This is a genomic window from Croceibacter sp., assembly GCF_002716225.1.
GTDB classification, from domain to species: domain Bacteria; phylum Bacteroidota; class Bacteroidia; order Flavobacteriales; family Flavobacteriaceae; genus Croceibacter; species Croceibacter atlanticus.
The window spans coordinates 288,357-403,699 of sequence record NZ_PAZX01000013.1; the positions used below are offsets into that span (position 1 = coordinate 288,357).

102 protein-coding genes, 1 tRNA gene and 1 other RNA gene (2 of these 104 cut by a window edge) are annotated in these 115,343 nt (G+C 33.5%); 49 read left to right on the forward strand and 55 right to left on the reverse strand.

The window, feature by feature from the left end; translation table 11 throughout:
- The 5 genes in view from CL818_RS11125 to CL818_RS11145 are tightly spaced (at most 52 nt apart) and all read left to right on the forward strand, a layout consistent with a single transcriptional unit that may run on beyond the window.
- Positions 1-618, forward strand: the 3' portion of a protein-coding gene (locus CL818_RS11125; RefSeq protein WP_013187179.1) for a ParB/RepB/Spo0J family partition protein. It extends 294 nt beyond the left edge of the window; the window shows 618 of its 912 coding nt (coding positions 295-912); its start codon lies beyond the left edge, outside the window; its stop codon occupies positions 616-618.
- Positions 611-1,195 carry a DUF5683 domain-containing protein gene (locus CL818_RS11130; protein ID WP_013187178.1) on the forward strand — a complete coding sequence of 195 codons (585 nt, stop codon included), beginning with the start codon at positions 611-613 and terminating at the stop codon, positions 1,193-1,195. Before CL818_RS11125 ends, CL818_RS11130 begins: the two co-directional genes overlap by 8 nt.
- A gap of 1 nt (position 1,196) precedes the next feature.
- Positions 1,197-1,913, forward strand: a complete 717-nt coding sequence (gene dapB, locus CL818_RS11135; protein ID WP_286973082.1) for a 4-hydroxy-tetrahydrodipicolinate reductase — start codon at positions 1,197-1,199, stop codon at positions 1,911-1,913.
- A 52-nt stretch (positions 1,914-1,965) separates the two neighbouring features.
- Positions 1,966-3,558, forward strand: a complete 1,593-nt coding sequence (gene lepB / locus CL818_RS11140) for a signal peptidase I (RefSeq protein WP_272973566.1) — start codon at positions 1,966-1,968, stop codon at positions 3,556-3,558.
- A 3-nt stretch (positions 3,559-3,561) separates the two neighbouring features.
- Positions 3,562-4,182 carry a WbqC family protein gene (locus tag CL818_RS11145; protein WP_272973565.1) on the forward strand — a complete coding sequence of 207 codons (621 nt, stop codon included), beginning with the start codon at positions 3,562-3,564 and terminating at the stop codon, positions 4,180-4,182.
- Here the strand turns inward: CL818_RS11145 and CL818_RS11150 are convergent, their stop codons facing one another.
- The 6 genes from CL818_RS11150 to CL818_RS11175 form a co-directional block, all read right to left on the reverse strand.
- Positions 4,183-5,205, reverse strand: coding sequence for an endonuclease/exonuclease/phosphatase family protein (locus tag CL818_RS11150; protein WP_272973564.1), 1,023 nt, complete (start codon positions 5,203-5,205; stop codon positions 4,183-4,185). It abuts the gene before it with no gap.
- On the reverse strand, positions 5,202-6,101 hold the full coding sequence (locus tag CL818_RS11155; RefSeq protein WP_272973563.1) for a rhomboid family intramembrane serine protease: 900 nt from the start codon (positions 6,099-6,101) through the stop codon (positions 5,202-5,204). The genes CL818_RS11150 and CL818_RS11155 overlap by 4 nt, the downstream gene beginning before the upstream one ends.
- Positions 6,101-6,844 (reverse strand): rhomboid family intramembrane serine protease, encoded by a 744-nt coding sequence (locus tag CL818_RS11160; protein WP_272973562.1) that lies wholly within the window; start codon positions 6,842-6,844, stop codon positions 6,101-6,103. The genes CL818_RS11155 and CL818_RS11160 overlap by 1 nt, the downstream gene beginning before the upstream one ends.
- Before the next feature lie 49 nt (positions 6,845-6,893).
- Positions 6,894-8,747, reverse strand: a complete 1,854-nt coding sequence (gene mutL, locus CL818_RS11165) for a DNA mismatch repair endonuclease MutL (protein WP_272973561.1) — start codon at positions 8,745-8,747, stop codon at positions 6,894-6,896.
- Positions 8,748-9,038, reverse strand: a complete 291-nt coding sequence (locus tag CL818_RS11170; RefSeq protein WP_272973560.1) for a riboflavin synthase subunit beta — start codon at positions 9,036-9,038, stop codon at positions 8,748-8,750.
- A 129-nt stretch (positions 9,039-9,167) separates the two neighbouring features.
- A complete protein-coding gene (locus CL818_RS11175) occupies positions 9,168-10,241 on the reverse strand; it encodes a branched-chain amino acid aminotransferase (protein WP_272973559.1) in 1,074 nt (357 codons plus the stop codon).
- 94 nt (positions 10,242-10,335) lie between these two features.
- On the opposite strand from CL818_RS11175, the gene CL818_RS11180 reads away from it, so the two are divergent.
- From CL818_RS11180 to CL818_RS11200, 5 genes are all read left to right on the forward strand, one after another.
- The gene (locus CL818_RS11180) at positions 10,336-10,869 is read left to right on the forward strand and encodes a DUF4920 domain-containing protein (protein WP_272973558.1); all 534 of its coding nucleotides are present in this window, start codon (positions 10,336-10,338) and stop codon (positions 10,867-10,869) included.
- Entirely contained in the window at positions 10,869-11,549 is a 681-nt protein-coding gene (mnmC2, locus tag CL818_RS11185) for a tRNA (5-methylaminomethyl-2-thiouridine)(34)-methyltransferase MnmC2 (protein WP_272973557.1), read from the forward strand. Before CL818_RS11180 ends, mnmC2 begins: the two co-directional genes overlap by 1 nt.
- Before the next feature lie 11 nt (positions 11,550-11,560).
- Positions 11,561-11,971 (forward strand): DUF6559 family protein, encoded by a 411-nt coding sequence (locus CL818_RS11190; protein WP_272973556.1) that lies wholly within the window; start codon positions 11,561-11,563, stop codon positions 11,969-11,971.
- Between the two features lie 153 nt (positions 11,972-12,124).
- Positions 12,125-14,551: a TonB-dependent receptor gene (locus tag CL818_RS11195; protein ID WP_272973555.1), complete on the forward strand. Its 2,427-nt coding sequence runs from the start codon at positions 12,125-12,127 to the stop codon at positions 14,549-14,551.
- 60 nt (positions 14,552-14,611) lie between these two features.
- The gene (locus tag CL818_RS11200) at positions 14,612-15,745 is read left to right on the forward strand and encodes a PepSY-associated TM helix domain-containing protein (protein ID WP_272973554.1); all 1,134 of its coding nucleotides are present in this window, start codon (positions 14,612-14,614) and stop codon (positions 15,743-15,745) included.
- 26 nt (positions 15,746-15,771) lie between these two features.
- On the opposite strand, the gene CL818_RS11205 is transcribed toward CL818_RS11200, so the two are convergent.
- Positions 15,772-16,161 (reverse strand): pyrophosphohydrolase domain-containing protein, encoded by a 390-nt coding sequence (locus CL818_RS11205; protein ID WP_219359669.1) that lies wholly within the window; start codon positions 16,159-16,161, stop codon positions 15,772-15,774.
- 38 nt (positions 16,162-16,199) lie between these two features.
- Here CL818_RS11205 and CL818_RS11210 point away from each other — a divergent pair, with 38 nt between their 5' ends.
- Positions 16,200-16,385, forward strand: a complete 186-nt coding sequence (locus CL818_RS11210; RefSeq protein ID WP_013187162.1) for a hypothetical protein — start codon at positions 16,200-16,202, stop codon at positions 16,383-16,385.
- 66 nt (positions 16,386-16,451) lie between these two features.
- Here the strand turns inward: CL818_RS11210 and CL818_RS11215 are convergent, their stop codons facing one another.
- Both CL818_RS11215 and CL818_RS11220 read right to left on the reverse strand, forming a co-directional pair.
- Positions 16,452-17,903, reverse strand: coding sequence for a M20/M25/M40 family metallo-hydrolase (locus CL818_RS11215; RefSeq protein ID WP_272973553.1), 1,452 nt, complete (start codon positions 17,901-17,903; stop codon positions 16,452-16,454).
- A 5-nt stretch (positions 17,904-17,908) separates the two neighbouring features.
- Complete coding sequence (locus CL818_RS11220; protein ID WP_272973552.1) at positions 17,909-19,924, reverse strand: dipeptidyl-peptidase 3 family protein; 2,016 nt, start codon at positions 19,922-19,924, stop codon at positions 17,909-17,911.
- Between the two features lie 208 nt (positions 19,925-20,132).
- Between CL818_RS11220 and CL818_RS11225 the strand changes: the two genes are divergently transcribed.
- A complete protein-coding gene (locus CL818_RS11225; RefSeq protein WP_272973551.1) occupies positions 20,133-21,164 on the forward strand; it encodes an SRPBCC family protein in 1,032 nt (343 codons plus the stop codon).
- 6 nt (positions 21,165-21,170) lie between these two features.
- Here CL818_RS11225 and CL818_RS11230 read toward each other — a convergent pair whose 3' ends face one another.
- Positions 21,171-21,755, reverse strand: coding sequence for a hypothetical protein (locus tag CL818_RS11230; RefSeq protein WP_272973550.1), 585 nt, complete (start codon positions 21,753-21,755; stop codon positions 21,171-21,173).
- Complete coding sequence (locus CL818_RS11235) at positions 21,745-22,221, reverse strand: ankyrin repeat domain-containing protein (RefSeq protein ID WP_041241147.1); 477 nt, start codon at positions 22,219-22,221, stop codon at positions 21,745-21,747. The genes CL818_RS11230 and CL818_RS11235 overlap by 11 nt, the downstream gene beginning before the upstream one ends.
- Positions 22,222-22,376: 155 nt before the next feature.
- On the opposite strand from CL818_RS11235, the gene CL818_RS11240 reads away from it, so the two are divergent.
- The 6 genes from CL818_RS11240 (at position 22,377) to crcB (ending at position 32,083) form a co-directional block, all read left to right on the forward strand.
- Positions 22,377-22,901, forward strand: coding sequence for a DUF421 domain-containing protein (locus CL818_RS11240; RefSeq protein ID WP_272973549.1), 525 nt, complete (start codon positions 22,377-22,379; stop codon positions 22,899-22,901).
- Between the two features lie 116 nt (positions 22,902-23,017).
- Positions 23,018-24,883 (forward strand): DUF3858 domain-containing protein, encoded by a 1,866-nt coding sequence (locus CL818_RS11245; protein ID WP_272973548.1) that lies wholly within the window; start codon positions 23,018-23,020, stop codon positions 24,881-24,883.
- Positions 24,880-26,916, forward strand: coding sequence for a transglutaminase family protein (locus CL818_RS11250; RefSeq protein WP_286973094.1), 2,037 nt, complete (start codon positions 24,880-24,882; stop codon positions 26,914-26,916). Before CL818_RS11245 ends, CL818_RS11250 begins: the two co-directional genes overlap by 4 nt.
- Before the next feature lie 81 nt (positions 26,917-26,997).
- Complete coding sequence (locus CL818_RS11255) at positions 26,998-29,031, forward strand: DUF3858 domain-containing protein (RefSeq protein WP_272973546.1); 2,034 nt, start codon at positions 26,998-27,000, stop codon at positions 29,029-29,031.
- A 2-nt stretch (positions 29,032-29,033) separates the two neighbouring features.
- Positions 29,034-31,022: a DUF3858 domain-containing protein gene (locus CL818_RS11260; RefSeq protein WP_272973545.1), complete on the forward strand. Its 1,989-nt coding sequence runs from the start codon at positions 29,034-29,036 to the stop codon at positions 31,020-31,022.
- A gap of 686 nt (positions 31,023-31,708) precedes the next feature.
- Positions 31,709-32,083, forward strand: a complete 375-nt coding sequence (gene crcB / locus CL818_RS11265) for a fluoride efflux transporter CrcB (RefSeq protein WP_272973543.1) — start codon at positions 31,709-31,711, stop codon at positions 32,081-32,083.
- Here the strand turns inward: crcB and CL818_RS11270 are convergent.
- Positions 32,076-32,705, reverse strand: coding sequence for a DUF1684 domain-containing protein (locus CL818_RS11270; RefSeq protein WP_013187150.1), 630 nt, complete (start codon positions 32,703-32,705; stop codon positions 32,076-32,078). The genes crcB and CL818_RS11270 overlap by 8 nt on opposite strands.
- Positions 32,706-33,024: 319 nt before the next feature.
- Here CL818_RS11270 and CL818_RS11275 point away from each other — a divergent pair, with 319 nt between their 5' ends.
- Positions 33,025-34,215, forward strand: a complete 1,191-nt coding sequence (locus CL818_RS11275) for an MFS transporter (RefSeq protein WP_272973542.1) — start codon at positions 33,025-33,027, stop codon at positions 34,213-34,215.
- 85 nt (positions 34,216-34,300) lie between these two features.
- Here the strand turns inward: CL818_RS11275 and CL818_RS11280 are convergent, their stop codons facing one another.
- The 3 genes from CL818_RS11280 to CL818_RS11290 all read right to left on the reverse strand — a co-directional run bounded on the left by CL818_RS11280 (position 34,301) and on the right by CL818_RS11290 (position 37,494).
- Positions 34,301-35,830 (reverse strand): alanine/glycine:cation symporter family protein, encoded by a 1,530-nt coding sequence (locus CL818_RS11280; RefSeq protein WP_272973541.1) that lies wholly within the window; start codon positions 35,828-35,830, stop codon positions 34,301-34,303.
- Positions 35,831-35,961: 131 nt separating this feature from the next.
- Positions 35,962-37,047: a helix-turn-helix transcriptional regulator gene (locus tag CL818_RS11285; protein WP_272973540.1), complete on the reverse strand. Its 1,086-nt coding sequence runs from the start codon at positions 37,045-37,047 to the stop codon at positions 35,962-35,964.
- 9 nt (positions 37,048-37,056) lie between these two features.
- Positions 37,057-37,494: an Lrp/AsnC family transcriptional regulator gene (locus CL818_RS11290; RefSeq protein ID WP_013187146.1), complete on the reverse strand. Its 438-nt coding sequence runs from the start codon at positions 37,492-37,494 to the stop codon at positions 37,057-37,059.
- A 118-nt stretch (positions 37,495-37,612) separates the two neighbouring features.
- Here CL818_RS11290 and CL818_RS11295 point away from each other — a divergent pair, with 118 nt between their 5' ends.
- Positions 37,613-38,032 carry a hypothetical protein gene (locus CL818_RS11295; protein ID WP_272973539.1) on the forward strand — a complete coding sequence of 140 codons (420 nt, stop codon included), beginning with the start codon at positions 37,613-37,615 and terminating at the stop codon, positions 38,030-38,032.
- A 132-nt stretch (positions 38,033-38,164) separates the two neighbouring features.
- On the forward strand, positions 38,165-39,115 hold the full coding sequence (locus CL818_RS11300) for a sterol desaturase family protein (protein WP_013187144.1): 951 nt from the start codon (positions 38,165-38,167) through the stop codon (positions 39,113-39,115).
- Positions 39,116-39,120: 5 nt separating this feature from the next.
- Here CL818_RS11300 and CL818_RS11305 read toward each other — a convergent pair whose 3' ends face one another.
- From CL818_RS11305 to CL818_RS11370, 11 genes are all read right to left on the reverse strand, one after another.
- The gene (locus CL818_RS11305) at positions 39,121-39,966 is read right to left on the reverse strand and encodes a class I SAM-dependent methyltransferase (RefSeq protein WP_286973101.1); all 846 of its coding nucleotides are present in this window, start codon (positions 39,964-39,966) and stop codon (positions 39,121-39,123) included.
- Between the two features lie 139 nt (positions 39,967-40,105).
- Positions 40,106-41,953: a PLP-dependent aminotransferase family protein gene (locus CL818_RS11310; RefSeq protein ID WP_286973103.1), complete on the reverse strand. Its 1,848-nt coding sequence runs from the start codon at positions 41,951-41,953 to the stop codon at positions 40,106-40,108.
- A 3,735-nt stretch (positions 41,954-45,688) separates the two neighbouring features.
- The gene (locus CL818_RS11330) at positions 45,689-46,168 is read right to left on the reverse strand and encodes a hypothetical protein (RefSeq protein ID WP_272973532.1); all 480 of its coding nucleotides are present in this window, start codon (positions 46,166-46,168) and stop codon (positions 45,689-45,691) included.
- A 163-nt stretch (positions 46,169-46,331) separates the two neighbouring features.
- A complete protein-coding gene (locus CL818_RS11335) occupies positions 46,332-46,787 on the reverse strand; it encodes a hypothetical protein (protein ID WP_272973531.1) in 456 nt (151 codons plus the stop codon).
- A 139-nt stretch (positions 46,788-46,926) separates the two neighbouring features.
- The gene (locus tag CL818_RS11340; RefSeq protein WP_272973530.1) at positions 46,927-47,559 is read right to left on the reverse strand and encodes a hypothetical protein; all 633 of its coding nucleotides are present in this window, start codon (positions 47,557-47,559) and stop codon (positions 46,927-46,929) included.
- A gap of 73 nt (positions 47,560-47,632) precedes the next feature.
- On the reverse strand, positions 47,633-48,208 hold the full coding sequence (locus tag CL818_RS11345; protein ID WP_272973529.1) for a hypothetical protein: 576 nt from the start codon (positions 48,206-48,208) through the stop codon (positions 47,633-47,635).
- 174 nt (positions 48,209-48,382) lie between these two features.
- A complete protein-coding gene (locus tag CL818_RS11350) occupies positions 48,383-49,045 on the reverse strand; it encodes a hypothetical protein (protein WP_272973528.1) in 663 nt (220 codons plus the stop codon).
- A 181-nt stretch (positions 49,046-49,226) separates the two neighbouring features.
- Positions 49,227-49,691, reverse strand: coding sequence for a hypothetical protein (locus CL818_RS11355; protein ID WP_272973527.1), 465 nt, complete (start codon positions 49,689-49,691; stop codon positions 49,227-49,229).
- Between the two features lie 559 nt (positions 49,692-50,250).
- A complete protein-coding gene (locus CL818_RS11360; protein WP_272973526.1) occupies positions 50,251-50,526 on the reverse strand; it encodes a hypothetical protein in 276 nt (91 codons plus the stop codon).
- A gap of 147 nt (positions 50,527-50,673) precedes the next feature.
- Positions 50,674-51,510 carry a hypothetical protein gene (locus tag CL818_RS11365; RefSeq protein WP_272973525.1) on the reverse strand — a complete coding sequence of 279 codons (837 nt, stop codon included), beginning with the start codon at positions 51,508-51,510 and terminating at the stop codon, positions 50,674-50,676.
- Positions 51,511-51,712: 202 nt separating this feature from the next.
- Positions 51,713-55,132, reverse strand: coding sequence for a methylmalonyl-CoA mutase family protein (locus CL818_RS11370; RefSeq protein ID WP_286973111.1), 3,420 nt, complete (start codon positions 55,130-55,132; stop codon positions 51,713-51,715).
- A 200-nt stretch (positions 55,133-55,332) separates the two neighbouring features.
- Here CL818_RS11370 and CL818_RS11375 point away from each other — a divergent pair, with 200 nt between their 5' ends.
- Positions 55,333-56,037, forward strand: a complete 705-nt coding sequence (locus CL818_RS11375; RefSeq protein ID WP_272973523.1) for a DUF4197 domain-containing protein — start codon at positions 55,333-55,335, stop codon at positions 56,035-56,037.
- Positions 56,038-56,155: 118 nt separating this feature from the next.
- Positions 56,156-56,329, forward strand: a complete 174-nt coding sequence (locus CL818_RS11380) for a hypothetical protein (protein WP_013187129.1) — start codon at positions 56,156-56,158, stop codon at positions 56,327-56,329.
- Here the strand turns inward: CL818_RS11380 and CL818_RS11385 are convergent.
- Positions 56,319-56,834, reverse strand: a complete 516-nt coding sequence (locus CL818_RS11385; protein WP_286973112.1) for a hypothetical protein — start codon at positions 56,832-56,834, stop codon at positions 56,319-56,321. The genes CL818_RS11380 and CL818_RS11385 overlap by 11 nt on opposite strands.
- A 159-nt stretch (positions 56,835-56,993) precedes the next feature.
- On the opposite strand from CL818_RS11385, the gene CL818_RS13550 reads away from it, so the two are divergent.
- Positions 56,994-57,167 carry a Lacal_2735 family protein gene (locus CL818_RS13550; protein WP_353743990.1) on the forward strand — a complete coding sequence of 58 codons (174 nt, stop codon included), beginning with the start codon at positions 56,994-56,996 and terminating at the stop codon, positions 57,165-57,167.
- Here the strand turns inward: CL818_RS13550 and CL818_RS11390 are convergent.
- The 5 genes from CL818_RS11390 to gyrB form a co-directional block, all read right to left on the reverse strand.
- Complete coding sequence (locus CL818_RS11390) at positions 57,150-57,950, reverse strand: ABC transporter substrate-binding protein (protein ID WP_272973521.1); 801 nt, start codon at positions 57,948-57,950, stop codon at positions 57,150-57,152. The two genes, CL818_RS13550 and CL818_RS11390, sit on opposite strands and share 18 nt — an antisense overlap.
- A 66-nt stretch (positions 57,951-58,016) precedes the next feature.
- The gene (locus tag CL818_RS11395) at positions 58,017-58,979 is read right to left on the reverse strand and encodes a DUF6588 family protein (RefSeq protein WP_286973114.1); all 963 of its coding nucleotides are present in this window, start codon (positions 58,977-58,979) and stop codon (positions 58,017-58,019) included.
- A gap of 124 nt (positions 58,980-59,103) precedes the next feature.
- Positions 59,104-61,848: a TonB-dependent receptor gene (locus tag CL818_RS11400; protein ID WP_013187124.1), complete on the reverse strand. Its 2,745-nt coding sequence runs from the start codon at positions 61,846-61,848 to the stop codon at positions 59,104-59,106.
- A gap of 210 nt (positions 61,849-62,058) precedes the next feature.
- Entirely contained in the window at positions 62,059-63,081 is a 1,023-nt protein-coding gene (locus CL818_RS11405) for a DUF6588 family protein (protein WP_272973518.1), read from the reverse strand.
- Positions 63,082-63,206: 125 nt separating this feature from the next.
- Positions 63,207-65,144, reverse strand: coding sequence for a DNA topoisomerase (ATP-hydrolyzing) subunit B (gyrB, locus tag CL818_RS11410; protein ID WP_013187122.1), 1,938 nt, complete (start codon positions 65,142-65,144; stop codon positions 63,207-63,209).
- A gap of 186 nt (positions 65,145-65,330) precedes the next feature.
- Here gyrB and CL818_RS11415 point away from each other — a divergent pair, with 186 nt between their 5' ends.
- Positions 65,331-66,596 carry a YCF48-related protein gene (locus CL818_RS11415; RefSeq protein ID WP_272973517.1) on the forward strand — a complete coding sequence of 422 codons (1,266 nt, stop codon included), beginning with the start codon at positions 65,331-65,333 and terminating at the stop codon, positions 66,594-66,596.
- 64 nt (positions 66,597-66,660) lie between these two features.
- Here CL818_RS11415 and asnB read toward each other — a convergent pair whose 3' ends face one another.
- On the reverse strand, positions 66,661-68,349 hold the full coding sequence (gene asnB, locus CL818_RS11420) for an asparagine synthase B (RefSeq protein ID WP_272973516.1): 1,689 nt from the start codon (positions 68,347-68,349) through the stop codon (positions 66,661-66,663).
- Between the two features lie 276 nt (positions 68,350-68,625).
- On the opposite strand from asnB, the gene CL818_RS11425 reads away from it, so the two are divergent.
- On the forward strand, positions 68,626-69,186 hold the full coding sequence (locus CL818_RS11425; RefSeq protein ID WP_272973515.1) for a DUF2911 domain-containing protein: 561 nt from the start codon (positions 68,626-68,628) through the stop codon (positions 69,184-69,186).
- Between the two features lie 74 nt (positions 69,187-69,260).
- On the opposite strand, the gene CL818_RS11430 is transcribed toward CL818_RS11425, so the two are convergent.
- Both CL818_RS11430 and CL818_RS11435 read right to left on the reverse strand, forming a co-directional pair.
- A complete protein-coding gene (locus CL818_RS11430; RefSeq protein WP_013187118.1) occupies positions 69,261-69,704 on the reverse strand; it encodes a DUF2059 domain-containing protein in 444 nt (147 codons plus the stop codon).
- Between the two features lie 28 nt (positions 69,705-69,732).
- A complete protein-coding gene (locus tag CL818_RS11435; RefSeq protein ID WP_013187117.1) occupies positions 69,733-70,365 on the reverse strand; it encodes a 7-carboxy-7-deazaguanine synthase QueE in 633 nt (210 codons plus the stop codon).
- A gap of 124 nt (positions 70,366-70,489) precedes the next feature.
- On the opposite strand from CL818_RS11435, the gene CL818_RS11440 reads away from it, so the two are divergent.
- The 6 genes from CL818_RS11440 (at position 70,490) to CL818_RS11465 (ending at position 75,146) form a co-directional block, all read left to right on the forward strand.
- On the forward strand, positions 70,490-72,040 hold the full coding sequence (locus CL818_RS11440) for a helicase HerA-like domain-containing protein (protein WP_272973514.1): 1,551 nt from the start codon (positions 70,490-70,492) through the stop codon (positions 72,038-72,040).
- 124 nt (positions 72,041-72,164) lie between these two features.
- Complete coding sequence (locus tag CL818_RS11445) at positions 72,165-72,728, forward strand: helix-turn-helix domain-containing protein (protein ID WP_272973513.1); 564 nt, start codon at positions 72,165-72,167, stop codon at positions 72,726-72,728.
- Positions 72,729-72,812: 84 nt separating this feature from the next.
- Positions 72,813-73,364 (forward strand): hypothetical protein, encoded by a 552-nt coding sequence (locus CL818_RS11450; protein ID WP_013187114.1) that lies wholly within the window; start codon positions 72,813-72,815, stop codon positions 73,362-73,364.
- A gap of 124 nt (positions 73,365-73,488) precedes the next feature.
- Positions 73,489-73,845 (forward strand): 50S ribosomal protein L19, encoded by a 357-nt coding sequence (gene rplS / locus CL818_RS11455; RefSeq protein WP_013187113.1) that lies wholly within the window; start codon positions 73,489-73,491, stop codon positions 73,843-73,845.
- Between the two features lie 73 nt (positions 73,846-73,918).
- Entirely contained in the window at positions 73,919-74,515 is a 597-nt protein-coding gene (locus CL818_RS11460; RefSeq protein WP_272973512.1) for a DUF6705 family protein, read from the forward strand.
- A gap of 25 nt (positions 74,516-74,540) precedes the next feature.
- A complete protein-coding gene (locus CL818_RS11465) occupies positions 74,541-75,146 on the forward strand; it encodes a DUF6705 family protein (RefSeq protein WP_272973511.1) in 606 nt (201 codons plus the stop codon).
- 495 nt (positions 75,147-75,641) lie between these two features.
- Here the strand turns inward: CL818_RS11465 and CL818_RS11470 are convergent, their stop codons facing one another.
- Positions 75,642-77,858: an NADP-dependent isocitrate dehydrogenase gene (locus tag CL818_RS11470; RefSeq protein WP_272973510.1), complete on the reverse strand. Its 2,217-nt coding sequence runs from the start codon at positions 77,856-77,858 to the stop codon at positions 75,642-75,644.
- Positions 77,859-78,157: 299 nt separating this feature from the next.
- Between CL818_RS11470 and CL818_RS11475 the strand changes: the two genes are divergently transcribed.
- The 10 genes from CL818_RS11475 (at position 78,158) to CL818_RS11520 (ending at position 91,766) form a co-directional block, all read left to right on the forward strand.
- Positions 78,158-78,643 (forward strand): T9SS type A sorting domain-containing protein, encoded by a 486-nt coding sequence (locus tag CL818_RS11475; RefSeq protein ID WP_041240941.1) that lies wholly within the window; start codon positions 78,158-78,160, stop codon positions 78,641-78,643.
- Between the two features lie 10 nt (positions 78,644-78,653).
- Positions 78,654-81,410 (forward strand): beta strand repeat-containing protein, encoded by a 2,757-nt coding sequence (locus tag CL818_RS11480; RefSeq protein ID WP_272973509.1) that lies wholly within the window; start codon positions 78,654-78,656, stop codon positions 81,408-81,410.
- A gap of 157 nt (positions 81,411-81,567) precedes the next feature.
- On the forward strand, positions 81,568-83,358 hold the full coding sequence (locus CL818_RS11485) for an OstA-like protein (protein WP_414646423.1): 1,791 nt from the start codon (positions 81,568-81,570) through the stop codon (positions 83,356-83,358).
- A gap of 37 nt (positions 83,359-83,395) precedes the next feature.
- Complete coding sequence (locus CL818_RS11490) at positions 83,396-84,592, forward strand: aspartate aminotransferase family protein (RefSeq protein WP_272973508.1); 1,197 nt, start codon at positions 83,396-83,398, stop codon at positions 84,590-84,592.
- Positions 84,593-84,681: 89 nt separating this feature from the next.
- The gene (locus tag CL818_RS11495) at positions 84,682-86,073 is read left to right on the forward strand and encodes a tetratricopeptide repeat protein (protein ID WP_272973507.1); all 1,392 of its coding nucleotides are present in this window, start codon (positions 84,682-84,684) and stop codon (positions 86,071-86,073) included.
- Between the two features lie 51 nt (positions 86,074-86,124).
- A complete protein-coding gene (locus CL818_RS11500; protein ID WP_013187105.1) occupies positions 86,125-87,048 on the forward strand; it encodes a DUF368 domain-containing protein in 924 nt (307 codons plus the stop codon).
- Positions 87,041-88,069, forward strand: coding sequence for a DUF368 domain-containing protein (locus tag CL818_RS11505; protein ID WP_219359674.1), 1,029 nt, complete (start codon positions 87,041-87,043; stop codon positions 88,067-88,069). The genes CL818_RS11500 and CL818_RS11505 overlap by 8 nt, the downstream gene beginning before the upstream one ends.
- Complete coding sequence (locus CL818_RS11510) at positions 88,056-88,790, forward strand: shikimate dehydrogenase family protein (protein ID WP_219359675.1); 735 nt, start codon at positions 88,056-88,058, stop codon at positions 88,788-88,790. The genes CL818_RS11505 and CL818_RS11510 overlap by 14 nt, the downstream gene beginning before the upstream one ends.
- 114 nt (positions 88,791-88,904) lie before the next feature.
- Entirely contained in the window at positions 88,905-91,106 is a 2,202-nt protein-coding gene (locus CL818_RS11515) for a DUF349 domain-containing protein (protein ID WP_272973506.1), read from the forward strand.
- A 15-nt stretch (positions 91,107-91,121) separates the two neighbouring features.
- A complete protein-coding gene (locus CL818_RS11520) occupies positions 91,122-91,766 on the forward strand; it encodes a class I SAM-dependent methyltransferase (protein WP_272973505.1) in 645 nt (214 codons plus the stop codon).
- Between the two features lie 2 nt (positions 91,767-91,768).
- Here CL818_RS11520 and CL818_RS11525 read toward each other — a convergent pair whose 3' ends face one another.
- The 6 genes from CL818_RS11525 to CL818_RS11550 form a co-directional block, all read right to left on the reverse strand.
- On the reverse strand, positions 91,769-91,927 hold the full coding sequence (locus CL818_RS11525; protein ID WP_013187100.1) for a hypothetical protein: 159 nt from the start codon (positions 91,925-91,927) through the stop codon (positions 91,769-91,771).
- Positions 91,928-91,991: 64 nt separating this feature from the next.
- Positions 91,992-92,765, reverse strand: a complete 774-nt coding sequence (gene mazG / locus CL818_RS11530; protein ID WP_272973504.1) for a nucleoside triphosphate pyrophosphohydrolase — start codon at positions 92,763-92,765, stop codon at positions 91,992-91,994.
- A gap of 38 nt (positions 92,766-92,803) precedes the next feature.
- Positions 92,804-94,372, reverse strand: coding sequence for a ribonuclease Y (rny, locus tag CL818_RS11535; protein WP_013187098.1), 1,569 nt, complete (start codon positions 94,370-94,372; stop codon positions 92,804-92,806).
- A gap of 87 nt (positions 94,373-94,459) precedes the next feature.
- A non-coding RNA gene (ssrS, locus tag CL818_RS11540) (6S RNA) lies at positions 94,460-94,570 on the reverse strand.
- 58 nt (positions 94,571-94,628) lie between these two features.
- Complete coding sequence (locus CL818_RS11545; protein ID WP_013187097.1) at positions 94,629-94,919, reverse strand: cell division protein ZapA; 291 nt, start codon at positions 94,917-94,919, stop codon at positions 94,629-94,631.
- A 10-nt stretch (positions 94,920-94,929) separates the two neighbouring features.
- The gene (locus CL818_RS11550; protein ID WP_013187096.1) at positions 94,930-95,220 is read right to left on the reverse strand and encodes a hypothetical protein; all 291 of its coding nucleotides are present in this window, start codon (positions 95,218-95,220) and stop codon (positions 94,930-94,932) included.
- A gap of 304 nt (positions 95,221-95,524) precedes the next feature.
- Here CL818_RS11550 and CL818_RS11555 point away from each other — a divergent pair, with 304 nt between their 5' ends.
- Positions 95,525-97,231: a M23 family metallopeptidase gene (locus CL818_RS11555; protein ID WP_353743991.1), complete on the forward strand. Its 1,707-nt coding sequence runs from the start codon at positions 95,525-95,527 to the stop codon at positions 97,229-97,231.
- A gap of 6 nt (positions 97,232-97,237) precedes the next feature.
- Complete coding sequence (locus CL818_RS11560) at positions 97,238-99,703, forward strand: TonB-dependent receptor (protein ID WP_272973503.1); 2,466 nt, start codon at positions 97,238-97,240, stop codon at positions 99,701-99,703.
- Positions 99,704-99,766: 63 nt separating this feature from the next.
- Here the strand turns inward: CL818_RS11560 and CL818_RS11565 are convergent.
- Together CL818_RS11565 and CL818_RS11570 are read right to left on the reverse strand one after the other, a co-directional pair.
- Positions 99,767-99,841: transfer RNA gene (locus tag CL818_RS11565), tRNA-Val, on the reverse strand.
- 67 nt (positions 99,842-99,908) lie between these two features.
- The gene (locus CL818_RS11570) at positions 99,909-101,123 is read right to left on the reverse strand and encodes a bifunctional folylpolyglutamate synthase/dihydrofolate synthase (protein ID WP_272973502.1); all 1,215 of its coding nucleotides are present in this window, start codon (positions 101,121-101,123) and stop codon (positions 99,909-99,911) included.
- A 199-nt stretch (positions 101,124-101,322) separates the two neighbouring features.
- Here CL818_RS11570 and CL818_RS11575 point away from each other — a divergent pair, with 199 nt between their 5' ends.
- Positions 101,323-102,606, forward strand: a complete 1,284-nt coding sequence (locus tag CL818_RS11575) for an ammonium transporter (protein WP_272973501.1) — start codon at positions 101,323-101,325, stop codon at positions 102,604-102,606.
- A 46-nt stretch (positions 102,607-102,652) separates the two neighbouring features.
- Here the strand turns inward: CL818_RS11575 and CL818_RS11580 are convergent, their stop codons facing one another.
- The 11 genes from CL818_RS11580 to CL818_RS11630 all read right to left on the reverse strand — a co-directional run bounded on the left by CL818_RS11580 (position 102,653) and on the right by CL818_RS11630 (position 112,000).
- Positions 102,653-103,693: a transporter family protein gene (locus CL818_RS11580; protein ID WP_272973500.1), complete on the reverse strand. Its 1,041-nt coding sequence runs from the start codon at positions 103,691-103,693 to the stop codon at positions 102,653-102,655.
- Complete coding sequence (locus CL818_RS11585) at positions 103,656-104,681, reverse strand: cytochrome-c peroxidase (RefSeq protein ID WP_286973223.1); 1,026 nt, start codon at positions 104,679-104,681, stop codon at positions 103,656-103,658. The genes CL818_RS11580 and CL818_RS11585 overlap by 38 nt, the downstream gene beginning before the upstream one ends.
- A gap of 172 nt (positions 104,682-104,853) precedes the next feature.
- Positions 104,854-105,441: an MbnP family protein gene (locus CL818_RS11590; RefSeq protein ID WP_353743995.1), complete on the reverse strand. Its 588-nt coding sequence runs from the start codon at positions 105,439-105,441 to the stop codon at positions 104,854-104,856.
- The gene (locus CL818_RS11595) at positions 105,431-105,649 is read right to left on the reverse strand and encodes a hypothetical protein (protein ID WP_272973497.1); all 219 of its coding nucleotides are present in this window, start codon (positions 105,647-105,649) and stop codon (positions 105,431-105,433) included. The genes CL818_RS11590 and CL818_RS11595 overlap by 11 nt, the downstream gene beginning before the upstream one ends.
- 76 nt (positions 105,650-105,725) lie before the next feature.
- The gene (locus tag CL818_RS11600; RefSeq protein WP_272973496.1) at positions 105,726-106,049 is read right to left on the reverse strand and encodes a hypothetical protein; all 324 of its coding nucleotides are present in this window, start codon (positions 106,047-106,049) and stop codon (positions 105,726-105,728) included.
- 179 nt (positions 106,050-106,228) lie between these two features.
- Entirely contained in the window at positions 106,229-107,095 is an 867-nt protein-coding gene (locus CL818_RS11605) for an energy transducer TonB (protein WP_272973495.1), read from the reverse strand.
- 11 nt (positions 107,096-107,106) lie between these two features.
- Positions 107,107-107,505, reverse strand: a complete 399-nt coding sequence (locus CL818_RS11610; protein ID WP_013187086.1) for an ExbD/TolR family protein — start codon at positions 107,503-107,505, stop codon at positions 107,107-107,109.
- Between the two features lies 1 nt (position 107,506).
- Positions 107,507-108,193 carry a MotA/TolQ/ExbB proton channel family protein gene (locus CL818_RS11615; protein ID WP_013187085.1) on the reverse strand — a complete coding sequence of 229 codons (687 nt, stop codon included), beginning with the start codon at positions 108,191-108,193 and terminating at the stop codon, positions 107,507-107,509.
- A gap of 49 nt (positions 108,194-108,242) precedes the next feature.
- Positions 108,243-109,613, reverse strand: a complete 1,371-nt coding sequence (nhaD, locus tag CL818_RS11620) for a sodium:proton antiporter NhaD (protein WP_219359680.1) — start codon at positions 109,611-109,613, stop codon at positions 108,243-108,245.
- A 19-nt stretch (positions 109,614-109,632) separates the two neighbouring features.
- A complete protein-coding gene (locus CL818_RS11625) occupies positions 109,633-110,859 on the reverse strand; it encodes a Glu/Leu/Phe/Val dehydrogenase dimerization domain-containing protein (protein ID WP_013187083.1) in 1,227 nt (408 codons plus the stop codon).
- Positions 110,860-110,923: 64 nt separating this feature from the next.
- On the reverse strand, positions 110,924-112,000 hold the full coding sequence (locus tag CL818_RS11630) for an anhydro-N-acetylmuramic acid kinase (RefSeq protein WP_272973493.1): 1,077 nt from the start codon (positions 111,998-112,000) through the stop codon (positions 110,924-110,926).
- Positions 112,001-112,079: 79 nt separating this feature from the next.
- Between CL818_RS11630 and CL818_RS11635 the strand changes: the two genes are divergently transcribed.
- From CL818_RS11635 to CL818_RS11650, 4 genes are all read left to right on the forward strand, one after another.
- The gene (locus CL818_RS11635; protein WP_013187081.1) at positions 112,080-113,222 is read left to right on the forward strand and encodes an acyl-CoA dehydrogenase; all 1,143 of its coding nucleotides are present in this window, start codon (positions 112,080-112,082) and stop codon (positions 113,220-113,222) included.
- Positions 113,223-113,346: 124 nt separating this feature from the next.
- A complete protein-coding gene (locus CL818_RS11640; RefSeq protein WP_272973492.1) occupies positions 113,347-113,910 on the forward strand; it encodes an RNA polymerase sigma factor in 564 nt (187 codons plus the stop codon).
- Positions 113,897-114,667 (forward strand): hypothetical protein, encoded by a 771-nt coding sequence (locus CL818_RS11645; protein WP_272973491.1) that lies wholly within the window; start codon positions 113,897-113,899, stop codon positions 114,665-114,667. The genes CL818_RS11640 and CL818_RS11645 overlap by 14 nt, the downstream gene beginning before the upstream one ends.
- A gap of 77 nt (positions 114,668-114,744) precedes the next feature.
- Positions 114,745-115,343, forward strand: partial view of a porin family protein gene (locus tag CL818_RS11650; RefSeq protein WP_272973490.1) — the 5' portion only. 493 nt of this gene lie beyond the right edge of the window; the window shows 599 of its 1,092 coding nt (coding positions 1-599); the start codon lies at positions 114,745-114,747; the stop codon falls past the right edge of the window.

The window sequence follows — 115,343 nt, forward strand, 5'->3', positions numbered from 1 at the left end:
TTTAGAGCTTCAAAATTAGTAGGTTTAGAAACAATTCCTGCCTACATACGCATTGCTAATGATCAAGAATCATTAGAGATGGCTTTGGTAGAAAACATTCAAAGAAAAGATTTAGATCCTATTGAAATTGCGTTATCATACCAACGTTTAATGGATGAGATTAATCTTACCCAAGAACAACTTAGTGATCGTGTAGGTAAAAAACGAAGTACGATTTCTAACTATTTACGCTTATTAAAGTTAGACCCTATCATACAAACTGGTATGAGAGATGGCTTTGTAAGTATGGGTCACGGTCGTGCATTAATTAACATAGATGATACCTCACAACAACTAGACATTTATGAAAAGGTTATTGAGGACTCTTTATCTGTAAGAGATACAGAAGCTTTAGTAAGAGATTTACAACAAGGAAAATCGTCTACAAAAAAGAAAGCTTCAGCTAATCCTCCACAAGAACTTTCAAAACCATTTCAAAAGGCACAGCAAAATTTCTCTGAGTATTTTGGTGCTAAGGTTAATGTAAAAGTTCAGAAAAAAGGCAATGGAAACATTGTTATTCCGTTCTCTTCAGAAGAAGATTTCAAACGCTTAAAAAAATTAATTTCGGGTGAATAAATCGCTTGTCATACTTTTCATCCTTTCCTTATTTGTAACAGCTGTTTCATTTGCACAAGAAGATACCCTATCTCTAGATGTAGATGATAACATAAAGCTTAAAACAAAAAAAGTTAAGGAAGTTCCAGATTATGATCCTTTAGCTCCAGCACGAGCAGCATTTTACTCTGCTGTATTACCAGGTTTAGGACAAGCTTACAATAAGGATTATTGGAAAATTCCAGTAGCCTATGCGGGTCTTGCTATTCCTATTTATTTTTATATAAATAATGACAAAGAGTACAATCGTTTTAGAGACGCCTACAAAAGGCGTTTGGCTGGCTTTGAAGATGATGAGTTTTTTGGGCAAGTAAATGACGATGGTTTAATCGAAGCACAACGGTTTTACCAACGTAACAAAGAAATCTCGTTACTTGTAACTGCTGCTATTTATGTTATAAACATTGTAGACGCTAATGTTTCTGCTCACTTAAGGCAATTTAACGTTAGTGATGATTTGTCCCTACAACCAGATTTTCAGTTTGATGAGTTCTCTGGTAAAACACATTATGTTATGTCTTTAAATTATAAATTTTAACATGAAGATTGCATTACTTGGCTACGGAAGAATGGGTAAAACAATTGAGGAACTCGCTATAAAAAGAGGTCATGAAATTTGTTACAAAACTTCTACAGCTATAGATGAAGAAGCTTTAAAAGAAGCAGATGTCGCTATAGATTTTAGCGTTCCTAATGCTGCTTTCACAAATATCACAATGTGTTTTAAACTAAACATACCTGTAGTTTCCGGCACAACTGGCTGGCTTGATAATTATGACAAAGCAATTGAGATATGTCATAATAGTAACGGCAGTTTTATCTATGCGTCAAACTTTAGTATTGGCGTAAATTTATTTTTTAAGCTAAATAAAACATTGGCACATTTAATGGCAAATCAGCAGGATTATGCTGTTGCACTTAAAGAAATACATCATACCAAAAAACTAGATGCGCCTAGTGGTACAGCTATTACGCTTGCAGAACACATTATAGATGCTACAGATAACACAAAATGGCATCTAAATAACCAAGACAGTAAAGACCACACAAATAGTATAGGTATTACTGCAGAACGCACTCCAGATGTTCCTGGAACACATACAATTTCCTATTCTTCTAAAATAGATACAATAGAGATTACCCATACTGCTCATACCAGAGTAGGTTTTGCTCTTGGTGCTATTATAGCTGCAGAATGGTTAAAAGACAAAACAGGAGTTTTTACAATGAATGATGTATTAGACTCTATTATTTAATGATTTTTGTAACGCTGGCTTAGTTTAGCTTACTAATAATGAAACTTAGATTATGACATTATTACAATGGTTTATATTTATCCTGATCATACAGGTAATACACGGTTTAGGAACCTGGAAACTTTACGTTAAAGCAGGAAGACAAGCTTGGGAAGCTTTTGTACCTGTATACAATGCTGTGGTATTAATGAAAATTATAAATAGACCTTGGTGGTGGACTATTTTACTTTTCATTCCTATTGTAAACCTAATAATGATACCCGTAGTTTGGGTGGAAACCATTCGTAGTTTTGGAAAAAACTCAACCTTAGATACGTTCTTAGTCATCCTAACTTTTGGACTTTATATTTACTATGTAAATTATGCTTTAGACGTTACATATATTACAGACAGAGACTTAAAGCCACGAACAAGTGCTGGAGAATGGATTAGTAGTATTTTATTTGCAGTAGTAGCTGCAACAATTGTACACACGTATGTAATGCAACCATTTGTAATTCCTACCTCATCTTTAGAAAAAACATTACTTGTAGGAGATTATCTTTTTGTTAGCAAGTTTCATTACGGTGCAAGACTACCAATGACAACAGTATCTTTCCCTATGGTACACGATACTATTCCTGTGGTGAGATCTAAATCATTTTTATATGATGACGACAGAAACGATAAAGATTCTTGGAAAAACAAATTACAACTACCCTATTTAAGATTACCTGGATTTCAAGATGTAGAACGCAATGAAATTGTAGTCTTTAACTATCCTATTGATACTGTTAAACAGTTTTTTGCAACAGATGGCAAACATTACCTAAAGCCTATAGATAAAAAATCTAACTATGTTAAACGTGCTGTTGGCTTGCCTGGAGACAGTCTTAAAATTGTTGATGGAAAAGTATATATTAATAATGAGCCATTACAATTACCAGACCGCGCAAAGCCACAATATAACTATATAGTACAAGGTAAAGGTCAAGGTTTTAATCCACAGGCTTTATATGAAGTGTACGATATCACAGATCCTATTTCTTGGTATAACCAGAACGAAAGACAGTATCGTATTACATTGACAGACAAAACTGCAGAACGTTTTAGAAACCATCCTAATGTAGCTTCAGTAACTAAAATTATTGATGAAAAAGGCGCCAAAGGTGGAAACTTATTCCCTAATAATGGCAGATTAGATTGGAATGAAGATCAATACGGTTCCATATACATTCCACAAAAAGGAAAAACAGTCGATTTAACTTACGACTCTGCACCATTTTACAGACGCATTATAGAAGTTTATGAAGGTGCTGAAATGGGTATTGAAAACAAAATAACCTATAATGGTAATCAAGTTCTACTTAATGGAAAACCTGCAACTACGTATACCTTTAAGCAAGATTACTATTGGATGATGGGTGATAACAGACAAAATAGTGAGGATAGTAGGTTTTATGGCTATGTGCCAGAAAATCATATAGTAGGTAAAGCTGTTTTTGTTTGGATGAGTTGGGATGCCAATAAAGGTGGCGTGCGTTGGGAACGCTTATTTACTACAGTTGGCGGCAGCGGCGAACCTACTTCATATTTACCATATTTTGTAATAGCTTTATTAGTATGGTTTGGTTTTAATTACTTTAGAAAACGTAAAAAAGCATAACACTTGGAAACTGTTCTTTTACATCCTGCATATTTTGCTCCTACCTTGCATTACGCATATATGGCACAGGCAGAATCTGTAGTTTTTGAAAATGACGATAATTATCAGAAGCAAACCTATAGAAACAGAACGTATGTATATGGTGCAAATGGTAAGCTCCTTTTAAATATTCCTATTTTACATACAGGAAATGGTAGCCATCAAAAATATAGAGATGTAAAAATTGAAAATAGCTTTAAATGGCAACAACACCATTGGAAAAGCTTACAGAGCGCCTACAGAAGTTCTGCTTTTTTTGAATTTTTTGAAGATGATTTGGCTCCTCTCTTCGAAAAGGAACAAACCTTTCTTCTAGATTTTAATTACCAATGTTTTGAAGTTATTTGTGAGTGCCTTCAATTTTCTCCAAATTTCACGAAGACCAAAGAGTTTTTTAAAGAACCTACTCAAACCGACTTAAGATATACTATTGATGCTAAAAGAGCACTTAATGTAGAGCTAGATCCTTACTTTCAGGTTTTTGAAGACAAAAAAGGCTTTATTCCTAACCTTAGTATTTTAGACTTATTATTTAATGAAGGCTCTAATGCCTTAACCTATTTAGAGTCTTTAAAGCTTAAATAGCTACAAACTAAAATCTGCTTTAATTGGAAAATGATCTGAGAATTTCTTGGTGTAGGTTGTAAACCCTTTTATTGGAATCGTTTTATCTGCAAGAATAAAATCAATACGCAACGGGAAAAAATCTAGATCAAAGCTTTTTCCAAAACCATTACCTGCCAATTTAAAAGCATCTTTATATGTATTCCCTTTTATGGCTCTATACACATAAGAGAAAGCACTATTATTTAAATCTGAACAGATTATCACCTTATATGGAGATGTTTCTATATGAGCTTTTAATTGCTCCATTTGGTCTTGTTGCACCTTAAATGTGCCTCCTACTCTTCCTAATAAACGTTCGCTACCTTCTTCTTGAAGATCTTTAACATTTGGCTTTAGTCGTAAAGACTCTAAGTGGGCATTGTAGAATCTTAAAGTGTCTTTTTTATAGACAACATCTATAAAAATGGCATTGTTTCCTGCGCTTTCAAAATCTACAGAACCCGAATTTATAATAGGAAATTCGCTAAAAAAAGCTTGCCCAAACCTACTGTTGTTCGTTTTTGTTTTTATGTATTTATATTTAAAGGCACGATCTATCTTAGAACTTTCAGAAAAATATTCTTGAACTGCTAAAATATCAGGCTGCTCTTGAGCTATAAAATGAGCAATACTATCTGAAAGGTTTTCAGCATCTATCCAATTATATCTATTAAAAGATTTCACATTATAAGACATAACAGAAAAATGCTCTTCATCTCCTACTTTTTTAGATTCAGAAAACTTATAGAAGGAACTTAAGTTAGCAAAGCCAATTAACAAGATTAATAAAGACATAAATAATTGGCGTCTTACTTTAAATAACCAATACAGAAAAAACAAAAAGTTTACAATAAGTAACGGTCCTATTCCTAAACTTAAAACAGACAATGTAGGAAACGTTTTTGGTGGAATATAGGGCAAAAAATAAGCAGTAAGCAATGCTAAAGCAAAGCAAATATTTAGGAAGAATATAAATTTATCTAAGACGTTTAGGCCTTTCATATATTGTCTTTTCCTGCGTTAAATAGAAAGTCCTTTTCTGCTTTTGTTAAACTGTCATATCCGCTTTTGCTAATCTTATCTAAGATAGCGTCTACTTTCTTTTGTTGCTCATCTTTCTTAGGCTTTTTAGCAGTAGTCGCTTTAGGGCGTTTAGTTTTATGAACCGTTTTTAAAGGGCTTTTCTTTTCTCTAGGTGTTTTGCTAAATAATCCTGAAACCCAATCTGCTAGTTTTTCAAATCCGCTGCCAATATCATTTCCTTTAGCTAACTGCTTAGTGTAAATATAACCAAGCAATGCACCTCCTAAATGCGCCAAATGACCACCAGGATTATTTAATGGAATTTGTATCACATCAATCACTACTAAAAAGGCAGCTATCCACCAGAATTTAATACTACCTAAAAACATTAGTCTAATACGCATATGTGGGATATGTGTTGCAATACCAACAAGTACAGCCATTACTGCAGCACTAGCTCCAATTAATGTAGAACGGCCTTGACCTTGAAAAGCTGGAAACACATTGTAACTTAACATAAATACCAATGCACCACATATGGCACCTAAAAAATAATAGTTAAGTAAACGTTTAGGTGAAAAATAGTTTAAGAAGTACTGACTTGCGTAAAATAGAATAAGCATATTACCCAAAATATGCCATAACCCAGAATGAAAAAATGCATAAGTAATAAGTGTCCAAGGCTTAAAAATAAACTCATCTACATCTTTTGGAAAGGCAAACCAGTCTAATAATGGCGTTTGTGGTGCTTGCATTAAAAACCCAACAGTACGTAATACAAACACAAAAATAAACACAACTACATTTATAGCTATGAGCTTTTCTGCAATATTAAGGCGACTGTATTTTAATTTTAAATCTGTTATTGCACGCATTAATCCCAACGGTTTTGGTTAAACGAATTCTTTTTCCAATACCACATCATGATAAAGCCAAAAAGGGCACCACCAACGTGGGCAAAGTGAGCAATACCACCACCAAATAATGAGTAACCTGTAAATCCAGAAAACAAATCTATTCCTATTAAAACGGGTATAAAATATTTAGCTTTTATTGGTACCGGCACAAATAATAAGAATAATGATACATTAGGAAATAACATTGCAAATGCAACCAACACTCCATAAATAGCTCCAGAAGCTCCTACAGCTGGCGTATTAAAGGCTTCAAACATAGTTTGGAGTGTATCTTTTGATACATTATTTAAAATACTAGTATCATACTGTCCTGTATTAAGCATAGTCTGTATGGCTTCTGGTGTCATACCTGCTTCTAATAAAGAATTAAAGCCAGATTGATATGCAAAATAATTAACCAACGTGTGAATTATTGCTGCTCCTATACCTGCTGAAAAGTAAAAAAAGATAAATTTATTTTTCCCTAAATAATTTTCAATAGGACTACCAAATGCCCAAAGTGCATACATATTAAATAAAATATGCATAACACCACCATGCATAAACATATGGCTTACAATCTGCCACAGCTGAAAGTTTTCGTTCTTAATAAAGTATAAAGAAAGTAATTGATAAGCTCTATCTCCTAAAAATAAAGTTCCTACAAAAAACAGGACATTTATTATAATAAGAACTTTAACGGTTTCGGTTATTCTTCCCAAGGTATTTTTATTTAAAAGTTTTGCCTATCGTCTTGTATGATAACACACTTTAGATAAACTTATTATCCAGATCGTTGCTGGTAAGTGTTACAAACACTTTTCTGTTTTGTGGTGTAACGCTAGGTTCTTTACAAGCAAACAATTGGTTTAACAAATGTTGTTGTGCTTCTACATTCAAAACCGTGCCTGCTTTTACAGCCATACTTTTTGCCATACTTTTTGCCAAAGTGTCATTTTGCGAAAACTGATTTCCTGGCACTTCCTGCTCTAAATCACTAAGTAACCTTTGTAATAAATCCTGTATGTTACTTTCATTTATTATTGTGGGTATTCCTGAAACTACTAATGTATGTTCTTGGCTTCCCTCAAACACAAAACCTGTTTGTACTAAAGAATCTTTTAATTCATTTAATAAGCTTAGCTCGTTAGCATTAAACTGGAGCTCGATTGGAAATAATAACTGTTGGCTAACTGCAGAGCTCATTGTTATATTTTTTAGAAGCTCTTCATAAAGTACGCGAGTGTGCGCTCTATGTTGATCTACAACCAACAAACCACTTTTTATTGTGCTTACTATATATTTTCTATGAATCTGAAAACTATTAGCTTGATGCTCTTCTATTTCGTTTTCAAATAAATTGCCCGTTACCTCGTCACTTTCAAACTCTATAGCAGATGTCTGAAAATTATCTTCAATTGCCTCTGTATTTGCGCCTACATATAAGCTTTCCCAAGATTGTGTTGGCTTTTGCTGAAAATTACGAGATTGTTTTGAAGCTGTTGCAGGTTGTGAGTCCTGAAAAGGGTTAAAATTTCTATCTACATCTATTTTTGGGATGCTAACGTGTTTTTCTTTATAACTGTAAGGTGTATCTAAATCACTATCCCTATCAAAATCTAAAACTGGTGCTACACTAAATTGTCCTAAACTATGTTTTACCACACTTTTTAGCATAGCGTATAGTGTATGCTCATCTTCAAACTTAATTTCTGTTTTTGTGGGATGTATGTTTATATCTATAGTTTTAGGGTCTACATCTAGATATAAAAAATAGCTTGGATGGCTTTTATCTCTTAATAATCCTTCAAAGGCACTTACAATGGAATGATGTAAATAAGAACTCTTTATATACCTGTTATTTACAAAGAAGAATTGCTCGCCACGTGTACGTTTTGCAAATTCTGGTTTTCCGACAAATCCAGAGATCTTAACGATATCTGTTTCTTCTTCAACAGGTACTAAACGTTCATTAGTCTTAGTTCCTAAAATATTTACAATGCGTTGTCTATAATTACTACTTGGCAAACTAAATAGACTGCTGCCGTTATGATGAAGATCAAAAGCAACAGATGGATGTGCAAGTGCCACACGTTGAAATTCATCTATAATATGACGCATTTCTACAGCATCAGATTTTAAGAAATTTCGGCGTGCAGGTATATTATAAAATAAGTTTTTTACAGAGATACTTGTGCCCTTTGGTGTTACACAAACATCTTGAGTTGTTATTTCTGAACCTTCAATTTTTATATAAGTCCCTACTTCATCTTGAGTCTGTTTGGTTTTCATCTCTACGTGAGAGACCGCCGCGATTGATGCTAATGCTTCACCCCTAAAACCTTTTGTATTTATTGCGAAAAGGTCTTCAGCTGACTTTATTTTAGATGTTGCATGGCGTTCAAAAGATAATCGTGCATCTGTCACGCTCATTCCCTTACCATCATCTATAACTTGTATAAGTATTTTTCCTGCTTCCTTAACAATTAGCTGTATACTTTCCGATCCGGCATCTAATGCATTTTCAAGCAACTCCTTAACTACAGAAGCTGGTCGTTGTACTACTTCACCAGCTGCAATTTGGTTGGCAACGTGGTCTGGTAAGAGTTGAATGATGTCACTCATTTAATAGGTGTCAGAGAATATGGTCAAATCAAAATCTATAATCCAAAGAAAGATAAAGATTAAGATGGCTGCAATTATGATTATGGTTTTATGAGAACTCTTGTCTTGCTCGGTTTTATACTCATTCCAAGCTGTTTTAAAGCGATTTACAAGGCCTCCAGAAGCCGAAAGCGTTGTGCGTTGCTCATCAAACTTTCCTTTTAACTTATAAGGATTGCCTTCACCATTGTCGTTCCAATAGCGTGGCTCATATCCAAATTTCTTATTTTTACGTGTTTTTAGTAGTCCCATAACATTAGATTCAAAAGTAACGAAAATGCTTTAATTTGGCGTTACCAGTTGCTATAGAATTACTCAATAATGATACCGAATTGTGATTAATCTAAAATCACAATTCGGTACTAAGTTTTTGGTAATATGTTAAGACAATACTTTATGTCTCCAACCATAAGGATCATCCTTAGTGTTGTATTGTATAGCCATTAACTCCTTTTTGAAGTTAGAAGCGTAAGAAGATTCTAATTTTGGTAATTCAAAAGTCTCGCCTTTATGTCCAAATCCAGAAATAGGATTAATAGTTGCAGCAGTACCTGCACCAAATATTTCTTTTAAAGATCCGTTTTTAGCAGCCTCCACAATTTCCTTAACAGATACTGGTCTTACTTGCACATCTATACCTTTATCTTCAGCAATTTGTATTAAACTCTTACGTGTAATACCATCTAAAATACGGTCGCTTATAGGTGCTGTTAGTAACGTGTCATTTACTCTAAAGAAAATATTCATTGTGCCAGCTTCCTCTAAATACTCATGAGTTTTAGCATCTGTCCAGATAATTTGCTGAAAACCTTCTGCTTGTGCTAAACTTGTTGGGAAAAATTGCGCACCGTAGTTTCCTGCTGCTTTTGCATAACCAACACCACCATCTGCAGATCGGCTATACTTTTCGGCAAACAGTACTTTTACTTCACCCTTGTAATATGCGTTTGCTGGCGCACAAATTATCATAAACCTATAAGACGATGATGGAGATGCAGATACACCAGACTCTGTTGCAATTACAAAAGGTCTTATGTATAAAGAGTTTCCTGCTCCAGCTTTAATCCAATTACGATCTAAATTTAAGAGCGCTTGTAAGCCTTCCATAAAGTAAGATTCTGGAAATGCTGGTATAGCCATACGCTTGGCAGACTTATTAATTCTATCTAAATTGTCTTTTGGTCTAAACAAAAACACATCATCATTATCATCCTTAAAGGCTTTCATGCCTTCAAAAACGGCTTGACCGTAGTGAAATACTTTAGCTGATGGCTCCATAGTAATTGGGCCGTAAGGAACAATCTCTGGTGTCTGCCATTCGCCATTTTTATAGTCGCACACAAACATGTGGTCTGTAAAATTTTTCCCGAATGTTAAATTACTAAAGTCTACCTGCTCTAATTTAGAAGCTGTAGTTTTCGTAATTTTAATTGGAGCATCTGTCATTGATTCCATGAATTTTATGTTTTTTGCAAAAATACAATATCGCGTTGGTTACAATACGTAAGGTTTTCTTAATTTTGACTTAAATTATAATATACTTAAGACAATGAACACTTTAAAATACACTATTTTTTCGCTCATTTTACTTGTAACCCTTCAATCCTGCAAAGATACTCCGAAAACGATTGAGGAAAAAGAGGTGCAGGAAAATGCTTACAGTTTGAAAGGCGAAGCTTTTGATGCTAAAACACCAAAATCTACAGAAGACATGGCAGCTCTTTATAACTCTATGGAAGCTAACGATACTATTGTTGTTGCATTTGAGGCCAAAGTAAATGCAGTATGCCAAAATAAAGGCTGCTGGATGAAGTTAGATATGCCAAACAGTGAGACTGCTATGGTAAAATTTAAAGATTACGGTTTCTTTATGCCTAAAGACATAGCAGAAGACACTGTTGTTGTTCATGGTAAAGCCTTTATACAAGAAGTTTCTGTGGATGAGCAACGCCACTATGCAGAAGATGCTGGTAAGACAAAAGAAGAGGTTGAAGCTATTACAGAACCTAAAAGAACATATTCATTTTTAGCAGATGGTGTATTAGTGCCAGAATCTGAAAATGAAGAGATTCAAACTAAGTAGTGAAACGCGAAATCATTATTACTGGAGACGGTAGTACCTCGATCCATTTTCCAGAATGGGATGAGCAATACCACTCCAAACACGGTGCAATACAAGAAGCCAATCACGTATTTATAGATATGGGATTGGCTCATATTTTAGACCAACAACAATACGCTAGTAGCCCATTACACATTTTAGAAATTGGCTTTGGTACAGGACTAAATGCATTTATTACATTTTTAGAAGCACAAAAAAGAAACCTTGTAATTAATTATGAAGGTATTGAAGCTTATCCTGTGCTACCAGAAGAGGTTGATAAATTAAATTATGTTTCGGCTCTTAATGCAGAAAACCACAGTGCAATTTTTACTACAATGCATTCATCTTCTTGGGATGAGGCTATTACTATTTCAGAAAACTTCACACTTACAAAGAGACAACAATTCTTTAAAGACATAAAAGCTAACAATGCCTTTAACTTAATTTATTTTGATGCCTTTGGTGCTCGCGTGCAACCAGATCTTTGGACAGAAGAAATATTTAAGATTATGTACACGGCATTAAAACCAAACGGTGTTTTAACCACTTATGCTGCAAAAGGCAGTGTACGTAGAGCAATGCAAGCTGTTGGCTTTAAAGTAGAGCGATTGCCAGGACCTCCAGGTAAACGTGAAATGTTGAGAGCTACAAAACCATAATCCTTAAGTTTATGAAAGACCAATGTCATAAAATTCCAGATCAAAAACAAGACTACTTAAAAGACATTGGCACTCTGCTTGTAAAGGAACACGGTAAACAACAGCATTATAAACCCAAACAGATAAAGGAGGCTCATAATAATAGCAAATGGGCATCGCAGTTAGATTTTTCGTGCTGGGCAATGAGCATCTTCTCCACAAAATATGACTTTGATATTTATCACGAAAAGGTTGGAGAAGTCTGTGATTACATTTCTATGAAAGCTGAAATGCTTAAGGGTGTTTCTGGTGCAACAGCAGAACAATGGTCTACTATACCAGATATGGATTTAGATGCATCTTGGTTAGATTTAGAGACTGTATTTGATGGCATTTCAGAAGGATTTTCTGCGCTTATTTCTGGAATATTTGATGGATTGTAGTTTTAATTACTAAAAAACACGAGCCCCAAACCCTTTACGTTTAGAAAATTACAAAACCTTATTTAGATTTAATATAAATAATTTGGATACTAAGGTTTCGGCAATTACATTTGCCGAAAACAATCTATTTATATCAAGTCTAAATAAAAACAAATGACACGACTACTAACAATCGTTCTCTTATTTACAGTCTATCTTAATTGCTTTTCTCAAGAAAATAGCACTATAAAAGGCCGTATTACAGATGCAGACCAAAAACCTCTTTCTGGTGTAAATGTTTTAATTGCTCAATTAAATACAGGTACTCAATCTAATGAACAAGGTGACTTTAGTATTGAAAATCTTTCAGCAGGCAATTACACATTAACCATTTCTTACCTTGGTTTTAAAACACAAACTAAACAAGTTTCAGTACAAAATGACGGTGTTTTAACGCTAGGTAATATTGTACTTTATGAAGGAAATGAAATTTTAAATGAAGTGGTAATTAATGGCGAACGCCAAAATAAATTTTCTAGAAAGAAAACAGCCTATGTAGCAAAACTACCTTTAAAAGATATTGAGAATACACAAGTTTATAGTACAGTGACTAATGAGCTTTTAGAGTCTCAAGTAGTTACAAATTTTGAAGATGCTTTAAATAATGCTGTAGGTATTGAAAAACTTTGGACCTCAACTGGACGTGGTGGAGATGGTGCAGGATATTATTCTTTAAGAGGATTTTCTGTGCAACCACAATTGGTTAATGGTTTACCAGGTTTAACTAATGGCACAATAAACTCGGCTAATATTGAGCGTATTGAAGTAATTAAAGGACCTTCTGCAACTTTATTTGGTAATGCGGTTTCGTCTTATGGTGGCTTAATAAATGTAGTTACCAAAAAACCTTATGCTGGTACTGGCGGTGAGCTTTCTTATACTGCAGGTTCTTATGGTTTTAACCAGGTCACAGGAGATTTTAACACCGCTCTAGATAAAGAGGAAAATTTATATTTTAGATTAAATACATCTTATGCCTCTCAGCAAAGTTTTCAAGATGCTGGATTTAGGAAATCGTTCTTTGTTGCACCATCATTATCTTATAAAGTAAACAATAAGTTATCGTTTTCATTTTACGGTGAAATTACACAAGCAGAACAAACAAACCCTATGTTCTTATTTCTTAACAGAAGTGCTCCTACAGAGGCTAGTAATTTAGATGAATTAGGATATAACAATAAACTTTCATTTACAAGTAATGACTTAACACTTGAAAATCCTTCTCAGAATTATCGTTTAGAAATGGATTATAAATTATCTGATACATGGCAATCTCAAACATTGCTTTCTAAAAGTTCTACATCTACAAAAGGGTACTATTCGTATTTATTTGACTTTGGTATCTTAGGTGATGATACCTTCACAAGATATATAAGTAAGCAAAACGCCAATACTGAAACATCTGACATTCAACAAAACTTTATTGGTGATTTTAAAGTTGCCAACTTGAGAAATAGAGTTGTTATTGGTGCAGATTACTTTACAGCAACACAAACTAGTAATAATACTGGTTATGCATTTTATGGCAATATTACACCAGAAGGTGGCAGTAATGGTGATAATCCTTTTACTCCAGAAGTAGAAGAAGACGCTTACCCGTTATCTTCATCTGGAGTAGATGCTGCATTGGAGTCTCAAGCCATTGGAAACAATAAGTCTAAATATCATATTTATAGTCTATATGCTTCAGACGTGTTAGATATTACCAATAATTTTTCTGCAATGGTTGGATTGCGTTTAGATCATTTTGATAATGAAGGTGATATTTCATCTGCAGAAGATGATTATAATCAAACAACACTTTCACCAAAATTTGGGTTATTATACCAGCCAATTAAAGATCGTTTATCTGTATTTACTAACTATCAAAACGGATTTACAAATGTTGCTCCACAATTAGTTGGTAACCCAGAAGATGGCCCGCAAACTTTACAAACATTTGATCCAGAGCAAGCCAATCAATTTGAGGTTGGTTTAAAAACTAATCTTTTTAATAACAGATTAGATGCTACAATTAGTTATTATAACATTCAGGTTACAGATCGTGTAATTACAGATCCTTCTTCGCCGTTTAATAAAATACAAGGTGGTGAGGTAGAAAGTAAAGGTTTCGAAATAGAAGTTAATGCAAACCCTGTAAATGGGTTAAATATAAGAGCAGGATTTAGTAATAATGAGAGTACCACTACAAAATCTGACAACCCAGAAATACTAAACAGAAGGCCATTAGAAGCTGGACCAGAAACACTTTACAATTTCTGGGCAAACTATGAAGTGCAGCAAGGTTCTTTAGAAGGTTTTGGTCTTGGATTAGGGTTTAATGGTGCAAGTGAGCGTTTTGCAATTAACTACGAGTCTACTGGAGAGTTTATCCTTCCAAGCTATACCATTGCAAATGCTTCTGTTTTTTATCAAGCTAATAAATACAGGATTACTCTAAAGTTAAACAATGCGTTTAATAAAGAGTATTATAAAGGTTGGACAACAATTTCTCCACAAACACCTAGAGCAGTATTAGCAAATGTGTCTTACAAGTTTTAAGTAATAATTTGAATTATATAAAAGGGTATCTGTACAGGTGCCCTTTTCAAGGTTAATTATATGAAATATAAAAAGCAAATACTTACACTACATAAAATCTTAGGGTTAACAACAGGTATTGTTGTATTTATAGTAGCAATTACTGGTTGTTTCTGGGCATTTAAAGAAGAAATTGAAGCTTTATTAAATGACGACACAGTTATAGAGGTTAGGGCTCAAGAACACCTAACTCCTACAGAAGCTAAAGATATTGCCAAGACAGTATTTCCACAACAAACTGTTCATGGTACTTTATTTAAGCAACCTAATGATCCTATTGAAGTTATATTTTATGATGCAGAACCAGAATTTTACCAAAGCGTGTTTTTAAATCCGTATTCTGGTGAAATCTTAGAAGTTAAAGATCATATGACTGGTTTTTTTGCTTTCATATTAAAAGGCCACATGAGGCTGTGGCTTCCTAAAGAGTTAGGAGAACAAGTTGTTGGTGTATCTATCCTTCTATTTATTATTATCATTATCTCTGGCTTTTTACTGTGGTTACCTAAACGGCGTAAAAACCTTAAACAACGTGTAAGCTTTAAATGGAAAGCCACCACACGTTGGAAACGAAAGAATTTCGATTTGCATACCATATTAGGATTTTATGTGTGCGCATTAGCATTAATCTTAGCATTTACAGGATCTATAATGTCTTATAACTGGATGCGTTATGGTTTTTACAAAGCAATTGGCGGTGATAAAACAATTGCGTTTATAATTCCTGAAAATGCCTCAACTACTTTAGAAAAAAATGAGGATGTTTCTCCAATAGATCAATTAATACCATTACTGAGGAAAGAAAATCCAAATGCTGAAAGTTTTGAACTGCATTATCCACATTCTGAAACTGAGAGTATTTATATTGAAACTTCTAATACAGAAGGTGTGTATTACGATTCAGACTTTAGGTTTTTCGATCAAAATACTTTAGAGGAAATTGAAACACCAAGTGTATATGGAACATATAGCAATGCTGAGGTTTCCGATAAGATACTTAGGATGAATTACGACATACATATAGGTGCCATTGGTGGTATTGCTGGAAAGATTATAGCTTTTCTTTCAAGTTTACTTATTGCAAGTTTACCAGTAACCGGAACATTACTATGGTACGGAAGAACTTATAAGAAATCAAAAAAGTCAGCATTATAGCTGACTTTTTTAGTTGTAATATCTCTTTATTTAGATTCAAGAATTTCTTTAATACTTGGCTTAAAGTAATTTGGACCTTTTAACACTTTACCATCTTCTCTATAAATTGGTTTACCATCTTCACCAAGTTTACTCATATTGCTGCGCTGTATTTCATCAAACACTTCTTCAATTTTATGTTGCATACCGTGCTCTATAATAGTGCCGCATAAAATGTATAACATATCTCCTAAGGCATCTGCCACTTCAACCAGATCATTATTATTAGCAGCTTCTAAATATTCCTCATTTTCTTCTTTCATTAAATTAAAACGAAGTGTGTTCTTTGCCAAACCTAAGTCGGCAGTTGGCTCTTCCTTCATACCTAACCCAAATGCAGTGTGAAATTGTCTTACGGCGTTAATGCGTTTTTTCATAGTTTTTAGAGTATTTTTGTGCTTTAAAAGTACAACTTATGTTTAGTACAGGACAATACATTTTTGCAGCACTTTTCTTTATAGCATTTGTAATTGCTATGATTTTCACCTACAGGAAAGATGCTAAGCTTCACAAAAAAAATTACAAGGGCAGTATTTTTATACTACTAGGCTTTATAGCTTTTATCGTGTTCTTGTTTATCTTGAAGACACAGCTTAATTAGTAAAGTTATTACTAATAAAAAAAGCCACGTTAAACGTGGCTTTTCATAGTTTATGTCTTGTTGTAATTACTCCACACTTATCTTCTGAGAAAAAACACCTTGGTTTTTTATCTTAAAGCTTGCTATATATAATCCTGTACTTAGCGAGTTTAAATCATAATTTCCTGTATTCCCATCAAGATTCTCAAACGTTAGCTTTTTTCCGCTAATGTCGTAGATAGAAAGTGATTCGACAGTATAATCTGAAGACTCAAACCTATAGCTTAAGATATTATCATTTACAGTTGTTATTACATTTGGCTGATTAAACTCCGTAACGCCTAATACTGAAGTTTTTGCTGTTTCAATTAAAAACTCTGTACAAAGTTTTGTGAATTTTGTAGCGTGATCTGCAGTACCAGAAACTGTAAACGTATCTCCTAAGGTATGAATAGCTTGGTTATGTTCTCCAAAAGCAGCTTCAAAGGGAAAAGATGCTGGGTAGCCTTGTGCAAACCAACTTGCGTGGTCTGAACATCCATAATTACATAACGATGTACCGTAAGTAACTTGGTGTACGCCATCTGCATTATAGTAGTCTAACAACTGCATTAAAAATGAATTTAATGATGTATCTGTATTATCTGTTATAAAATAAACATCGTTGTCTGAGCCATTAAAATTTGTCATATCAAATTGAGTGACACCAATTACATTTTTATTGTCGTTACTATAAGATTGTGCAATTTCTGCAGAACCAACTAAACCTATCTCTTCTGCAGCATATGCCATAATTTCAATGGTACGGTTAGGCACAAAATCTATTTCGAATAAAACACGAGCTGCTTCAGTAATTGTAGCAATACCTGAGGCATCATCATCTGCACCTGGCGCCAACGCATTTACACTTGCTGTTGTATCTAAATGGCCTCCAGTTATTACATACTCATTTGGAGATACAGCACCTGTAATGGTCATTATAACAGACGGCATTGTGGTCCCTGTATGGTTAAATAATCTCACAGAGACATCTGTACGGTTATAACTTGCTGCCAATGCTTCCCATTTTGCTTTTAAATCCATAGCAGCTTGTGTTCCTTCTGGTCTGTTATGGTATCTGGTACCATAATTTTGCAACTCTATAATATGATCTTCTAAATTCGATGTGCTTACTTCATTTAAAGCTTGTGTAACTATAGCATCATGTGTAATGGTATAGTTAGTACTTGTAAACGATTGTGCATTTGGAATTAGTGGTGTTGCAGCGATATCATTTAAAGCCTTCTCTGCAGAAGGCTTTCTAATATATCCTGGTCCGTGTACCAATATAGCATCATGTAATTCATGAGCTGCAGTCTCGGTTAGCATAACTGCAGACTCATATTCTGTTGATCCTAATATTTGTACAGCATCTGGGAATTGAAGCTTTAGTGTGCTTGCATCTTCCTTATTTAAGGTTGCGTAAAATGGTGAGTCATTTTGAGCATACAAGCTAAAAAACACACCTAAGTTTAATACTATGGCTAATACATATTTCATAGTTCTTATTTTAAGAATCCATATGTTTTTGCATACTCAAGCATTTGAGCCTCAAAAGATTCTGGTTGTGTAACTTTTATAGCAGTAATGGTTCCATCTTCATCCATTTCTGGAACAAGAACAGGATTTACAAAACCACTATAAGGTGCACTTTTAAATTGCTTATTTCGTTCTAAAACTTCTTTATGAATGTCTTGATTTACTTTTACACCATAATCTTCAACTAAAGCTTTAGCAGCTTCATAGTCACCTTCAGATGTAATTCGCTGTGTTTCCTTAAGTAATTCTCCAAACAGCTCACGCATTTTAGAGTAGTCTTTAATATCAAAGTAAGTTTTACCATCACGTTGCTCCATAACAACTGCTCCAGATTCTTGAGCTTTCTCGAACACCCAAGCACTTACCCATTGTCTGTTACGCATATGTGCTTCTTCTACATCATCACCTAATTCTAATCGAATTAGCTGCGTCATCATACCATTTCTTATATAACCATCATAAGCAGCTTTTCCTGTTTTTTCCCAGTTGTCTGTTAATCCTAGTTCTTGAAGTTTAGGATCCATTAAATAGTATAAACCGAATAAATCTGCACGACCTTCTTCAATTGTAGATTTGTAACTCTTTAAAGTTTCTTTTGGTGTACCAACACCTGGATTTATCTGTCCAGAAGCGTGCCCTACTACTTCGTGTAATGCGGTGTGTAACTTATCTGCTTGCTTACCATATTCTTTTTCTAATGCTACCTCTAAAGAATCGTTTGCAAATTCTTCTAAACGACCAGAACCGCCAGCACCATTATATGCATTAATTATGTTACCTAAGGATACAGACTTACTTCCGTGAGCTTGTCTTATCCAGTTGTTGTTAGGTAAGTTCACACCAATTGGCGTACTTGGTGAAGCATCTCCAGCTTCTCCTGCAACAATAACAGTTTTATAAGATACTCCTTTTACCTCTGCTTTTTTGTGCTCAGCCATTAATGGAGAGTTATCTTCAAACCATTGTGCATCTTTAGATAAAACAGCCATCTTTTTAGACATGTCAAAATCTTTAATCTGTACAATACTTTCATAAGAACCTTTATAGCCTTTTGGATCGTTGTAAACTTCAATAAAGCCATTTATCCAATCGATATCACCTTCTGTAGAGTTTACCCAAGCAATAGCATACTCATCCCAAGTATCTAAGCTTCCTGTTTTATAATAGTCTATTAATAATCCTAAAGCTTTTGCTTGATTTTCATTTTCTGCTACTCCTTTAGCTTTTTCTAACCAACCGATAACCTCATCAATAGCTTCGCCATAAAGACCTCCACTTTTGTATGTTTTTTCAACCAGCTTACCGTTTTCCTTAACAAGTTTAGTATTAAGACCAAGTTCAATTGGCTCATTAGCGTCAACTGTTTTAGATCCATAAAACTGCTCTACATCTGCAGTAGTTACATCTGGTCCATAAAAGTTTATAGCGCTCTCTAATACAATATCTGCATCTTTAGAAAGGTTTACTTTTTTAGCATCTTTATCATTAAACAATACTTCAAAAGCTTCGCCTTCAAGCGTTGTATTTGTATCTGCTAAAAGTTGATTTAAATACTCTGCAGAAAACTCTGGAGTCATCTTTACAGTACTGTAATGATGGTGTATACCATTAGAGAACCATATACGCTTAACAAACGTTTCGAAGTTTTTCCAGTCTTCTGTGTTTTTATCACCAGTGTATGTTGTATACACATTTTCTAATGCTTTACGAATAGTAAGGTTATGACGGTAGTTTTGAGCCCACATCATATCACGACCACTAAGACCAGCTTGCGTCATGTAGTAAACAAGCTTTTGCTTTTCTAGACTTAAATTTTCCCATCCAGGAATTTCGTATTGCAAGATTTTAATGTCTGCAAATTCATCTACAATTCCAGCTTTGGTTTCTTTTGGTTCTGGTTTTACCTCTTCTTTCTTTTCTTGGCCACAAGATGATAAAAGAAGTAACCCTAAACTTAATACGGTTAGATATTTAAATGTCATTTTATATAATTTGATTATTTAAGGTGCAATTTAATGGTATTTCGCTAAATCTTAATTCCTTATCTCATATATTTTTAAGAATGACTCCTGTAATTCATTCAACTTCATAACCTTAAAAGCATATTTTATCACTTATACCCCAAAAATGTTTCGAAAACAGTTGCTATAATATGTATATTTACATACCATTAACTATACCCCTAACTTTATGAAATTTTTAAAATACTTATTTTTCCTTTTACTAATTGTAATAATTGGTGCCTCTATATATGTAGCCACTATAGATGGAGACTTTCAAGTTGAAGACTCTAAAGTAATTAATGCACCAGCATCTGTAATTTACAATGAAATAAATGATCTTAAAACTTGGGAAAACTGGGGTCCTTGGAAAGCAGATGATCCAAACATAGTTACAAGCTACCCAGAAAAAACAGTAGGCGTTGGCGCAAGCTATTCTTGGACAGGTGATACTGCTCCAGATGGCCGTATTGAAACTATTGATGCTATACCAAATAAAAGCATTACACAAACCATGGTAATGGAAACACCTTTAGGACCTTCTGAAAGTACTGTATATTGGACATTTGAAGAGGTTGAAGAAGGTACAAAAGTAACTTGGGGAATGAAGGGTTCTCAAAGTTTTCAGGATAAAGCATATTGGGCAACACAAGATGGTTCTTACACACAAATGCTAAAACCAATGTTTCCTAAAGGCTTAGAAAACATTAATACAGTAATCGAAACTAAAATGTCTGAATTTTCTATAAATGTTGATGGCATTACACAACATAGTGGCGGTTATTATATGTACAATACTTCTGCATCTAAGATAAGTGCTATTGGCACCAAAATGGCAGAGATGATGCCACAAGTATTTTCTTATATGCAAGAAAATAATATTCCTATTTCCGGTAGTCCAATGACTATTTACGAGCAATGGGACTTAGCAAATAATACCGCTATATTTTCTTCTGCAATACCAACCACAAACCAAGTTATCACTCCTAATGATAGTCCTATATTATGCGGTTTTATGCCATCTCAAAAAGTTGTTAAGACGACACTTAAAGGAGATTATAAAAATTTAAAAGATGCTTGGGGTGCGGCTAATGCTTATTTAGAAGAAAATAGCCTTGAGAAAATGGAGACTTCAAAAGACTTTGAAGTTTATAGAACAGATCCTAGTGCAGACCCAAATCCAGCAAACTGGGTAACAGAAATTTATATTCCTATAAAATAAGAATACTTAATTATTATGGTTGCTGTTAGACAAATAGCGCTTAGTTAAATTAGAGAGACTCTTTGGTTCTAAACTTATATGTTCCTGTTGTGTTCTTAAAGTTTCAATTTTAGAAGCATAGGGAATATTTCCTACTTTAATTAGTGCATTTAATTCTGCATCAAAACAATTATATAATAATTGAGAAAGTGGTGTTCTTAATTGCGTATGGTTAAATTTTTGAATAAGCTTCTTACAACTAGATAAAAATAATTGAGGATGTTTTGAAAGTGTCTTTACGATATTTCCAAAATCTTTTAAAACGTCTTCATTAGATAAGCTTTTTACTGTGATACCAGTATCTATATTAAGCAAAGGTTTAAATAAATATAAAGCTTGATGTATATAAGCAGTACGCTCAACCTCAGATAAATAAATAATATCCAAACCTAGCGCCGTTTTTACTACAAATACATTTTCACCCAAAGTAAGCTTAAGATATTCCCAATAGTTTAATTCCTGATCTATTGGTAACACGGCTTTTCTTTTAAAACCCTTATTACGAATTCTTACCGATTGTAGTTTATTAATGAGAGATGTATCAAGACTCATCACTCAATAAGTCTAGAATATCATTTAACTCTTGCATTTGTGCGTGATCTTTAGCAGTATGACCTCGAGCATCTTTTAAACTCTTATCTGCATTATGCGCCAATAAAAGCTTTACAATAGCTTCTTGATTAAAGGTTGTTGCATAAATTAAAGCAGTCGCATTGTTAGAGTTTTGCAAATCTATGTTGGCGCCACGTTTAATTAGTAACTCAGCAATTTCTGGATACCCCTTAAAACACACACCCATAAGCGCTGTATTTCCAGAAGCATCTTGTGCATTTATGTCTGCGTTATGATCTAATAAAATTTCAGTAATATCTTTAAAACCATAATAAGTAGCAAGTAACAATGGTGTAGAGCCACGTTGGTCCTTAGCTTGTATTAGTTCTGGATATTCTTTTAATACAATAGCAATATTTGCCTTGTCTTGAGAGCGTATAGCGTTAAATAGTAAATCAGGATTCATAGCATAAATTATAGTTGAAAATGTACGTAAAACCTTTATAGGCATCAACCGGTTTAACATTTATTTTCTTGAAGTATAAAATTATGTTATTTGTAAGTCTTACAAGTATTTGCATTATCTATTGTCGTAATTTTAAGATTAGAAAATTCTATACTATGAAATTAGACTACTTTACAAAAGATATAGGCATGGTGCCAGAAATTATTATAGGTACTATAGTTATTTACATTGCTGTTATCATATTTACAAGAATATTTGGCCTTAAAAGCTTTAGTAAAATGACTGGGTTTGACTTTGTAAATACTGTTGCCATAGGTAATCTTATAGGTATGACCATTGCCACGAGCAACCCTAAATTACTACTAGGTATTTTATTAATTGGGCTTTTATATCTTGCAAACTACCTAGTATCGTTACTTAGATTTAGAAGCAAAACGGCACGAAAACATTTAGATAATAGTCCCGTATTAATTATGAGAGACGGACAAATACTTTATGATAATTTAAATAAAGTAGAAATTACAGAAAACGAACTTAGAGGCAAATTAAGAGAAGCAAATGTGATAAGACTAAATGAAGTAAAAGCTGTAATCCTAGAAACTACAGGAGATGTAAGTGTATTACATGGTGATGACGACAAAGAAATTGAGGATTATATTTTAGAAGATGTTGAAAAATAGAATGCATAATTATAAAATTCTTAACTATTTTAACAAAGTGTAAACATTTTCAGAAATGTAATTTCCTATTTTCGTCGCTATAATTTCATTTCGTGATTTTAAGACTCATTTTTTTATTGATTCTTTCTGCTTCTTACGCTCAAGAATCTAAGTTTACAATTTTAGATCTCCCCAACTCTTTAACTGAAAATGCCAATAGTATCACCAAATCTGAATCTACATTTGTAGATGTCTCAGATTCTGGCTCACAAGACGTATACTATACAAAGACCATTACTATTCTAAACAGTAAAGGAAACTCAGATATTAATGCCTTTGCATTTTATGACAACAACAGTAAAGTAAAAAAACTTAATGCTACCATATATGATGCATTAGGAAATAAAATTAAAAGCTTTAGTAAACGTGACTTTAGGGATGTAAGTGCAGTAAGTAACGGGACGTTGTATTCAGACAATCGTGTAATGTACCTGGATTACACACCAATAACTTATCCATATACTGTTGTTTTCGAAAAAGAGACAACCTCCAAAACATCTGCTTTTATAGAACGTTGGATGCCTATTGAAGATTACTTAAGCAGTACGGTTAGATCTACTTATACCATAAAATTTAATCCTAAGAACAAGCCTATATTTAAAGAGTTTAATTTTGATGGCTATACTATCACTACGGAACAAAAGGAAGGAGAAATGTCCTGGAAAGCAGAATTACTACCTGCTGTAAAACATGAGTATTTAGCACCAAATTTAAATGAAATTACGCCTATGCTTAGGTTGTATTTACCACAATTTAGCTTACAAGGCGAAAAAGGCTCTGCTAACAGTTGGCAAGATTTTGGTAACTGGATGAATACCAACCTCATTGAAAAAACAAACGATTTAAGTTCTGAAACTATTGAAGCAATTAGAGCTCTTACAGCCAATGCTACTACAGATGAAGAAAAAGCGCGAATTGTATATAAATTCGTTCAGGATAAAGTTCGTTATATAAGCGTTCAGATTGAAATTGGTGGCTGGAAGCCTATGCTAGCGTCCGATGTAGATAAACTAAGCTATGGTGATTGTAAAGCCCTTACCAATTACACCAAAAGTTTAATGGATGCTGTTGGACTAACTTCATACTACACCATAATTTATGGCGGAAATGAACAAACAGATATAGATAAAGATTTAGTTGCTGTACAAGGTAATCACGTAATATTAGGAGTAGATTTAAATGAAGATATAACTTGGTTAGAGTGTACTAGCCAAACATCTCCATTTGGATATTTAGGAGATTTTACAGATAACAGAGATGCTTTAATGATTACTCCAAATGGCGGTATAATTACCAAGACAAAAGCATACAATGCAGAAGAAAGCACCAAACGCTATACAATTAATTGCGACATAGATGTCACTTCAGTAAAAGGTCACTTAAATGAACACAGCAAAGGTGTTTTTTATCAAGAGGCTAGTTATGCTAACACTATGTCTCAAGAAGAATTAAAGAACAGTTACTTAACAGAGTGGCGTCACATAAACGGTCTTTCTGTAACTAATATAAGTTTAAATGATGATCAAGATAATATTACTTATCAAGAAGATTTAGATTTTACAATACACCAATACCTCTCAAAAGCTGGGAATAACTTTATACTTAAGCCAATAGTATTTAGCAATTCGAGAGCATTAGTCCCACCAAGAACCAGCAACAGGAAAACACCTTTTATTATTCAGCGTCCTAAAACAGTAGAGTTTTTAATTTCTTATACCATACCAGAAGGTATGACGGTAAACACACCAGAAGACACTTTACTACATACCCCATTTGGAGAATACAGCTTAACTTTCTCTTTAAAGGACAACCGTTTATCCTGTAAAAGATCCCTTAAAATTACCGAAGGCACATTTGAGCCTAACCAATATGAAGCTTACAGATCATTTTGTAAGACCATAACTAATAAAGACAACACAAAACTCCTTATCTCTACATTATGAAGCAAACTTTACTCTTAATTGCTCTTACACTTATTACATTTCCTACACTTGCCCAAGACTATGATTTTGGAGATGTTTCAAAAGAAGAATTGTTAGAAACCGAACATCCAGACCATCCCGATGCTTCTGCTTCGATACTTTATAGAGAATACAAAACAAGGTTTTCCTATTCAGAAGAATATGGCTTTTTTGCAATTACAGAAGTACAAGAACGCATAAAGATTTATAACAAAGAAGGCTACAAATATGCAGATGTTGCTTTTAAACTTCATACTAGTGATGGTAGGACAAAGGACACCTATAATGGTCTTAAAGCCTATACCTATAATTTAGAAGGTGGTAAGGTAAAAAAGGAAAAACTAAAAAATAATGGCATTTTTGAAGAAGAGGCTTCAAAATACACCACGCTTGTAAAATTTGCAATGCCAAATATTAATGACGGTAGCATTATCGAGTATAAGTATGAGCTACAAACTCCTTACATATATAACTTAGACGAATATAGTTTACAAGAATTTATACCTATAAAGAAATCAGTTCTAAAGTTTACATCACCAGAATATTTTGGTTGGAATTTACACCAAAGAGGTACTTTACCTCTTAATGTAGAACAAGGTAGAGGACGAGATAAAATTACTTATGACCACTCTGAGGCCCTATTAGATAAAATGAAAGATGTTGGCAGCCAGCGCCATGGCAAACCAACCATTAATACTAGAAACACTATAGATGTACAAACAGACATTTATGATTTAGAGCTAAGTAATGTGCCGCCACTAAAGGATGAAGCCTACACCAATAACGTAAACAACTATAAGAATTCTTTAAAATTTGAAGTTTCCTTTAGAAACTTGCCAGGTAAAGGTCTTGAAACAGTTACAACCACTTGGGATAACATTACGGAAACCATTTACAGGTCTTCAAGATTTGGGAATGAGCTGGATAAAAAAGGATACTTTAAGAGTGATTTAGAGCGAATTTTAAACACCTCTAATACAGAAGAAGAAATAGTATTTAATATATACGAGTTCGTAAAAAAGAAAATGAACTGGAATGATTATGTAGGTATTTATACAGATGAAGGAGTTGTTAAAGCGTACAGAACTAATACTGGAAATAGTGCAGATATTAATTTAATGCTAACTGCTATGTTAAGAGAAGCTGGTATCACATCTAATCCAGTTTTGGTAAGCACAAGAGATCATGGCATTCCTGTATCTCCAACTATAAACGGCTTTAACTTTGTAATTTCAAGTGCAACTATAAACCAAGAACTTTATTTGTTAGATGCTACCAATAAAAATGGATCTGTAAACTTTTTAGAAGAACACCTCTTAAATTGGAATGGTAGACAAATAACAGAAGATGGTCGTTCAAGATGGATTAACCTTAACCCAACGTCTCATTCAGAAAACAATACAATTATGTCTTTAAAGTTTGATGAGGCTATGCAGATAGAAGGCTCATTAAACAGTAAGATTACAGGACATAGTGCTTACAATTTTAAAAAGAGGTTTAACAGGAAAAGTGAAGATGAGCTAGTTGCTACATTTGAGAGCGACTACCCAAACGTAAAATTTGGTGAGTACTCTTTTAAAAACCATAATAAAACATACGAGCCTATACTCTACTCTTATAAGTTTAATGTTGAAAAACCGGTAGATGTTATTGAAGACAAGTGTTATTTAACACCAATGTTACACTTAGCAGATTTACAAAACCCGTTTGTGTTAGAGAATCGTACATTCCCAATAGACTACCAATACCCAAGGAAAACAAATTATATAGTAAATATTGCCATCCCAGACGGTTATAATGTTAGCACGTTACCAGAAAGCACAAAAGTATTACTACCTGAAGAATTGGGAGAGTTTTTATATAAAGCCAAACAAGTGGGTAACAACGTACAAGTGTCGTATCAATTTGTAATTAACTCCAATCTTGTTCCATCAAAATATTATAACGAGTTAAAAACCTTCTACAATTTAGCTATAGAAAAACAAGAAGAAAAAATTGTATTCGTAAAATCTTAGTCTATTACTACATATGTAAAATAGCATTTACCATATAAGTGGTTTACAATAATTGAAATACAGACACCATAACACCGCTAAATGAAACTTAATTACGCATTTACCATACTTCTAACGTTTTCCTTATTTACTTCATTGCTTGCTCAAGACTATGATTTTGGAGATGTTTCAGAAGAAGAATTACTTGAGAAAGAACACCCGATATATAAGGATGCAGATGCTGCAATTTTATACAGAAGCTATAATACCTATTTTACATACACTACTAACGAAGGGTTTTTAGTTAATACCGAAGTTCACGAACGTATAAAAATTTATAATCCAGACGGCTACAAATATGCTACAAAATCTGTTTCTCTATATGAGCAGGACAGTAAATACAAAGATGACCTAAGAAGCTTAAAAGCTTACACCTACAATCTAGAAAATGGTAATATAAGTAAAGATAAATTGTCTAAAGATGGTGTATTTAAAGAAGAGCAATCTAAATACAGAACACTAACTAAATTTACAATGCCAAATTTAAAAGAAGGTTGTGTTATAGAATACAAATATCTTTTAAAAACTCCTTTTGTATCTAATTTAGATGAATTTAGGTTTCAGGAACAAATCCCTATTAATACTGTTAGCTCAAAATTTAGATCACCAGAGTATTACGGGTTTAATATGCATCAAAAAGGATTGTCGCAAATTTCAATAGAAAATGAGGTAAAAAGTAGGACGATTATATACAAACCACAAAACTCACAATCGAGAAAAATTGTAGATAGAGTTGTAATACACGACAAATCTCCAAAAACTAGAAAGCTTACATTTAGCGAAAATATTATTAATATGTCTGGCTCTCAAATACCTGCTATTAAAGAAGAGCTTTATACTAACAATATAGATAACTACTCAAATGCTATTAAGTTTGAGTTAGCGTATATCAATTTTCCTGGCTCTACCTATAAGAATTACTCCAATTCTTGGGATGATGTTGCTAAAAGTATTTTTGACCAACCACAATTTGGAGACGAGCTTAAAAAAAGCAATTATTTTAATAATGATTTAAGTCGCCTAATTTCCTCTCAACAATCTGAAATTGAAAAAACTGTAGCCATTTATGAATTTGTAAAACAAAAAATGAATTGGAATGGTTACGTAGGTATTGCAACAGATGATGGTGTAAGGAGTGCCTATAAAAACAATGTGGGTAATATCACAGAAATTAACCTCATTCTTACAGCTATGCTCAGAGAAGCTGGTTTAAATACCAATCCTGTTTTATTAAGCACAAAGAATCACGGCATTCCTATATTCCCTACAAGAAATGGTTTTAATTATGTGATTTCAAGTGTTACAATTGATGGAGGTTTAGTTCTCCTAGATGCTTCAAAAAAATATGGAGAGATAAATCTTTTAGAGGAAGAACTATTAAACTGGAATGGAAGATTAATTACAGAAGATGGAAGATCTAAATGGGTTAACCTATTGCCAAATAAGCAGGCAGAGCAAAATACAATGCTTAGTGTAACTATAGATAAAGATTTAAATACAAATGCTAAGGTTATAAATAAACTTACTGGGCATAAATCTTATGCATTTAAGAAGAAGTATGCTAATGTTGCTAAAGTTAGTCAACTGGAGATGTTCGAAAATCAATTTAAAAATATTCAAGTCTCTAATTTAGAAGTTCAAAATCTAGATAAGCTATATCAGCCTATTTCATTTAATTACGACGTGTCCTACTCTAATGCGTTAGATATTATAGATTCTAAAATTTATGTAACACCATTGCTACACTTAGGTACTTATGAAAATCCTTTTGTACCAGAAACAAGACAATATCCTGTCGATTTTGTTTACCCATTAAAAACTAGAGTAATAGCATCAATTAAAATACCAGACGGCTACACTGTTGAAACTATTCCAGAAACCTTAAACATAGCCATACCAAAAAACCAAGGTAGTTTTCAATACTTAGTAAATGTATCTGGAAACAACATTCAAGTGTCTTCACAACTCTCCATATCAACTCATATTATAGCATCTAATTACTATAAAGAACTTAAAGCCTTTTATGATATGGTTATAAACAAACAGTTAGAAAAAATAGTCCTTGTAAAAAGTTAAGCATGAAAATAATTACACTAACACTATTACTTTGTTTTACAATTACAATATGCCAATCTCAAAGTTTTAAAATTGGTAAAGTAGACAAAGAAGAATTTACAACATCTGAAGAAATTTTAGAAGGCGCCATTTATTTAGAAAAATACAGAGAAACGTTTTTTGAATATGATGGAGACAAAGGATGGATTTTAATTACTGAAATAAAGGAACGTATTAAAATTACCAGTAAAGAAGGCTTAGACTATGCTACAAACAAAGTTTATTTATACAAAGACTTACCCAAGAAAGAAGAAATTTTAAAATTTAAAGCTTACACACACTATTTAGTTGACGGAAAAATAAACAAAGAAAGTATTAAGAAAAATGCTTTTTTTGAAAGCGAAAGAGATGAGAATTGGACTGAGGTTTCTTGGGCAATGCCAAATGCTCAAGTGGGTTCAATTATAGAATGGGAGTATACAATTGTTTCACCTTTTTTAAAAATTGATGATTTAATTATACAAGAAGATATACCTGTAAGAAACTATGAAGCATTAATACGCACACCTCAATTCTTCACATTTAATATTGTTAGAAGAGGCTATTTTAATATCGTACCAAAACAAGAAGCTGTTGCAAGAACATTAAGCGTTAAAATAGGATCTGCAAGAACAATATCCACAGCATCTAATGGGTATACTTGGGATATTCATGATGTACACGCTACCTTTAAAAAGAAAGACATTCCTGCTTTAAAAGAAGAGCCTTTTGTCGGCAATAAAGAAAACTACAGGTATGCTGTTAGCTTTGAGTTGGCTACAATTAAATATCCAAATGAAGATGAGCGTAAAATTGCATCTAGTTGGGAAGAGGTTTCAAATACAATTTATAAATCAAAAAACTTTGGTAAACAGCTTGAAAACACCTCATATCTAAATGGTGATGTTGATAGAATAAAAGCAATGAATCTTTCTATAGAGGAAACTCTTTATGAAGTTTATAACACTATTAAAGATAGAATGTCTTGGAATGGTAAACGCACAAAATATGTTTCAGATAAAATTTCAAGATCATATATGAAACAAACTGGAAATGTTTCAGAAATAAATTTAATGCTAATCTCCTTATTACGAGAATTTCATATAAATGCAAATCCCGTATTACTTACTACAAACGATCAAAAGGTATCACTTTTCCCAACTCTAGATGGTTTTAATTATGTAATAGCTGCTGCAGAAATTAATGATAAGATGTACCTTTTAGATGCTACAGAAAAACTAGGCACGCCAAATGTTTTACCTAGACGAACCTTTAATACAGGTACAAGCAGGTTGGTAAAACAAGATGGCACCTCAACAGAAATACAATTACAACCTAAAGATGTTACGCAAGATTTAATGCATTTAGAGTATACGTTAAATGATGATCTTTCTATATCTGGAACAATAAAGGAACGTTATTCGAAAATTGAATCGCTTTACTTCAGAAAAAACCACTCTCCTAATAATACAGATGCAAGAATAGATGAACTCGTAAAAGAAATTAATATTGAAGATATTACAAATTACGAGGTCGAAAATTATAAGAATTTAGAAGATCCTATAGTTGAAGGCTATACGTATGAAATAAACAAAGGTGTAGATGTTATAGCTGGTGAAATTTATTTACAACCTCTACTTTTCAAAAAATTGGCTACTAACCCGTTTAAAAGTGAGACAAGAGATTTTCCTGTAGATTTTCTTTATCCATTTTCTACTACCAAATCTGTTAAACTAAATATTCCAGAAGGTTTTAATGTGTCTTACCTGCCAAAGAGTGAGGTTGTAGAGATGCCAAACAAACTTGGCCGCTATATATACCAAATTTCACAACAAGGTAATGTTATAGTTATTCGTTCTATTACTACCTTTAACCAATCTACAATACCACAACAATATTATAAAGAGCTAAAGCAGTTTTATGATAAGCGTATTGAGAAAGAGACCGAAAAAATTATAATTAGTAACAAGTAATGAAACAACTCTACTTGTATTTCTTGGTGGTGGTTTAGGAAGCGTTGCACGCTATATTGTTGTTTTAATTGGTGCAATTGCAATTGCAGCATCTGGTGGTCCTTTTACCATTTATGGATAAATTAGCTGTTACGGCATTCTTAGCAGGAATAACTCAATGTACTATTAGTTTCTTTCGATAAGTTAAAAATTTAAATTATGTACAAAAAAATAATTATAGCTTCTGAACAAAAACCAATTGATCATCATAATATTTTATGGTTAAAATCAAAACGTTTAAATACTCAATTGAAAGACGATAGAATTATTTTAAATAATGACGTATTACTGTTTAGTAAAATGGATAACGTTGGTGTTTATAAATACAAATCATTCTTATTTTTAAATATAAGTTCAATATTCTTTTTTAAATATCTTGACAAATATTACCAGATAGGTTTAAACAATCAAGACCTCTCTAAAGTTAGCTCATATTTTAAAAATATAAATTTTATAAACCAGTCATTAAAAATTAAAGATTATGTATTCAGCCTAGTCATAATTTCCTTTTTTATATGGCTTATCTATAATTTTAGCAAAATGTAAACTTAAACCCAACTTTACAAATTGGGTTTTTTACTTTCTCAGCAACCAAAAAACAAATAAAAAGATTTTTTGATTTCTTTTATAAAATTATACCTTACACTATGAAACAACTCCTTCTTGTATTTCTTGGTGGTGGTTTAGGAAGCGTTGCACGCTTTGCCGTTACCAAACTTGTTGTTTACAAACAGCTAAACCTTATTTGGGGAACACTTGCAGTAAATGTTATTGGCAGTTTACTAATTGGGCTTATCTTAGGTTATACATTAAAGACAACTGGTTTAAACCAAAATACAGCATTACTGTTGGCAACTGGATTTTGTGGTGGCTTCACCACATTTTCTACATTTGCCTATGAAAACCAAGGGCTGTTAAGAACAGGAGATTATACTACACTTCTTTTATATACAATAGGAAGTTTTGTATTAGGTGTTTTAGCTGTTTTCCTCGGACTTTGGTTGGTAAAAAGCCTTAGTTAGTAATCGTATCTTTTTCCTTTTTAGCATAGTTCTTTACACCAGCGTGTATTGCTAAACTAATATGATTGTCTTCTGGAGGAATTGGGCAAGAATACTTGCCGCTATACGCACAATACGGATTGTAGGCTTGGTTAAAGTCTAGAACAATAACATCATTCTTTGGTATTTTTAAATCCAAATATCTTCCACCAGCATAAGAGTCTTCGCCATTACTGTTATCTGTAAATGGTAAGAATAGATAGTTGGCATACTTAGGGTCTGTAATTAATTGCTGGCTTTGGTAAATATTTAAAACAAACTCTTCATCTTCCAACATAAAATGAGCTTCACCATATTTAATATATACAGGTTTACGCTCAGTTGTGGTTTCCATTATAAATGGTGACTCAGAAGGTGTTCTAACAAACTTTGCTTTTACAACCAAATTGGTATCAATAGGAAAGAAATCTAATGTTTTAAATGCTTTAAAATCTTCTTTAGGTAACGGAGATTCTAAGCTATCTTTAAATTCATGATTTATTTTTTCCTGAAATTTTAGGGCTTTTTTAATTAGAATACTGTCTTGCGCAACAGCAGAAAAGCTAATTAATATTAAACAGATATAGGTAAGCGTTAAACGCATCTTTTTCTTTTTTTTTGCAAAATTACAAAAGTGATTCCTTTTTTTATGTAGCTTTACATCAATTAATTACGAGATGAAAAGACAACAATCAATTTATACATGTACTATGGTCATTTTAAGACCTCGGACTACTGTATTCTGATTGTTACTTATATATAACGATTTCACAATGTCCGATGGTATAATCATCGGGCATTTTTTTTGTCATTTACTATAATTTACTCGTTGCAAACATTTTACATATTGTACTATCATTAAAATAGATAGTTAACTATTTAAATTCATTCTAAATAAACAGACCTTTACAAAAACCAACCATATGAAATTCTTTAAATTTTATGCAGACTCTTTCAAGGGCTTAAGTAGAGAAATGTGGTACCTCTCTATAATTATGTTTATAAACAGAGCTGGCGCCATGGTAATCCCATTTTTAAGTTTATACCTTACCAAAAGTGAAGGCTACACTTTACCACAAGTGGGCTGGATTATGTCTGCATTTGGAATTGGCTCTGTAATTGGTGCTTGGGTAGGCGGACAGTTAACAGACACTATAGGTCATTATAAAACAATGGTGCTAAGTTTAATATTAGGTGGTTTAGGGTTTATAGGTCTACAGTATTTACATACTTTTTGGACGCTAGTTATAGGCGTAGGTATTGTGATGATATTTGTAGACTCATTTAGACCTGCGGCTTTTACAGCAATTAATGCTTATAGCAAGCCAGAAAACAAGACCAGAAGTGTAACACTTTTACGTTTAGCAATAAACCTTGGGTTTTCTATGGGTCCAGCACTTGGCGGATTAATTATTACTAGTTTAAGTTATAGTGGACTTTTCTGGGTAGATGGTGTTACCTGTGTAATTGCAGGGTTTTTACTTATAAAATTACTAGACCCTAAAACTGCAAGAGAAGAGCATCAAGAAGTTGTACAACATCCATTATCACCATATAAGGATTTTACCTACTTATGGTTTATACTAGCTATCATTTTATTTAGTTTGGCATTTGTACAGTATTTCTCTGTAATGCCATTATTTTACACCAATATATATGCTCTAAGTGAAGATGAAATTGGTTTACTATTAGCATTAAATGGTCTTGTGATATTCCTACTTGAAATGCCACTTATAAAATATTTAGAAACCAAAGCTGTATCTGTATTAACCTATATAATTTGGGGAACAATTTTAACAGCATTCAGTTTCTTAATTCTCAATGTTTTTTCTTGGATAGGTGTATTAATTATAGGTATGTTATTAATGACCATAGGCGAAATGATTGCGTTCCCGTTTACAAATAGGTTTGCATTAGATAGAGCTAAAGGCGGAAAAATGGGTGCATATATGGCACTTTATAGCATTTCATTTTCAATAAGTCACATTTTTGGGCACAATACAGGTATGAATCTTGTAAGCAACTTTGGTTATACAGCAACTTGGTTTACAATGGCTGCTTTGCTTGGAATAGCAGTACTTATATTTCTTTCTATAAAGTTAAAACAAAGATAATTTGGGCGTTTCCGCCAGTACTAACTGGCGGTCGCGCTTTCGGCGTTACACGGTAACTTACCTCAATCGCTAACGCAAAGAGATTCTATTTTTTAATAGCCTTCATAAATCGTTTAAGCTCTTGTGTAACTTTTGGTGCTAATATGGCAAGTCCTATCATATTAGGAACTAGCATAGCAAAGATCATAGCATCACTAAATAATGTCACTGCTCCTAAACTTGCAGCAGCACCTACTACAGTTGCACAGCAAAATAAAATCTTATAGATATACTCTATCTTTTTAGTTCTCCCGAATAGGAAAGACCAAGCTTGGTAGCCATAGTAAGACCAAGAGATCATAGATGAAAATGCGAAGAGTATAACAGCTAAACTCAGCAAATACGGAAACCAAGAAATACCTGTTTCTAATGCCTGTGCAGTTAATAAAACACCTTCTTCATCAGACAATTGAGCGCCTATTTGCAATTGCCCTGTTATTATAAGGACCAACGCCGTCATAGTACACACCACAACAGTATCAATAAATGGTTCAAGAAGAGCTACCAATCCTTCACTTGCTGCGTATTTGGTCTTAACGGCACTATGCGCTATTGAGGCACTACCAATTCCTGCTTCGTTTGAAAAAGCAGCTCTTTTAAAGCCTTGTATAAGTACTCCAATAAATCCGCCAGCAATACCTTGTGGACTTAAAGCACCATCCCAAATGGCTACAAATGCAGATGGAATTTCAGAAAAATTTAAACCTAATATTGTTAGCACAGCCAAGACATAAGCCACAACCATTACTGGTACAATCTTATCTGTAACCTTGGCTATTTTCTTTATACCACCAATAATAACAATACCAACAAGAATGGCCATTATAATACCAAACACCCAACCTTTACCGTAAATAAAGCTTTGCTCTGCACCAGTAACATGTTCAAACAACTTAAATGCTTGATTTACTTGAAACATATTACCACCACCAAAAGAACCACCAATACACATAACAGCAAATAAAGCAGCCAGTAGTTTTCCTAAGCTGTGCAATCCTTTTTCTCCTAAGCCTTTTTTAAGATAATACATTGGGCCACCAAACACGGTACCATTTGCATCTATCTCTCGATACTTTACGCCTAATGTGCACTCCACAAATTTTGAAGACATTCCTAATAACCCAACCAAGATCATCCAGAATGTTGCGCCAGGACCACCAATTGATAACGCTATAGCAACACCAGCTATGTTTCCTAAACCTACAGTTGCAGATAGTGCTGCTGTTAATGCTTGAAAATGGGTTACTTCTCCAATATGACCTTCTACTCTAATAGTATCTGGCTGGTCACCGTTTACAGTAGAGACTGTATTAGTAACTTCTATATCTCCAGCTTGTTCAATTGCCTCATAATCGCCTCTTACTACTTTAATAGATTTTAAAAAACCACGTATGTTTATAAATCTAAAATAGATTGTAAAGTAACTTGCCCCCAAAATTAAGACTATAAGCACCCAAGGAATGCCTACGTTTTCTGTTAGTGGTATTTCAGCAAAGATTGCATCTGTAAACCAGCTTGTGGCATTTTCGAAATACGTGTTTATCTGTTCGTCTAAAGTTGATTGAGGAATTGCCATTGTTAAGAAGTATTGATTCCTAACAAATATGTTGAGATTACCATTAAACTAAAAGGCTACACACTGCTGAAAAATAATCCTCGATTAGTTAAGCATATGGTTAACCATAGGTAAACACTAGCTTTAAAGCTTTACAACTCTTTTCTAGCAAACTCTATAAGCTGTTCTTTTCCTCCAGATCCACTTATGTTTAATAGCTTTTTTATTTGATGAATATGTGTCTGAAAACCATCTACACTAATATTCATCTCTTCAGCAATTTGGGTATAGGAATGAGTGTCTCCAAATTTAGCCAAGAAAGTCAAGACTTCTTTTTGGCGTTGTGACAACTCTATTTTAGAAGATTCTGTAAGTGTTTCAACTTTAATTTTTAAAGATTTTATGGTATCAAGATGACTCTCATTTGCAATAAGTAATTTATCAAGCTCTGTAGAAAGTTTCAAATTTTCAGAATTTAAATGCTCCAATTGAGATTGCTTCATCTCGCGTTCAGTTAAAAATTTCCAACTGTATAACAAGATTGAAAATAATAAGATATAGATAAATTTAAAAGAGAGTGCCGTAATCATTCCTGTTAATGTCCAAAACTCCTGATCTATATAGGTAACCACTCTATCTTGTGGTATAATTCTATGAGACACAGCTACAATTATTAGTACAAACAGTGCAAAAGATGGCAAATACATAAACTTCATCTGTCTGTTACTAAAAGCCTTATTTAGCTCATTAAGTAAAGAAAAGGCAACTATTATAGAGATTGGTATATCTATAAGCCAAATAAAATTATTGCTAATGGCTACGTTTGTGTAAGATGCTGCTATAAATACAAATGCTATAATACCCATAACGCCAGAAAACAACGCTATAAATTCTTTTTCTGTAAAGCGTTGTACCAACCGCACAACCATTGGTCTAAATTTATTATGCTCTATAGATGGTAATGAGAGTAAAATAAACATAGAGTTTAGTAATGATACTGTAACTCCAGAATATATTAAAAGTTTATGTGTTGCGCTTAAGCCAAAAACCTTAACACCTAATAACTGTATTACAGATCCAACACCCCAAATAAAGATGGCCCAACCAAACCATTTTATACCATTTACTTTGGTATTATTTTCTTCATAAGGTAATTCCTTTTTATAAATGCGCTGGATAACAAAAGCACTTAATAAGCAGACTAAAGCTGTAACCGTATGTTCTATTGTAAATAACATGGTTGTAATTTAAGCTTTTATAGGATTATTGTCTACAACTTTAGATAATACAATTTGAGTTTTACACTCACCATAAGTAATTAGATCATCAATAAGGCGTTCTAAATGCTGTTGATTTTTAAGCACAACTTCCATGACAATATTTTCGTTTCCCGTAATACGGTAGCAGTTAATAACCTCATCATAGGTTTTTACTTTTTCTAAAAACGGTTTTAATTTACCCATAAATGCACGCAAGGTAATAATGGCTTTTAAGTGATTGCCTACCATTTTATAAGAGACCTTGGTTGTGTACCCTTCAATAATTCCTGCGTCTTCTAATTTCTTAATTCGCTCTGAAACTGCAGGAGATGTAATACCTACTTGCCTCCCAATTTCTGCATTACTAAGTCTAGCATTTTGCTGTAAGAGTTTTAAAATTTTAGCGTTAATTACATCTACCAACATATTAAAGCAATTTGAATTAAAATAATTATTATTTAAAGTAAATATACTCTTTTACATTAAAATCTAAATATAAGATTTGTAATTACTCATTAATTTTGATGAAAACCAGAATAAAAAAATGCACCTCATTTCTAACTCATATAGCCATCCTACGGCACATTTATCTGCTAAAGAATTATTAGGTTCTGCTAGAAATGTATTGCGTTTAGTTAAGCGTTTAAAAATTAAGCAAGCATCGTCTAAATACGACTTAAATGCGCCTTGTAAGCATACCATTTCATTTTTAAATAATTTATCTGAAGATGTTGAGCATCTTGTAAGTACATTACAAGACAGTTTACAAACACCTTCATTTGTGCAACGCTTAAGTTATGATTCTGCTTTAAAGAAAGACTTTCATTATCTTATAAGCCATTGTGCATTATTAGAAATGAAAAACCTATCTGTAAGAACCCTTACAGTTAATCTTAAGCAAGAATTAAAACGCCTAAACCAGTTACAGTCCCATTGGTTTAACACGACGTGCTTAAAAAACTAGCTGTTAATATTATCGAGATCTAAAATTAATTATGCACTTAAATTGCTTAATTACCTTTGGTATTATTTATATTTATCCATTATTATAGATTTACAGCAATTCTTCCAACATCTCTTAACTACAAAATAATTTATGGATTTTACGAACCCTTTAGTTTATGGTGTACCTTGCTTTTTAGCATTTATTGCTTTAGAGCTAACGTATAGCAAAACCCATGACAACAAGGATCTTTATGACTGGAAAGACCTTGGCTCTAGTCTTTCATTAGGAGTAGGATCTGCTATTTTAGCACCACTATTAAAAACAATATCTGCCATTGTACTATTTACCTTTGTATACAATGTCTTTAACCCAGAAGTAAATGGCGTAAGAACAAATATTATGGGCTATGCTTCTTTTGGCTATGCTTGGTATGTATGGTTGTTATGTATGCTAGCTGACGATTTTTCTTATTATTGGTTTCACAGACAAAATCATAAAGTAAGATTTTTTTGGGCAGCACACGTTGTTCACCATTCTTCAGATAATTTTAATTTAGGAACTGCTGTAAGAAATGGATGGTTTACTATTTTTTACAAACCCTTATTTTATATGTGGATGCCAGCTATTGGTTTTCCGCCAGAAATGGTCATTGTATGTTTAGGTATTGAAGCATTATGGCAATTTCAACTTCACTCTACATATGTGCCTAAATTAGGTCCTTTAGAATGGGTATTTAACACACATACTATGCACCAAGTACACCACGCGAAAAATATTGAGTATATGGATATGAATCACGGTGGTTTTCTAAACTGCTTTGATAAACTATTTGGTACTTGGAAACCTCTAGACGAATCAATTGATATAGAATATGGTGTTACAAAACCACCTAATTCCTACAATCCATTTATTATACTTACACACGAATACAAAGATATTTGGAAAGACATGAAGCGCTCTAAAAACTGGAGACATAAATTCATGTATGCTTTTGGACCTCCAGGTTGGAGCCACGATGGCAGCACGCTTACCATAAAGCAGTATAAAAAAATGCTTCAAGAAGAAAAACTACAAACAGAAGAACTTAAAAAAGCATCTTAACTAACTTAAGATTGTAGTTGTTTTTTAAGCACATAAAAGTGCTCATTTAAAATCAAATCTGGTTTTAAGTGTATGGTATTATTATAGGTTTTTGAAAGGCTGAAGTAATCCTGATGGTCTTTTAGGTTATAATCTGGCAGCGACTTATAATATGAATCCTGCAATGTTAGATAATCACTTTCACTGGTTTTTGAAACTTTCTTATTTAAAAAGCGCAACAATTTTTTAAAAGCGGTTGATGATTTTAAATCATCTTGAAATGAAGCACTTCCTACATAATCACCATCGGTTTGTATGAGATTAAAGAAACTGAACAAACCGTCTGTTTCAGCTTTATCTAAGAAGAAGAGCACACCTTCAATAAGTATAAAACAAGGTTTACCTCCTTTTATTTGTTGTATTTGCTCTAGTAATTTTGTTTTGTAGTCTTCGCTAAAGTCTACACCTACATAGTGCAAATCACGCTTAGGTAACTTTTTTTCATTTTGCCACTCCTCTATTTTAGAAGCCTTATAATTTACAATCTCAGGTTTATCTATTTCTATATGTATAAGAGATTCATCTAATAAAAATGGATACATACTAAAACCGCTACCAAAGTTTATAAGTACCTCTATTTGTTTAGATGCTGCTAAATCTTTTATAGTCTCTAAAAAAAACCTGTTCCTTAAGCAATGTGTATACGTTTCTTCTGAAGATACTTCTGTTAAATACTCTTGTATCCAAGCATCTGTTTTAGGGTTAAGCCAAAGTTTTGCATACTTATCGGCACTTAACGCTTCATTAAATGCTCTAAAAGAAGACGTAAAAAAGGCTGTCTCATGTATTTGTATATGCGATTGTTTGTCCATTTTTAAACCTTTTAAATTGAAATTGGGATGATTTTAATTTAAAGCTACAGTATATTTTTGAGACAAATGCCTGTAACCACAAGGATTTAGAAAAGACTAAAATGCCACCACTACCGAGAACGGTATTGGTGGCTTTATTTTATGCAATAGAATTTACAAACTTTGTAAACACCTCTTTGTGCTTCTCTAAGTCTAAATTTGGAGATAAGGATGCGCGTACAATATAATCTTTATCACCTTCCTTAGTCGTTCCTTGAGTAGATGTAGCAGGAATAGTCCAATAGCATCCCTTAAGCTGTCCGTAACTCACACAGAATTTACTTTCATTAGGAATTTCAGTAATCATTAAGTTGATTAACTTCAAATTTAATTCTCTCTTATAGGCTTCTCTCTCTTCTTCTGTACTTCCTTTGGTAGGAAGATCTAAAGAAAACACAGATGGTGTAAATCCTTCGTTTGCCAAGTCCTCAGACACAAAGTTTAATTTAGCCTCAGGTAAAGTCTCTTTAATAAAAGTCACAAACTCTCTAGTATTCACATAAGCATCTTTTATGCGTTGTAACATAGATGGCAATTGTGCTGCAAGAATTTCATATTGTTGCGCTGTAGCTTCATTATCACATAAACTTAGGTGTAAGGCTATATTTGGCATTAATGCTTTTGCTTTGTTATTAGCCACACAATAACCAGCAGTACATTTACCACCACTAGGAAATTTAGATCCGCTTGCGTAAGAAATTGTTCTTACAGTGGCTAAGATGTCTTCTTCTCCTAAGAAGTGTACATTAGGGCAAAATGTCTGATCTAATATAAACACAGGATCTATTGCCGTATCTCCATTAGGTGTTTGGCGCTGTTTACTTAAAACAGCTTTAAGATTTTGTAAATCTGGGACCTCAACTCTTGGGTTTGTAGGTATCTCTGCAATTATATATGGCACCGCATCTTGACTAGCAATTGTAGTTAGTACCTTATCTATACTGCTTACCATATCATTTTCACCATCAACAGGTAAATCGACTACCTCAACATTATCCAAACAAGCAGCAACACGTCTTGCTTGATCGTTAGTACCTCCATAACAGTTTGGTGGCACTATAAATTTTATTGGCTTGTTAGGATGTTTATCCTGAGCTTCATTAACCAAGCCCATCATTATAGCGTACTGTATAGACAAGCCGCTAGAGGCTACCAATGGTGTAATACTTGTATTGGTAATATCTTTTAGCAATGTGGAGACGTTATCCTTATGGGCAGTAACATCTGGCGCTGTACTATTTAAAGTTGATGCATTTGCAAAAGCTTTTAAAGCAACCAATGCGTTACTTGGTGTCATAGACACAGTTTCGCGTCGACGCACATGTTGAATGTCTGAGATGTAAGACGCGTTTTTTTCTCCGTTTACTATTAGAATACTCCCTAAGTGACCGTAAAGNCTTATATGAAAATCTACTGATGCGTTTAAGTTGAAATCACCAATAGTATCATCTTCTGAAACATATATAGATGTGCCATNAAATGGAGCTACAGCTGAAGCATTTTCGACCTTATTAAGTTCAAATTTATAGCCGTAAACAGATTTTATAATATCTGCATTAAAATCTGCCGGCAATGTGCCTTTATAGTTGATCTGCGTATTTTTTCCCTCTAAAAGATTTGTTCTTAAAATTGAAAGAATAGGAACTGTCTTAGATTGAAAACTAATTACAAANTCTGCATCTAAACTTTGCTCCTTTGCNATTCCCCATTCTAAAACGCTGGATAAGGGATGCCCTAATCTTATATAATCATAAGCNGTAGGTAAAACTTTTAAAGCAGAAGTNTCTGTAGTCTCATTGATGTATAAGGTTTCAAATTGTTCTAAAAATTGAACTTTAGCCAACTTCTCGTTATATATATCTAAACGATGTGTGGTTAAGTTAACCCAATCTTCGGGCATATTTTTTAATACCTCTTTTATATAATCACGTGTTTTTGTGTCTTGCATAATTTCAAGTTTTGATAGACCGATAATGTAAGGTAAATAGGTCTATTTATAAAGTAAATTAAGACGTAATCTTGAGTGCTAGCTTACGTAAACTTGATGTAATATTTAGCTATACTTGAATAGGAAAAATAGATGATTTTACTATNGNGGTTTNTCGAGTTTTNTAGGNGTTGTCTCCTGTATACTTTTCAATTTTTACAACCAATTCAATTAAANCTTTTTGAATNGTTAAGCCTTTTTATTGTCTTATTAGCGNCTCCCATTTTTTTGACTCTGCAAATTCTTTTAAAACTCTATTTCTTTCAGTTAACAAAGCTGTCATGTAATTTTTTAGAAATAATGTATCTGCTAAATTTCCTAAAATACCGAGAGGAGATGTGTATTCAAATACATCAACCATTAAAGTGCCGGAATGTATTTTTGAGAAGTGATGTTCGTGTACAAACCCTTTAAAAGCACCTTTTACCATTTCATCTACAAAATAATTAGNCCTATCAAATTTGGTGATTTTAGATGTAAGGTTTTGATAAANACCAAAGTGTTTAGCTCTCCAAGTAACACTTTCATGTAATCCTATTAATCCAGATGTTTTACCTGCAATTGCTTCTTCACTTGTTTGCTCTGTGGATATTTTATGTAAGTCGATACTTCTTGATAAGTCGAAGACAACTTCCTTTTCGGCTTTAATCTCAGTATGAAGATTAATTATTGGCATGAATTGTATAGCTAAATTGCAGAACTCTTAAATTCCACATTGTTAATGTTTGTAACGCCTTTAATTTTCCGTTTTCTGAACTCACCACTAACTTATCTTTAAAAGACCTAATAAATTTAGCCCATAAATTTCCTCTTNCATCTTTTAAAAGAAAATAAAAACCACTATCTCCAATTTTATTTCCAGACGAATTTAAAATTAGTTCTCCATTTTCGCCAACTGTTGGAGTTAAGATAACCGTNGCACTACCATTTGGTAAAGGAAATATTGCTTTAATACATTTTTGTCCATTAGGAATTAAACAGGTTTCATAAACTCCAGAATAAACAACTTGTCCAGATTGTTTAAATTTTCTTAGCCAAATNATTCTCTTCAATGTATTTGAATCTTCATTTANTAAATAAATAATTTTACTCTTTAGTGTTTTAGAATCTATAGTGTTTTTCATTGGTATATTTAACTGCTCTATACGATTGCTAAAAAGTACTTTTAGTAAAACTCCAAATATTTTAAAAATAGGATTCCACTTAACCTTCAATTCAAAATTATAGTTGCTTGTGTTTTCATAAAAATCAATTACATTTTTGGATAGTTTATTAAGTTCTATAGATGTTAACTCTAATTGATTAATCGATTGAAGCAGGCCTTTATTAGTTTGAGCATCATCTATAATTAATTGTTCATTTTCTGATAATTGCTCTATAAATTTCAACCCAATGCCATTAATTTTTCCNAAAGGACCTAACAACCATTTGTAATCATTCGCATTTATTTTTGTACCAAAAAAAATAACCCATTGTTGAGTTATCCAATCTTGTAATTTTTGATTGAAAGAGGCTACTTTCATTTTTTGATTATTGGCATTAAATTAGGAATAAAATGCTCACGACCATTCCAAGTTCCGTATTCAGAAATTGGCTTAAAACGTAATGTAACAAATTCAAAATGAAAGTTTTTACGCTCCCTTTCTTTNATTGCATTTANATGTCTTTTTGGTTTAGGCATTTCAGTATGCCCNTGAACCATGTTAGTCATTTCTTTTTCGGTTTTCCAAATTGAAAAGGTAGATACAGTATTAGGAAATTTAATTGAGGCTAACGAAAGCAATGTCCCTTTATGGTCACGAACTAATTTTTCGACTGGCCTTCCCCAACGTAGAAATCTTGGAATAGCTAAGGGTTTCATTTTAGCTATNGTAACAGCAACAACAGGTGAAAATTCACTTTCTAATTTAGCTTTGTGTTTTGGTATTTTAAATCCTGATATATGTCCCCAATCTCTAATAAATAACAAACGTGTATGCCATCCTTTAGCTAAGAGTTTACCAAATTTATTATGTTCTAAATAATGCTCTAAATCGCTTTCATTCTCCCATTGCGCAAATACCACAATTTGTTTAGCTAAAAAGCGTGCAGGCGATAAAATTGGGGAACCCAATGTCATTGCTGTCATATANTCTGAGTGAATAAGACCATTTGTGTCTTTACGAATTGGATTAAATACTAATCCTTTAATAGCTAAAAGAATTGGCACTCTTACAAGATGATAAGAATATATGTTCATTTAAATAGTTAAAGAATTAATTAGTAGTNAAATCATTTATTTAAAAAATTTCTCAGCTTTTTCCCAGATTTCATAGTTTAGTTTTCAAATCATTTAAACTAGTATACAANAGTNCTTCGTTATCTTTTAAAAGCCTAAGCATTATATGTTTAGATCCTGTTGTCTCTACATTATGTTCTATAATATATTGGTATTCTCCGTTTTCGAATCTATAATCAAGACCAGAACCATATTTATNTTGTTGCTCNACCTCACCATTATACAACACTAAGCTAGGTCTTTCTTTTATAGTGTTTGGCTTGTTCCAGGAAGTGTATCTAATTGTACCGTTCTTTAGTTTATCTACTTTAATTATAAACTTACTATTTTCTGAATATAGTATAGGTTCTTTTACCTCCTTATTATAGGTGATTCTTTTATCTTGAATTTTAAATTTATAGAACTCTTTGGTATTACCTGCGTAAAAACTATTATCAGACACCCAAAATGCTCTTCCAAAAGAACTAAAATCAAAACTACTATCTTCTAATGTAGTATANTCTGAAATAAATATTGGAGTGGCTGTNTTGTTTATCATTTNNTGNAATGAAATACCACTAAAATCNATACCATCATTAGCATAACTGTAAATAAANTTAGCANTTGGAGAAAAGATAAGATCATAGCCAGATATATNTGACGTGGTACCATCTNNTAAGTGAATTAATAAATTTGANGTAGTAGCCTCAAACCAATTTTCACTTACAACACAGCTATTTAATGCTTTTACAAACCCAAGNTAAGAAACGCTAATAAGTTGCTCATCGTTATCTAAGCAGTTTTTAACTGTTTTAGTGTTTGTAGTTACCGTATAACAATCTTCGGTTATATGNACTTGAGAAGGAATTATAGAATCATTTAATAATCGCGTTGNCTCACGATTNTTTACAACATCAAACTCTTCTTTTGTTATGGTCGACATAATGATGTCATAATTNACTGNACCTCGTATTACAATGTTATTANACATNGTATTTTCTTTATCCTGAGNATATGATGTTGTAATTGAAAATAGNACAGATAAAAGGACAATCTGAAATTTCATTGCTAGTTTAATTTATATGAGTAAAGATGCAGCGACAACAATTAAGGTACAAACTGGCCGTTTTTTTATTTTTCAATAAATTCGAATTCATTTGAATTTATGAGTGTATCACTATCCTTAAAATTTATTGATTTGAAGATACGCAAAGTTAAAGTTTGTCTGAAATAGAATACAAATAACCAAAAGTAAGATTAGTCCAAAATACACTGTTGTCTTAATCATAACTTAAAATTATTTAAAACGAGTTGATATTAATAATTTACCCACAAAGATTTCTGGAAAGAAAACAGACGCAGCAAGTATTGTAATGGTCTTTAATTAAATACTGAATTGTAATTATTTATATATGTCTTAAGTTTGATTTTAAGTTATTTTATTTATTCAATTCAGCTTTAATTTGGTTAGCTGATTTTGCTATTAAAAATAACAAAATAATTGCTACGGCATTAATATTCAATTCTATAATGTCGGGATTTGCACTTCGAGATAAATTCCAGTTTGCAAACCCAAAGTCAAGTCCTACTATAGTATCATTAGTCAATTCAGTTGTAATTCGAAAATAAATTCCGATTGCAAAGTCAAAAATGTATCCAAATAGAACAAAACTAATTACTTGAGTCGCTTGTGCTAAAAGAGAAAGATTTAGACCCTTTAGATATTTTTTTTGGATAAGTAAAATTCCGCTATAAATTGAAATTCCACATAATGTTACAAATAATAAAAGTGAAAAAATAAAAAATCCGTCCGAATTTAATTTATCATAAACGCTTAAAAAAACGAGTGATATTCCGAATATTCCTCCGATAATTTCATAGTAACCTAAATATTCAATACGTTGGTAGCAATTTTTCATTCACGCTTTTTTATGTCTTGTCCTGTAATATAGCTATGGTTTAATTAGCAATTGCTTTCGGTTTAGCACTAACATTAGCAATTCCGAGTCGATTCGGACATAGTCGAATACGCCGTAATTACGGTTATAACTTGTTGGGTACTGTTTTCTGTTTCGCTATTATTCATTTTCTTTCCACAATTCGTCTCTCGAATTTAGGGTTTGATTCAATTCCACTTATAAATTCAGATTCAAAACTACCAATCGTGATAAACTCAAAATCTACAAAAAAGAAATGCTTTAGTCCGTTTTGCCTTAAAATCTGATTCCGATTCTTTTCAGGTAAACTTTCAATTTCTAGAGTGTCCGAAATAGGTTTTTCGAATTGGTAAATTCGCAATTGATTTGTGTTCAATTCGAGTATTTTTTTTAGTCCGTTCAAGTCAGTCTGAATATCCATTTCCATTTGACGAACAGATAGGTTTTTGAATTCTGTTCCGCTTTGAGTTATTAAATCCGTTTTCCACCATTCAATTACCTCATTCGGCACAAACTTGTGAATGAAAATTGAATTCAATTTCTTGTCAAACAGTTCCCAAATTTCTCCGTTAGAATTTATTTCAAATGCTAGGTCGTTCATTTCTCAAATTGGGTATAACGTGTTTGTATATGGTTTGTTGCGTGTTTTAAGCACCTAATTTAGTAAATTTAAACTGAACAGGAAATCCGAAAGGATTTTTTAAAATAAGCTTGCTCCAAGCAATTAATTTTAAATGACCTTAGCAATATTTATTTATTTCGGATTTTAATCGTTCTCCTAATTCTATTGATTTTTGTTTCGACCAACCTCTTGAAAGATGATTCATTGCTAATAAATTTGTTTTTATTCCTAATATCTCAAATTGTTCGACTTTATCTTTTACAATATTTATTCCATAAAGATTTTGAAAATATTCAATTGCTTCATTTCCGTGAATGAAAATTATTTTCGGTTTTATAGTATCAAGTAAAAATTCAAATACTGAACTTTCCTTATCTTCATTCGTCAATTCGTTTGCTGTTGGTGTTGCTTTTACAAATAAATTCGTTTCCAAAGTTTTAATTGGGTTTGCTGATTCTATAATCCATTCAATTCTTTGTCTTGTACTACTCAATTTATTCCTTCTCGTTTTATTTGGCTTTAAAGGTTTCGTTTTTCTTTCAAGAATATAACTTTCAAACCATTCAGCTTTATTGTATCCATTTTCTTTAGACCAAAAACTCCAAAAATCTTTATTCATTACAGTTGCGGCATTTATTCCAACTATAAATATTTCACAATTTAAAGGATTTCCCTCACAAATTAAAGGTCGTGGTTTTTCGTAGCTTTTTAATTTTTCACGTAAATTTTGTTCAAATTCAGCTAATTTCATTTTTTTTCGCTGGTTTATTGGGATAATTAACGATAACGTTCTCCGGCTAGGAGTAGTTGTTGACAATTGGTTTTTAGTTCATTTCATATCTCCAATATAAGTTAGAATAAACAAGATAAGTAATTATTAATCTTTGCGTTTCGCTTTGAAAATCCACCTCATTAATAAATGCAGACAATATTTCTTTATTCGGATAGGAATTTAGTTGGACATTATCCTTTGTTCTTAAAATAAAGTCATAGTGTATTTGGTTCTTGAAAGAACTCATCACACAATCATAAAATAATTCTTCGAAAAACAATACAGTCATCAAATTATTCTCGATGAAATAATTATCAGAGTTAAATTCATAAAACTCATTCTTGAGAAATTCATCTTCTTCAATTTTTGAGATTAGAGACAAATAATCTTTTTTCTTAATTCCTGAAAGTAGCTTTCCGTTCTCCAAATAGTTTTCAAACTTTTTAATTGAATCGAACACATTTACTGATTTTGCAATTTCGGATTCCGATGTGCTTGAAGGATAAAAAATTCCCCTTTCAAGTGTTTTGGTGTTAATGCAATGTTGGTATTCCAATTCTAACTCGTATTTGTTACTTTCACAAGAGAGAAGTAATATCGAAATAAATAATGATAGTATATGCTTCAAATTTTGTGCATGAGTTTTTTTAACTTGTTGGCAAGGTGTTAGTATATGGTTTATTGCGAGTTTGAATTACTAAAGTTAGCCAATAAATCACAAATAAATATCCATAGGGACTTTTGAAAGTAGAAAAAACCAGCAATAAAGTATATCATTGTTGTGCTTTCTTACTTTAATAATTTATGATTTCTCAACTAATTCAATTAACTTCTTGTAATTGTTTTCTCCAATATTTTTCGGACTTAAAGTTGGATTTCGAGGATTTCGTAATAAAATTGAATTTTCATAATTTTCTAATTCTGGAACAAGTTCAATCCAATACTTTTTACTTCTCATAATTACTATTGGAAATTTTTTCTCAATATGATTTCTTAAAATATTTTTCGTAAACTTTTGTGTTGATATTAATTCAGCAGATTTTTTAAATCTAATAGAATGATAAGGAATAAATTGAAGGCAAAATATTGATTCAGAAACTTTTTTTGTCCCAAATTTTTCAATTAACCATTTTAATTTCATTTTCCACCATTTTGAACCTGGTGAGTTCAATTTTGGATTTAAATAATAAAAAGGATATTCGGTTTCTGTCTGGTCAATATTTTTCCTATGCAATTCTTTAAAATTCAGTTGAGAATGCGTTAGAAAATCAGCTTCACTTAAACCCGGATTAAGAGCAAGTAAAAGAATTTTTGAATTTATGTTTCCTATATATGGGTCAGGTAATAGTTCCTCACTTAACTTAAATTCAGGTTTCGCTCTATTATTAAATTTTTCAATTTCTTTAACATCTTCTTTATGAAAAGCATTTTCATTAAAATCATAATTTAACCATGGGTTTTTCATGTTTTCTCAATTTTTCGTGGAGTTCAGAATATCATTTTTGAATGAAGAACAACGGTCTAGGCTATGAATTCTTTATGGAATCATCAGCAAGATTATTCCGCCGAAAACCAGCCATTTGATTTATACTTTTAATTTGGTGTGGCACTAAACCACAATGAATTATAGCCATTATTGTCTGGCATTATTTATTTCTTTTTGGGTTAAACCCTTTAAGTTTTCCACTTGCAAATTGATATCCAAAAACAGAATCCATTGTATAGCTTTCCATTCCTGTTTCTGGAATTAGATTTCGATATAGCTTAAAATTTTCGATAATCTTATCTATTTGTTCCTTGTCCAAATTAAATTCTACTTTATATCTAAATGTAGTATTCTCGATTTCACCACTATTATTCAAATCATAAACTATTTGATTTGGAACTTCTGAAAACATAAAGTCATTCGCTAAATCAATATCAGATATATAGGCAGTTTCGATTATTGATTTCGGTTCATAATGATATTTGATTATTGGACCACCATAATACCCAGAACCTGGATAATCAAGATGACCATTCGTATTGTAAAATTCCAATTGCTTTGTCCGACCAATAGAGTCAACCAACTCTTTCACATAGTTTTTTCCTTTAATCTCTTTTATGTTCAATTGAATTAATTCTATTGAGCTCGCCGTAAACATTATTTCGTGATATCTAATATCATCGACTTTGGTTTCAGTGCAAGAATTCAATATTATGAATATGATTAAAATTCTTTTCAAAAAGTTTTCTTTAATAAAACACTACGGTTTTGTGTATGGTTAGTTGCGTGTTTCAGCAACTAATTTAGTAAACAAAAACGAACGCAAGAAAATTCCGAAGGAATTTTCCAAATAATCACTTACCAAAGCAATTAATTATATGCGTTGTTGTAAGTAGTTTTTTAATCAAATATGTTTGGGTTTATTCCAAGAATTATTCCCCAAAAAACGCCATTTACTCCAAGCACTAAACCAATTATAGATATCAGACGATGTTTTGTCGACACACTTTGTTTAACTAAAATTTTTAATGTTTTTGTTTCTGTTTTTCTATTGCTAAATGGTTTTCTGGATGTTAGAAATGGATTTGTCGATAGAAATGTTTCAAGATTTTTTAAATTCAATTTATGAGTTCCGCTATGATTTGATTTAAAAAACCATTGTTCAAATGTTTTAACTCTCTTTCTCAAATAACTATATCTATTTTTTTTTCAGTAAGAATAATCTCTTTTCCATTTGGCGTAATTATGCTCACATTTAAATCTGAAACTGTAAAGTCAGAACTAATCCCGATTATGCAGATTGAGTGAATTCCAATTTCTGCTAATTCAAAACTTTTATTTTTCTCAATTAAGTCAAAAACTGCAATCTCTTTCAACTTAAATTGTCTTATAACAAGTTTGACAGAATAAACTAAAACCAAAAGGCTTATAATTCCAATAAATATGAATGTTAACTGCATTTTTTAAATTACTTACAACGGTCTCGGCTATGAGTAGTTGCGTGGGTTAGCAATTAACTTTACAAGTACACACCGAGTTGGAAATTCCGCAGGAATTTCCAAGGTAGGCGAGAACAAGCAATTACTTATAGCCATTGTTGCCCACAGTTATTTTTCAGGTGTTAGTTTAAATTCAGTTCGTTTATTTCCACCCATTCCCATAAGCGAAAAATTAGTCTCAACGTCCATAATTCCGTCATATGATATCCAATATCCTTTTTCTAAATCAAATTCAGCTGTTGCTTTGTGGGACATTCTCATAAATGTTTTTTTATCAGCCTTATCTTTTGAAAACATCGCCATCATTCCATTTCCGAAATCTCCAGAAACGAATTCTTTAATATCATATTCGATAACAGCAATCTTTTTTCCATTATTCCTTTTGATGTCTTTAAGTCTAGCCACGTTTTTCTTGTAAAGAGTGTCCGCTTTAAAGTTTTGGTCCATCGAAATCATATCAACTTTCAAATCCCATTCATCTCCAATAGCAACTGGATTAGTCGGAAGTTCAAATAATATCGAAATCAAATTGTTTTGAGCACTTTTGTAGTAGAAGCTCATTAATTCTCCTTGTGGACTTACTTTTCCTCTTAAAACTATATTTCCGTTCATTTTAGCCATTCCTGAAAATAAAGTTTCGGTTGTATCTGTTTTGTCCTTTTTGAGCATCATTGCAATGTCCACATTTCCGTTTTTGTCAGGAAATAATTTTGTTTCATATTTCAAGTCGCTCAATTGCTCTTGCATTGCTTTAAACATTCCGCTCATCTTTTCCGCAATCGAATCATTTTCGGTTTGTTCTTTACTTTTCTCAAGAATCACATCTTGCATTACAGTTTTGTAAGTCAAAGTATCAGCAATTTTCCATTTCAAATCAACGGTTTTTTTTTGCTGTGCATTTGCGGTAAAAGCAATTAATATAAATGGAAGTAGTAGTTTTTTCATAATTGTGGGCAACTCGTTTATATGCGTAACTAATAACAAACACGCGTTTCTGTCACTAAATATAAGGCTTTCATAATAATACACATTTACAACCATTTATAATTGCTTACAAATAATTATAAGCGTTTGTAAATGTAATTTGGCATAAAAAAAAACCTCACTATATTTAGTGAGGTTTTTTAATACTATAAAACGTGAGGTCTTACATATTACGTCTGTATTGGCCACCAACTTCAAATAAGCTTTCTGTTATTTGCCCTAAAGAACAAACTTTAGTCGCTTCCATAAGGACATCAAACATATTTTCATTTTGTATTGCTGCGTGTTGTAACGATTTTAGGGTATCCTCTATCCTATCTTCATAGGTTTTATGAAGATTCTCTAATGTTGCAATTTGGTGTTGCTTCTCCGTTTCTGTAGCTCTTATTACTTCTGCAGGTTGTACAGTTGGTGATCCTGTACTACTCAAGAATGTATTAACGCCAATTATAGGGAAATCGCCATTATGCTTTAAGGTTTCATAGTACAAGCTCTCTTCCTGTATCTTGCTACGTTGGTACATAGTTTCCATAGCACCAAGAACGCCACCACGTTCTGTAATACGGTCAAATTCCTGCAACACGGCTTCTTCTACCAAGTCTGTAAGCTCTTCAATAATAAAAGCGCCTTGTATCGGGTTTTCGTTTTTAGCTAGTCCTAATTCCTTATTAATAATTAACTGTATGGCCATTGCACGTCTTACAGATTCTTCTGTTGGTGTGGTAATAGCTTCATCATACGCATTTGTATGCAATGAGTTACAGTTATCATAAATAGCATACAAGTCTTGTAATGTTGTACGTATATCATTAAAGTCAATTTCCTGAGCGTGTAAACTACGTCCAGATGTTTGTATGTGGTACTTTAACATCTGTGCTCTAGGATTGGCTCCGTATTTATGTTTTAAGGCTTTAGACCAAATTTTACGTGCCACACGACCTATTACTGCATATTCTGGATCTATACCGTTACTAAAGAAAAAGGATAGGTTTGGTCCAAATTTATTAATATCCATTCCTCTAGACAGGTAGTACTCTACATAAGTAAAACCATTTGCCAAGGTTAGTGCCAACTGTGTTATTGGATTGGCACCTGCTTCTGCAATATGATAACCACTTATAGAAACTGAATAGAAGTTGCGCACTTGTTTTTCTATAAAATACTCTTGTACATCTCCCATTAAACGCAATGCAAATTCTGTTGAGAAAATACACGTATTTTGAGCTTGGTCTTCTTTTAGTATATCTGCCTGTACAGTACCACGAACTTGTTTTAAGGTATTTACCTTTATGTCTTGATACACATCTTTTGGTAATACTTGGTCTCCTGTTACTCCTAATAACATTAACCCTAAACCGTTATTAGTTTCTGGCAACTCACCTTGGTATGTTGGGCGTGTTAAACCATTTTCACTATAAATAGCATTAATCTTCTCTTCTACTTCGCTTTCTAAGCCGTGCTCTTTTATGTATTTCTCACAATTTTGATCTATTGCTGCATTCATAAAGAAGCCTAACAGCATTGGTGCAGGACCATTAATGGTCATACTTACCGATGTTAGTGGATGACTTAAATCGAAGCCTGAATATAATTTCTTAGCATCGTCTAAACAACATATACTTACACCTGCGTTTCCTATTTTACCATAAATATCTGGCCTGTGTCCTGGATCGTTACCATAAAGTGTAACACTATCAAACGCGGTAGATAAACGTTTTGCTGGCAAGCCCATACTCACATAGTGAAACCTACGGTTGGTACGTTCTGGACCACCTTCTCCGGCAAACATACGTGCTGGATCTTCGCCTGTTCGTTTAAATGGATATAATCCTGCAGTGTACGGAAATTCTCCTGGTACATTTTCTTGTAATACCCATTTTAAGATATCGCCCCAAGCTTGGTATTTTGGTAAGGCCACTTTAGGTATTTGCGTGTGTGATAAAGACTCAGTATGTGTCTCTATCTTTATTTCTTTATCTCTTACCTTAAATGAATAGATAGGGTTTTTATAGCGATCTACTTTTTCACTCCAACCTGTTATAACTTCCCAGTTGTATGGATCTAGATCCATTTTAACACGGTCAAATTCTGCTATAAGTAATTTTAAAAGTTCTTTATTTTCTGAAGGTTCTTCAGTTACCTCTAAACCTGCTTTAGTTAAGTTTGGTGAGGTTCCTGTAACAGACTCAACTGTTTTAAAGATACCGTATAAACGTTGAGCAACTTCAACTTGTGCTGCTGCAGTAGTGTCGTAACCACGATTATTTTCAGCAATTTCTGAAAGGTAACGTGTACGAGCTGGCGGAATCACAAATATCTTCTCACTCATCTCCTTACTTATTTCGAAGTTAGAAGACAACTCTGCTCCTGTGCGCTCTACAACCTTATCCATAATCGCTTTATAAAGCGTATTCATTCCTGGATCGTTAAACTGAGAGGCAATTGTACCATAAACTGGTAAATCGTCTTGGTGCACATCCCATAATTGGTGATTGCGCATAAATTGTTTTTTAACATCGCGTAAGGCATCTAAAGCACCACGCTTGTCAAACTTATTAATAGCTACCAAGTCGGCAAAATCTAACATATCTATCTTCTCCAGCTGTGTTGCTGCACCAAACTCTGGTGTCATAACATAAAGAGACACATCACTATGCTCAATAATTTCTGTATCGCTTTGGCCAATACCAGAAGTTTCAAGAATAATAATATCATACTCTGCTGCTTTTAAAACTTCAACAGCTTCATTTACATATTTAGATAGTGCCAAGTTACTTTGGCGTGTTGCCAAGCTACGCATATACACACGTGGAGAGTTTATGGAATTCATACGAATACGATCTCCTAGCAATGCACCACCAGTTTTACGTTTAGAAGGATCTACAGAAATTAACCCTATGGTTTTCTCTGGAAAATCTACCAAAAAACGACGTACTAACTCATCTACTAAAGACGATTTTCCTGCACCACCAGTACCGGTAATACCTAAAACAGGTGTTGTACTTTTTTCATTTTTCTTATGTATTTCGTCTAAAGTGTCTTTAGCTACTTCTGGAAAGTTTTCAGCAGCCGAAATAACTCGTGCTATAGCGTTAGGCGATTTATTTGGTAATTCTTTTAATTCACCATTTAACGTTTTACCTATTGGAAAGTCTGATGTTTTTACCAAATCGTTAATCATACCTTGTAGGCCAAGCTCACGACCATCGTCTGGCGAATAGATTCTGGTAATCCCATAATCCATTAACTCCTTAATTTCTTCTGGAAGGATAACACCACCACCACCACCAAAAATCTTGATGTGACCAGCGCCTTTTTCCTGAAGCAAATCATACATATACTTAAAGTACTCGTTATGACCACCTTGATAAGATGTCATAGCAATAGCATTGGCATCTTCTTGTATGGCAGTATTAACCACTTCTTCTACACTACGGTCATGACCTAGGTGAATAACCTCTACACCTGTAGATTGTATGATGCGTCGCATAATATTTATTGCGGCGTCATGACCATCAAATAATGATGCTGCTGTTACTATTCTAACTTTATATGTTGGTTTGTAAGGTGCTACTTGTTCCATAATTACGATAACGTTTGAGCTGGCAAATTTACGGAATTAGGAATAGGAATGGAAGAGATTTACACTTGTTTGCAGTATTGTTGAAAATTCTCTTATGTATTAAAGATTTTTCAATACAAAATCTTAGAAAAAAATAGCAACTTTTAAAAAGTTCATGATTTAAGCATTGTGTATCTTTGGGTATAACAAACACCTTTCCTATGAAAAAAGTTATCGCTTTATGTTTAATTCTTGTAGTTTCTTCTTGTGCAGAGCTACAACAAGTAGTTAATAATTTACCACAACAAGGTTATGGCCTTACACAAGAGCAAATTGGCCAAGGTCTTAAACAAGCTTTAGATAAAGGTATAGACCAACAGGTTACAAAACTAACACAGCAAGATGGCTTTTATAGAAATGAATTGGTGAAGATATTCTTACCCGAAGAACTACAAAAGGTAGATAAAGGATTGCGAGATATTGGCTTAGGAAATTTAGCAGATGAAGGTATAAAATTACTTAACAGAGCTGCAGAAGATGCTGTTAGTGAAGCAACACCTATATTTATTGATGCTGTTAAGGATATTACCTTTACAGATGCTAAGAATATTCTTTTAGGTCCAGATAATGCAGCCACACAATACTTAAGCGATAAAACGACTAACGCACTTTATGCTAAATTTAATCCTGTAATTAGTAACTCTTTCTCAAAGGTTGGTGCAGATCAAATCTGGGAGAACTTAATAACACGCTATAACCAAATTCCATTTACTCAAAATGTGAATCCAGATTTAACAGATTATGTAACGCAAGAAGCCTTAAAGGGTGTTTTTACAATGATTGCTGTTGAAGAAAATAATATAAGAGACCAAGTATCTTCTAGAACAACAGATTTGCTAAGACGCGTTTTCGCGCTACAAGATTAAATGCGTAGTACTACACGTGTTAAATAAATATTAAAATTATTTAGGAAACCACTAACTTACAACTTAATAACATAAATTAGTTATGCGTACATAATAAATAATCTCTTACAATTATACTATGAAGCCCTTAGCCCGTACACAAATTTTAAGTAAGTTAGAAAGTAAGTATAGAAAGCATATGGAAAATGCTTATCATTTTAAATATACAGATCCTAGTGTTAGTGATTACTCGGAGTTTAAAGCCTATAAGACCTTGGCGAAAATTCAGTTTTTATTACGTGCTAGCGCTTAAGCTTTTCGTAAAACCCTTTAAAAATTAATGTTGCTTCACCATTAGCGCTAATAGTGTTCCATTCTTGTTTTACGCGACCATCTTGTAATGGTGTCCAAGTAATACGATTTACTTTTTCTTCTTGCTGCGTTTCATAATTAGCTGTTTGTGAAGTTAAAATCATTTTACCGTCTAAAAATTGACCTGATAATTTAAGAACCTCACCTTGATTGTCTAACCATAGCTGTTCCCATTGGTTAGATTTCGAATTATAGAAGTTATAACTAGTTCCTTTATATGCAGATGTTGAGTTAGACCATTCTTCCTTTAAAACACAATGGTTTTGTACAAATGAAATTGTGCTATATCCTAAAGTTTTTCCCTTTTCATCTTTTACTTCCCATTGGCCTTCCCAAAAATTAAATTGGTTATGCTTTTCTGTACAGCAATTACAGGATTCTTGTGCATTAAGTTGTGGATTGCTAAACAATAAACACAGAATAAATACTAGTTTAAGAAGCTTCATAACAATTTGTTTAATAGTTAGCAGTAAATTCTTAACAATACTCAAAATATTAAAGAATTATTATCAGATTATTAACTCTTCATTAAGACTTCACTTTAATCTGCTTAATTAGATTTGTGGTACTAAACAATTATATCTGATAAAAAATTACAATCAAGAATGCTATTTAAATCTAAGAACAAGAGCTCTTTAGATAAACTTAAAAATAAGTATACTTATTTAATGAGAAAATCTTACAACACCGCTATTAAAGACAAGCAAAAAAGTGATGTCCTAAACAAAAGAGCAGATTTGGTATTGAGAGAAATTAAGAGGTTAGAGACCCAATCCTAAACTTGCTCGCAAATGCTTAAAATAGGTTGCTGCCCCAAGCAATCTAGAACCATACCAACTAAAGTACTCACCATCTACTTTAATTAATTTAGACTTATCAATAATTCCCTCAAAGTACTTAAAGTGTTTTTCATTAAAGGGATAAGGTTCTGAAGAAAGAAATACATAATCTATTGCTAAATCTTTGAGTGACTCAAGTTGTAGCTCAGGATATCTAGTTTTATTTGCAAACACATTTTCAAAACCAGCAATTTTAAGTAGGTAATTTATAAAGGTGTCATTGCCAATTGTCATATAAGGATTACGCCATATTAAATACACTACTCTTTTCTTCTTCACTCCTTTTAGCTGATTTGTAAGCTGTGAAAATTCAGATTTCTGTTTAGATATTAACGTCTCTGCTTCAGGTTCTTTATTAAATAGTGCTCCATATTGCTTGATGAGTTCATAGTTTTCCTCTAAGGTTTGTACATTAGAAACATGTACAGGACAAATTTCCTCACAGGTATCAACAATTTCTTTAGTATTCTCTTCTTTGTTACATAGAATAATATCTGGATTTAGTGCTTCTAGTTTGTCACTATGAATTTGCTTTGTACCACCAACAACGGTCTTTTTTTTAATTAAACCTTTTGGGTGAACGCAAAATTTAGTGAGCCCAACAATTTGATGCTCCAAACCTAAATTTACTAATAACTCTGTTTGGCTTGGCACTAAAGACACAATACGCTTTGGAGGCGTCTTAACTAATAAAGTTCTAGATAATTGATCTTTTATTGTCATAGCTTAAGTTACTAGATTCAGAAACAAAATAGTAACTATTCTACACACTCACAATCTGTGGAAAGGTTAATTAATTGCATAATTAACACTAACGTTTAAATTTATAAAAGCTCCTAACGTTGCTATAGTTTGAAAGTTAAGTTTACCAAAATAAAGATTAAACCCAAGGTTTGCAGTAGGGTTTACTTTCGTATCATCTAAATCTTTTAATGCTGTATTTAAGGCTCCCAAAAGTGCTTCACCATCGCCACCAAGTTCATATCTAAATGTTGAGGATGTAAATCCTAAAGCTAACAATGGCTCAAAATAGTGCAAACGTTTACTAGCAATAGCTTGTACTAATATAGAGTTAGAAAGGACGCGAATATTATTAAAGGTTACACCAGGAATTTCAACTGGATCATAATTTATATCGAACTTAAAATTAGAATAGGTTGCTTGTAACGCTAAATGAAATTGTTTAGGTGATTTAAAATATTGTGATACGTTATGTTGTAAACCTAAACCATACACTAAGTAATCTACATTATTAATATTTATACTAGGTGCATAGCGCACAGAAAATTGGGTACCATAGGGCAAACCAATAGTGGCCTGAATAAATCCATAAACGAACTCGTTTTCATTTATGCCTTCTAACGCTTGAAACTCAAAATCCTCATCGAAAACAGTACCTTCAAAAAATATAGCACTATCATCCCCTAAAGCAGTAGGAATAGTAGCTGTCTCTGTTCCATCTTGTAAGTAAAGGTTGGTAAATTGAGAATTACTCACCTGTGCTGTTTTTTTACTCTCTGGTAAAAATAAAACGTTGCCGTGTAGTGATACATTATACTGCCATTTGCTTAGTGATTTTGCACTATTAAACCATCCTGCAGAAGATTGATGTATTGCGGCTTCTGCGCCTGGCGTGACATAGGCTCTGGAAATAATTAAAAAATCTGTAACAACCTCATCTACATTTGAGGATTGCGAACATAGTTTACAGTTTACAACTAAGAGTAGTATAAGAGTGAAGTAACGTTTCAATAAAATAATTTAGAGTACACCAAATCTACTATAAACCAAAGTATTAAACCCAATATTGGTATATAAAAAAAGCCGCTTCAATTAAGAAGCGGCTTTAAGGCTATTTCAAAAAATTATGTTGTTTTTAGAAATCAAATCTTAAACTTGCATTCCAAGTTCTTCCGAAACCGAAATAAACACGGTTAGAAGTAGCAATACCATCATAAGTAGCATCACCTTCTTGAGCAAATCTGTTAGTATCAGACTCAGAGATATAAACCTCATCTAATACATTGTTTATGTTTAAACGGAACGTCATTTTTTCACCTAAGAATGAAGGGATTGAGAATGACATACCAGCATCTAAAAGACCATAAGAAGGTAATTTAAGAGCACCATCTTCGCTAACATCTGAAGCATCGAAAGCTGCATATAAATTATCTGCAAAACGGTAGTTAGCATCTACTTGTAATGACTTGTAAAGCTTTACATCTGCACCTAAACTAGCTGTAAATTGTGCAGCATCTCCAACTTTTACACCATCTAATGGTAATAATACTGATTGAGACTCACCATCGATAACAACTGGTTCTTGGTTGTTATCAAAATATGTAGCAACTACATCGTCTTTATATTGCCAGTCTCCAATAGAGATCATACCGTTAACACCAATAAACTCATTAATTCTATAACGTGCATCTGCCTCAATACCCATGTGAACTTGAGTAATACCTAAGATGTTTGCTGTACCTCTAATTTCGTCTGGAGTATCTTCATTAAACGTTGCAGATACAGACTCAAAACGGTCTGCCCAACTCGTACGGTAAAGGTTTACGTTTGCTCTAAAGTTTCTGCTTCTGTAACCGTAACCAAGCTCAAAACCTACAACTTGCTCATTTACTAAGTCTGGGTTAAGTTGGTTTGAGAAGTTAATGTAAACTGCATCAAATAATGGCTGCTTAGAATAGTAACCAGCGTTACCAAATACATTGTGGTTATCATTAATATTCCAGTTAATACCACCTTTAATGTTACCTCCTAAGATGTTTTCATAGTCAGTTTTTTCTGCTGGTGTAGTTCCGAAAAACTCTTCTCTAGCAAAGCCTTGGTTAGAAACTGCACCTTGAACAAATGCAGAGATATTATCTTTAGTATATTCTAACTGTCCAAAAGCACCTGCCCAGTTTACAAGACCTGTATTATAGTAGTCTATTTTCTCTTCATCATCTATATCTGCGAAAACCCACCAAGGTTGGTCTGCATCATACGTTTCAAAGAAGATGTTAGATAATGCTGCATCATCAACAGGATTGTTTCTATTATCTGTTTGTTGGTAAGCATCACCACCTAAAAGATCGTTAACTCTTCTGTAGTGAAATCCTTTGTATTGTCTTAAATCTATACCGAAATCTAAAGTTAACTCATCTGATAACTTGTTGTTAAGATTTGCTAATACACCATACCAGTTGTGAGAGTTGATAGATGCACGTCTTGTAATACCGTTAGTATTGTTTTCATTATCGTTAAGGTCACTATTATTTAAGTAAAGACCATTAACTTGAGCTCTAGGCTGAGCGCTAAAATCTGGAACTAATTGACCACTGTTGTATGCAACGATATCATCTACTCTAATTAAACCATTGTCTGTTCTAGGTAAAGCAAATTGTCTTCTTCCATTAATTTCACCAATCTCACCAGTACCACCACCACGACCAAATGATGCGTAAGCAGTTGTAGTAAGTTTAGTAGCGTCACTAATTGTCCAATCCCAGTTTAAGCTTAAGATAGGCTTGTGGTAAAAGTTTCTTCTAAAAGAATATTCTTCACCATTTCTAAAGCCCCAATCTTCATTGTACTTAATTCTTGGCTCTTCGCCACCACCATATTGTATGTAAGCATCGATTGAGCTCGCTCTAGAACGTTGGTGGTGCCATTGTGGCGCACCAGTTACTGTAAACTCTAAACCGTGATTTTCATTTGGTTGGTAACCTACAGATGCGAAGTAGTTAAAACCTTCAAACTTTGTTCCGTCTATGTAACCATCTCCAGCTGTTCTGCTAAATAAGAAAGATCCAGACCATCCAGACTCACTTAAACCTGTTGAGTAAGAAGCTAATGTTTTGATGTAATCATTGTTACCTACAGATGTAGATACAAATCCACCTTCTGATCTATCTGCACTACGAGTTACAACGTTTATTGTACCACCTACAGAAGAAACAGCTAGTTTAGAAGATCCTAAACCTCTTTGTACTTGAATAGCTGATGCAACATCAGACAGACCTGCCCAGTTACTCCAGTATACAATACCGTTTTCCATATCATTAATTGGCACACCATTAATTAATACCGCAGAGTTTTGAGTATCAAAACCACGGATATTAACTCTTGAGTCACCATAACCACCACCTTGCTTAGTTGCATAGATAGATGGAGTTGTGTTTAAAATCTCAACAAATTCTTGAGATCCTAATTTTTGTCTTATTTCACTAGCTCTAATAGTAGAAACAGCAACAGGAGTTTTTCTGTCCTTAGCTAAATCTACAACACCAGAAGTTGTGATTACTACTTCTGATAGTGTTGCCTCATCTGGAGCCAATGTTACAGAACCAATAGATGTTTTACCTTCAGATACGTTGTAAGCAACAGTTTTAGTAATGTATCCTACGTAAGAAATTTTTAATTCTCCAGAAGTTGAACCAACTGATAATGAAAAGTTTCCATCGAAATCTGTTATTGTACCATTTCCAGAAGATACGTCCATAATGTTTGCACCTAATAAAGGAGCATTGCTATCACCATCATAAATTTTTCCAGTTACCGTAGTTTGGGCAAAAGAAAAGCTTAATGCAGTTAAACAAAAAAGAAAAAATAATGAGAGTTTTTTCATTGTGAGTTATAGTTTTGGTTTGAGGCGCAAAAATACTCTATGAAAACTCATTTTTTTGGATGAAATAAGTTAAGAAAACTATAAGGGAACGTTATGTATTACATCTAATTAAATATAATAACATTTTGAAATTCAATTATTTATGAAGTTCTTTTTATAAATAATGACTCTTTTATATTATCTAAACTAAACTTCAATGTTAAGTAATTGTTAAATGCCAAAATGCACACCAGCTGAAACTGTATTGTAATCTGCTATATTATAATCTGCGTGCAACCCAAAGAAGCCTAAATTAAGTTTTAACCCTAAGGTTGCGCGTACTCCAGAGATATCATTCTCAATACTAAATGGATCTGTTATAGACTCTTCGCCTCCAAATATTGGTGTTGCATCTCTAAACCTATAGGTTCCTAATATATCAAACTCAGAAGTTCCAGTTACATATCCTAAACCACCATAAAAATTAATAATTGGCAATTTAGTAGATACTTGTGCCTCGACCGTGTAGCTATTTTGTGTGAGCTCAAAACGTTGATTTTCACCTTCAATAATACCTTCATCTGTAAAGTCATATTCTCCAGATGTGTTGGTATAAGAGACTAAAGCAGAAACACGTATTGGTAGTACATCACTACCAGGAAACCACTGGCTTATCTCGTGTTGCACTGCTATACCTACAAGTCCTGTTTTAATGTCCTCATACTCTATCTTTGGAAAATAACGCACCTTAACTTCTGTAGCTTTAAAAACACCCAACCTAGCTTGTAGGAATGCTGTTGGCAGAAAGCTAATATTCTCTGAACCCAAACCTTGTGGTAACACAATTTCTACTTCTTCTTCAAAACCAAATTCATTTTCTACAGTGGTAACCACTAAAACATCTGGATTATTTTCTCCAAAAGCAGTTGCTACTTCTTGCGAAGCGTTTCCATTCTGTAATTCTAAATTATTATAATCACTATTATTAAATGTAAAAGACTTTTGTTCATCTTTTATCAATGTTGCGCTTCCCATTACAGAAAATTCAAACCCCAAAACTTTCTTCACTTTTGCACCTTGCATCCAGCCACTTGTGGTATTCCACAATAAACCTTCGGCGCCAGGTGTAATATATTGTTGTGTAAACGTTTGCGCATCCTCAACTCCAGATGCCAGCAACTCATCTAAATTTTGCTGTGCACTTACAGTTGTTATTGTAGTTAGAAATACGAGTGTAAATAGTATATGTTTCATAAGAGATGTTTTTTGTTAAAACGAATTTATTAATAAGTAATTATACAATTTCATATAAATGTATAAAAAAAGACGCTTAAAAAAGACTAATTTTTTAAGCGTCAGTTTATTAGGGTGTCTAAAAATTAGACATCAATATTTGCATATTTTGCGTTTTTCTCGATAAACTCACGTCTAGGCGGTACATCATCCCCCATTAACATAGAGAATATACGATCTGCCTCTACTCCATTATCTATAGCTACTTGTCGTAATGTTCTAAACTCTGGGTTCATTGTTGTGTCCCAAAGCTGTTCTGCATTCATCTCACCAAGACCCTTATAACGTTGCACGCTTACACTGCCTTTAAACTCATTGGCAATTGCTTCACGTTCATCTTCGTTCCAAGCATAGCGTTTTTTCTGGCCTTTCTTTATTAAGTAAAGTGGTGGTGTTGCAATATAAATATGACCAGCTTCAATAAGTTCTTTCATATACCTAAAGAAGAACGTTAAGATAAGAGTTGCAATGTGACTACCATCTACATCGGCATCACACATAATAACTATTTTGTGATAGCGTAATTTAGATAAGTTTAATGCTTTACTGTCTTCTTCTGTTCCTATTGTTACTCCTAAAGCTGTAAAGATGTTTTTAATCTCTTCGTTTTCAAACACTTTATGAGACATTGCTTTTTCAACATTAAGAATTTTACCTCTTAATGGTAATATAGCTTGAAATGCTCTATCTCGACCTTGCTTTGCTGTACCACCTGCAGAGTCACCCTCGACAAGAAATACTTCACATTCTGCTGGATCTTGATTAGAACAATCTGATAGCTTTCCAGGTAAACCGCCAATACTCATTACGGTTTTACGCTGCACCATTTCACGTGCTTTCTTAGCTGCGTGTCTTGCTTGTGCTGCAAGGATAACTTTTTCTATAATTGTTTTAGCATCATTAGGATTTTCCTCCATATGAATCTCAATCATTTCTGATACTGCTTGAGATACCGCAGATGTTACTTCACGGTTACCTAATTTTGTTTTGGTTTGCCCTTCAAATTGAGGTTCAGATACTTTTACAGATATAATTGCAGTTAATCCTTCACGGAAATCGTCTCCAGCAATGTCAAACTTTAGTTTATCTAACATTCCAGAAGCATCTGCAAACTTCTTAAGAGATGATGTTAAACCTCTTCTAAAACCTGCTAAGTGTGTTCCTCCTTCGTGTGTATTAATATTGTTTACGTAAGAGTGTAAATTCTCTGCGTAAGATGAGTTATAAATCATAGCCACCTCAACAGGTACACCATTCTTTTCACCTTCCATAGAAATAACATCCTTAATAATAGGATCTCTATTACCATCTAAGAAACGTACGAACTCAGACAATCCTTCTTCTGAGAAGAAACGTTCTGAAATAAACTCTCCTTTATCATCTGTTTGGCGCTTATCTGTTAATGTAATGGTTAGTCCTTTATTAAGGAAAGCTAACTCACGCATTCTACTTGCAAGCGTTTCGTAATTATATTCTATAGTTTGCTGAAAGATTTGGTTGTCTGGATGAAACGTAACAACTGTTCCAGAAAAATCTGTATCACCTACAGCTTTTACAGGATACAATGGCTTACCACGCTCATATTCTTGCTCCCAAATTTTACCGTCTTTATGTACAGAAGCTTTTAAATGGTCTGATAATGCGTTAACACAAGATACACCAACACCGTGAAGACCTCCAGAAACTTTATAAGAATCTTTATCAAACTTACCACCAGCACCAATCTTAGTCATTACAACCTCAAGTGCAGATACGCCTTCTTTTTTGTGAATACCGATAGGAATACCACGGCCGTTATCTTTAGTCGTAATAGAGTTATCTTCGTTTATTATGACATCTATAGTGTCACAATAACCTCCCATTGCCTCATCAATACTATTATCTACTACCTCATATACCAAATGGTGCAAACCACGTATACCAACATCTCCAATATACATAGATGGGCGCATACGCACATGCTCCATTCCTTCTAAGGCCTGAATACTATCTGCTGAATACTGTTTCTTTGATTCTTCGCTCATATTAAAATTGGTCTTATTTTTCTCGAAATTTCACTAACAGACAAATATAACAAAACACCTCTTTTATCGCGGTGTCATACAAGATTGAAGCCCTTAAGTTATCAACAATTTGTGAGTAATTTTAAGCATTACATTCAGGAGCTTTTACAGTCTATTTTTTAATACTTTTACTAAAAAATAGCACCTATGAAATACCATATCTTACTCATATTTAGCATCTTCACTTCTTCATTACTCGCACAAAGCTCTTGGTCTAGTTTAGACAATGCTCCTGTAAACGCAAATGGAACTCGTTTTGATGATGTCTTTTTCATAAATTCAGATTTAGGATGGATAGCTAATGGCGCTAACGGTAATGTTTTTAAAACCATCGATGGTGGTGAAAATTGGACTGAGGTTTTAAATGAAGCCGATATTTCTGCAAATGTTTACTACAGAAATATTGAATTTTATAATGAAAATATTGGTATTGTCACGTCACTTAGCGGGTTGCATTTTAAAACAACAGATGGTGGTATTAATTGGTCTCCAGTTACTTTTCCTAACAATCCGACAGCAATTTGCGGGCTTTCACAAGCATCTGAAACTACAATGTATGGTTGTGGAGCTTATAATGAACCTGCTTTTATTTTAAAAACTACAGATACTGGAGATACTTGGTCTTATACAGATCTAAGCACACTTGCCAATGCTTTGGTAGAAGTGATTTTTCTAAATGAATTAGTTGGTTATGCAGCTGGAAAAGATGATAATGGTGGCGTTATTCTTAAAACTACAGATGGCGGTTTAACTTGGACACAAATTTACAACTCTAACATTGCAGGAGAATATGTGTGGAAATTACAGTTTGTTAATGGTAATCCTAATGTACTGTTTGGATCTATAGAGTCTGTACCTATGCAGCAAGGTAAAGTAATTAAGAGTTTTGATGCTGGTGCAACTTGGGAAAGCAAAGATTGCCCTATTAGACCAATACAAGCACTTGGATTTGAAACACCTCAAAGAGGTTGGGTTGGTGGCCATATTGGTAACCTTTATGAAACAAATGATGGTGGAGACACGTGGACAGATTTAGGATTTGGTACAAACGCAAACCGTATTTTCTTTATTGGTAATACTGCCTATTGCTCTGGTGCTACTATTTTAAAATTAACTGAAACTCTTTCTGTTCCAAATAACAATTTAGAGTCCCGTAAGGACTTAAAAGTGGTTATATCGCCTATGCCCATAACAGACAAATTAAATTTCTCAATTGAATATCCTGAAACCGATAATGCCATAATAGAACTTTATGACCACCAAGGAAGACGTGTAGAAAAGCTTACTAGAGAGTCTCTTGTTAGTAAAGGCGTAAAAGACTACAGTTTTAATTTTAATCACGCTGCTGGCCTTTACTTTTTGAGTATACAACATAATACAGGACGACAAAGTGTTCAGTTTATAAAAAAATAAACAACAAGGGCTCTAAATTGGAATTTCAGAGCCCTTGAAAACAAAACATAACTAAATTTAATCTTTATACTGCTACAGCTTCTTTTTCTTGGTATGCATCATCATGAACTTTAGCAACAGCTCTACCACTAGGATCATTCATATCTTTAAATGCTTCATCCCACTCTAAAGCAATTTTAGTACTACACGCCACACTTGGCTCCTGAGGAACACAAAGTGCCGCAGCGTCACTAGGGAAATGCTCTTCAAAAATACTACGGTAATAAAACTCCTCTTTGTTTTGAGGCGTTTGTATAGGGAATCTAAAATGTGCATTTGCCATTTGTTCATCTGTTATTAAATCGTTTACCATTTCTTTTAAAGTATCTATCCAACTGTAACCAACACCATCACTAAACTGCTCTTTTTGTCTCCACGCCACACTTTCTGGTATCATATCTTCAAACGCTTTACGTACTACCCACTTTTCCATACGCTCACCATTAATCATTTTATCTTGTGGGTTTATACTCATTGCAACATCCATAAACTCTTTATCTAAAAATGGCACACGACCTTCAATTCCCCAAGCTGCTAAACTCTTATTAGCACGCAAACAATCATACATGTGTAGTTTACTTAATTTACGAACAGTTTCTTCATGAAACTCTTGAGCATTTGGAGCCTTGTGAAAGTATAAATAGCCACCAAACAACTCATCTGCACCTTCACCAGACAGTACCATTTTTATTCCCATAGATTTAATGACACGTGCCATTAAATACATTGGCGTACTTGCACGTATTGTTGTTATGTCATATGTTTCGAGATTGTAAATAACATCTCTTATTGCATCTAAACCTTCTTGGATTGTGAATTTAATTTCGTGATGTACTGTATCTATATGGTCTGCAACTTTGCGTGCAGCAGCTAAGTCTGGAGAACCCTCTAAACCAACAGAAAAACTATGCAGTTGTGGCCACCAAGCATCTTTTTCACCATCACTTTCTACTCGTTTTTGAGCATATTTTTTTGCTATTGCAGATGTTACAGAGGAGTCTAATCCGCCAGAAAGCAATACACCATATGGCACATCACTCATTAACTGTCTTTGTACAGCAGCTTCCAGCGCCTCTTTAATTTTAGCAATGCTAATTTCATTATCTTTTACAGCATCAAATTCTGTCCAATCTCTTTTATACCATTGTACAAATTTTCCGTCTTTACTAGACATATAATGTCCTGGAGGAAATAATTCTATTTTAGAACAAACACCTTCTAACGCCTTTAATTCTGAAGCTACGTAAAATGTTCCATTTTGATCCCAACCAATATATAATGGAATAATTCCCATATGGTCTCTAGCCACAAAATACTCATCCTTTTCTGCATCATAAATAGCAAAACCAAAAATGCCATTCATATCGTCTATAAAGTCAACTCCTTTTTCCTTATATAAAGCTAAAATAACCTCGCAGTCACTTTCAGTTTTAAAATCATAGTTTCCTTCAAACTGCTTACGTAATTCTCTATGGTTATAAATCTCTCCATTCGCAGCTAATATGAGTTTACAATCATCACTCAATAACGGTTGTTTACCAGATGCTGGATCTACAATAGCCAATCTTTCGTGAGCCATTATAACCTTATCATCGCTATAAATACCGCTCCAATCCGGACCACGATGACGTATAGCTTTTGCCATTTCTAACACTTGAGGTCTTAAAACTTCAGACTTTTCTTTTAAATCGAATGCGCATACAATTCCACACATAATACTATAATTTAGTTTGTTTTGTTTTCTTTATATACACAAATATGAATATAAGATTACATTATGTAAACACTATACTCTATTATGGTAATAATTTAAAACTAAATTTCGATTATTAGTAACATTTTTAAATTCTAAACTTACTAATAATAGCTTTCGACTTACAACTTGTAGCATTAAGGATTTAACAGAAGTTAAACAATGTATTAACTGTTTTGGTGTAAGTCTTGCTGTATCTTTAAGACAAAGTCAAAAATTAATTAAAAACTAAAACCAATGAAACATATTATGATGCTTGTTGCAATTGTATTTGCAACATCTGTAGCTACTGCACAAGACAAAATGACAAAAGACTCAGATAAGGTTAACTTTTCTAAAATGGATGTTAGTCCTTTAGATGTAACCCTTTTTAGAAATGAAAAGAAAGAGCCTATTGCAAGAGTAATGTATAGTAGACCACAAATGAAAGATCGTGAGATTTTCGGAAATCTTGTACCATATGGTAAAGTTTGGCGTACGGGTGCAAATGAAGCATCTGAAGTTACCTTTTATAGAGATATGACTGTAGGAGGAAAAAAAGTAAGTGCTGGTACATATACATTATATACTATTCCTAATGAGAAGGAATGGACAGTTATCTTAAACAAAGCAAATAATGTTTGGGGTGCTTATGATTACAAGGAAGAAATGGATGTAGTTAGAATTAATGTACCTGTAAGAACTTCTCCTAAGCCTATTGAATCTTTTTCTATGGCATTTAAGCCTGTTGAAAACGGTACTCATTTAATGATGGGTTGGGATAATACATTTGTAGAGATACCATTTATGTCTATCTAAATTTAAGAACCTACTTACAAACAAAAACCCCGAAACTAATGTTTCGGGGTTTTGTATTTATACTGAAACGTAGTTTAGTAACCTTGCTCAGACATTTTTTCATTGAAACGTTTTCCAAGTTCCATTCCCCATTGCTGTCCTACCTGCATAGATTCTTGCATAATTGCCGGTGTGCTATTTGCAAATTTAGTACCTACTTCGGTTTGATAAAATGCAATTAACTCTTCTAAATCATTCTTTGTTAAGTGCTTACTATATACAGGCACTAACATTTTAGTTAAATCATTTAAAGACATTGCTAAAAATTCCTTTTCTAAAGAATCCCAAGCATCTGCAGGCACATCTGATTTTTGTGATTTATACATACCTACCATTTGTTTAATTGTAGATTGATAAGCAGCTTCTGTACCAGATACTTCAAACATCTTTTTTAAGGTGTCTTCGTAACCTTCTTCTACTTGACCCCAAGACATTACAGACATTAAGCACACAAGTGCAGAAATAAAATACGTTTTCATTTTTTAATTATTTAGTTAGTTAAAGTTATTACGGAATATTCAAATACTTATGTGTTTGCAAACTTACTTTCCATTGTGGGTTTGCCATCACAAAGTCAACAATTAAAGGTACTACTTTGTCTCTTACACTCCACTCTGGTTGCAAATACAAAATACAATCCTTATTTACTTTTGCTGCTTGTTCTTCTGCAAATTTTAAATCGTGTTTATTAAAGATAATAACTTTAAGCTCATTAGCTTTTTCATAAACCTCTTTAGTAGGAAGCTTTAACTTCTTAGGAGATAGGCAAATCCAGTCCCATTTACCAGTTAATGTATATGCACCACTTGTTTCAATATGTGTTTGAGCACCTTCAGCTTTAAGCATCTGAGTTAACAGTGTCATATCCCAAGTTAATGGTTCGCCTCCAGTAACAACAATAGTCTTAGAGTATTTTACAGCTTCAGAAACTATACGCTCTGTTGCGGTTGGCGGATGTTTCTCTGCATCCCAACTCTCTTTTACATCACACCAATGGCAACCTACATCGCAACCACCAATTCTTATAAAGTAAGCAGCCGTTCCCTTATGATAACCTTCACCTTGTATGGTGTAAAATTCTTCCATAAGTGGCAACATCTTACCCTCTTCAACCAATTGAGATATCTCTTCTTTCGTCATAGCTGGCAAAGATAAGGGTATTCCTTTTGAAATAGAAGGATTGTCTCTAACCTTTATTATTATAAAAGTAATATTGTAAACCCATAAATGTATTCCTATTTTTATCGTCTAATTTTAAAGAGCCATGACTAAAAGAGACGAGTTTAAAGCGGTTATAGATAACGGCAATACATTTAAAGGTGATAGTATTAATCTTGGCGCAGCTATGCTGGATGGCGAAACTATTACCAATGCCCTTGTAAAAATTCCGCTTAAAACTATGAACCGTCACGGTCTTATTGCTGGTGCTACTGGAACTGGTAAGACTAAATCTTTACAAGTACTGGCAGAAAACCTAAGTGATAAAGGTGTACCTGTTTTACTTATGGATATGAAGGGTGACTTAAGTGGCTTGGCAGCAGCAAGTGAAGGCCACCCGAAAATAGATGAACGTCATGAAAAAATAGGATTACCTTTTAATGCCAGTAAGTTTCCTGTTGAGCTTATGAGCCTTAGCGACCAAGATGGCGTGAGGTTAAGAGCTACGGTAAGTGAGTTTGGACCCGTTTTATTTTCTAGAATATTAGATGCCAGTGATGCCCAAAGTGGTATTATCTCTGTTATCTTTAAATATTGCGATGACAATAAATTGCCTTTACTAGATCTTGAAGATTTTAAAAAAGTTTTGCAATACTCTACAAATGAAGGTAAGGAAGAATTGGAGAAGGATTACGGTAGGATTTCATCTGCATCTACCGGAGCAATTCTTAGAAAAATAGTAGAGCTTGAACAACAAGGCGCAGATATATTTTTTGGTGAACGTTCTTTTGAAGTTAAAGACCTTAAACGTACAGATAGTAATGGTAAAGGCTATATAAATATTATTCGCCTAACCGATATACAAGACAGGCCTAAGTTGTTTTCAACATTTATGTTAAGTTTATTAGCCGAGATATACTCAACGTTTCCAGAACAAGGAGATAGCGGCAAACCAGAACTCATAATTTTTATAGATGAAGCACATCTTATATTTAAAGAAGCCTCTAAAGCATTACACTCACAAATTGAAAGTATTGTAAAGTTAATTCGCTCTAAAGGTGTAGGTCTTTATTTTGTAACTCAAAACCCAACAGATGTTCCAGATGGTGTCTTAAGCCAATTAGGCTTAAAGGTGCAACACGCCTTACGTGCATTTACAGCAAAAGATAGAAAAGCCATTAAGCTAACTGCAGAAAACTATCCTATATCTCCGTTTTATGATACAGCAGATGTTCTTACATCTTTAGGAATAGGAGAAGCCTTAGTCTCTGCATTAGATGAAAAAGGAAGACCAACCCCTTTAGCCGCCACAATGATGCGAGCTCCTATGAGCCGAATGGACATACTTACAGACAAAGAAATTAAAACACTTAATGAAGAGTCTTACCTAGCAGATAAGTATAATGAAGTGATAGACCGAAAAAGTGCCAACGAAATGTTGGAAGAAAAAATTGCTAAAGCTGCTGAAGAAGAAGCAAAATCTAAAGCCCAAGCAGAACGCGAAGAGCTAGAAAAAGAAGCAAAAAAAGCAACAAGCAGAAGAAAAACACGGTCAAGAAATACAACTAGCGATACTCAAAAAGCCATAATAAAAGTGCTTACCAGTGCCACAGTAATTAGAGGTGTGCTAGGCATCTTAGGTAAAATGATTAAATAACAACCATGTCTAAATATTTGTTTTACAGACTTTTGACATAAATGTCGTAAACATGTCACACACAAGACGCAAGAGATTATATATGTTCACAATTAGTTTTGATGCATAATTTAAAACATATATCATGAGTCACCTAGGTCAAAAAATTAAAGACGCAAGAAAACAAAAAGGACTTTCTCAGGAAGAATTGGCAGATTCCGCTAAGGTAAGCTTGAGAACCATACAGCGTATAGAAACCAATAAAAATGAACCACGCGGCAAAACACTACATTTAATATGTACTGCATTACAATTAAATATTGAAGACCTTGCTGTTTACGGTAAAGAGGAAGACAAAACCTATCATATAGCACTACACCTTTCAGTTTTATCAGTTATTATCTTACCGCTAGGCAACATCATATTACCATTAATACTTTGGATGCCTAAAAAAAATAAAATTATAGGGTTACATAAAGTGGGTGCAACTATATTAAATTTTCAAATTATATGGTCACTTATCACATTTGGAATTATAATACTGGCCACTCTATTTAAAGTTATGCATTATTCCGGTAGCTCTATGTTGTTTTACATTGTTATCCTATTGTATTTACTAAATTGTAGTTTAGCTATAGGATCTGCAATAAAGTTAAGAGCCGGAAGGAACTGTTCGTTATACCCATCGCTCATAAAATTTATTAAATAGACATTAATCAATTTTGAGCTTACTGTAAAGTACATTACTTTCGAAGACTATTAAACGTTTTTAAAACTAAAATCCTACATACTCATGAAGAACCTTTTAGCAATTGCAATACTTTGTATCTTCTTTACATCTTGCGAAAAAGAACAAGACCCTTTTTTAATTACAGCAACAAATATTGGCAAGCTCACCAAGGACATTAAAGTAAGCCAATTAGATTCTATTTACAGCCAAGACTCCATTGTGAACAATATTACTGGAGATGAATTTATAAATGGCGGCGCAGAAATAGATATTTATGAAAAAGGTGGCACCTACTTATTACACTTAGCACCATCTGAAGAATTTGATAGCACAAGCACAATTGCTAACATACGTATTATAGATGATCGTTACAAAACTGAAAAAGGTCTTACTGTAAAAAGCACCTTTAAAGACATACAGGAATTTTACCCAATTTCAAGAATTGAAAATACGTTGAGCTCTGCCGTAATTTTTATAGATGAGATTAACGCTTATGTTACAATAGACAAGAAACAGTTACCAAGCAAACTACAGTTTGACACTAGCACAAAAATTGAAGCCTCTCAAATTCCTGATAATGCAGTTATTAAGCAATTTTGGGTAGGTTGGGAATAATTGCATATTCTATTAAAAAACACTTGGTTAATAGAAAAAAATAAGTAATTTTGCACCTCGATTTAAAATAACCTCTGGCGAGAATCGCGAATGTTGTTTCAAACTAAACACAAAACCATATACTATGGACTCGTTAATCAAATTTGTTCAAGACGAATTCGTTACAAAAAAAGAATTTCCAGAATTTGTAGCTGGAGACACTATAACAGTGTATTACGAAATTAAGGAAGGTGAAAAATCTCGTACGCAGTTTTTCCGCGGTGTAGTAATACAACGTAGAGGAAAAGGTCTTACAGAAACATTTACTATCCGTAAGATGAGTGGTACTGTAGGTGTAGAGCGTATCTTCCCAGTTAACATGCCTGCTTTACAAAAAGTAGAAGTTAACAAGCGTGGTAAAGTACGTAGAGCACGTATATACTACCTTAGAAACCTTACCGGTAAAAAAGCACGTATTAAAGAACGTCGTTTTACTGAGTAGTTTTCACTCTAAACACATTAAAAGCCTTTCTTCTCTAGAGTTGAAAGGCTTTTTTTTTATTTTTAAAGTAATAATGAGAATCACTTTTATATTTTTTCTATTAATTGTTTACTGCAATGCACAACAAATAGTTGACGCTTCAACATTTAACGATGGCAATAATGAAGGAAAGTATTTTAAAGACTTAAATAATAATTTTGCTCCTTTTCTAGGAACTTGGGAGCAACAAATTGGTAATCAAATATTTAGAATAACACTTTGGAAAGAAGAATATAATGAAAATGAAAATGGCAATAGACCTTCTTTTTTTTGGGATGAAATTAAAGGCCATTTTGAGATGGTAGAGATTGGACAATCTGGAGAACAACTAGAGACCACAATATATACCTCTCAAAGAAAAATAGGACAATCTAATACAGATTGGTTTCCTGTGATAGATGGGGCCTCTAATAATGGTATAAACTTTGAAGGTTTAATTTACGACAATAGTATACCTTACGACCCTAATTATATTACTGGTGTTAGAGGTAATCTAATCCTTACTATAATCCCAAATTCACAACCACAACAAATGGATTGGAAAGTAACCCTACCACAAGGTATGTATGGTACAGATCAACCCACAGAGTTTAATATCCCAACCGATATTGTTTTAACAAAGCAATTTTAAAATCTTGAGAATATCTATCATAGTTATGAGAGTCATTGTTTTACTATTTCTACTAATTGGTGTTTACGGCAAAGCACAACAACCCATTATCTCAATGGAAGCTCGAGAAAATGATTACTCAATCGAGCTTACACCAGGCTGTTATTACAAAGATACAACCAACGCCTACCAACCTTTTGTTGGCACTTGGGAATGGACAGATGGCAGCAGTACCTTAACATTAGTGTTTGAGAAAATAGAAATGGTTTATGTACATTTTAGTGACATATATAAAGATTATCTTGTCGGCAAATACAAATATGTAGAAGATGGCATTGTGGTTGTTAACACCTTAGACAATGTTGTAAACAGCACTAATTTTTGGAGCGGTGCATATGTACCTATATACGGTAGTGGTCATCCTTCAGATCTAACATTCCATTTTCAGTTTAGTGATTATGCAAAAGAAAAGCTTGGCAACGGAAGATTAGAAATCACAGAATATCTTACCCAAAGCAATGGCAGTATTTTAGCCACGAAAGCAGATTGGAGCCTTAGAGGCAAAGGTGACATCTATATAGAAGGTATAAGCCCAGAAATACAGCCAGGATTCTCAATCCCGACAGATGTTACCTTAACAAAGATTAACTAAGACTACATATCAACAAATGTTAATAACAAAGGTTTATAACAAGTTAAAAACTAAATAGTTATATTATAATGTCATTTATTTAATTTTATATTACATTAGTAATGTTATTAAAGAATACCTAACGTCGCAAGGAGTTACAGATACTTTAATACAGTAATAAACGTTCATTACTTTGGTCTATTAGTAAGAGTTAATTTATAATTTAGATTGTAATTCATTTTACTATAATGACCGTTCTAAATCTTTAGGATTCGCTTTTATAATAGTCTTATAAGAGATGTATAAATTTAGATTTAGCAGAATTGTTTCTGTGTCGGGTTCGTTTAAAAACAGATACCAGTAACGCATTGAAAGAGATGCTACACAAATTTAAACAATTCTAAAAAGCCATTTCTTTTAGCATATCGCTTTAGGGAAATGGCTTTTATTTTTAAACATAAAAAAAGCTTCCTAAGATAATCTTAGAAAGCTTTTTAAATTAATATAAACTAGTAATTAGTTTAAAATAGCATTAAGTGTTTCACTTGGTCTCATAGCTTTACTCACTTTGTTATAATCTGGATAGTAATACCCATCAATATTTACAGGAGCACCTTGAGCTGCATTTAACTCTTTAATAATCTTATCTTCATTAGCTTGCATAGTTTCTGCAAGACTAGCAAACTCAGCTTTTAGATCTACATCTTTATCTTGAGATGCTAATCCTTGTGCCCAATACATTGCTAAGTAAAAATGACTACCTCGGTTATCTAATTCATTAACCTTACGAGACGGCGATTTTCTGTTTTCTAAAAACTTTACTGTTGCTTCATCTAAAGTATCTGCCAAGATTTGAGCTTTAGGGTTGTCTGCAAATTCAGATAAATGCTCAAGAGATACAGCAAGCGCTAAAAACTCTCCTAAAGAATCCCAACGTAAGTGACCTTCTTCTACAAACTGCTGTACGTGCTTAGGAGCACTACCACCAGCACCCGTTTCAAATAAACCACCACCATTCATTAATGGTACTATAGATAACATTTTTGCACTTGTCCCTAATTCTAAAATTGGGAATAAATCTGTATTATAATCACGTAATACGTTTCCTGTTACAGAGATGGTGTCCTTACCTTCTTTCATTCTAGCTAACGTATATTTAGTAGCTTCAACAGGAGACATAATTTGTATGTCTAAGCCATCTGTATCTAAGTCTGCTAAATAGGTATTTACCTTAGAAATAAGTTCTGCATCGTGGGCTCTTGTCTTATCTAACCAGAAGATAGCAGGTGTTTGAGAAGCTTTTGCTCTTCTTACAGCTAATTTTACCCAATCTTGAATTGGTAAATCTTTTACTTGGCACATTCTCCAAATATCACCTTCAGAAACATTGTGCTCTGTTAGTGTATTGCCTTGAGCATCTACAACTCGAACAATACCTTCAGTCTCAATTTCGAATGTTTTATCGTGAGAGCCATATTCTTCTGCTTTTTGAGCCATAAGTCCAACATTTGGCACAGTTCCCATAGTCGTAGGGTCAAAAGCACCGTGTGTCTTACAAAATTCAATAGTTTCTTGATAAATACCGGCATAACTACTATCTGGAATTACCGCCTTTGTATCTTGTTGGTTGCCTTCTTTGTTCCACATTTGTCCAGAAGTACGAATCATAGCTGGCATAGAAGCATCTATAATAACATCACTTGGTACGTGTAAGTTTGTAATTCCTTTATCACTATTTACCATTGCTAAATCTGGTTGTTCATTGTAACAAGCTTCAATAGCTGCTTCAATCTCTTCTCGCTTAGCGTTTGGTAATTCTGGTAGTTTAGCTATTAAATCTCCAAAACCATTATTTACATCTACTCCTAACTCGTCAAAAGTTTCTCCATATTTTTCGAATACAGGTGCAAAGAATACTCTTACTGCATGGCCAAATATCTTTGGGTCACTTACTTTCATCATTGTTGCTTTCATATGCAATGAAAACAAAATGCCTTTATCCTTAGCATCTTTTACCTGTTCTTTCAAGAAGTTAATTAATGCCGTTTTTTCCATTACAGACGCATCTATAACTTCGCCATCTAAAACTGAAACCTTGTCTTTTAATGTAGTTATTTCTCCATCCTTACCAACGTGCTCAATTTTTAGAGATCCTGCATTTTTAATAGTTACAGATTTTTCATTGTGCCTAAAGTCACCGTGATCCATTGTAGAAACATGAGACTTTGAGTCTGAAGACCACTCGCCCATTCTATGTGGATTGTTCTTAGCATATTGCTTAACTGGCTTAGGTGCACGTCTATCTGAATTACCTTCACGCAACACAGGGTTTACAGCACTACCTAAACATTTTGCAAATTTTGCTCTTAAAGCTTTGTCTTCTTCTGTTTCTGCATCTTCCGGATAAGTAGGAATATCAAAACCTTTTGCCTGCAACTCTAATACTGCTGCGTTTAGTTGAGGTACAGATGCACTAATGTTAGGAAGCTTTATTATGTTAGCTTCTGGTTGTTTAGCAAGTTCACCAAGTGCTGCCAAAGCATCGTATTGCTTTTGCTCTTCTGTAAGACGGTCTGAAAATGTTGCAATAATTCTGCCTGCCAATGAGATGTCTTCTACATCGATAGTAATGTTAGATGTTTTAGTAAATCGTTGTACAATAGGTAAAAACGAATGTGTAGCTAACATTGGAGCTTCATCTGTCTTTGTATACTTTATAGTGGCTTGCTTCATTGAAAAATTGCTTTAATATTTAAAATAAATCTACTTTTATTACAGTCTCGCGAAGATAAGAAATAAGCAAAGCTTAGGCAACATTGCAAGTTTAGCTTTTAGTTATGAAGTTTATATCTTAACCTTTTACGTCTTGTATCTTACTATTTATAGTGCCAAGTGCTACTCTCACTAACCTCAGCTTGCCGTTACTTACTATAAATCAATTATTTAATCACTTAAAAATATACTTAATATTAGGTATTTCAAGACGAGGCGTTCCTAAGTAACTTCACTAACGAACTTTAAATCAATAATATATGAAAATCAACATCAAAACCTATCTGTGGTTATTGTTCTTGAGCTTACTAACTATTCCGCTCTTTGCACAAACCTCAATTAATGCTGCTGCAATTAATTCGCCACCACAAAATGACATTTTACAGACCGCTAGTATTGGGCAAGTTTTTTACCTTGAAAATGCCTCTGCAAACACACAAGAAGTTCAAGGTGTACAGCAACCTTTATTTATAGAGGTTTTAAGCACAGAAGAAAACAACCCTTTAGCTTTGGAAACTTCCATTTACCCTAACCCAACAAACAATAGCGTGCATTTGGAAATTAAGCAATGGGACTCTAATCTGTCTTATAAACTATATGATACTTTAGGAAAACAAATCTCTGCAAACACTATAACAGCAGAACGTACAACCTTGCAAATGGATTACCTCTCAAGTGGTATTTACATTCTTCAACTTTTAGAAAACAACAGCCCCATAAAAATAACAAGAATCGTTAAACGATAAATTTATTATTATGAAAATTAACTACATTTTTTCAGCATTAGCTCTTGTAGCTATTATGCTTACTTCTTCATTTGCAATAGCGCAAAATAATGAAGGTTTTAGCTACCAGTCTATCATAAGAGATACAGATGGACTACCAATAGACAACCAAAACGTATCTATTAGAGTTGGTATTTATGAAGGATCTACTAGTGGACCATTGGTATATCAAGAAACTCACACTGTCACAACATCAGACGTTGGCCTAATCTCTCTCATCATTAGTGAAGGGACAGTAGTATCTGGAGATTTTAGCGTAATAGATTGGGGCAATGCGTCTCATTTTGTAACCACAGAAACAGATCCTAGTGGAGGCACAAACTACACTCTAGTAGGTTCTAGCAGACTTCTTAGTGTCCCTTATGCAAAATATGCATCTGTATCTGGTAGTTCGAACAGCATGAGTTCAGACTGGACACTACAAGGTAATACTATTGATGAAGCTATAGACTTTCTAGGCTCAACAAATGATCAAGACCTTATCTTAAAGCGTAATAACGTACAAGTTGCAAGGTTTGAGGATCAAAATATCGGATTAGGAAATAATGCATTAGGTGCTGGCTCAACAGGAACGTCTAATGTAGCCATAGGTAATGGGACTTTACCTGTTAATACAGGACAGTTTAATATTGCAATTGGTGACAATGTGCTTTCAGCAAACACTTCTGGAAATCAAAATATTGGATTAGGGCAAGTGGCATTGTCTCAAAATACCACAGGACAAAATAACATAGCTTTAGGAAATAACGCTATGACAAGCAACACAACTGGCGGTGACAATGTAGCCTTAGGTGTTGTTGCTCTGAGCAATAATACAGAAGGTTTTAATAATGTTGCTATTGGTGGAAACACTTTAGGCTCTAATACCACAGGAAATGATAATGTGGCTGTTGGTAATCAATCACTTTCTACAGCAACTGAAGCAAATGGTAATGTCGGCGTTGGTCCTAATACACTTAGATTGACAACAACAGGACAGTTTAACGTTGGAATTGGAGGAAGCGCATTAGAAAATAATACCTCAGGTGAGCGCAATGTTGGTATCGGTCTTATTGCTCTATTTGGGAATACTACAGGTCAAGATAATGTTGGTATAGGTACTGAAACAATGGCTGCCAATACCGAAGGAAATTCTAATGTTGCAATGGGAAATAACTCCTTAAGGAGTAATACAACTGGAAACGATAACGTTGCTATTGGTGGTAACACCCTAAACGCAAATATAGATGGTAATGCAAATGTTGCTATTGGCATAGACGCATTAGCGTTATCTACCAGCTCTATAGATAACACTGCTGTTGGCGCAGCTGCATTGCGAAACACAAGCTCTGGAAACTCAAATGTAGCTGTTGGTGTAGAAGCTCTTGTAGATAATACCGAAGGAAATGAAAATGTAGCTTTAGGAAGAAGAAGCCAAGCTGCTAATACAACAGGTAATGCCAACACAGCAGCAGGGTTTACAGCATTAGAATCAAATACTACTGGAAGTGAAAATACTGGTTTTGGTGTAAGAGCACTTAGAGGTAATAGTGATGGCTTTGGTAACTTAGCACTTGGATATGAGGCAATGCGAGAAGCCCAAGGTTCAAGACAAATAGGTATTGGTATAAATGCTCTAGCAGTTGCTACTGCTTCAAGTTTCACAAACTACGCTATAGGTAATGAGGCTATGTTAAACTTAACAGATGGCGGTAACAATTTAGCCTTTGGCGAATTTGCTCTCGGTAGCGCTACTACAGCTGGCGACAATGTTGCTATAGGACAAGGTGGTGCATTGGGTCAAATTACAGGCGCTATTGGTAATGTTGGAGTTGGTACAGCAGTTATGGCAGAAAAAACTTCGGGTGATTTTAACACAGGACTAGGTCAAGGAGTATTAAGACTTAATATAGGTGGCGCAAGAAATACTGCAGTAGGTGCAGGATCTATGGAAAATGGCACTGCAGGTAATGATAATACATCAATAGGCGTAGACAGTATGAAAGAAAGCGAAGGAAGCAGCAACGCTGCACTAGGTTCCTTTGCCATGCAAAATCACGGTACTGGAGACCTAAATACAGCAGTAGGTTTTGCTGCATATAGTGAAAGTACAAGCGGGTCTTTTAATATTGCCGTTGGTAGTTTTGCTTTAAACTCTATAAACTCTAATAATAATACTGGAGTTGGATATGCTGCAATGTTTTCAAATACAACAGGTGTTAATAATGTTGCCTTAGGAAGATTTGCTGGTGGAAATGTAACTGAAGGAAGTAACAATATCTTTATAGGTGCCGGAACAAATGGCACAGGTGCTATTATAAGTAACCAATTAAATATTGGAAACAGTATTTATGGAGATTTGGATGCCAATCTATTTGGATTTGGTGTAGAAACGCCTACAGAACGTATAGATGCAACTGGCGGTAATGTAAAAGCAGATACCTTTATCTCTGCTACACAAACGTATCCGGATTATGTATTTCAAAATTATTATAAAGGTACTTCTACTATAAAAGAAGATTACAACTTTACATCTTTAAAGACTGTAGAAGAGTTTGTAAAAGAAAACAACCATTTACCTGGTGTGACATCTTATAAAGAAGTTAAAGACAATAATATGACCATTAATTTATCTGAACTTGCTGTACAAAGCTTAGAGAAGATAGAAGAATTATACTTGCATATTATAGCACAGCAAAAGGAAATAGAAAAACTTAAAGCCGAAGTTGAAGCTATTAAGAAAAACTAATCAACTTTTATTAACTCTAGAAAAGCCTTCAATTTTAGGATTGAGGGCTTTTTTTATTTTGTAACTCAATAGCTTGTAATTCGTATTTATATCAAAATACACAATAGGCAATGTTACAGTGTCTTTTTCGTTACTTTTACACAAAATTTACTTTTAGTTGAAAACGCTTAAATATATACTTCTCACAACACTATTAACCTTGCAATACACGTATGGGCAAGAACAAGACACTATAAAAGACAGTAAGATAGATTATACTGCAAACAGAACATTAATTGATGAAGTTAAATATCCTGGCGCATTAATTTTATCAAAAGTAAAAGAACAAGTTCATTTCTTACACGAAGGTATAGATGTTTGGTGTGACCAAGCAGTGTTTTATAAAGAAGACAATTTCTTTAAAGCTTATGGAAATGTAAGGATCAAACAAGGCGACACGGTTAATATGAATAGTACCTATGCCGAGTATAATGGCAATACCAAGTTTGCTTTTGCAAGTACTGGTGTTAGGCTTTCCACACCATCACAAACATTAACCACAGATTCTTTGTTTTTTGACCGCACAAAACAGCAAGCTTTTTACAGAAGTGGTGGTACCGTTAGAGATACTGCAAGTACCATTACCAGTAAAATTGGGCGCTATTATATGGAGCTAGACAAATATTCTTTTAAAAGGGATGTCGTGGTAAACAATCCAGAATACGTTATTAATAGTGAGCAGTTAGATTTTTATACAAAGTCTGGTCACGCATACTTGTACGGTGAATCTACTATCGAAAGCGAAACAAGTACAGTTTACTGTGAACGTGGTTTTTATGACACAAGAGGCGATACTGGATATTTTGTTAAAAATTCTCAGATAGATTATGATAACCGGAAATTAGAAGGCGACAGCTTGTTTTTTGATCGCGCAAAGAATTTTGCATCTGCCACTAATAACATTAAAGTTACAGATACCGCTAACCAAAGCATTATAAAGGGACATTATGCAGAAGTTTTTAGAGATAAAGATTCTGTATTTATAACAAAAAGAGCATTAGCTATAACTGTACAGGACAAAGATTCTGTATATATACATAGCGATACGCTTATGATTACAGGAAAACCAGAAAACAGAGTTATAAGAGGCTTTTATGATACACGGCTTTTTAAAAGCAATATGAGTGGAAAGTGTGACAGTGTCCATGTACAACAAAAGACAGGTCTCACAAAAATGCTTGGAAATCCTGTACTCTGGTCAAGCAACAGTCAACTTACTGGAGACACTATACATCTACTTAATAATCCTAAGACAGAAACGCTAGACACCTTAAAGGTTTTTAATAATGCGTTTATGATTCAGAAAGATTCTATTGAAGGTTACAACCAAGTAAAAGGTAAAGAACTTATTGGGTTGTTTAATGATGATAACGATTTATACCAAGTTGATGTACTCAAGAATACAGAAACTATATATTATTTAAGAAACGAGCAAAAAGAGCTTATCGGTTTAAATAACACACTGGCATCATCAATCTCCATACTTATGGAAAACAGAGAAATTGTTGATGTTTATTACTACAAACAGATAGATGGCACCATTAATCCAGACCTAAATAAACCAGATGTAGAAAAAAAATTGACCGGTTTTAATTGGCGAGGTACAGAACAATTAATTACAAAAGAAGATTTATTTAAAGGCGAAGCACCTTTAGAACTTGTTAAAATAAAAGGTATCCCTTTGCCTACAGAAGAAAAAGCATTCTTTGAAGAACGGGATGAAGATGATGAGCTTCTATTAAATGAAAACTCCAGACTAAAGCCAGAGACATTACAGAACAAAGCTCAAGACAGCATCATTACAGCTCCAAAACTTAAAAAGGATTTATTAAAAAATCCTAAGCAAACAATAACTCCAAATGCAAAGCCCTTACTAGACCCACAAGGCTTAACTAAGGAAGACAATTAGCATTTCTGCCAATTTTGCATAACCATTATTATAAGCTATGAAAGATGATTTCATTACTTACCAAGCACAAACCACTCCGCATCCTTTAGCATTAGAAGTTAGCTATGCAGAAGGATCTTACATTTATGACACCAACAACAAAGCCTATTTAGATTTTGTTGCTGGAGTTTCTGCCTGCAGTTTAGGCCATAGGCATCCACGAGTTATTAATGCAATTAAGACACAATTAGAAAAGTACTTACATGTTATGGTTTATGGGGAATATGCTCAAGAACCTGCAGTACAATTATCTAAACTCCTGGCTAAAAACTTACCAAAATCATTAAATAAAACTTACTTGGTAAACTCAGGCACAGAAGCTATTGAGGGCGCATTAAAACTAGCTAGAAGAGCTACAGGAAGAACAGAAATTATTGCTGCACATAAAGCATACCATGGTAATACAATGGGTTCTTTAAGTTTAATGGATTTTGAAGAGCGCACTGCTCCATTTAAACCTTTAATTGAAGATGTGAATTTTATTGAATTTAATAACGAGGAACATCTTTCAAAAATTAGTAATAAAACGGCGTGTGTTATATTAGAGACCATACAAGGCGGTGCTGGATTTATTCTTCCGAAAAACGATTATTTAAAAAAAGTAAAAGATCGCTGTAAAACAGTTGGCGCACTTTTAATTCTAGATGAAATTCAACCAGGATTTGGTCGTACCGGAACTCTATTTGGCTTTCAGAATTTTAATGTCGTACCAGATATTGTAGTAATGGGAAAAGGTATGGGTGGTGGCCTACCTATTGGTGCATTTACCGCATCAAACTCATTAATGGATTTACTAAGTGACAACCCTAAATTAGGTCATATTACAACATTTGGTGGCAATCCAGTTATTGCGGCCTCTGCACTTGCAACCTTGCAGGAAATTACAGAAACAAACCTTATGCAAGAAGCTTTAAAGAAGGAAAAACTCTTCAGAAAGCTATTAAAACACCCATTAATTTCAGAAATAAGAGGCTCTGGATTAATGTTAGCACCAATATTACCATCTGCTGAAATAGCTTCAGAAGTCATCTTGGCGTGTCAGGAAAAAGGACTTATTTTGTTTTGGTTACTATTTGAAAATAAGGCACTTAGAATATCTCCGCCACTTACAATTTCAGAAGAAGAAATCAAGAAAGGCTGTGGCATTATTATTGACATTCTAAATAGTGTAAAGTCTAATAATAAATCTTGTTAATTACTTTGTTGAAAACAATACGCAAATCAGCAAGTGCCCGTAAGATAGATTTATAACTTTATTTAAGTAGGAATGCAAATCTGAACGCTATGCAATTAAGCCATAATGAAGACCATAATTTCTCGCTCGATAAATTTGAATCAATGCTTAAGACCAATGATGTCTTATTCTTTGATGCAGATGAATTTGAGAACATTATAAGCCACTACCTGGAAATGGGTAAAATTGGCCTAGCTAAGCGTGCTATTAAGTTAGGGCTTAGCCAGCACCCATCATCAATAAATCTTAAGCTTCATAAAGTTGAAGTTTTAGTTTTTGAAAATAAGCTAGATCGCGCCAATGAAATTTTGAGCGAGTTGTACCTTTTAGAACCTACAAACGAAGAGATTTTCATTCAGAAAGCTAATATCTTCAGCAAACAAGACAATCATAAAAAAGCTATAGAAATGCTGGAAACAGCATTAGAGCTAACTTTAGATGAAGCAGATGTTTATTCTTTAATAGGCATGGAACATCTCTTTATGGAAGATTATGAAAATGCCAAGTTTAGCTTTATGAAGTGTCTTGAGCAAGATGAAGAAGATTATGCATCGTTATATAATATAGTGTATTGTTTCGATTTTTTAAATCAGCGTAAAGAAGCAATCGACTATCTAAGTATGTACCTAAACACCAACCCATATTGTGAGGTTGCGTGGCACCAGTTAGGAAAACAGTATTTTGATGATAAGGATTATGAAAAAGCATTAACTGCTTATGAATTTGCTATAATTAGTGACGATACTTTTATAGGCGCTTATCTAGAAAAAGGTAAAGTTTTAGAAAAACTTAAGCGTTATAATGAAGCTATAGAAAACTATAGAATTACGTTAGAGCTAGATGACCCAACTGCATTTGCATATCTTAGAATTGGTAGATGTTTTGAAAAACTAGGCGCAGATGATCTTGCCTTGCAACATTTTACTAAATGTGTGCATGAAGATCCGTTATTAGACAAAGGCTGGATTGCTTTAACAGACCAATATCTTAAAAAGTTAGACTATCAAAAAGCACTTTATTTTATAAATAAAGCTATAGATATAGATGAAGACAATGTTCTTTACTGGAAGCGTTATGCTAAAATAAACAACCGTCTAAAATTTTATGAAGAAGCAGAGCGTGGTTACAGAAAATCTTTAGAGCTTGGAAACTATGAGCTAGAAACTTGGATAACACGTTGTGATATACTTATAAATCTTGGTGAATATAATGTAGCTATTAATAATTTATTACAAGCTGAAGAGTTTTATCCGGATACAGCAGAAATTGAATACAGATTATCTGGATTACATTTCTTGTTAAATGAAGGTGAAAAAGGTTATTTTCATTTAAATAACGGCCTTAAGATAGACCCAGAATACCATATTATAATTGAAGAATTATTCCCAATGGTTTTTCAGCGAAAATCTGTAAAAGACGTTATTAAGATTTATATCTCTTAGTCCTTTACTTACTTAACCAATTGTCTATTTTTGTGCAACTAACTTACTATTATGGAGCGCAATTTTAAAGACTATGCACTTATATCCTTAAAAGGGATTGCTATGGGTGCAGCAGATGTTGTACCTGGAGTTTCTGGTGGTACCATAGCTTTTATTTCTGGCATATATGAAGAATTGGTAACTACCATTAGTGGTATTAATTTAGGATTACTTAAAGAATGGCGAGAGTTTGGCTTCTCCTCTATGTGGAAAAAAGCAAACGGTAATTTTATAATTGCATTATTTTTAGGCATTGCCATTAGTGTATTTACTGTAATGCGTTTAGCAAATTATTTACTAGAAAATCACCCTATTTTAATTTGGTCATTTTTCTTTGGCTTAGTTATAGCAAGTATTTGGTTTGTAGGTAAGCAAATACCTAAATGGAATGCAAAAATAATTACAGCATTAGTATTGGGAGCAGCTGTTGCTTTTTACATTACAACCTTACCTCCTATTACAGGAACACAATCACCTTTTTTCTTATTTATTGCTGGTGCTATTGCAGTATGCGCTATGATATTACCAGGAATCTCTGGAGCTTTTATATTAGTGCTTTTAGGAGCGTACAAAACAATTAGTGAGGCTATACACGATTTCGATTTTAAGACTATAGGTATTGTTGCAGTTGGCGCAGTTGTAGGATTACTGTCTTTTTCAAGAGTCTTAAAGTGGTTATTCTTAAAATACAAAGCTGTCACACTTGCTGTGTTAACAGGTTTTATAACAGGTTCTTTAAATAAAATATGGCCTTGGAAAGAAATTCTGGAAACAGTAACTGTTGGAGATAAAGACATGGTTATTAGAGAGCAATCTGTCTTACCACAACATTTTGATGGCGACCCTCAACTTATATTTGCCTTACTCCTAATGGTTGCAGGATTTTTATTAATTCTTATCTTAGAGCGTGTAGCAACTCAACAAGCCAATGCATAACAAACGTAGCTTTACGGATCAATTTTTCCTAGTCTTAAAAGGCTTAGGAATGGGTGCGGCAAATAAAGTTCCTGGCGTGTCTGGTGGTATTGTTGCCTTTGTAGTAGGCTTTTACGAAGAGTTTATATATACGCTTCAAAAGTTTGATAAAAATGCATTTAAGCTTTTTATAAACGGAAGGTTTAAAAGTTTTCATAGATACACCAACGGTAGTTTTATGATGCCTCTATTATTTGGTATCATCATAAGTTATTTCAGCATTTCTATCTTATTAGATTATTTAATTAAGCACTATGAGATATTAGTTTGGTCAGGTTTTTTTGGAATGATAATAGGCTCAATTTATTACATTGCTAAAGACTATGATGACTGGTCTAAGAAGAACTTAGGCTTTTTACTGTTAGGCATAATTACAGGTGTTGGTATTTCCTTTTTAAGTCCAGCAACAGAAAATGACAACCTTCTTTTTGTATTCTTCTGTGGAATTTTAGGGGTTTCTGGTATGACTTTACCTGGTCTTTCTGGCTCTTTCATCTTAATTTTAATTGGCAACTATGTCTTATTGCTGGTAGACTCTGTAAATGCTATAAACTTAACTGTCGCAGATATTTTACAGCTCGATTTTTCTTTTGTAAATATGCCAGAACGCGTACATCTCCTCAAGATTTTCTTTGTTTTCCTCGCAGGTTCTTTAGTAGGGTTAGTGAGTTGGGCGTATATATTAGGATTCGTTTTAAAAAGCTATAAAAATGAAACCTTTGCTGTAATTATTGGGTTTATAACTGGATCTTTAGGTGTAGTCTGGCCTTGGAAAGACAAGATTCTTAAGGTAGGTAAAGATGGACAACCACTTTACGATATAAATAACAATCCTATTATTGAAGGCTACCAAAGATATTGGCCAGATTTTAACGCAGGACATACTTGGCTTGCTGTTTTATTTGTACTTATTGGCTTAGGTATTGTTCTCGCTTTAGATTGGTATGGAAAATTAAATGCTCCAACATATGAAGACTCGTAAATTCGGATTATTAGGAAAAGATATAGACTACTCATTTTCAAGAGGCTATTTTTCTGAAAAATTTAAAGCTGAAGATTTAAATGCTACCTATGAAAATTTTGATTTTCAAAACATAGAATTGGTAACAACTATACTAAATCCTAGTGCTCAAATTTCTGGTATAAATATCACAATTCCCTATAAAGAAAGTATAATACCTTACTTAGATGAATTACAGGAAGACGCTGTAAACATTGGTGCTGTAAACACGGTTAAATTTGAAGACGGTAAAAGTATTGGCCATAACACAGACTTTTATGGTTTTACAAAAGCTTTAAAACCACACCTAAAAGCACACCATAAAAAGGCTTTGATACTAGGTACTGGCGGCGCATCAAAAGCTATTGCTTATAGCTTAAAAAAGCTAGGTATTAATTATGTTTTTGTATCTAGAAATCCAGATTTTAATGAAATGAGCTATCATAATCTTGACGAAGATATTGTTAGAGATTATACATTAATTATTAACTGCACACCGTTAGGAACACATCCTAATATTCAACAAAAACCTCAGATACCTTATGAGGGTATTTCAGAGAAACATATAATGTTCGATCTTATTTATAATCCTTCAGAAACAGCATTTCTTAAGCAAGGAAAATCTAAAGGAGCAACGATAGTAAACGGACTTAAAATGCTAGAGTACCAAGCAGAAAAATCTTGGGAAATTTGGAATAGCTAGTGATTCCTGTTAGGAATTTGATTGTCCTCATAATTGTTACTATCTTTCAGACTTAAAGACGATTTTTAAAATCCTGAAACGAGTTCAGGATAACGACCCATAACATTGAAAGATATGTCTGACAAAGAACACACTCCAGAACACGAAGAGCAACAACAAAATGAGACTGCCTCAACTCCAAAAGAAGTTCCTACAGAACCTGCAGACCAACTTGTTGAAACGCCAGAAGACCAAAGTGATTTAGAAAAAAGCATAGTAGCAGAGCGCGAAGATAAGTCTGAAAAGAAAGATACTTCAGTAATCTCTGAGTCTGATGATGAAAATGAAACACCTCAACAAAACCCAACTACTGCCAAAGGCACAAACAAAGCGGTTAGTGTAGAGGAAGCAAATGATACTGCACACGAAGATGCAATGGTTGAAGAGTCTGAGAAACCTTCAGAATCTAGCTCAACATCTAAAAATTCTGAGGATGACACAGATCATGAAGACGCAATGGTTGCCGAAGCTAGTTCTAAAACTCAAAGAGATGCTCAAGAAGAAGTAGATAATGCTGTTGCAGAAGATAGTGAAGATGAAAGCACTGGAGAACGTCATAATATTGAAAAGAAGAATTACGAAGAACTTTCTCAAGAAGATCTAGTTAAAGAGTTAGAAACACTCCTTAAAAACGAGAAAGTACAAGCAATAAAAGAGCACGTAGACGAGATTAGAACAGAGTTTAACAACAAGTTTGATGAAGAGTCTGAGCAGAAAAAAGAAGAGTTCTTAGAAGAAGGCGGCAACATTATAGACTTTCATTATGTAACGCCAATTAAAAAGAAATTTGATTCGGTTTATTTTGATTATCGTGAAAAGCGAAACAATCATTACAAACAACTTAAGCGTGATCTTACAGAAAACCTTAAGAAACGTGAGGCTATTATTGAAGAACTAAAGAATATGATTGGTGTTGGAAACGACATGCACTCAAACTTTAATGACTTTAAAAAATTACAAGAACGTTGGAGACAAGCTGGTCCTATACCTAGAGACAAGTACAACTTAGTTTGGAACAACTATCACCACCACGTAGAAAACTTTTACGATTTCCTTCATTTAGATCGTGAATTTAGAGACCTAGATTTTAAACACAATTTAGAGCAAAAGCTAAAAGTTATTTCTCGTGCAGAAGAGCTTGCAAAAGAAACAAATGTAAACAGAGCATTTAGAGAATTGCAAATGCTTCATAAAATGTGGAAAGAAGACATTGGTCCTGTTGCCAAAGAACATAGAGATGTAATTTGGGATAAGTTTAGTGCCTTAACTAAAACCATACATGATAACAGGCAAGCTCACTATTCTGAACTAGAAAAGGATTTTGAAAAAAACCTGGAGAAGAAAAATGAAATTATTTCTCAAATTGCAGAAATTGCAAATGATGAGGTAAAATCTCACGGTTCTGTTCAGAAAAAAATTAAAAAAGTAGAAGCTTTAAGAGAAGCCTTCTTTAAAGCAGGTAAAGTTCCTAGAGAGAAAAATCAAGATACTTGGGATAGGTTTAAGAAAACTGTAAGACAATTTAACCGTAACAAAAACGCGTTTTACAAAAACCAAAAACAAGAGCAATATGATAATCTTGAAAAGAAAAAAGAGCTTATAAAAATTGCTGAAGACAATAAGGATAGTGACGACTTTAAAACCGTTACACCTTTAATGAAGAAAATACAGAACGATTGGAAAAAAATAGGTCACGTTCCTAGAAAAGATTCTGATAAGATCTGGAAGCAGTTTAAGACCGCTTGCAACCACTACTTTGATAATATGCATAAAGAAAGAAAAGCTGAAAATGCTGAGCTTTTTGAAGCATTTGATAAGAAGAAGGAAATGCTAGATCAAGTTAAAGAACTTAAACTAGAAGGCAGTCCAGAGGAAAAGCTAAAAATCATTAAAGATCAAATAGAGGCTTGGAAAGATTTAGGCCAAGTACCTCATAATAAACGCTTTATTGAAGGTAAGTTTAATAAAGCTCTAGATGATTTATTTGGTGATTTAGATATAAGCCGCAAGAAACAAGAAATGCTTAAATACGAAAGTAGATTACAAGCATTAGAAGACGCAAATGATGATCGTAGTATTGAAAAAGAATCTTACTTTATAAGAAAGAAAGTAGATGAAACTACTGCAGAAATTGCTCAACTTGAAAACAACTTAGGCTTTTTCCAGCACGTGCCAGATGACAATCCTATGGTTCAAGATGTTCATAAAAACATTAATAAGCACAAAGAAGAACTTGAAATGTGGAAAGCTAAACTTAAAAAGCTAAGACAGCTTTAAAAGTTAATTTTCATTATGATACCGACAAAACACCTTACCTGTCCACTTTGTGATGGTAAGGTGTTTTTATATTCTGAAGCTTTAAATAGGCGCTATTATAAATGCTCTAATTGTGATGGAGTGCATCTTTCAAAAGAGTTTCAGCTTACACCACAAGAAGAAAAACAACGTTATTTAGAGCACGATAATGATGTGAATGACAAAGGTTATCAGAACTTTGCACAACCAATAGTAAATGCTGTAATAAGAGATTTTAAACCAATAGATAATGGTTTAGACTTTGGTTGTGGCACAGGACCTGTTATTGCTAAGCTACTTAAGGAGAAAGGTTACAATATTGAATTATATGATCCTTATTTTAAAATCTTAAACAAAGCTTTAGAATATACTTATGCTTATATTTTTTGTTGTGAAGTTATAGAGCACTTTAACTCTCCCAAAAATGAGTTTATCTTATTACGTAATCTTCTAAAGGAAGATGCAAAGCTTTATTGTAAAACAGGACTCCTAAAAGACAGTATAAATTTTGAGAATTGGTGGTATAAGAATGACAAAACACATGTGTTTTTTTACACACCTACTACGCTAAAATGGATAGCATCACATTATAATTTTAAAAGTGTAGATATCACTTCTAAACTCATCACGTTTACTACATGAAATTACTTTTTATTTTTCTTTAAAGAAGTTTTTAAAGTTTCGTCTTCACGCTCTTTCTGTTCTTTCTTAGCTTTTTGTGACTCTGTAAACCTAATACCATCTTCACCATGCATATCTGCAGGTTCTTTGTCCACTAAATTTTTTCTTTTTAAATCGCTCATCTTAGTAATGTTTCCTTAAAGATAATAAGTAACAAAACGAACAGTAGTTAATGCAGCGTTAATGTTAAAGCATCTTAGCCTCGTTCCAATACACATCCATTTCAGTCAAGGTCATATCTGCAAGTGCTTTCCCTTGTTGCTTGGCTTTTTGTTCTAGGTATTGAAAACGTTTAATAAATTTCTTATTAGTACGCTCTAATGCGTTTTCTGGGTTTACTTTTAAAAATCTGGCGTAGTTAATCATTGAGAATAAAACATCGCCAAATTCAGCTTCTATAAGATCTTGATTTTCTTCGGTTACTTCGTGTTGCAGTTCTTCAAGTTCTTCTTTGAGTTTTTCAAACACTTGTTGTGGTTCTTCCCAGTCAAACCCTACACCTGAAACCTTATCTTGAATTCGACTTGCTTTAACTAAAGCTGGCAAAGATTTAGGCACACCTTCTAACACACTAGTCTTACCTTCTTTAAGCTTTAAATTTTCCCAATTTCGCTTAACATCTTCTTCGTTCTCTACTTTAACATCTCCATAAATATGCGGATGTCTATCTATTAATTTATCACAAATTGAGTTGGCTACATCTGCAATATCAAAATCTTTAGTTTCACTGCCTATTTTAGAATAGAATACAATGTGTAAAAGCACATCTCCTAACTCTTTCTTTACCTCGTCTAAATCGTTATCTAAAATAGCATCGCCAAGCTCGTAAGTCTCCTCTATAGTAAGATGTCTTAAGCTTTGCATAGTCTGTTTCTTATCCCAAGGACATTGCTCTCGCAATTCATCCATTATGGTTAATAACCGATCTAATGCTTTTAATTGATCTTTTCGACTGTTCATAAACTGGTTTTAAAAGATCTTTAAGAGGTTAGGCGTATTTATTTAGCAATATTTACTGCGCGTGTTTCACGTATAACAGTTACTTTAACTTGTCCTGGATACGTCATATCTGTTTGTATTTTCTGAGAAATTTCAAAAGATAAGTTTGAAGCTTTATCATCATTTACTTTTTCACTTTCTACAATAACACGAAGCTCGCGTCCAGCTTGTATAGCATATGCTTTCTTTACACCTGTAAATCCAAATGCTATATCTTCCAAGTCTTTAAGACGTTGTATATAAGAATCTAAAACCTGTCTTCTCGCGCCTGGTCTTGCACCACTAATAGCATCACACACTTGAATTATTGGAGATAATAGAGATTTCATTTCTATTTCATCATGGTGAGCTCCAATAGCGTTACACACATCATCTTTCTCTCCATACTTCTGAGCCATTTCCATACCTAAAATAGCGTGTGGTGTTTCCATTTCTGTTTCTGGAACCTTACCTATATCGTGTAATAATCCTGCACGTTTAGCAAGTTTTGCGTTAACGCCAAGCTCTGCAGCCATAACACCACAAAGTTTTGCAACCTCTCTTGAGTGTTGTAATAAGTTTTGACCGTAAGACGAACGGTATTTCATACGTCCTACCATTTTAATAAGTTCTGGATGTAGACCGTGAATACCTAAATCGATTACTGTGCGTTTACCTACTTCGATAATCTCTTCATCAATTGCTTTACGTGTTTTCTTAACAACCTCTTCAATTCGTGCTGGGTGAATTCTTCCATCTGTCACCAATTTATGAAGTGATAATCTTGCAACTTCTCTTCGTACAGAATCAAAACAAGAAAGTATTATAGCTTCTGGAGTGTCATCTACAATAATCTCTACTCCTGTTGCAGCTTCAATAGCACGAATATTACGACCTTCACGACCAATAATACGTCCTTTTACATCGTCACTCTCTAAGTTAAATACAGACACGCAATTATCTATTGCTTCTTCTGTACCTATACGTTGTATTGTATTTATTACAATTTTCTTAGCTTCTTGTTGGGCAGTCATCTTGGCATCTTCAATAGTATTTTGGATCATAGCCATTGCATCTGTCTTGGCTGTTTCCTTTAAAGATTCCATAAGTTGGTCCTTAGCATCATCTGCAGAAAGGCCACTTATTACTTCTAACTGTTGTACTTTTTGAGTGTGTACTTTATCTATTTCTGCCTGCTTCTTTTCTAGGTAGTCTATACGATGGTTGTAGTCTTTTAGCTTATCATCTAATTCTGAATTTAGTTTTTTATTTCTACCTAATTCACTAGAAATTTTAGACTCTTTATCTCTGGTGCGTTTCTCGGCATCAGACATTTTTTTCTCTCTACTGTTTATTACTTTTTCGTGCTCAGATTTTAGCTCGATAAACTTTTCTTTAGCTTGAAGTATTTTATCTTTCTTTATGCTTTCGCCTTCTGTTTTAGCATCTTTTATGATCGTAGCTGCAGATTTTTCTGCATCTGTAATGATCTTAGATGATGCAGATCTTTCTATCATTTTAGCAATGATATACCCAATTGCAACGCCTATAACGCCAATAATGGTAAAGTAAAGTATTGTAGTGCTCATATATGTATGTTTAAATAAAAACCCGTTTATGAAATATCATTTCAGTTTACGGTATAAAAAAAGCCTGTATTAGCATTGGTTTTGTATAAACTTCATAAATAATAAAGTTTAGGGCTACATAACTGATCAAACTTCCGTTCTAAGACGGCTTGTTTTTACAATTAAAACTTACCCTTTTCAAATAATTGATTGTTAAGTTTATCAAAAAGGTTGCTAACACAGGCAGTAATGCTTGTTTATTTTAAAGAACGTAATGTTAGGTTAATTGTTGTTCCAGAAAGAGGTTCAAGTTTTTCAATTTGTCTTCTATTTCTGCAACCTCACCTTGGTCGTCTATGGTCATCTGTACAGTCTTAGATGCAAACTGCAACGCACACATTGCTAATACATCTTGCTTATCTCTTACTGCATAATTTTGCTCAAACTGCTTAATCATTTGCTCTATACTCTTCGTGGCTTTTCTTAACGCCTCTTCCTGCTTAGGGTTTATCGACATTGGATAAACTCTATCTGCTATAGATAATTTTATTTTCAGTTTGTCGGCCATAGCCTTTTATTTATTCAGAAAGCTGAACGATACATTGATCTATTTCCCGCATTAGGCTGTTAATCTTAAGCTTCGTTTCTTTCTTGTACTCATTACTGCCCAGCATAGCATTAGCGGTTTTTAACGTCTGGTTTTTTGCCTCTAAAGCTTCTATGTGCTTCTGCAAATTATTTACTTCTGCTCCTGAAAGCTCTAAATCACGTTCCAGTTTCGCAATTTTATGAGTGCTTTGGCTTTGTTTTTCTACCAACTTGCCAATCTTATCTTCCAAAGCTTCAACAAGTTTCACCAAATTACTCATACACGCCTTTACTTATGCTTATCCTTACAAATTTATGTAACTGGATTGAATAAGCCAATGGTTTCATAGACTTATTTACAACTTAAATTTTTACAATTATTAAAAGTTAATATTTTAAAGTTTGCTTTTTTCACCTCTCGAGGAATACGGGTAAATTTTACTTTCCAATTTTAAATAAAGCGCATTTAATAGTATTAAAATTGTTTTACTTATTTCAACATAAAAAACTGTACTTAAATCTAAAAATCTACACAATTAGCCAAGGTTTACTACGTTTGTCTTATATTTAGCTGAACAGATTTTTATGATGACAAAACAATTTTTCCTGAGTCTATTCATTTGTTATTTTATCACAAATGGCGTAGCTGCACAACCTGAAGTTCCAACAGAGTATTTTTCTAATCCCTTAAATATTGATTTAAAATTATCTGGGACCTTTGGAGAATTAAGATCTAATCATTTTCACAGTGGTATGGATATTAAAACACTTCAAAAAGAAGGTTATGATGTATTAGCTTCAGCTGAAGGTTATGTTTCTAGAATTAAAATATCACATTACGGCTACGGAAAGGCGCTTTACATCACACACCCTAACGGCTACTCTACCGTTTATGCTCATTTACAAAGATTTTCACCAAAAATTGAAGCCTACATAAAAAAGAGGCAGTATGAGAAGCAAAGTTATGAGATAGAAGTTTTCCCTACATCTACAGATCTTAATGTTCAACAAGGAGAACTCATAGCTTTCTCTGGAAATTCTGGAAGTAGTGGTGGTCCTCATTTGCATTTTGAAATAAGAGATGGCAATAGCAGACCAATGAATCCTATGCTGTTTAATATCGACATTAAAGACACGACGGCTCCAATTATAAATAGTTTATGGGTATATCCTCAAGATGATAATAGTCATGTAAATGGAGATGCCAACAAACAAAAATTAAGACTTATTCCTCAACAAGATGGCAGTTATACTGCAGAAAAAATTAAGGCTTGCGGTAATTTAGGGTTTGGTATTTCTACTGTAGACAGACAAGATTATGCTCCAAATAAAAATGGTATTTATAAAATTGACACTCAAATAAACGGCAACCCAAACTTCTCTATACAAATGGATAGGTTTAGCTTCTCAGAAACACGCTATCTAAACAGAATGATAGATTATGAATATTTCAAAGATTACAAGAGCAGAGTACAAATGCTTTTTGTTCAAGAAAACAATCCTCTTAGTGTTTATAAAAATTTAGAAAACAACGGGTATTTATCTATTACAGATGAGCATTCTTTTACTTATACAATTATTGTAAGTGATTTTTCAGGAAATAAAAGGATTGTTAGAATCCCTATAGAAGGCGAAACTTACGCAAGCATTAAACCAAAAGATATTAAAACTACTTCATATTTTGTAGATGCAGATGAAGCAACAGCTTTTGAGGAAAAAGGAATTGATGTTTATATACCATCTAACGCTCTTTATGAAAACACCTATTTAAATATAAAATTTGTTGGTGACAGTATTCACTTTCACGAAGACAACACTCCTATTCATAAAAATATCACCATAGGTTTTGATGTAGAAAAATACAGTCTAGAAGATCGTAAGAAATTATACATAGCAAGATTATATGGTTATTATAAAAACCCATCATATGTATCAACATACAAGAAAGGAGCTAGGTTTACCACAAAAACTAGAACATTTGGAATATACACACTTGTTGAAGATACTATTGCCCCAGAAATTAAGGCTTTAAATTTCTCCAATAAAAAATGGATTAGCAACAACACAACCTTAAGGCTAAAAATTGAAGATAAAGGTTCCGGTATAAAAAATTATCACGCTACAGTTAACGGGAAATACATTCTTACCGAATACAATTACAAAAAAGGCACATTAACTCATAGTTTTGAAGATGGAGTTGTCACCGAAACTGAAAACAAATTACAAGTGATAGTCACAGATAATGTTGGAAATAGTACTACTTTTGAAAGTACCTTCTTTAGAAAAAACTAAATCCTGTTGAAAAAATCTACCCTATTTTATGTGCTTTTTACTTGTCTTTTATACCAAGTATCTGCTCAAACCGCAACCGTTCAAGGTATTATTTTAGATGATGCCAAAACACCAATTTTAGGAGTAAACATTAGCACCTCCAATAATGGAACAGAAACCGATATAAACGGAACTTATAGTTTAAAAATTCCATCAAACCAAGATGTAAAAATTACGTATTCTCACGTTGGATTTAAAAACATTAAAATCACTGTTAATTTAACTAGTGGAGATATTTATGAATTTAATCCACTATTTAAAACAGACATTGAGCAAATTTCTGAAGTCATCATTAAAACTGGACAGCGTCAACGTGTTGAAGGTATTGTTACCTTAGCGCCAGAAACTATTCGAAAAATTCCTGGAGCTAACGCAGGTGTAGAGACTTTACTTAAACTTTTACCAGGTGTAAGCAATAATAATGAGCTATCTACACAATATGCTGTGCGAGGCGGTAATTATGATGAAAACTTAGTTTATGTAAACGAAATTGAAGTTTATAGACCATTTTTAATTAGAAGCGGACAACAAGAAGGTCTCTCTTTCGTGAATACAGATTTAGTAAGAAATGTTGAATTTTCAGCAGGAGGCTTTCAAGCAAAGTATGGAGACAAATTATCTTCTGTATTAGATATTACCTACAGAAGACCCGTAGATTTCGGAGCATCTTTAGAAGCCTCTTTATTAGGTGGAAGTATTTCTGTTGAAGGAATTTCAAAAGATGATAAATTTTCAGGCATTGTAGGATTAAGATATAGAGACAATGGATTATTTGTTAACTCCAGAGAAACGGAGACTAATTACAGAGCAGGATTTGCTGATGCTCAAACATTTCTTAGCTACAGAGTAACAGATAAATTTGAATTGGGCTTTTTAGGTAATGTTTCAGTTAATGATTACAATTTTGAGCCTCAAGCTAGGCAAACCAATTTCGGGACGCTGCAAGACCCTTTAGCATTAGTTGTATTTTACGATGGTCAAGAAGAAGATCGCTACGAAACCTATTTTGGAGCGCTCAAAGCTACATATGATGTTTCAGACAATTATACCGCAAAACTCATTGCCTCAACCTACAACACCCAAGAACAAGAACATTTTGACATATTTGCAGAATATAGATTAGGTGTTCCTAATACTGATATTGGAAGCGAAGATTTAGGCGAGGTTGAGTTTACCAGAGCAGCAGGATCACAGCTTACACATGCAAGAAATGATCTTGATGCACTAATTTTCAACTTAGAGCATAAAGGAACAATCTCTATCAATGATCACTTAATAGATTATGGTATCAAGTATACTCATGAAGATATTAGAGACAGACAACAAGAGTACGAAGTAGTAGACTCTGCTGGCTTTTCAATAAGACCACCCTTTTCAGACTTTGCAAACGACCAACCATATCAAGCTTTTGACGCACCTTTAACACCTTACTCAAGTGTGAGAGCATTTAACGAAACACAGATTGATAGGATACAAGCATACGCACAATATGGCAACAAAACTGTAATAGGTAATACTGAAATCTTTTACAACCTTGGTATTAGAGCACACCAATGGACTGTTAATGACAACCTAACAAACACAACCGAAAGCCAAGCAGTGATAAGTCCTAGAGCACAATTTGCCGTTAAGCCCGATTGGGAAAAGGATATGATATTTAGAATTTCAGGAGGACTATATCATCAACCTCCTTTCTATAGAGAGCTTCGAGACTCTACAGGGACTGTAAGACCAAATGTAAAAGCACAACAGAGTGTTCACTTAGTATTAGGTAATGACTATAGCTTTAAGCTCTGGAACCGCCCATTTAAACTTGTAAGCGAACTTTACTATAAGAGTATTACAGATGTAAACCCATACACAATTGAAAACGTAAGGATAAGGTATGCAGCTAATAATAATGCAAAAGCATATGCTTATGGGTTAGATATGCGCTTAAACGGTGAGTTTGTTCCTGGCACAGAAAGTTGGGTTAGTTTTGGGTACCTTAAAACTGAAGAGAACATAAATGACCGAGGCTATATTGCAAGGCCTACAGATCAACGTTTAAAGTTTGGCGTATTACTTCAAGATTATGTTCCAAGAATACCAAGTTTAAAAATGTATTTAAACTTAGTTTACAATACAGGACTACCTGGAGGCTCTCCCAACTACGCAGACCCTTATGATTTTCAAACCCGTCTAAGAGACTATAAAAGGGCAGATCTAGGGATATTCTATGTACTTGCAGATCAAAATAAAACTTTCAGTAAAGGTCATTGGCTACACCCTTTTAAGGAACTTACTCTTGGTTTTGAAATCTTCAACATATTCGATGTTCAAAATTCAATAACAAATACATTTGTAAGAGATGCTAGCACACAACAGCAATTTGCTATTCCTAATTTTTTAACACCTAGAATTTTTAATTTAAAGCTCGGAATGAGACTCTAGTAAAATTAAACGTTTATAAAACTAAAAAAACCACATCTTTCGATGTGGTTTTTTTTAATTCTGTGGGCGCAGAGGGATTCGAACCCCCGACCCCTTGGGTGTAAACCAAGTGCTCTGAACCAACTGAGCTATGCGCCCTGCTCTGTAAGCGGATGCAAATATAAGTTTATTTTACAATTGTCAAAATGTTTTTTCAAAAAAAAAATTAAATTATTTCTGCCACGGTAAACGTACTACCACCAATAAATATTAAATCATTTTTTTTAGCCCCTAACTTTGAAGCACTTAAAGCTTTACTAACCGAGGTATAACTATTTCCTAAAAGTTGAAAATGTTTTGCTCTATTTTTTAACTCAGTTTCATTTAAGCCTCTTGGGACATTAGGTTTAGAAAAATAATATTTTGCATCTTTAGGAAATATTGGTAGTAACTTGTTTAAATCTTTGTCATTAACTACTCCCAATATAATATGCAATGTTGCATATTCAAGCTTTTTTAATTGTGATATTACTATTTTTAAGCCTTCTTCATTATGCGCTGTATCGCATAGAACTAAAGGGTTTTCGCTAAGTTTTTGCCACCTTCCAAGCAAACTTGTATTTGCAACAGTTTTTAATAGACCTTTTTTTAAATGGACTGGCTTTAAATTCCAAGATTCTTGAAGTATTTTAAAAGCTGCCTGAACAGTTTTCATATTAAAGACTTGATAATCTCCTAGTAAATCAGACTCTAAATTTTTAAATCTAAAATCTTCAGTAAATATTATCTCAGCATTATTTTTCTTAGCAACCTCATTAAATACCAATCTCAACTCATAATCAGCCTGTCCAATTACCACTGGAATATTAGATTTAATAATTCCAGATTTTTCTTTTGCAATACTCTCTAAAGTAGTCCCTAAAAATTTAGTATGATCTAAGCTTATGTTTGTTATTATAGATAATTCTGGAGTTATAATGTTTGTACTATCTAATCTTCCACCTAACCCAACTTCTATAATGGCAATATCTACTTTTTGATTAGAAAAATAGTCGAATGCCATACCAACTGTCATTTCAAAAAAAGAAAGATTATTTTTTTCAAAAAAATTTCTGTTTACTTTTACAAAATCAACTACTTCACATTCACTTATAACTTCTCCATTTATTTTTATTCGTTCTCTAAAATCTTTTAAATGCGGAGATGTATACAAACCAACTTTATAACCAGCTTCTTGAAAAACTGAAGCCAACATATGGCTCGTAGACCCTTTACCATTAGTTCCTGCTACATGTATAGATTTAAAATTACGATGAGGAAAATCTAAATACTCATCTAGTATCACAATATTATCAAGGTTCGCTTTATATGCTGACTCTCCTTGATTTTGATACATTGGTAATTGCTTAAATAACCAATCAGTAGTTTCTTTATAATTCAACAGCTTAAATTTTAAGTAAAATTAAGAAGATTATTGAAAATTACAGTAAATACAAAATAAATACTGAAAACAACAACATTATTAATTACCTGTTATTTTTAAGGGTTAATTATCATTATTTCAATAAATATTTATTTTTACCCCTATATTTTATAGGGGTAATTATTTCAAATGTATATTTTTATAAAAAATAATTATCATGAGTAAAAAATTAAACTTTATAATATTGACTGCAATTGTCATTATTAGTCTAATCTGTAGTGCTGAATACACATTTATTGAATCTACTAATTACAGTATTAATACTGGAGATACTGCTTGGATGATTGTAGCTAGTGCATTTGTATTATTAATGACGCCAGGGTTGGCTTTTTTTTACGGAGGTTTAGTCAATAGAAAAAATGTTATCTCCACAATGTTACAAAGTTTTGTTGCTTTAGGAGTTATAAGTGTTCTTTGGGTGTTTATCGGCTTTAGCCTTGCATTTGGAGAGAGCTACCATGGTATTATTGGAAATCCTTTTACTTACTTTAATTTTAATAACGTTACGCTTTCACCCAACCCTGACTTTTCATCAACAATACCATTTTTATTGTTCGCATTATTTCAGTTAAAATTTGCAATAATTGCTCCTGCATTAATAACTGGAAGTTTTGCAGAGCGCATAAGATTTAGAAGCTACATTTTAATAATGATATTATTTTCATTATTTATTTACTGTCCATTAGCACATATGACTTGGCATCCAGAAGGTTTGCTAAGGAATTGGGGAGTGTTAGATTTTGCTGGAGGTACAGTAGTCCACCTTTCTGCTGGATTAGCTGCACTTGCCGGTGCAATATATTTAGGAAAACGCAAAAAAATGATTGAAGAGCCAGCAAACATCCCATTTGTAATATTAGGAACAGGATTACTTTGGTTTGGTTGGTTTGGCTTTAATGCCGGCTCTGCGCTAGGTGCTAACGTAGATGCTGTAATAGCATTTGCAAACACAAACTTGGCTTCTGCAACAAGTATGATTACTTGGATTTTTTTAGACCGCATGCTTAATAAAAAAATGTCTGCTATTGGCGCGTGTATTGGAGCAATTGTAGGTTTAGTTGCTATAACACCAGCGGCAGGTTTTGTTAATTTAGGTCAAAGTATTTTCATTGGTTTCTTTGCTGCGGTTATAAGTAATATTGCTATTCAAGTACAGAAACAATGTAATATTGATGACACACTAGATGTATTTCCTAGTCATGGAGTTGGAGGTATTGTCGGTATGATTTTAACAGGAGTTCTTGCTAAGGATGTGGGTTTAATTTATGGAGAGACAGAAACTTTTATGTTTCATCTAATTGCCTTAATACTCGTTTCTATAGGTGTTTTCGGAGGTAGTTTGCTTATCTATAAAATTGTAGATTTAGTTTTACCAGTTAGAGTAAGGGAAGATCAAGAAGAACGCGGTCTAGACAATTCCCAACATGGTGAGAGAATATAAAAAAGGTGTACTGTAAACTTAAAACTTACAGTAACCCCTTTATTAATTAAATTGAAAAATTAAGATATAATGCTATTTGAGATTTAGACTTAACATTTCCATTAAATAAATCTTGATATAACGGCTGTGTATATTTTGCGCCTAATAATATTTTGCCTGTTGCATACTCCATACCAACTGCTCCATTAAATATTGAGCCATCTGTATTTACTAAAGTCTCCCCAAATTGTTCTATTGAATCAAAAACATCTCCAGATAGACCCAGAAATGGCTTAATAGCCTTTTCATTCCTTAAAAGCGTATAATACATAGTTGTTGAATAGCTTAATTGGTTTCCAAATTTATATTCATTCTTATTTTCCGATTTAAAATAATAGGCGATGGTTGTAGTAACACCTAAATTGTTATTTGAATATCCATACATTACAATAGGATATACATCCCAACTACCTGTTCCAACTTGAAAACCTGGATTTACTTTATCTGCTAATTCTTCTTCAAACTCACCTGTTGGCAGCTTTACTCCCAAACCAATATTTAAGGTATGATTTGATAACTCTCTAGTATCAGACCACGCATAATTTTCCTCATTATCGTTAGTGTTTTCTTCTTTTTTATAAAATTTAAATTGGTAAAACCCTGTAATATTCACATCTCCTAAACCATTTAAGTGCTCGCTTCTATCATCAAAATTTCGTCTTAAATCTTGATACGGTATCACAGCATTTAAAAATATATTTTTACTAATTGGCACCCTACCCCAAATTTGATACGTATTAAAATGCTCGTCACTAGTTGGCGAGTTTTCAAATATACCATTGCGAGATTCGTATTGCTGATAAATGTATCTCACACCAATAAAATTAGACATACTTAAATCTCCAAATGCAGAACTACCACTACTAGTGGTACACCCACATAAATCGCAGTCTTCTTCTAGTAGTGTTAATCCAAATTTCGGAATAGTCGTTTTTCTGCCCTTACATAATTCTTTAGCACTGAGTTGTGTTACAATACTTAGAGTAAAAACTAAAAGTAGTATTGATATTTTAGAAATCTGAAAATCTTTCATTTTGTAAAAATTCATTATCTGTAAGTGTTTTTAAAAAAGCTACTAAACTTTGCTTTTCGTAATCTGTAAGTGGTATTCCCAAACTGCCATTTTCAGAAACTAACAAAGGATCTACATTGCCGTTATCAGTAAGACCATTATCATAAAAATTTACAACAGCTTCTAAAGTTTCAAAACGACCGTCGTGCATATAAGGAAAAGAATGCTCCACATTTCTTAAACTAGGAACTTTAAACTTATACAGATCATCTGGGTTTTGAAAAACGTTATACCTGCCTTTATCATCTACTTGTGGATTTACCGAAAGCCCATTATTTCTGTATGATTGGTCTGTAAATAAATCTGTAGCGTGACAAGAAGTACATTTTTGTTGGAACGTTACCAGGCCATCATTTTCTAAAACTGAAAAGGTTTCGTTACCTTCTTGTCGTATCATTCTATCATACTTAGAGTTGGTTGAAACCATCATCACCATGAATTGCGATAGTGCTTTAAGCAAATTTTCTCCATTGATCTTTCCATCTTCAAAAGCCAAGGCAAAAGCAGACCTATAATAAGCGTCTGCTTTTAGTTTATCAACAACATTGCTTAAGCTTTCATTCATTTCAACCTCATTAGTAATAGGTATTATAGGTTGTAAATCTAAATGAGTAGCTGCACCATCCCAGGTAAATTCAGATTGAAATACTAAGTTTTGAATAGGCTGAGAGTTTCTTATTCCAATACCACCATCCACACCATTACTAACATTGTGGCCGTGATGAGTAAATGCAAATGCTTGTTCGTGACAAAATGCACACGGAATAGAATTATTTGATGACAATTTTCCTTCATAAAACAAAGATTTCCCTAACTGAAAACCTTCTTCTGTTAAAGGATTATTTTCAATAGCATAAACTAATGGCGGAAAATTAGATGGTATTTCTAAATTTATTGGTGTAGGACTATACTCTATAGCATCATCTTTAGCACAAGATGAAAATAGCAGAACTATAATTAGCATACATAAATACTTCATAACATAAACTGTTTTGTTCCATATAACTTGTTTCACATTCAAGTAAATTTATAATTTGGCAATGCTGTACTTAAATAAATACGCACAGCATTACCATTTCTAAAAATGTGAAGTAGCTTAAATCAAAAAATTATTTAGCTACACAAACAATACAGTATTAATTATTATGAACGTGATGCACCTCAAACATCGTCATGATGTTATTGGCAACTACAGCAGTTGTTTCTGGATCTACGTGAACTTGATTATAACCATCCATTAAATTAACAGAAGTAGAACCATCAAACACTTTAGAAATGTCAGACTTTATGTGAATTTCAGGTTGCGTCTCTGTTCTTACCAATACAGTATTAGGAAAATATAAAGACACTGCTCTATAGTTATCTAAAGATGTACCAACGCTACCCATATGAACATTTAAATCATCATTTGTAACAGAACTTGAAGAAAATGAGCCATCCATTCTTATAAATTTAAATCCTGTTGCCCAAGACCAAAGCATACCAGCTTCATCTGCAGTTTCTAAAAATTCACCTTGCCCTTCTGCACCCATTGCATAACGATCTTGATCTACACCAACCCCAAATGATACATTTGTGTAATTTGCTGCAGGAATATCTTCTAACATAATCCAAATTTCACCAGCTGCATTTGCATTTGCTTCATCTACAATAAAAATATTTTCGTTAAATGGGTATTCGTAAACATTACCTATTTCATCTTCTAAGCTTATGTTACTTACTATGTTTTAGCGTTTCTAATTTAAAAGACTCATCATTAGATTTTTGGTATTCTGTACCAAAAATGAAATCTTGATCGCCATAACCGTTATCAAATTTTATAATTAAATTTCCTGTTTGTCCTGAAAGATTTCCTGAGGAATCATCGTCATCAGAACAAGATATAATAGAGATACTTAGCATTAAGAGTAATGCTATTTTTAAATTTTTCATGTGTTTAGTTTTAAAATAAAGGCACTATTAATGGCAAGCGCCCAAAGCCTTGTAAATTACAGTTGTATTTTAAAACTTATGAAATTGGAGGTCTAAACAGTCTCTTTTTGTTTTCGAAGATATATCTGTTTAAATAATAATGATTAAAAGTACTTTTAAATGAAAAATTAGAATCATTAAAAGTTATATTGTCATTGGATTGAAAGTAGACTGGAAAAAAAGACTCTGAAACTAAATTGATGGCGCCTTCATTAGACTCTGAATCTGTTGTTGATGCTAAATCAAGTTGTTTAGAGAGGTGACATTTACCATTACATTGCAATACTGGCTTGTCTTTATTTACACAATAGGTTTCAATAATATAATCTATATTAAGCTGATAATATGAGTACTGACCCATATAATACATCGGCTTAATAGCAAAGCATAAAAAGAGGATAAAAACAAATGCTTTATTGCGCACCTAAATGTGATTTTTGCAAAGATACAACGCGACTAAATACCAACCACTTTAAACACTTAAAATTGAAAGAAAAATATTAAAGAATTAAATTTGATCAACTAAAAAACAGTAGTTATTTACTCACTTAGCTTAAACTCATAAATAATAGTTCCTACCTGAGTAGTAGGTGCTTTATTATCGCTATTAAAACGCGTTGCAAGCGCAGCACGTTTAGCAGGCTCTGTTAGGCAAGAAGCACTGTTTGTAGTTCCTTTTACACCTGGCGTTGCTTTTATAACATTACCGTTTCTATCTACTTCAATCTTAACCACAACAATACCAGACTCATTACAATCTTGAACAAATTTTTTCTTATTTAAGGCTTTACGACCACCTAACCTATAATTACCATCGCCATCTAAACCCTTACCATTGCCATAATAAGATTTAGCATTAGGGTCTCCATTAGGATCGCCTTTATCTCCAGCTTGATTGTCATTACCTTCTCCTCCATTTTGAGTACCATCTTTCTTAGGTCCATTTAAGATACTACTTAATGCATCTGTAGTAGACTTATCTGGCTTTGGATCTGGTTTCTTAACTGGTTCTACCTTTTCTACAGGTTTTTCAACTGGAGTTTGTTTTTTTGGTTTTTCTACCGGCTTCTCAACTTTCTTAACCTCTTTCTTATCTTCAGTTTTATCGATTACTGGAGCATCTGAGATATCTTGAGTTACAACTTCTTCCTTAATTTCTGGAGTTTTTTGTTGAGGCTCTGGCGGTGTTGGTTGTGACGTGTTTTTAGGGGCAGATTTTACAGGTTCTGTAGGTTGCACATCTCCTTGACCTACACTACTCGTTCCAAAATTAACCGCTATACCGTTTTCTGGTGGCGGATCTAGATAAGTAAACCCGAAAAATAGTAACAGTAATATGAGCGCAACATGAATTATGACAGTAATTGCCAAAGATTTCTTTTCATGTTTTGTTTCTATAAAGCTCATACGTCTTTCAACTAATTTTCATTTGGTCTAACAGCCAAAACAATCTTGTATTTGTTTCGGTTTGCAATATCCATAACATTAACTGCCTTTTCAATAGGCACACCTTCTTCTGCTCTTAATATAATTGTAGGATCCTCTACGCCACTTAATCTAGATTTTAAGGTTTGTTCTAAGTTACTTGTAGTAACACGTTCCTTATCTACATAAATTTGAAGTTCCTTATTAATGCTTACAGATACATTCTGAACGTTTGTAGTTTTACCTTTAGCTTTAGGCAAGATTAAATCTAAAGCTTCTGGTGTTATCTGTGGACTGGTTAGTAAAAAGAACACTAATAGCAAGAACACAATATCTGTCATAGACGACATACTGAATTCTGGACTTACTTTATTTCTTCCGCGTAAATTCATATTAAGCAGGTTCGTTTAGCAGGTCAAGGAAATCAACAGCTGTTGCTTCCATCTGGTGTACAACTTTATCTGTTTTTACCACTAAGTGGTTATATCCAATATACGCTATAATACCAACAATAAGACCAGCTACTGTAGTTGTCATAGCGGTATAAATTCCTTCTGCAAGGTTACCCATTTCTGCTTGACCACTGCTAGTTGCTAATTGGTGAAATGCTAAAACCATACCTATTACCGTACCTAAAAATCCAATCATAGGTGCAGCTCCTGCAATAGTTGCAAGAACACTTACATTTTTTTCTAATTTGTAAACCTCAAGCCTTCCAGCATTTTCTATAGCTGTATTAATATCTTCTAAAGGGCTTCCTATTCTCGAAATTCCTTTAGCTGTTAATCTTGCTACTGGAGAGTTTTCTTGAGCACATCTAATTTTAGCAGCTTCAATGTTACCACCGGCAACGTTATCACGTATTTGGTGCATAAAATTTTTATCTGTTTTAGAGGCTGCTTTAATTGCAAATAAACGCTCAAAGTATATATAGACAGCAGCAAATAAGAGGACAAATAAAACGCCTATTATAATACTTCCTGCCATACCTCCACTAAACAATAAGTCTAGTAGAGAAAGTGTTTTTTCTTCTGCAACAGGTTCTAAATCTTGTGCTGCATCTTGAAATGTATATGACATAGTTATGTATTCAGTTTGTTAGTAAACGTAGATTGGGTTTAAAAATTGTCTAGAAATAGTTTTCAATAAACAAGAATGCAATTGCACCTGCTACAAAACCTACAGCTGCTAACCAAGCAATTTTCTTAAGGTACCAGATGAAATCAATTTTCTCCATTCCCATTGCTGCAACACCTGCAGCAGAACCAATAATTAGCATACTACCACCAGTTCCTGCAGAGTAAGCAATAAAGTGCCACAATTGTGCATCCATTGGTGCTGTATACATACCCATTGAAGCTGCAACTAACGGTACGTTATCTATAATTGCAGAGAACACACCCAACATCATTACTACAACATCTTGATTTGGTATAGCACTTTGTAGTACTTCTGCTAAATATCTTAGTGTTCCTACTTCTTCTCCACCAATAGTACCATAAACTAAAGTCTCTAAAGCAGCTACAGCCATAAGTATTCCTAAGAAGAATAATATAGATGAAATCTCAATTCTACTTAATGCCTTGTGCGCAGAATATTGTTTTCTACGTTCTTGCGTAAAGTCTTCTTCCGGATGAATGTATTCTGATACCAACCAAACTACACCTAAAGCAAGCATCATTCCCATATAAGGTGGTAAGTGTGTAAGTGTTTTAAACACAGGCACAGAAACAATTGCTCCTAAACCTAAGAACAGCATTGTCTTACTACTTAATAAACGTTCTGCCTCCTTATCTTCATTAACATCAAAATAAATATCTCCTTTGAATACTGGAAGAAGTGAAGCGATAAAAAACGGTACTACAAAACAAATTATAGATGGTATAACGATATACTCTATAAGACCAAGAGCAGAAACTTTATCTGCTATCCATAACATTGTTGTTGTAACATCTCCAATAGGAGACCAAGCACCACCAGCATTGGCAGCAATTACAACCATACCTGCAAACCAAAGACGCTCGTCTCGGTTATAAACAAGTTTTCTTAACAATGTAATTAATACAATAGTTGCTGTAAGGTTATCTATAATTGCAGATAAGATAAATGCAAGAATACCTATTATCCAGAGTAATTTTCTTTTCTTTTTTGTTTTAACTGCACCTTTTAAAATTTCAAAACCTCTGTGAAGGTCAATAATTTCAACAATTGTCATTGCACCAATAAGAAAGACTAGTATTTCTGCTGTTTTACCTAAATGGTGTAAGAGAGCGTTATTAAAACCTTCTTCGGCTATGTGATGATCCATACCTAAAAAGCTAAAAACATTTTCATGCGTATCTACCACGTTAAACCAACCGCTTGTAAAACCAACGGCTAACAAAGCCCACATAATTGCGGCCATAATTAATGCTGGTACGGTTTTATCTAATTTTAAGGGGTGTTCTAAAGTAATTGAGAGGTATCCTATTGCGAAAACAAGAATAATTATAGATTCCATAAATAAATTGTGTAGTTAATTATACGAGCTGTTTCAATGCTAGCTCAAAAGCAGTTTTACTAATATTTGTTTTATTACTATTATTATCAAATGTATTTTGAATAGCATTTTTAATCGTCATAGATGTATCATTGAAAATTGCTTCATCTGTCATCTGCACTCTACGTTCCATAAAATATGCAAATACTCGAGCCATACCACAGTTAGAGATAAAGTCTGGAATAACACTTACACGACTATCTGTAAATTCCATTATTGGACCAAAGAAAATTTCTTTATCTGCAAACGGAACATTTGCTCCACAAGATATTACTTCTAATCCTGTTTCAATCATACTTGAAATCTGATCCTGAGTTATTAATCGAGATGCTGCACAAGGTGCAAATATCTCTGTTTCTAAAGACCAAATACGCTCATTCATCTCTTCAAATGAAATAAGATCTGGATGAGAAATCGTGTTACCTTGTTTGGTTAAGAATAGCTCTTTAATCTCTTCAAAAGAAAAACCATCTTCATTAATAAGACCACCAACACGATCAATTATACCTACAACTTTAGCTCCCATTTGAGACAAGTAATAAGCAGCAGCAGATCCTACATTTCCAAAACCTTGCACAACGGCGCGTTTTCCTTTTATATCGCCACCATAAATATTATAATAATGATGCACAGCTTCTGCAACACCATAACCTGTTATCATATCTGCAACAGTATATTTCCTAGAGACATCTGGAGAAACCTCAGGGTTTTCCAATACTTTTATCACACCTTGACGTAATTGGCCAATGCGGTTAATTTTATCTGCTTCTGTTGGTTGAAAATGTCCAGAAAAAACACCTTCCTGAGGATGCCAAACACCACATTCTTCTGTAATAGGAATTACTTCGTGAATTTCATCTACATTAAGATCGCCACCTGTACCATAATAACTTTTAAGTAAAGGAGACACTGCTTTATACCAACGTTCTAAGACTCCTTTCTTACGAGGATCATTAGGATTAAAGTTAATACCAGATTTTGCACCACCAATTGCTGGTCCAGACACTGTAAACTTCACCTCCATAGTTTTTGCCAGAGATAACACTTCATTCATATCTAAGCCTTCACGCATTCTTGTTCCGCCACCTGCGGCACCACCGCGAAGTGAGTTAATAACAACCCAACCTTCTGCTTCGGTTTCTGGGTCATTCCAATTAAAGACTATTTCTGGAGATTTGTTTTCGTATAAATCGAGGAGCTCTTTCATTAAGTTGGATTAGGATTACAAATATAAAAAACTGGAGGCTCTGCAATTACAATTTAATACTTTTTTAAGGGTTGAAAATTATTCCTGAAGAATGGTCTGTTGAAGCACCTGTTACACTCAATAAAACATTAATTTCATTGCGAATTCTTAAAACTCCTAACAACGCAAACACCAATGCCTCTTTGTAATTTATTAATTCATCATCTGGTAAATGCAGTTTTGAGTTGCAGTGATTTGAAATTCTATCTATTAGCCAACCATTAAAAGCACCACCACCAGTGACTAAAACATCTAGACTATTAGTTGATGTTTTGGTATTGTTTAAAGATTTACCTATTTGCTGTGCACAATGCTCTGTAAAGGTTGCAATCTTTTCTTCTGTAGAAATATTATAACTTTCAATAATCGGCAGTATAGTATGATTTACCCATTCTACACCAAGAGATTTTGGTGGTCTTTTATTGTAAAATGAAAGTGCATTTAACTCATTAAGCAATTTTGTGTTTACAGGATGCTGTGAAGCAATTTTGCCATTATCATCATAAGGCAACCCTTTTTTATTTGCGTAAAAATTAAGTATAGTATTTACAGGACATATATCATAAGCCAAACGAACATCGTTTACTTCTTGAGAAACATTAGCAAAACCTCCTAAATTAAGACAATAGTCATAGCTTTTAAACAATAACCTATCTCCTATTGGCACAAGTGGTGCGCCTTGGCCTCCAAATTTAACATCTTGAACCCTAAAATCGCAAATAACAGTTTTGTTTAGCTGTGTTGCTAAAGATTGTAAGTTCCCTATTTGTAAGGTATAACCGTTATTTGGCTCGTGCTTAATTGTATGACCATGAGAACAAACGGCATCAATTCCCTCTAAAGTATTTTTAGCTATAAATTCATTTATAATCTTAGAAAGGTAAACTGTATAAGAGGTATTTAAAGCCTCCATATCTTTAGCTTTATATGATATAGCTTCTTTTAGTTTTGCCTGCCAATTATCTGGATAAGGTATAGTAGTAGCTGTGTTAATTTTAAAACTCCATACATTAGTTTTCGTTAAAGTTACAAGTGCAATATCTACACCATCTAGCGAGGTTCCACTCATAACTCCTAAAACTTTATACTCTTGTTTTGCCATATGCGTAAAAGTAATATACAATTTTGAGAAAACGTTTGCGAAAACCTATCTTTGCAATCCTTTTTAAAACTAAAAATCAATGGATTTTAAACTTACCGAAGAACACCTAATGATTCGCGATGCTGCTCGCGATTTTGCAAAACAGGAATTACTACCTGGCGTAATAGAACGTGATAACAAACAGGAATTCCCTAAAGAACAAGTAAAGAAGATGGGAGAACTTGGCTTTTTAGGAATGATGGTAGATCCTAAATACGGCGGTGGCGGTATGGATACTGTTTCTTACGTGTTAGTTATGGAAGAGTTATCTAAAATAGATGCATCTTGCTCTGTAATTGTTTCTGTAAACAACTCTTTAGTTTGTTATGGCCTACAATCTTATGCCAATGAAGAGCAAAAAGAAAAATATCTTACAAAATTAGCAACCGGCGAAAAACTTGGTGCATTTTGTTTGAGCGAGCCAGAAGCTGGTAGTGATGCTACATCACAACGCACAACTGCTATAGATAAAGGTGATCACTATTTATTAAATGGTACTAAAAACTGGATAACAAATGGTGGCTCTGCAGACTATTACCTAGTTATAGCACAAACAGACAAAGACAAAGGACACAAAGGAATTAATGCTTTTATCGTTGAAAAAGGATGGGAAGGTTTTGAAGTTGGTCCTAAAGAAGATAAGTTAGGTATTAGAGGAAGTGATACGCACACACTTAACTTTAACGATGTAAAAGTACCAAAGGAAAACAGGATTGGTGAAGACGGCTTCGGTTTTAAGTTTGCCATGAAAACATTATCTGGTGGTCGTATTGGTATAGCTGCTCAGGCTTTAGGTATTGCATCTGGTGCTTATGAGTTAGCTAAAAAATATAGTAAAGAGCGTGAAACGTTTGGTACTAAGATCATGAATCACCAAGCAATTGCGTTTAAGTTAGCAGATATGCACACAGAGATTGAGGCTGCTCGTCTGTTAGTAATGAAAGCTGCAAAGGATAAAGACAATGGTGATAACTACGATCTTTCTTCTGCTATGGCAAAACTTTACGCATCTCGTGTAGCTATGGAAACTACTGTTGAGGCTGTACAGATTCACGGTGGTAATGGTTTTGTAAAAGAATACCACGTTGAGCGTTTAATGCGTGATGCAAAAATTACTCAGATTTACGAAGGAACTTCAGAAATACAGAAAATTGTAATCTCTAGAAGCATACTTAGAGACTAATATTTTTCAATATAAATACTACAACCCGAAGGTTTTACAAAAAATCTTCGGGTTTTTTTATACCTTCAGGCAACCTTTTTAAAACATCTCGCGTCTATATAAATAGAAACCAATCACAGCACGTATGAAAGTCATTACACTGTTTAAAAATGAAACACAACTTATAGAAAAAGCGATGCGCAATCATCGTGGTGCTCAAAAACACCTGTATGAGAAGCACGCTCCTAAAATGCTTAGTGTTTGCAGACAGTACATTAAAGACTTACAATTTGCAGAAGATGTGATGTTAAAAGGATTTTTTAAGGTGTTTAACAACTTAAGCAGTTTTAAAAATGAAGGCAGTTTTGAAGGTTGGATAAGAAAGATTATGGTGCGTGAAGCAATTTCTTTTTTAAGAAAGCAAGACAAGTTAAAGTTTTCTGAGGATATGAGTACAGAGTCCCAAAATAGTATAGATCCTATTGAAAGCGATTTGCAAGTTACCCACATTCAAAGTATGATAGACCAGCTACCAGAAGGTTACAAAGCCGTTTTTATTCTTTATGCTGTTGAAGGTTACAAACATCAAGAGATAGCAGAATTACTGAAAATTAGCCAAGGGACATCAAAATCACAATTGTTTAAAGCACGAAAAATGCTTCAAGAACAATTAAACACTACAAAACAGACCAGTTATGGCACCAATTAAATTTGAAGAACATATAAAGGAGTCTTTAGAAAAGAGACGTATTGAGCCGAGTTCAAAAAGTTGGGATGCATTAAGTTCTCAATTAGATGATAGCTCAAAAAAGAAATCGCCAATTTGGCTTTGGATGGGTGTTGCAGCAAGCTTTGCTGGATTGGTATTTTTAGCTACCACATTTTTCAACTCAACCAACAATACTGTTTCTACAGAACATAATATTGTTGAAACTACTGTAAATGAACAAGACAGCAAAACTAAAACAACTGATAGTTATAAAGAAAGCAAGGAAGCTACAACAATAGCCGAAGAGACTACCATTACACCAACAATTAACACTAATACTAAAAAAGTTTCAACGCAATCTAAACCTAAAGCTTCTCAAAAGTATGATATCGCTATTAACGAACCTCGAAACCCTAACACTACTAAACAATCTAAAGAAAGTTCAATAGTTAATGAAACCGAAGCACTAACTGAGATTGCATTACAAAAACCTAAATTTCAATTTGAAGAGGTAAGTGAAGATATTGCTTTAAACAATGAACTTACAGATGAGCATATAGAAAACCTTCTTAAAGCCGCAAGTGCAAGAAACGCTAACAAGACGAAAAACGAAAACTTAAGTGTAGACCCAAGCGCACTGCTTAGTGATGCAGAAATTCAAGTCGAGAGAACTTTTCGAGAAAAAGTATTTACAGTAATTAAATCTGGCTTAGAAGAAGTAAAATCTTCAGTAGTGACCAGAGCACAAAAATTTTAATCATCAATCAAACTTATGTAGGGCTATTTTAACGCCTTGTTAGAGTAGCCTACATAAAACTTAAAACCTAAACCATTATGAAAACCATGACTTTCATCGCGTTAGCGATTAGCCTGACCTTTGTCCAATTTGTAACAGCACAAGAGACAGAGCAGCCACAAAATGTAAAAGAGACCATCGCACTTTTAAATGCTGAAAAAGAAATTATTGAAAATGAGGAAAAAGAAGCATTAAGAGTTGAAATTGAAGCCATCATGAAGCGCTATGAAGATGGTGAGATAACTCAAGATGAATCTATAAAATTAAAACAAGAAGCTGCAGAGCGCAGAGCTCTTAATATTGAAAATAGAAAAACAATAATTGCAAATAAAATTGCGCTTATAGAACGTAATGGGATTGCAAACGATACTTTAAAAGACAACGGCTACACCTTAAGCATTGGCCTTGGCACTTTAGATAGAGACGACAACACACGTGTATTTGGAATACAGTATAAAAACAACAATAAAGTAAAAGACACCACTCATCATGATGTTCGCACCTTTTCAGAATTTGTTCTTGCCACTAGTTTTATGTACAGTAGTGTAAACGACCAATCTTTATCAAATTCACCATACGACGTCTCAGATTCTGGATCTTTCGAATTAGGAATTTCTTGGAACACAAGAGTCTTTAA

What these genes read in the sequence shown, in the direction of transcription:
- dapB (WP_286973082.1), top strand. Translation starts at nt 1,197, where the DNA reads ATGAAGATTGCATTACTTGGCTACGGAAGAATGGGTAAAACAATTGAG.
- lepB (WP_272973566.1), top strand. Translation starts at nt 1,966, where the DNA reads ATGACATTATTACAATGGTTTATATTTATCCTGATCATACAGGTAATA.
- CL818_RS11150 (WP_272973564.1), bottom strand. Translation starts at nt 5,205, where the DNA reads ATGAAAGGCCTAAACGTCTTAGATAAATTTATATTCTTCCTAAATATT.
- CL818_RS11155 (WP_272973563.1), bottom strand. Translation starts at nt 6,101, where the DNA reads ATGCGTGCAATAACAGATTTAAAATTAAAATACAGTCGCCTTAATATT.
- mutL (WP_272973561.1), bottom strand. Translation starts at nt 8,747, where the DNA reads ATGAGTGACATCATTCAACTCTTACCAGACCACGTTGCCAACCAAATT.
- CL818_RS11170 (WP_272973560.1), bottom strand. Translation starts at nt 9,038, where the DNA reads ATGGGACTACTAAAAACACGTAAAAATAAGAAATTTGGATATGAGCCA.
- CL818_RS11175 (WP_272973559.1), bottom strand. Translation starts at nt 10,241, where the DNA reads ATGGAATCAATGACAGATGCTCCAATTAAAATTACGAAAACTACAGCT.
- CL818_RS11180 (WP_272973558.1), top strand. Translation starts at nt 10,336, where the DNA reads ATGAACACTTTAAAATACACTATTTTTTCGCTCATTTTACTTGTAACC.
- CL818_RS11190 (WP_272973556.1), top strand. Translation starts at nt 11,561, where the DNA reads ATGAAAGACCAATGTCATAAAATTCCAGATCAAAAACAAGACTACTTA.
- CL818_RS11195 (WP_272973555.1), top strand. Translation starts at nt 12,125, where the DNA reads ATGACACGACTACTAACAATCGTTCTCTTATTTACAGTCTATCTTAAT.
- CL818_RS11200 (WP_272973554.1), top strand. Translation starts at nt 14,612, where the DNA reads ATGAAATATAAAAAGCAAATACTTACACTACATAAAATCTTAGGGTTA.
- CL818_RS11205 (WP_219359669.1), bottom strand. Translation starts at nt 16,161, where the DNA reads ATGAAAAAACGCATTAACGCCGTAAGACAATTTCACACTGCATTTGGG.
- CL818_RS11210 (WP_013187162.1), top strand. Translation starts at nt 16,200, where the DNA reads ATGTTTAGTACAGGACAATACATTTTTGCAGCACTTTTCTTTATAGCA.
- CL818_RS11215 (WP_272973553.1), bottom strand. Translation starts at nt 17,903, where the DNA reads ATGAAATATGTATTAGCCATAGTATTAAACTTAGGTGTGTTTTTTAGC.
- CL818_RS11220 (WP_272973552.1), bottom strand. Translation starts at nt 19,924, where the DNA reads ATGACATTTAAATATCTAACCGTATTAAGTTTAGGGTTACTTCTTTTA.
- CL818_RS11225 (WP_272973551.1), top strand. Translation starts at nt 20,133, where the DNA reads ATGAAATTTTTAAAATACTTATTTTTCCTTTTACTAATTGTAATAATT.
- CL818_RS11230 (WP_272973550.1), bottom strand. Translation starts at nt 21,755, where the DNA reads ATGAGTCTTGATACATCTCTCATTAATAAACTACAATCGGTAAGAATT.
- CL818_RS11235 (WP_041241147.1), bottom strand. Translation starts at nt 22,221, where the DNA reads ATGAATCCTGATTTACTATTTAACGCTATACGCTCTCAAGACAAGGCA.
- CL818_RS11240 (WP_272973549.1), top strand. Translation starts at nt 22,377, where the DNA reads ATGAAATTAGACTACTTTACAAAAGATATAGGCATGGTGCCAGAAATT.
- CL818_RS11250 (WP_286973094.1), top strand. Translation starts at nt 24,880, where the DNA reads ATGAAGCAAACTTTACTCTTAATTGCTCTTACACTTATTACATTTCCT.
- CL818_RS11255 (WP_272973546.1), top strand. Translation starts at nt 26,998, where the DNA reads ATGAAACTTAATTACGCATTTACCATACTTCTAACGTTTTCCTTATTT.
- CL818_RS11260 (WP_272973545.1), top strand. Translation starts at nt 29,034, where the DNA reads ATGAAAATAATTACACTAACACTATTACTTTGTTTTACAATTACAATA.
- crcB (WP_272973543.1), top strand. Translation starts at nt 31,709, where the DNA reads ATGAAACAACTCCTTCTTGTATTTCTTGGTGGTGGTTTAGGAAGCGTT.
- CL818_RS11270 (WP_013187150.1), bottom strand. Translation starts at nt 32,705, where the DNA reads ATGCGTTTAACGCTTACCTATATCTGTTTAATATTAATTAGCTTTTCT.
- CL818_RS11275 (WP_272973542.1), top strand. Translation starts at nt 33,025, where the DNA reads ATGAAATTCTTTAAATTTTATGCAGACTCTTTCAAGGGCTTAAGTAGA.
- CL818_RS11280 (WP_272973541.1), bottom strand. Translation starts at nt 35,830, where the DNA reads ATGGCAATTCCTCAATCAACTTTAGACGAACAGATAAACACGTATTTC.
- CL818_RS11285 (WP_272973540.1), bottom strand. Translation starts at nt 37,047, where the DNA reads ATGTTATTTACAATAGAACATACGGTTACAGCTTTAGTCTGCTTATTA.
- CL818_RS11290 (WP_013187146.1), bottom strand. Translation starts at nt 37,494, where the DNA reads ATGTTGGTAGATGTAATTAACGCTAAAATTTTAAAACTCTTACAGCAA.
- CL818_RS11295 (WP_272973539.1), top strand. Translation starts at nt 37,613, where the DNA reads ATGCACCTCATTTCTAACTCATATAGCCATCCTACGGCACATTTATCT.
- CL818_RS11300 (WP_013187144.1), top strand. Translation starts at nt 38,165, where the DNA reads ATGGATTTTACGAACCCTTTAGTTTATGGTGTACCTTGCTTTTTAGCA.
- CL818_RS11305 (WP_286973101.1), bottom strand. Translation starts at nt 39,966, where the DNA reads ATGGACAAACAATCGCATATACAAATACATGAGACAGCCTTTTTTACG.
- CL818_RS11330 (WP_272973532.1), bottom strand. Translation starts at nt 46,168, where the DNA reads ATGAAAAATTGCTACCAACGTATTGAATATTTAGGTTACTATGAAATT.
- CL818_RS11335 (WP_272973531.1), bottom strand. Translation starts at nt 46,787, where the DNA reads ATGAACGACCTAGCATTTGAAATAAATTCTAACGGAGAAATTTGGGAA.
- CL818_RS11340 (WP_272973530.1), bottom strand. Translation starts at nt 47,559, where the DNA reads ATGAAATTAGCTGAATTTGAACAAAATTTACGTGAAAAATTAAAAAGC.
- CL818_RS11350 (WP_272973528.1), bottom strand. Translation starts at nt 49,045, where the DNA reads ATGAAAAACCCATGGTTAAATTATGATTTTAATGAAAATGCTTTTCAT.
- CL818_RS11360 (WP_272973526.1), bottom strand. Translation starts at nt 50,526, where the DNA reads ATGCAGTTAACATTCATATTTATTGGAATTATAAGCCTTTTGGTTTTA.
- CL818_RS11365 (WP_272973525.1), bottom strand. Translation starts at nt 51,510, where the DNA reads ATGAAAAAACTACTACTTCCATTTATATTAATTGCTTTTACCGCAAAT.
- CL818_RS11370 (WP_286973111.1), bottom strand. Translation starts at nt 55,132, where the DNA reads ATGGAACAAGTAGCACCTTACAAACCAACATATAAAGTTAGAATAGTA.
- CL818_RS11375 (WP_272973523.1), top strand. Translation starts at nt 55,333, where the DNA reads ATGAAAAAAGTTATCGCTTTATGTTTAATTCTTGTAGTTTCTTCTTGT.
- CL818_RS11380 (WP_013187129.1), top strand. Translation starts at nt 56,156, where the DNA reads ATGAAGCCCTTAGCCCGTACACAAATTTTAAGTAAGTTAGAAAGTAAG.
- CL818_RS11385 (WP_286973112.1), bottom strand. Translation starts at nt 56,834, where the DNA reads ATGAAGCTTCTTAAACTAGTATTTATTCTGTGTTTATTGTTTAGCAAT.
- CL818_RS13550 (WP_353743990.1), top strand. Translation starts at nt 56,994, where the DNA reads ATGCTATTTAAATCTAAGAACAAGAGCTCTTTAGATAAACTTAAAAAT.
- CL818_RS11390 (WP_272973521.1), bottom strand. Translation starts at nt 57,950, where the DNA reads ATGACAATAAAAGATCAATTATCTAGAACTTTATTAGTTAAGACGCCT.
- CL818_RS11400 (WP_013187124.1), bottom strand. Translation starts at nt 61,848, where the DNA reads ATGAAAAAACTCTCATTATTTTTTCTTTTTTGTTTAACTGCATTAAGC.
- CL818_RS11405 (WP_272973518.1), bottom strand. Translation starts at nt 63,081, where the DNA reads ATGAAACATATACTATTTACACTCGTATTTCTAACTACAATAACAACT.
- gyrB (WP_013187122.1), bottom strand. Translation starts at nt 65,144, where the DNA reads ATGAGCGAAGAATCAAAGAAACAGTATTCAGCAGATAGTATTCAGGCC.
- CL818_RS11415 (WP_272973517.1), top strand. Translation starts at nt 65,331, where the DNA reads ATGAAATACCATATCTTACTCATATTTAGCATCTTCACTTCTTCATTA.
- asnB (WP_272973516.1), bottom strand. Translation starts at nt 68,349, where the DNA reads ATGTGTGGAATTGTATGCGCATTCGATTTAAAAGAAAAGTCTGAAGTT.
- CL818_RS11425 (WP_272973515.1), top strand. Translation starts at nt 68,626, where the DNA reads ATGAAACATATTATGATGCTTGTTGCAATTGTATTTGCAACATCTGTA.
- CL818_RS11430 (WP_013187118.1), bottom strand. Translation starts at nt 69,704, where the DNA reads ATGAAAACGTATTTTATTTCTGCACTTGTGTGCTTAATGTCTGTAATG.
- CL818_RS11435 (WP_013187117.1), bottom strand. Translation starts at nt 70,365, where the DNA reads ATGACGAAAGAAGAGATATCTCAATTGGTTGAAGAGGGTAAGATGTTG.
- CL818_RS11440 (WP_272973514.1), top strand. Translation starts at nt 70,490, where the DNA reads ATGACTAAAAGAGACGAGTTTAAAGCGGTTATAGATAACGGCAATACA.
- CL818_RS11445 (WP_272973513.1), top strand. Translation starts at nt 72,165, where the DNA reads ATGAGTCACCTAGGTCAAAAAATTAAAGACGCAAGAAAACAAAAAGGA.
- CL818_RS11450 (WP_013187114.1), top strand. Translation starts at nt 72,813, where the DNA reads ATGAAGAACCTTTTAGCAATTGCAATACTTTGTATCTTCTTTACATCT.
- rplS (WP_013187113.1), top strand. Translation starts at nt 73,489, where the DNA reads ATGGACTCGTTAATCAAATTTGTTCAAGACGAATTCGTTACAAAAAAA.
- CL818_RS11460 (WP_272973512.1), top strand. Translation starts at nt 73,919, where the DNA reads ATGAGAATCACTTTTATATTTTTTCTATTAATTGTTTACTGCAATGCA.
- CL818_RS11465 (WP_272973511.1), top strand. Translation starts at nt 74,541, where the DNA reads ATGAGAGTCATTGTTTTACTATTTCTACTAATTGGTGTTTACGGCAAA.
- CL818_RS11470 (WP_272973510.1), bottom strand. Translation starts at nt 77,858, where the DNA reads ATGAAGCAAGCCACTATAAAGTATACAAAGACAGATGAAGCTCCAATG.
- CL818_RS11475 (WP_041240941.1), top strand. Translation starts at nt 78,158, where the DNA reads ATGAAAATCAACATCAAAACCTATCTGTGGTTATTGTTCTTGAGCTTA.
- CL818_RS11480 (WP_272973509.1), top strand. Translation starts at nt 78,654, where the DNA reads ATGAAAATTAACTACATTTTTTCAGCATTAGCTCTTGTAGCTATTATG.
- CL818_RS11490 (WP_272973508.1), top strand. Translation starts at nt 83,396, where the DNA reads ATGAAAGATGATTTCATTACTTACCAAGCACAAACCACTCCGCATCCT.
- CL818_RS11495 (WP_272973507.1), top strand. Translation starts at nt 84,682, where the DNA reads ATGCAATTAAGCCATAATGAAGACCATAATTTCTCGCTCGATAAATTT.
- CL818_RS11500 (WP_013187105.1), top strand. Translation starts at nt 86,125, where the DNA reads ATGGAGCGCAATTTTAAAGACTATGCACTTATATCCTTAAAAGGGATT.
- CL818_RS11505 (WP_219359674.1), top strand. Translation starts at nt 87,041, where the DNA reads ATGCATAACAAACGTAGCTTTACGGATCAATTTTTCCTAGTCTTAAAA.
- CL818_RS11510 (WP_219359675.1), top strand. Translation starts at nt 88,056, where the DNA reads ATGAAGACTCGTAAATTCGGATTATTAGGAAAAGATATAGACTACTCA.
- CL818_RS11515 (WP_272973506.1), top strand. Translation starts at nt 88,905, where the DNA reads ATGTCTGACAAAGAACACACTCCAGAACACGAAGAGCAACAACAAAAT.
- CL818_RS11520 (WP_272973505.1), top strand. Translation starts at nt 91,122, where the DNA reads ATGATACCGACAAAACACCTTACCTGTCCACTTTGTGATGGTAAGGTG.
- CL818_RS11525 (WP_013187100.1), bottom strand. Translation starts at nt 91,927, where the DNA reads ATGAGCGATTTAAAAAGAAAAAATTTAGTGGACAAAGAACCTGCAGAT.
- mazG (WP_272973504.1), bottom strand. Translation starts at nt 92,765, where the DNA reads ATGAACAGTCGAAAAGATCAATTAAAAGCATTAGATCGGTTATTAACC.
- rny (WP_013187098.1), bottom strand. Translation starts at nt 94,372, where the DNA reads ATGAGCACTACAATACTTTACTTTACCATTATTGGCGTTATAGGCGTT.
- CL818_RS11545 (WP_013187097.1), bottom strand. Translation starts at nt 94,919, where the DNA reads ATGGCCGACAAACTGAAAATAAAATTATCTATAGCAGATAGAGTTTAT.
- CL818_RS11550 (WP_013187096.1), bottom strand. Translation starts at nt 95,220, where the DNA reads ATGAGTAATTTGGTGAAACTTGTTGAAGCTTTGGAAGATAAGATTGGC.
- CL818_RS11555 (WP_353743991.1), top strand. Translation starts at nt 95,525, where the DNA reads ATGATGACAAAACAATTTTTCCTGAGTCTATTCATTTGTTATTTTATC.
- CL818_RS11575 (WP_272973501.1), top strand. Translation starts at nt 101,323, where the DNA reads ATGAGTAAAAAATTAAACTTTATAATATTGACTGCAATTGTCATTATT.
- CL818_RS11580 (WP_272973500.1), bottom strand. Translation starts at nt 103,693, where the DNA reads ATGAATTTTTACAAAATGAAAGATTTTCAGATTTCTAAAATATCAATA.
- CL818_RS11585 (WP_286973223.1), bottom strand. Translation starts at nt 104,681, where the DNA reads ATGCTAATTATAGTTCTGCTATTTTCATCTTGTGCTAAAGATGATGCT.
- CL818_RS11595 (WP_272973497.1), bottom strand. Translation starts at nt 105,649, where the DNA reads ATGAAAAATTTAAAAATAGCATTACTCTTAATGCTAAGTATCTCTATT.
- CL818_RS11600 (WP_272973496.1), bottom strand. Translation starts at nt 106,049, where the DNA reads ATGGGTCAGTACTCATATTATCAGCTTAATATAGATTATATTATTGAA.
- CL818_RS11605 (WP_272973495.1), bottom strand. Translation starts at nt 107,095, where the DNA reads ATGAGCTTTATAGAAACAAAACATGAAAAGAAATCTTTGGCAATTACT.
- CL818_RS11610 (WP_013187086.1), bottom strand. Translation starts at nt 107,505, where the DNA reads ATGAATTTACGCGGAAGAAATAAAGTAAGTCCAGAATTCAGTATGTCG.
- CL818_RS11615 (WP_013187085.1), bottom strand. Translation starts at nt 108,193, where the DNA reads ATGTCATATACATTTCAAGATGCAGCACAAGATTTAGAACCTGTTGCA.
- nhaD (WP_219359680.1), bottom strand. Translation starts at nt 109,613, where the DNA reads ATGGAATCTATAATTATTCTTGTTTTCGCAATAGGATACCTCTCAATT.
- CL818_RS11625 (WP_013187083.1), bottom strand. Translation starts at nt 110,859, where the DNA reads ATGAAAGAGCTCCTCGATTTATACGAAAACAAATCTCCAGAAATAGTC.
- CL818_RS11630 (WP_272973493.1), bottom strand. Translation starts at nt 112,000, where the DNA reads ATGGCAAAACAAGAGTATAAAGTTTTAGGAGTTATGAGTGGAACCTCG.
- CL818_RS11635 (WP_013187081.1), top strand. Translation starts at nt 112,080, where the DNA reads ATGGATTTTAAACTTACCGAAGAACACCTAATGATTCGCGATGCTGCT.
- CL818_RS11640 (WP_272973492.1), top strand. Translation starts at nt 113,347, where the DNA reads ATGAAAGTCATTACACTGTTTAAAAATGAAACACAACTTATAGAAAAA.
- CL818_RS11645 (WP_272973491.1), top strand. Translation starts at nt 113,897, where the DNA reads ATGGCACCAATTAAATTTGAAGAACATATAAAGGAGTCTTTAGAAAAG.